The organism is Haliea sp. E17 (assembly GCF_048323675.1).
Taxonomy (GTDB): domain Bacteria; phylum Pseudomonadota; class Gammaproteobacteria; order Pseudomonadales; family Halieaceae; genus Mangrovimicrobium.
Map to the genome: position 1 here is coordinate 1 of NZ_JBLWFK010000003.1, position 115,343 is coordinate 115,343.

The window sequence follows — 115,343 nt, forward strand, 5'->3', positions numbered from 1 at the left end:
CGTCAACTTGTTAATCAGCTCCCGCAGCGCGCTGGCTTTGGGTTTTGCTTCCGGGTTGTCCCTTCAGCGAGGAGGCGCATTATACAGAGCGCTTCCCGGTTGGCAACAAAAATTTTTAACTTTTTGCTGCCGTTTTCACCTCTCCGGAACTCTGGGGTTTGCCCGCTAAGCTATTGATAGCTTTTGGGAAACTTGCCGGTGTCGACCCTTGGGTTGAGCACCTGCCCCGGTGAAGGGACGCGAACTATACGTACGGGAATCATGGCGTGCAAGACCTTTTTGAAAAAAAATCCTGCAATTTTTTCGCTGCCCAAAAAACACTCTATTTACAGGGCCGCGAGCCGCTCATCCGTCTCAAGCGCGGGCGCGGATTCTGGGCCATAGGCGGAACAAAAGCAAGCCTCCCGCAAGCAAACAATACACAAGTGCCTCGCCGTAGTCGGAACGCACCTGCCAGGCCAGGTGGACACAGGCGAACACCAGCGCCGGATACACCAGCTGGTGCAGGCGGCGCCAGTTCCTCCCCAGCCGCCGCTGCATGCCCCGGGTCGAGGTCAGGGCCAGCGGCAACAGCAACAACCAGGCCATCACACCCACGGTGATATAGGGCCTTTTCACCACCTCTTCCAGCGCCCTGCCCCCATTCCAGCCGATAAAGAACTGGCCGAAGGTAACGAGGTGGACACAGGCATAGAAAAACGCGAACAGGCCGAGCATGCGGCGGAAGCGGATCGGCCACTGCCAGTGCGAGAGTTTGCGCAATGGCGTCACCGCCAGCGTGAGCAGGAGGAAGCGCAGCGCCCACTCCCCGGTGACCAGCATCAAAGTCTCCGCAGGGTCGGGTCCCAGTCCTGCGCTGAAGGCGCCGTACACCAGCAGGCCAAAGGGCGCCACGCAGGCGATAAACACCGCCGGTTTGATCCACCCGACCATCAATGGTATTTCCGCAGGTCCATCCCGGTATACAGCGAGGCCACCTGCTCTTCGTAACCATTGAACATCAGGGTCGGGATTTCCCGGGGCTCAAACAGGCTCCCGGGCAAGCGGCGCTCGTATTGCTGGCTCCAGCGCGGGTGGTCGACCTGGGGATTAACATTGGAATAGAAGCCGTACTCCCGCGGCTGCGACTTGTTCCAGGCCGTGGGCGGTTGCTTCTCCACCAGGCTGATCCGCACAATCGACTTGATGCTCTTGTAACCGTACTTCCAGGGCACCACCAGGCGGATCGGCGCGCCGTGCTGGTTGGGCAGGGTCTTGCCGTAATTCCCCACGGCGAGGAAAGCCAGGGGATGCGTCGCCTCGTCAATGCGCAGCCCCTCCACATAGGGCCATTCGAGGGTGCTGGTAAAGCTGCGGGTACCGGGCATTTCACTGCGCCGGTAAAGCGTTTCAAAAGCGACGAATTTCGCACGGCTGGTGGGCTGGAAATCCTGCAGCAGCGAGGCCAGGGGAAAGCCGACCCAGGGAATCACCATCGACCAGCGCTCGACACAGCGCAGGCGGTAGATCCGCTCTTCCAGCGGGTAGCGGCCGAGAATATCTTCCAGGTGCAACTTGCCCGGCCGATCGACCTCGCCGTCGACTTCGACAGTCCAGGGGTCGGTGCTCATGGCGCCGGCGTAGTTCGCCGGGTCGGACTTGCCGGTACCAAATTCAAAGAAGTTGTTGTAACTGGCCGCGTCTTCGCGCGGTGTCAGGCGCTCGTCCGTATAGAACCCCTGAGTCCCCTGGCTGGCGGGGACGTATTCGAGGGGTTTCCCTCCAGTGCTGATCCCCGCCTGCGCCGCAGGGCTTACGCCGGCGACCAGCGGCACGGACAGCGCGGCAAAGGCCTTCATGATTTCCCGGCGCCGCAGGTAAACCGACTCCGGGGTGATTTCCGAGGAGCTGATTGGCGGAACCCTGAACCGAACAGACATGGACTACCTCCGGGTATGTGCGTTCAGGTTCAGAGTACCGCCTGCGTTATTGGTTCCCCTTAATCCGGTCGCCGGCGCAGGCGCCAGACCATCATCACCGGGCCGGACAGGGCGTAGGCCAGGAAGGCCATCAACAGTACCAGCGGCGGATCCAGGGTAACCAGCCCGAACACCAGCACCACCAGGAACATCACCACGAAGGGTACCCGGCCGTGGAAGTCGATGCCCTTGAAGCTGTAGTAGCGGAAATTGGCGATCATCAGGAAACCCAGCAGCGCAGTCAGGCAGGCCAGCAGGAACCCCGCCTCCGGCGGCAGTTCACCCGCCTGCCAGCCAAAATCGCTGCAGACCCAGACCGCGCTGGCGGCAATGGTAGCCGCCGCCGGACTGGCGAGCCCGGTGAAGTAGTTTTTATCCGCCTTGCCGATCTGGGTATTGAAGCGCGCCAGGCGCAGGGCGGCACAGGCGACGTAGATGAAGGCGGCGCTCCAGCCAAACTTTCCGAGGTCGCCGAGGGCGAAGCTGAACATGACCAGCGCTGGCGCCACTCCAAAGGACACCATGTCGGCAAGGCTGTCGAACTCGGCGCCGAACTTGCTCTGGGTATTGGTCAGGCGGGCTACCCGGCCGTCCAGGCCGTCGAGCACCAGGGCGGCGAGAATGGCGATGGGCGCGCTGGCGAAATCGCCGCGCATGGCCGCGATCACCGCGTAAAAGCCGGCGAACAGCGCACCTGTGGTAAACAGGTTCGGCAACAGGTAGATACCCTGGCGGCGCACCGAGCGCCCGTTTTCCGAGACTTCTTCCTCGTGCTCGTCGACCAGCATATCCAGCGAGGCGGTGACTCCGCTGTTGGTCGATTCATCCCCCTCGTCTTCGGGCGTCTTGGGGCTATCTGGTTGCTGCGGCGAATTCATGGCGGGTTCCAGCCGTTTATTTGTGCCCGATTGTATCAAAGGGCGGCGTCATAGGTCTGCCCGGCGACATCCCAGAGTGCGCGCACCAGCGGGTTGGCCAGGCGGGCACGCAGGGCGGCAAGGCCGATGGTCAGTGCGGGCAGGCCCTGCTCCAGTTGCAGCGTCTCCACGCCTTCACCGAGGCCGCTGGATTCGATGACCAACTGCGGCGCAATGCCCACGCCGAGCCCCAGGCTCACCATCGCCACAATCGCCTCGTGGCCGGCCACCTGGGCGTAGATGCGCGGGCGGATATTGCGCCGGCGCAGCCACTCGTCCAGCAGTTCCTTGGTAATGCCGCGCTCCGGCACGATCAGCGGCAGGGAGGACCAGTCGGGCTCACCGCCGCCCTCACCCGCCAGCGCCCGCTCGCGCACCAGGCAATCCGCCGCCGGCAGGCAGAACTGCAGCGGCGATGCCACCAGCGGCAGGAAATCCATGCGCCGGGAGGCCTGCAGGGGCCGGATACTCGCCGCCAGGTCGTCCTGGCCGCGCAGGATACGGGTGATGCCGTCCGCCTGGTCGCCGGTGTGCATCATGATGTCCACCCCCGGGTGAGTGGCGCGAAACTGCGCGAGAATGGGCGCCAGCAGGGTATGGGTCGCCGTGACCGAGCAGTAGAGGCTGACTTCCCCCGCCAGCTCACCCGTGTTGCCCAGCTGTTGTTTCAGCTGCTGCCATTCAGCCAGGGTCTGGCGGGCAAATTCGCGAAACTCCCGGCCAGCGCGGGTCAGGGTGACATTGCGGCGATCACGCTGGAACAGCGGCTGGCCGAGCTCTTCCTCCAGCCGGGCGATACTGCGGCTGACCGCCGATACGCTCATGTGCAGGTTTTCCGCACTGCGGCTAAAATTCAGGGTCTCGGCGAGCGAGACAAAGACCGTCAGGGTCCGGGTTTCCATCCGCTCTCGCCTTTATTGCAAATAAAGCAATACAGTATCGCCTATTTAGCGTTTTACGCAAGACAAAGAATCCCGTATCGTTCGGCCTGCTATCAACACGCTATCGTAATTACCCGCAACAAAGAGGACTACTCTCATGGGCCAGAATTACTTCAATACCCTGCCCCTGCGCCTCCAACTGGAGGAACTGGGCAAGTGTCGTTTTATGGATCGCAGCGAATTCGCCGACGGCTGTAACTACCTCAAGGGCAAGAAGATCGTCATCGTCGGCTGCGGCGCCCAGGGCCTCAACCAGGGCCTGAACCTGCGCGACTCCGGCCTCGACGTGTCCTACGCCCTGCGCGCGGAAGCCATCGCGGAAAAGCGCCAGTCCTGGAAGAACGCTTCCGAGAACGGCTTCACCGTCGGCACCTACGAGGAACTGGTCCCCACCGCCGACGTGGTCATGAACCTGACCCCGGACAAGCAGCACACCAGCGTGGTCAACGCGGTTATGCCGCTGATGAAGGAAGGCGCCTGCCTGGACTACGCCCACGGTTTCAACCTGGTGGAAGAAGGCATGCAGATCCGCAAGGACCTGACCGTAGTCATGATGTGCCCGAAATGCCCCGGCACTGAAGTGCGCGAGGAATACAAGCGCGGCTTTGGCGTACCCACCCTGATCGCGGTACACCGCGAGAACGATCCGAAAGGCGAAGGCCTGGACATCGCCAAGGCGCTGGCCGCCGGCACCGGCGCCGATCGCGCGGGCGTCCTGGAATCCTCGCCCATCGCCGAAGTGAAGTCCGACCTGATGGGCGAGCAAACCATCCTCTGCGGCATGCTGCAGACCGGCGCCATCCTCTGCTTCGACAAGATGGTCGAGAAAGGCATCGAGCCGGGCTACGCCTCCAAGCTGATCCAGCACGGCTGGGAAACCGTCACCGAGGGCCTGAAGCACGGCGGCATCACCAACATGATGGACCGCCTGTCCAACCCGGCGAAAATCCGCGCCTTCCACCTGGCCGAGGAACTCAAGGACATCATGCGCCCGCTGTATGAGAAGCACCAGGACGACATCATGTCCGGTGAATTCTCCCGCACCATGATGGCCGACTGGGCCAACGACGACGCCAACCTGCTGAACTGGCGCGCCGCCACCCAGGACACCGCCTTCGAAAACACCCCCAGCACCGATGCGGACATCTCCGAGCAGGAGTACTACGACCACGGCATCCTGCTGGTCGCCATGGTCAAGGCCGGGGTGGAACTGGCCTACGACACGATGGTCGCCGCGGGCATCAAGGCAGAATCGGCCTACTACGAGTCACTGCACGAGACCCCGCTGATCGCCAACACCATCGCGCGCAAGAAACTGTACGAGATGAACGTGGTGATCTCCGACACCGCCGAATACGGCTGTTACCTGTTCGACCACGCCTGCCGTCCGCTGCTCAGGGACTTCATGGCCAAAGTCGACACCGACATCATCGGCAAGGGTATCTCCGGCGACAACGGCGTGGACAACCAGGAACTGATCGCGGTGAACCGCGCGATCCGCAACCACCCGGTCGAGATCGTCGGCGACAAGCTGCGCGGCTACATGACTGCGATGAAGCGTATCGTCTAAGCGCTGTCTGCAAAAAATAAAAAGGGGAGCATCTGCTCCCCTTTTTTCATTCCCGTTTTCCTAATTATCGAACTCACAGTAGTTGGCAAGGACGGTCGCGCCCGGCGCGATGGTGTCGCCGATATCAGCACCGCCGTCCTTTACCTGGAATTCATAGGGACAGGGCATGAACTCGTAACTGAGAACCTCCAGCGTCGTGGTCGCGCAGTTGTTGGTGATGTCCATCCCTCCGAACCCGAACCAGTTGACGTTGATAATCCCCAGCTCTCCAGAAATGCAGACAGCTTCCTCCGGCGGTACGACGACAAGCGGGGAGAGGCCGGCAACAGTCGGACCGGCACCCCAGGCGATCACCAGTGTGCCGCCAGAGAGCGCAGCCATGCACAGAATTTTCTGGTAAGCGGGGCGCTGGCGCAGAAAACGGTAGGCGATCATCGCCAGCAACAGGCCAAGCGCTACAATCAGGCCGACGCCAAGTCCAGGCACGGGTTCCGCCGGGACGGCCGGAACCGGCGTCGCCACTGCGCCAACATTTATCACGACAGCTGCGTTGGTGGCCGAGGCCACAGAAGGCAGGCCGACAAGGACCGCCAGCGCCATATTGATTGCTAATCCCGGTTTGAAAATCATGTCTCCCCCATACCCTGATTTGTAAAGACCAGACGTCACCGTAGGCACTTTTCTTATTTCAGAACACGTTTCCCAAACGGCAGGGAAATGCATCACCGCACATGGATGATCGATATTTTCACAGCCGGTGTCTATACACTCTGCCAGGCTAATCGCGGTGAACCGTGCGGTCTGCAAGAAATAAAAAAAGGGGAGCATTTGCTCCCCTTTTTAATTCTCCTTCTCTTAATCGCCCAATTCACAGTAGTTGGAAAGGACTGTTACACCCGGCTCGATGGTATCACCGATATCAGCACCGCCGTCCTTTACCTGGAACTCATAGGCACAGGGCATGAACTCGTAACTGAGAACCTCCAGCGTCGTGGTCGCGCAGTTGTTGGTGATTTCCATCCCACCGAACCCGCCCCACTCGAGAGAGCTGACGCCAAAGGTCCCGCTGGTACACACCGAGTTTTCAGGCGGGACGGCGATGACCGGGAGAAGAATCCCGGCAATGGTCGGCCCCGCACCCCAGGCGGTGACCAGGGTTCCGGCCGCCAGCGTGGTCAGGCAGAGAATCTTCTGGTAGGCCGGGCGCTGGCGTAAAAAGCGGTAGGCGATCACCGCCAGCAGCAGGCCCAGAGCGATAACCAGGCCGGTCCCCATGAAGGGCACTGCCTCCGGGGCGACACCCGGCACAGGCGCCGCTGGTGGTGGAATGACGGCCCCGACGTTGATGACCGGTGAAGTGGTAGCCGAAGCCACCGCAGGCAGGCCCGCCAGCACGAACAGCGCGGCATTGGCCCAAAGGCATTTCCTGTTAAACATATTTTCCCCCAGTTGATGTTGTATGATTTTTGACACGGTCTTCGTGGCGTTTTCTGGCTTACGCTCTTTACAGTAACCTGCGACAGCGCCGACCCGATTACAGGAATGGGCTGCCACTGCTAAATCATCTACGTTTTGTCCATCCGTGTCCACGGGCAGGTGCGTCACCCCCGGGCTGTATTACCCGCGTGGCCCCGGCTCGGCGGGGCCACAGCGCCTACATGGATGGTAACGACCTGGTTCTGTGCCCAGGCCATGGACGGCAGGCAAGTGAGCGCAGTAGCCAGCTGGTAAATCCGCAATCGAGGTTTGGTATCCATACATCCCCCTGAGGTCGATTTTTAAATGTCAGCGCAGTTCTTCCGGCGCCGGCCGGGTTACTATACGCTGTGACAGATTCTTCGGAAAACGAAACCCTGCCAAAAGTGACATGAACCCAGATACCCAGACCATCTATATTTTCACCGCCTGCGTCTTCGCACTATTGATGTTCCTGGAAACCCTTGTGCCAAGGCAAAACAGCGAGTCTGAACTGGCATCGCGCTGGATCAATAATTTCAGCCTCAGCGCCGTCACCTGGTACGCGAGCAACCTGTTCGCGACCTGGGCGATGATCTGGTTTGCCGGCAATGTCAATCTGCACCAGCTGCGCCTGGTTCCGCAGTCCGTGGCCAGCAATCCGGTGGCGGGCTTCCTGCTCCTGCTGGTGGTGGCCGAGTTTATCGGCTACTGGGGCCATCGCGTCTATCACCGGGTGAGCTGGCTGTGGCCGATACACGCGGTCCACCACGCGGATACCCGGCTCGATGTCTCCACCAGCCTGCGCAACCACCCGCTGGAAACGCTGCTGACCCTGCCCTTGATAACGCCCGCGGTGGTCATGCTCGGCGTCACCCCGGCGGTAGCAGCGACTTACCAGCTGTTTGTCGTGGCCAGCACAGCCTTCGGCCACGCCAACATCCGCCTGCCCCAGGCACTCGACCGGGTTTTGCGCCGGGTAATCATCACCCCGGACTATCACCGGCTGCACCACTCGTCGGAGCAACGCTACACCGACAGCAACTTCGGCACCCTGGTACCCTGGTTCGATTACCTTTTCGGCACCGCGAAGTGGCGCGATCCCCGCGAACTGGAAAACATGGAGATCGGCCTGGAGTACTGGCGGGAAAAACGCGACAAGCGTATCGACCAGCTGCTGGTGATGCCCTTCAGGAAAATCCGCCGCCCCGCCGCGGCAGGAGCCTCACAGTAGGCCGCTGTAGTCCGACTGCAACTGGTCGAAGCTCAGCGACGCGATAAACCGGGAAAAACTCATCCAGGTCGCCAGCCCCTTCATCTCGGCGAAATGCGGCGGCAGGAAGCGCGGAGGCATTACCACTCCCTCTTCCAGCAACAGGCGGTAGTGCTTGATATCCTCCAGGGTGACCTTGCCCAGGAACAGCAGGGGCAGGCTGTCCAGCTTCCCCTCGCTCATCGCCAGGCGCAGGAAATTGAAGGTCTGCACAAAGCCGCGCATGTAGGCCAGGTCCTTGGTGAAGGGCTTGCCCTCGGGCGTGCTGCCACGGAAGACCCGCGCGGCAATCGAGTAACTCTCCTGGGGTGACAGGTTGTTGCCGCAGAGGTAATCAAACACCTCGACAAAATTCGCCCCGTCCTCGGCAAGCGTTACCGCGCGCACCCGGTTGACCAGTTTGTAGAGGCGCCCGGGACTGGAGCGCAGGGTGAGAATTTCCGTCAGCACCGCCAGTCCTTCCTGTGTCGTGGTCGAGGACGGCGGCCCCTTGCCGAGGAAAGTACAGTAAGGCTGGGCCATGCCATTGAGGGTGGTGCCGAGGTGCACCCAGCCCTCGTGCACTTCCAGGACGTCGATATCCAGCTGGTTGAAACGCGCATCGCTGCGTATTTTCAGGTAGTCCGAACCCGCCGCGGCGTCAGCGGTCATCTGGTCGTTCAGCAGGACCCGGAAGCCCGCGTCGGGAAAAACCGCCAGCAGGCGCTCGTTGAGCATCTCCACCGCCTGCTCCGCGCTGAAGGTTTTCTCCGCTTCGGTCATCGAATCGTTGCGCAGCAGGTTGACCAGGGTGTCCTCCATTGCGGTACCCAGGTCCGCCAGCGTGGGATCACCGGCGTGGAAAACATCCGAAGCGGAACCGTAGAGGTCACGGGAAATCAGCCCGAACTCACTGGTACCGCGCGCATCGAGCATGTCCACGACACTGCGGTACTCGCGGCAGATACGGCGCATCAGCACCGAGACCGGATTCAACTGGCCGAGCTGCCGGGAGATATCCCGCTCGATCTCGCGAAATTCGCTGCGCTTGTCGGCGGCGACAAAATCCAGCGGGTTGCGGCGCGCGTAGTACTCCGCATCCACCGCGGGCAGTTCGCGGCAACCACTGGCAAAAAAACCCTCGCGAATGTCCGCGTGCCACTTGATGGTATCGAGGATGCGTATCGGGCGCTGGGCCTCGACCATGCGGTCGGACAACTCGCGCACGGTGCTGAGATACTGCTGGGTGGGACCGCTCATGCGCTCTTCCTTGCTTTGCGTTTCAGGATCACCGCGGCCTGCAGGCGGGTGCCCCCGAACCGGCTCATGGCGGCAAAATCCTCCCGGGCGATCGGCAGGTGCTGGTAGTCCAGCGCATTCAGGGATTCCGCGCCGCTCTCATGCTCCAGGTCGATCTCATAGGCGGGGTCCTGCAGGAACAGGCAGCGCTCGTCGCTGCCGCTCAGCACGACCCAGTGCGGTGCTTTCTTGCGATCCAGCCGATAGGTGGAAATCAGCACCAGGACACTGGCGCCGGCATTGAATTCGTCGATCAGTTCCTGCTGATCCAGGCCGCGGTAGCTGGTCGTCACGCCAAGGGTTTGCGCCTCGGCGACGAAACCTTCGTGCACCAGGGTCATTACCCGCTTCTTGTTGCTGTCCCTCACTCCCTCGAGAAACAGCGGTCCGACCTGGTTGACGATAACCTCGGCGCCGTAGCCGCGCCGCGCCGCGGCCAGGGCCAACCCGAGGGGATGGCAGCCGCCATGGCCCGAGGTCATGAAGATGGTAGTCGCCTCGCGCCAGATCTGGATTTCCTCGGCATGGTCGGGAGTGTAGGAACCGTCCAGCGCAGCCAGGCCCATCATCAGGGACGCGGGGCCGCAGGTAAACGCGGTACTCTGCGGGAACCACGGAATAGAGCGACTCGACTCGGCCTTGCTGTAGGCGTGGATACATTTTTCCATGCGTATCGCGTCGCCGTGGTCGTCGTAATAATCGCGATACAGGCCAAAGGGCCGGTAACCCATGCCCTCGTAGAGCGCGATGCCCGCGGTATTGCCCGTGGCAACCTCCAGCCGCATGTACAGCGCCCCGTTACCGCGCGCGGTCCGTTCCGCCTGCTGCAGCAGCGCCTTGGCCAGCCCCCTGCCCCGCGCAACGGGATTCACCGCTATCGAATACAGGCGCGCGAGACGGGTACCGCGACGCAGGATGACCAGCACATAGGCCAGCAATGCGTTGGCGTCCTCGGCCACCAGGAAAACGCAGTGCTCGTGTTTCAGCCAGCGACGAAAACTGCGCCGACTGAGCCGGTCGCCAGAAAAACTCGCAGCTTCCAGAGACAGCAACGCCTCCAGGTCACTGCTCCGGGCTGGACGAATGGAATCGAGCATAAATGCCTGCGAAAGCCCGCCCCGGAAGGGCTGTCGGCCCGGTGATGGAAGATGCCAAAATATAACGCTGCGCCAGATTGACTGCCAGTCCACGCTGCCAAATACTTCGCCTGTTATTCCCGCCAGACCAGCAGAGCTTACCGTCGTGTCCAAAACGCTTATCGTCGTCCACCAGCGCAAGGACTGGCCCCAGCCGCCAACCGCAGGGCAGGTCATTACCTTCCAGGACTATGTTACCGGGAACTACCCCCAGGGTTCGGTGCGGCCGCGCATCATCAACCTGTGTCGCAAGTTCGGCTACCTGAGCGAGGGGTACTATTGTTCACTGCTGGCGGAGGCCCGGGGCCACAAGATTACTCCCTCACTGCAGACCCTCAGCGACCTCACCCGGCGCTCCCTGTACCGCATACGGGTAAGCGACCTCGGCGTGCCGCTGAACAACCTGCCGGTAGATGCGGAACCCAACAGCAGCCTGAAACTGCGCTTTTTCTTCGGCCGCTCACTGGACCCCACCCTCGACGAACTGGCTCGCCGCCTGTTCGAAATATTCCCCTGCCCGCTGCTGGAGATAACCCTCAAGCGCAAGGCCCAGTGGGAGATCACCGGCCTGCGCCCGCTGTCGCCACGCCAGCTGGCGGAGGACGAACGCGAGCTGTTCACCTGGACACTGGAGGATTTCACCCGCAAGCAATGGAGGCGCAAACGGGTGAAAGCCCGCTCCCGCTACGACCTGGCGATTCTCTGCGATCCGGGTGAATCCATGCCACCCTCCAATGCCGGCGCGCTGAAACGCTTTATCCGCGCCGGGCGGGAAATGGGCATTCACTGCCAGCTGATCACCCAGCGCGACTACCTGCGCCTGCCGGAATTCGACGGCCTGTTTATTCGCACCACCACCAACATCGACCACTTTACCTTCCGCTTCGCCCGCAAGGCAGAGAACGAGGGTCTGGTGGTCATCGACGACAGCAACTCCATCCTGCGCTGTACCAACAAGGTGTACCTGGCGGACCTGTTCCGGATTCACAAGGTACCGGCGCCGCGCACCCTGCTGCTGCATCGCGGGCACCGGGAGCAACTGGATAAACTGGCCGCGGATTTCGGCTTCCCGGTGGTGATCAAGATCCCCGACGGTTCCTTTTCCCGCGGCGTGGAGAAAGCCAACAACCGCGAGGAACTGGACAGTATCAGCAGGAAACTGTTCCGCGAGTCCACTCTGCTGCTGGCCCAGGAATTCCTCTACACCGATTTCGACTGGCGCATCGGCGTGCTCGATCGCAAGCCGCTGTACGCCTGCCGCTACTACATGGTGAAGCGCCACTGGCAGATCTATCGCCACGGCCAGCGCACCAACTCGGGTGGTTTCGATACGCTGCCGGTCAGCGAGGTCCCAACCGCCGTACTGGAGGCTGCCCTGGCTGCGACGCGACCGATCGGCGATGGTTTCTACGGTGTCGACGTCAAGGAAAAGGACGGCCGCGGCTACGTGATTGAAGTCAACGACAACCCCAGTATCGAGAGCGGCATCGAGGACAAGCACCTCGGCATGGACCTGTACCGGCAGGTAATGGGTACGCTACTGCGGCGGATGGAAGCGCGTCGCGGCCACTGATTCAGCCCTCGGCCCGCCACAGCAGTTCGGGACGGCAGTGCCGGACAACGAAACGCGATACCTCGTCCGGGAGCGTCTCCCGGTAGCGGTCGACCGCCTCGGCATCGATGCCATCACTGGTAGTGAAGGACGAATTACTCTTGCTGGGGCGCCCGCCCTGGGTGTAATCCAGCAATTCCGGGTGGAAGGCAATTCCTGCCAGGGCGCAGACCTCGCGAATGGCGCTTTCGGTATTCAGCACCAGGTCTTCGAAGCGCACGGCCAGGGCCGGCCCACACTCCTCGCGAAAGTGATCGATTTCCGCCATGTAGCGGTTCTGGCGGGCACAGTAGCGGCGCAGGCTGAGCCCCGGGTTGCGGACCAGCTTGGAACTCAGGTGCGCCCGCGGGTCGCGCACCACGAAGACCCCACGCACATCGTAGAACTGCGCGAGCAAGCGGCCGACCCGGGTGAGATCGCGATTGCTGGGTTGCAGCGCACAGAAGTAGACACGCATCCGGCGCCCGTTCTCATCCCCCCCCAGGGCCTGTGATAGCGCCTCGATATGGTTGTAGGCAAGCTGGCTGGCGCGCCAGCGCTGGTGGCTGACGCGAATGTGGGCGTAGTAGCGATCGAGGTCGAGCGAGCCCGCAGTGCCGAAGGTTTCCCCCGCTTCGTCGCGGTTCACCCGCTCGAGGTGGCCGCCCTTCTGCAGGCGCCGGTAAAAGCCACTGGCCCCGCCGGCCCCGGCCAGCGCTCCCTGCATCCTCCGCCAGGGGCTGCGCGCCAGGTGGCGGACCGCGTAGTCTTCGTCCGGCGGCAGCAGCAGGTCCGGGTGGCCATCGAGCAGGCCGCGCAGCAGGTGGTTACCACCGCGGGGCGGCGCGCCGAGAATCAATAATGGGGGGCGATGCGCACTGTTCACGGACAACTCAGTACATCATCCGCTCTTTGTCGGTAACCGGCGGCTTGCCGCTGAGAATTCGCTTGAGGCGTTTGCTCGCCAGGCGCAGCGGCCGATGCGCTTCGAACACCACGATAAACACCTTGCGGAAATAGCCCTCCGGGCATTGCACCGCGCGGACACCGTGCCAGGAGTTGCCGCGCCGGGCGAACAGCAGGCTGCGGTTATCCGCAGTGAGCGCGGCGTACTCGGCCTTGAAGTCCGCGAACTGCGGCGCACTGGCCGCGGGGAATTCGCCCTCGTCGTCGAGGATCACGGTCTCGCCGCCCCACTCGGGCTGCCAGTCGCGCTCCGTATTGAGATAGAAAATCTGCGAGCCCAGCTTGCCCCGCGAGTCGCAGTGGGGTGAGACCTCGCAGCCTGCCGGCGTGTAATGCCAGTGAAAGCGGAAGCGGATATCGCGCACCTTGAGCAACTGGCAGACAAACTCGCGGTAGGTATCACCGCGCAGTTCGTCGATGAACTGCTGCCAGGGTTCGGCGAGACTCATGCCCTCCTCGTAGTCGAGGACATAGCGGTCATGCCCCTTCTGCCCGTGTTTGCGGGTACCGTAGAAGGCCGCGCGAAACTGCGCGATGTCCGGCATGCTGTCCAGCAATTCCGGGTAGTGTTCCGGGGCAATGAAGTACTGGGGATTCAACCAGGGAAACGGCTGCCGTGCCCGGAACGCGCCGGTATCGATCTGTTCGAGAAGTGCCTGGTTTACATAGCGCAGAGCGCCCATTGTCTGTCCCCGGAAGTAAATTGCCCGCAATATAAAGGAATCGTCGCCATTGAGCATTATTCCCTTGCCGGTCCCGTGCGGATAGTCCTAAATGTAAGTACTGGCACAGGGAGCCTGCAATTGTACGCCCGGTTTCGGTTGTTTTCCCAATCTCCCGCCAAGGCTGTGCGGTATCGGCTGGCGGCTGCATTTTTCTTCGGCATTTTTGCCGCCGGCAGCTATGGCCAGCAGGACGATACCGAAGCCTGCCGGCAGGGGCCAGATCTGCCGAAATACCAGAAATTCAATTTCATCAACCACAATCCGGAGCAGAAGGCATTCCGGGAATCCATCCCCGCTGACGCCGTTATCGGGGAAGTTACCTTCACCCGCTATAACGTCTTCAACCTCGAGGACCAGCGGGAGGACAACTGGCTGTACCGCCTGGCAAACCGGGTCAATGTGGTAACCTGGGAATCCGTGATCCAGAGTCAGTTGCTGCTGGCGCCCGGTGAACCCTACGACCCGGCGATGCTGGCGGAAACCGAACGCCTGCTGCGCGAGTTCGACTTCCTCTACGACGCGCGGGTGGTGCCGGTCCGGGTATGTGGCAAGCGCGTGGATGTCGAGGTGGTCACCCGGGATATCTGGACCCTGAACCCCACCATCAGCCTGTCACGCAGCGGCGGCGACAACACCGCGGCGATCGGCATTACGGATTCGAACCTGCTGGGCAGCGGCAAGCAGGTTGGGCTGCTCTTCGAAGACGACCCTGACCGCAGCGGTTACAGCATGTTCTACGGGGACCCGGCACTGTTCGACTCGCGCTGGACCCTGGGGCTCACCTACAGCGACTACGACGACGGCTACTACCGCGCCCTGGAAGTCGAGCGGCCCTTTTTCTCCGTCTATGAACCCTGGTCAGCCGGTACCGGCGCCCGCCAGGGAAAGGCCGAGGAGGCCACCTGGTATCGCGGCGACGAGGTGACTGAATTCAACCACGAATACGACGTGGTGGAATTGTTCGGCGCCATGGCCATCCACCCGGAGCAGGGCAACCGGGTGAACCGCTGGCGCGCCGGCCTGCACTACGAGACCAACAGCTTCGATTACAGCGACTCGGACATCCCCCCCGACCAGTTGCCCGGGGACCGCGACTACGTCTACCCCTTCATCGGTTACGATTCGATAGAGGATAGCTACAACAAGGTGCGCAACATGAATTACATCGGCCGCACCGAGGATTTTTACGTCGGCCAGCGCTACAACTGGATGCTGGGCTGGTCAGCGGAGGGGCTTGGCGCCACCCGGGACCAGATTGCTTTCGACGGCTATTACCAGACCACATTGCGGGTCAACAGCAAGAAGATGTGGCGGGTCGAGGGCTTCGCCAACGGCTTTTACGACCCGGACAGCGGTGATTTCGAGAATCTCTGGCTGACCCTGTATTCCAACTACTTCCACCGCCAGCACCACAAGTGGACGTTCTTTGCCAGCACCCGGATCGACTACACCGACGGACTCACCGAGGACCGCCAGGTCTGGCTCGGCGGCGATACCGGCATGCGCGGGTACGAGCGCAACTACCAGGTCGGCGACCGCAGCTTCGTCGTCAGCCTGGAAGAGCGCTACTACTCGGACTGGCACCCCTTCCGCCTGTTCCGGGTGGGAGCCGCGGCCTTTGTCGATGTGGGGCGGGCCTGGTACGACGACCAGGATAACGGCGCCAACGGCGGCACCCTGGCCGACGTGGGCTTCGGCCTGCGGCTCAATTCCAGCCGCGCCAACAAGCGCCGGGTGATTCACGTCGACCTCGCCTTCCCCCTCGCCCGGGGCGATGACGTCGACAGCGTGCAGCTACTGTTCCGGGTACGCGACCAGTTCTAGCAACTCAGAGCTTGTGTGCCTTGGGCCAGCGCCGCTTCAGGCAGATCCACTCGCCCGGGCTCTCGCGGATCCAGCGCTCGAAACACTGGTTCACCTGCAGGGCGAGGTCGAGGGCCTGCTCCCGCTCGGGCGCGTCGGGAATGGAACAGCGCAGCGGCGGTTCCAGGGTAAGCCGGAACCGGCAACCGGGCAGCCGCTCGGTGCGCACCGGGATGAACGATGCCCCGGTGCGCAGCGCCAGGCCCGCCGCGCTGGTATTGGTGAGCGCCTCGCGGCCGAAAAACGGCACCAGTTTACCGCTGTCGAGGCGGGTATCCATGGCCAGCCCGATCATATTGCCGCGCTGCAGTTCCCGCAGCAGCGGCCGGGCGCCCTCCTCCGAGGAAATCCAGCCGACCCCGAACTCGCCGCGCAGTTTGGCCATGAGCCCGGCAAACACCGGGTTGGATTCCGGGGCGTAGATCGTACTGACCGCAAGCCCGTACTGGCGCGCGATCAGGTTGTTGACCTGCCATGGGCCGACGTGGGCGCAAAACATGATCGCCGGGCGGCCCGCCTCCACGTGCTCGCGGGTTTCCGCGGACATGACGAATTCCAGGCGCTCCTTCCGCTGGTCCCAGATCTGGTCCATCTTGACCAGTTCCACCGCGGCGTAACCCAGGCTGCGAAAGATGTCCCTGACGGTCTGCCGGCGCCATTCCTCGCTTTCTTCGGGGAAGGCGATCTCCAGGTTGGCCATGGCCTTGGCCGCCTTGCGAGTGTGGGGGCCGACCACCGAGAAAACGCCGCCGGCAAAGCGGTAGGCACTCTCCAGCGACATCCTGCGCAAGCCCCAGAACACCGCGCGGAACAGGCCCGCTTCGCAGGTCTGGGCCATGCGGGCGAGAAACGGCGCCTTGCGCGCCAGTTTCTTGGGGATCAGGTAGTACTCAGGCATGGGTCCGGCAATGCCTCAGCGGCGGGGCCAGGTACCGAAAACGGCATCCCACAGCGGCGAACTGACGCCGTAGCGCCCGACCTGGCGGGAAAAATGGTGGCGCAGGTGATAGTGCTTTAGAAACTTCGCCAGCCGGTTGCGCATGTGGAAATGGTGGGTTGCGTAATGGATATAGTCGTACATCAGGTAGCCGACGATAAAGCCCGCCATGAAGGCCGCGATCAGGTGCGCGGGAATCACCAGAGAGAACAGCAGGTACAGCAGGGCCATGATCGGAATGGCGCCGGCCGGCGGGAACACCAGCCGGGTCTTGTCCATCGGGTCGTCGTGGTGGTTGCCGTGGAACAGGAACACCAGCCACTTGCCCGCCTTGCTCTTCGCCGGGTAGTGGAACAGGAAGCGATGGAAAATGTATTCGACGAGCGTCCAGACAAATACCCCGGCGAAGGCAACTGCAACGACACCGGGCACACCCAGCCCGTCCACCGCGAACGCCCGCCAGAACAGCCAGGCCGCCACCGGTGACCAGACCAGCAGGGGGGTAATCGGATGCACGTGCGAGAGCCGCTCGAGCAGGTCATTCTCGAACAGGCGGATCGACTGGTGCGGGGCTTTTTGAGATTGCATCGCTTTCACATCCGGTCAGGGCCGGCTCCATTACACCGCTGGTCTGCGGCAACGGCAGATTCTGGCGGGGCTATTTTACGCTTTGCCCACATCCGTTTCGAGCAGAACCAGTCCTCGGGCTGCTCGTGGATCCACTCCTCGAACAACCGGTGTACCTGCCGGGTCATATCCCCGGCCTGCTCCGCGGCGTCCGCAGCTGCATCCGCGGGACGCACCGGGGGGTAGAATAGCACGCGAAACCGCGCGCCCCCGAGGCGCAGTACCCGAACTGGTACCATGTCACAACCATGCTTCAGGGCCAGCCTTGCCGGCACCAGGGTAGAGAGTTTGTCAGCACCGAAAAACGGCACCGGACTGCCCTCGTCCACCCGGCGATCGATGACCATGCCCACGGAACGGCCGTCGTGCAGGCAGCGCAACAGCGCCCGGGTGCTGTTGTCCCGGGGCAGCAACTCACAGTTGAGCGCCTGGCGGGAATCCCGCAGCATCCGGTCCAGCAGGGGGTTGGTCGGCGGGGAATACAGGCTGGCGAAGGGGATGCCCATCCGCGCTATCGCCGCGGCCATGATTTCCCAGTTGCTGAGGTGGGCGCCCACGAAAACCGCCGGCACTTCCGGATGCCGGTAAGTCTCCACGGGCTCGAGGATTTCCAGCTGCATGCGCTCGTGGTCGCGGTACAGTTCCTCGAGGTGGGTGTATTCCGCCAGTACCCGCCCCGCCTGACCCCAGGCCCGCCGCTCCAGCTCCGCCAGTTCTGCCGCACTCTTTTCGGGAAAGGCGACCGCGAGATTGGCGCGGAAAATTTTCGACTTCTTGCGCAGGCGCGGCCCGATCCAGCGGCCGACCCGGTTCCCCAGGCCGGAAGCGTTATCAATTGGCACGATGCCGAAGCCCTTTACCAGCAGCCAGATCAGGCAGTAATCGAGCCGCCACAGGGCCTTTTGCAAGGTAGGGCGTGCCCGCGCCAGCTTGCGCAGGGAGTTGCCCAGGATAAATTCAGCCAAAACAACCTCTCACTCAAGCGCCCGCATCGCCGCGCAACAGGGGTGCCAGCCCCTCAGCCAGGCCGATAGCCGGTCGCCAGCCCAGCGCGCAGCCGATACCGGCGTTGTCCACCACCCAGTCGGGGTAGCGCAATTCGCGCAGTTTACCGGGGCTGAGCATCGGCAGCCGGCCGCTCAGCCGGGCTGTCCGGACGTTGATGCCCGCCACCAGGTCCAGTAACTTTTCCGGCACCTGCAGCAGCCTGACCGGCCGCCCGGTCAGCTGCTCGACAATGCGTGCCAGTTCCGGCCAGCTGTAGCCGCCGGCGTGACCGTCGTCCAGGGTAAGCACCTGGCCCGCGACATCCGCCGCCAGGCCATCGGCCACCGCCCGCACCAGGTCCTGCGCGTGGATCAGCGAGAACCGGGCATCCAGGCTGCCCGGCACCGGGGCCAGGCCCCGCGCCATCAGCTTCAGCAGGGGCAGCATTTCGCGGTCGCCGGGACCGTACACCGCGGGCGGCCGCAATACCAGCCAGTCGACATCCCCTGCCTCACCCAACAGCGCCTCGGCCTCGGACTTGCTGCGGGCATACCACGACAGCTGTGGTTCGCGGGCGGCAAGTGAGGACAGGAACAGCAGGCGGGGAGAGGTTTCCAGCTTCTGTACTGCGGCGAGCAGCCGCGCGGTACCGGCGACATTCGCCGTTTCGAAATCCGCCCAGCTGGCGCCGCGCACCGTAGCGGCCGCATGGACGACCCCGGCACTACCCGCCAGCAAGGCGTCCAGGGCAGGCGGATCGTGCAGGTCGCCGCGAACGGTATCAATGCCGAGGGCGGCCAGGCGACAGGCTGCATCCGGGTTGCGCACCAGCGCCCGCAGCCGGTAGCCCCGCTGCAGCAGTTCCCGGCAAATCCAGCCACCGATGAAGCCGGTGGCGCCGGTCAGGGCAATAAGGTTACCGCGTGCAATCAGGCTGACGCGACCCGGCGGCGCAGTTCGACGGCGAAGTTTTCCTCGCGCTCGGCTTCCTGGGCAGCGATGAAGTCCATCCTCGCCTTGGCCCGGGAAAGTTTGCCGGAGGAAGTTCGCGGCAGGGAGTGAATCGGGACCAGTTCGACATAACAGTCGAGGCCCATCTCCATGCGCAGCAGCGCAGTGAGGCGGCGGACCAGGTTGCCGCGGGTGGTGGTGTCAGTCTCCCGGCACTGCACCAGCATCACGCAGTGCTCCTCGCCCTGGTCATCGGGCGCGGAGAAGGCGACGGCGTCACCGGGACGGAACTCGGGCTGGGCCTCGGCCACGTGCTCGAGGTCCTGGGGCCAGATATTGCGGCCGTGGATAATGATGATGTCTTTCTTGCGACCGGTAATGGTCAACACGCCATCGGCGAGATAGCCGATATCGCCGGTATTGAGCCAGCCGTCCGCATCCAGCACGTCGCTGGTTTCCGCCGGCATGTTGAAATACCCTTCCATCACGCTGGGGCCGCGGAGGTAAATCACGCCGCTTTTCCAGTCTTCGAGCACCTGGCCGTTATCGCGGATCTGGACTTCGAAACTGGGCAGGGGTACACCGCAATTAACGAAATGGCGGCCGCGACCGCGCTGTTCGCCCGGGTCGATCTGCAGTGCTTCGTGGTGGTCGGCGAGGTGATCGCTGTCGAGGTAATGGGTGGTAAAGCCGTGGTCCAGCGGGGAAAAGCTGACGCCGAGGGTACATTCGGCCATGCCGTAGCAGGCGGTGAATGCGCTGCGGCTGAACCCGCAGGGTTCGAGAATCTCGGCGAACAGTTCCAGGGTCTGCGGGCGAATCATTTCCGCGCCGATCCCGGCTACCCGCCAGTTGCTCAGGTCGTATTCCTCGAGGTTGCTGGGGCGCACGCGGCGCGCGCAGAGATCGTAACCGAAGCTGGGCGCGAACGAGATGCTGGCCCGGGTGCGGGTCATCAGGGTCAGCCACTGGCGGGGGCGCACGGCGAATTCCCGGGTGTCGAGGTAATCGACGGACAGCTGGGTAGCCAGCGGCACCAGCACGAAACCCACCAGGCCCATATCGTGATAGAAGGGCAGCCAGGACATCAGGCGGTCTTCCGGGCCGATCTTCAGCCCGTCCACGGTAATACCCTGGATGTTGGCCATCGCCGTGCGGTGGCGGATCACCACACCGCGGGGAAAACGGGTGCTGCCAGAGGTGTACTGGATATAGGCGATATCGTCGCTGGAAACCTGTGGCATGGCCACGCCCTTTGCCGGCAGGGCGTGAAAGTCCTCGGGGCGGCCGACCATGCGCAGTTGCAGGGGCTCTCCGGCCTCCTGCAGGAACGGCAGGTAGCCTTCCGAGGCCACCCCGACCACCGCGTCACTGGCTTCCAGCAGGGAGCGCAGCTGGGCAACGTAGGTGTTGTGGGCGCCGAGCTTCACCGATGCCGGCAAGGCCACGGGGATCAGTCCTGCGTACTGGCAGGCACAGAAAAAGCGGATGAATTCAGGGTCGGTCTCGGCGATCAGCGCCACCCGGTCACCCCGGGCCAGGCCCAGGCTGAGCAACTTGTCGGCGAGTTCCAGCGCCTCGCTGCGCAAGGTGCTATAGGTAAGGCTGGCGTATATAGCGCCCCGCCCGGTATAGAAATTGACGCCGGTTTCGCCTTGGGCGGCGTAGTCCAGAGCTTCTGTCAGGGTGCTGAAATCACCGGGACGGAAAGGTAGAGCATGGCGCATGGGTGTAGCTTCAACCTGACGCGTTGACAAGAGTCAATCCTCCTGAGGCAACAACAGCTTGCACGTTGAGGCAGCGGTTCCCGATTGCCAGCAGCAGACTCGATTACCTGTCACCCCACCACACCACCACATGGTTGTGCGAGGCCGGGAAAAGACCCTTGCCACCTTGAACACACTCACGCGACAGCCGTTGTTGAAATTGTTTTTTTTGCCGGACCCCTAACTTCTGGCCTCTTTGATTTTGCAAAAATACTAGCACTTAAGTCTCTGTTAAAGATAGTAAAAAGTACCATTCTGCCGGTGTCCGTGAGGTATTCCACAAGCGCTAAAAGCGCGGAGATTACCTGCGCCCCACAACCGGTTATACTGCCCGACTTTCGGCTTACCGGGGATTACAGCGGGGGCATGTCTACACAAGTCACGAACACCTTCAGCATCGAGGAGATCACTGGCAAGGGCCAGCTCAAGGAGTTCCTCGAACTGCCCCACCGACTCTACGCCAATGACCCGCACTGGATAGCACCGCTGACCATTGAGCAGCAGCAACGATTTTCGGCAAAGAATCCTTTCTTCCAGCACGCGCGCTGGCGCGCCTGGCTGGCCCGTCGCAACGGCCGTGTGATCGGCCGCATCACCGCCCAGGTGGACGAACTCCACCTGTCCCAGCACAAGGATTCCGCCGGCTACTTCGGCATGTTCGAAGCGGAGCAGGACCCGGAGGTCGTGAGCGCATTGTTCAGCGCAGCCGAGGACTGGCTGCGCGGCGAGGGTATGCAGGTAATCCGCGGCCCCTTCAACCTGCACATCAACGAGGAAATCGGCCTGCTGGTGGATGGCTTCGACACCCCACCCTACGTGCTGATGGGTCACGCCCTGCCCTGGTACGGGGCGGCCATCGAAGACCTCGGCTACGCCAAGGCCAAGGACCTGCTCGCCTACCACATCAACCCGGATTTCGAGGCGCCGCGGGTGATGCGCCGGCTGGCGGACAAGCTCTCCGACCGCATCCGGGTGCGCAAGGCCAACCGCAAGGACCTCGCGGCCGAAGCCGAAGTCATGCGCGATATCTTCAACGACGCCTGGCACGACAACTGGGGCTTCGTACCCCTGGACAAGGACGAGTGGCAACACACCGTCGAGACCCTGATCAAACTGATGCCGGACGACAATATCCAGATTGCCGAACTGGATGGTGAACCGGTCGCCTTTATCGTCGCCCTGCCCAACATCAACGAGGCGGCCCGCGACCTCGGCGGCAAACTGCTGCCGTTCGGCTGGGCCAAGCTGCTGTGGCGGCTGAAAGTGCGCACTCCGCGCACCGCGCGGGTGCCGCTGATGGGCGTGCGCCGCCGCTTCCACCACCTGCGCCTGGGACCGACCCTGGCCTTTTCGGTGATCGACGCGGTGCGCGGCCCGCTGCACCAGCGCGGTGTCGAGGACGTCGAAATGGGCTGGATCCTCGAAGATAACGACGGCATGCGCAATATCATCGAGACCATTGGCGGCGTCGCCTACAAGCGCTACCGGGTCTATGAAAAATCCCTGCGGAAGGACTGAACACCTGTGAGTTTTACGGACCAGAAAGTAAGTGTGGTAGTACTGGCGGGCGACCGCAGCAAGGCCGACGCCCTGATTCGCTCCAGCGACGCCGGCAGCAAGGCGATGATCGATATCGACGGTACCCCGATGGTACGCCGGGTGCTGAATGCCCTGCGGAAAGCCCGGTCCGTGCAGGACATCACCCTCTCCGGTCCGGAGGCGGCGGAGGTCGCCACCGATGCGCAACTGCAGCAGTGGGTTGACCAGGGCGAGGTCAAATGGCGTCCGCCGGGAATCTCACCCAGCACCAGTGCCTTTGAGACCATGCAGGAGATGGATAGCGAGGTCCCGGTGCTGCTGACTACCGCGGACCACCCACTGCTCACCGCCGAGATCGTCGACGCTTTCGCCCGCCAGAGTCTCGCCGACCCGGTGGATCTCACCGTGGGGCTGGCACCCCACGCACTGGTTACCGACGCCTATCCCGGCATCCACAAAACCGTGCTGCGTTTCAGCGATGGGGACTTCTGCGGCTGCAACCTGTTCGCCTTCGTCACCCCGGAGGGGCGTCGGGCCGCCAAATTCTGGCGCCAGATCGAACAGCAGCGCAAGAAACCGCTGGTGCTGGTCGGCCTGCTGGGCTGGTGGGCGATCCTGCGCTACCGGCTGGGCATGCTGTCACTGGAAGAGGCGCTGGCCAAGCTGGGCAAGCGCCTGGGCCTGCGCATCCGGGCGGTCATCCTGCCCTACGCCAACGCCGCCATCGATGTGGATTCCATCGCCGACCTGATGCTGGTGAAAGGCTCGCTGGCCAACGCCACCGACCGGGACGCCTGAACCCGCCAGGCTAACGCCTCAGGTGCTGGGAGCGTCCGCTCTCGGTGACAAACTCCCCGCTCTCCGGAACAAAGCCGTGCGTCTCGACCTCGAGGCGCCAGCCCCCCGCCTCCCGGTCCACCGTGTAGCAGTTATAGCGCGCGCGATCGGCGCCGTGCAGGCCCATCGCCGAACCTGAGGGCACTGCGAACACCGGCGCGGCACCGTGGCGGGTCGGCAGTTCGCCGCAGGCACTGCGGTGCCCGTGGCCGTGCAGCACCAGCTCCGCGCCGTTATCGGCGATCACCGAGCGCAGGGCAGCGGCGTCGGTCAGCCGCTTGCGCCACTTCTCGCTGCCGGCCAGCAACGGATGGTGCAGGTAGACCACCCGGAACAGGCCGCGGCGGCCGGTATCCGTGAGCATGGCCGCGAGGCGCTCGAGCTGGCTGTTTCCGACAGTCCCGGTGGCCAGCAGCGGCGGCTTGGGTACCGCGGATGAGAGGCCGATAAATGCCAGCTCACCGCGCACCCGCAGGCTGGGGAACGCTCCCTGCTCGCTCTGCAGGTCACCGCCATCCGAGCCCATGTAGTCCTGCCAGTTGGCGAAAGTCTTGCACCAGCGGGAGGCCACGTAGGCGTCGTGATTACCGGGTACCACGGCGACACTAGCCGGCTCGCCCAGCGCCTCCAGCCACTGGCGGGCCTCGGCGAATTCCTGCGGCAGGCCGATATGGGTGAGGTCGCCGGTGACCAGGCACTGGTCGAAATACTGTCGCTGGATATCCCGGCGCAGGGCATCCAGTACCTCGGACCGGTGTTCGAAGCGGCGTTTTCGCCGCCAGGAGAGATAACCCAGGATGCGCTTGTTCAGCAGGTCCTGCCACCTGACCTGGGCCAGGGAGCTCAGGTGCAAATCGGAAATCTGGGCGAAACGCTGGCTCAACGGCGACTCCGGCCTGCAATGCTGTCAGCGGCGGGGGAGTCGGGACGCATCAGGCCCCGCTGTACGCAGGCAGCAGCCCGCGATCCTTCAGGCTGGCGTAGGCGGCGATCATGGTATCGATCTGCCCGGTGGTGTGGGCCGCGCTGACACTGTTGCGCAGCAGGCAATAGGTGGACGGCGAGGCCGGCGGCACCACCATGTTCACGTAAACCCCCGCGTCGAGGAGGGCCTGCCAGCAGGCCAGCGTGGCATCGCGGTCTTCCAGCACGACCGCCACCACCGGGCTGACCGACGGGCCGACCCGCAGGCCGAGCCCGGCGAGCCCGTCATACAGGCGCTGCGCGTTATCCCACAGGCGCTGGCGCAACTGGGGTTCACTGCGGATGATGCGCAGGGCCTCGCGGGTGGAGGCGATCACCGACGGCGCCGACGACGCGGTGAAGATATAGGCGTTGATGCAGAAACGGATGGCTTCCAGCTCCGCGTGGGGACTGACACAGAAACCGCCGATACCGCCGAGGCTCTTGCTGAACGTGCCGGCGATAAAGTCCACATCGGCCTCGATACCTGCCGCCTGGGCGGCGCCGCGGCCGGTCTCGCCGAGCACACCCATGGAGTGGGCTTCGTCGATAAACAGGCTGCCGCCGTATTCGCGTTTCACCGCGGCGAACTCCGCCAGCGGCGCGACATCGCCGAGCATGGAGTAAATGCCCTCGACGATGATCAGCGTATTGTCCACGCGCTCGCCGAGGCGCCGCAGGCGCTTGGCGAGATCCTCGGGATTGTTGTGCTTGAAACGGATGATCTCCGCCCCGGACAGCCGCACCCCGGCGTAGATGCTGGCGTGGCTGTCGCCGTCGAGGAGAATCACGTCGCCGGGGCCGGCCAGGGTGGAACACATGCCCATGGTGGCGGCGTAGCCGGTGGAAAACACGATGCCGTGGGGTACGCCGTAGAAGTCGGCGATTTCACTCTCCAGCGCCTGGTGCCCGGCAAAGGAGCCGTTGGCCACCCGGGAGCCGGTGGTGCCGGTGCCCCAGCGGGCCGCTGCCTCGCGGGAGGCCTCGATGCAGCGCGGGTCCCAGGACAGGCCGAGGTAGTTGTTGGTGCCGGCGAGGATCACCTCGCGCCCTTCCACCACGCCTTCGGTGGCGGAATGGATTTCCTCGGTGACCGCACCGAAGGGTTTGACGCCCTGCGCGGCAAGCTGGCCGCGGAAGGCAATCATGTCCTGGAACTTGTCGAATAACATAGCGCGTCGCAGCGTGGCGGGCTTACTGGGTCAGTTCGTGAACTTTTCTCGCCAGTTCGCCGATGGTGTTTACATCCGGCAGGATGTTGAGCGGGATGGAGATATCGAAATGGTCCTCGATGCGCTCGATGGACTCCATGACCTCCAGCGAGGTCAGGCCGATATCCGCCACCAGATCGGTTGCCTCTCCCAATGCGACCTGCTTCTTGTTGTATGATTCCAGCACTGTACAGATAAAACCAAGATATTCCTGATAATGCGTCATGTGCTGGCTATCCTTCGGCCTCTGGCTGGAGCGGCTAATCGCCGGATTCGGGACGCAGGAACTATACCGAGGGAAGTGTTTTTATGCCAGTGGTTTGGCTGATCGACGCCTATCGCGCCGGGGAGCGCGCACAGGTTCGCGCGCTGGCTGAGGGCCTGCAGTTGCAATACGAAGTAAAAACCCTGCACTACCGCACGCCGGTCGTCTGGCCCCACGTGCTCGGCCAGGCCTCCCTGGCCGGTATCAGCGCGGCCTCCCGGGAATGCCTGTCACCCCCGTGGCCCGACCTGGTCATTTCCTGCGGGGTGCGCAATGAACCGGTGTGCCGCTGGCTGCGCGAACAGTCCGGCGGCCGCACCCGCTACGTGCATGTGGGCCGCCCCTGGGGGCCGCTGGAATCCTTCGACCTGGTGATCACAACGCCCCAGTACCGGGTCGACGACGCGCCGCACGTATTGCGCAACACCCTGACCCTGCACGCCCTGGATGCCGATAAACTGGCCGCGGCGCGCAGCGCCTGGGCCCGCCAGTTCGAGCCTATGCCCTCCCCGCGCATCGCGGTGCTGGTCGGCGGTGACAGCGGCCCCTTCACCCTCGGCCCCAGGGCCGCCACACGCCTGGCGCGGGAGGTCTCCAGCCTGGCCCTGGAGACAGGTGGTTCGCTGCTGCTCAGCACCAGCTCGCGCACGCGCGGCAGTGCGCTGGTGGCCCTGGCCGACTCGCTCTCCGCGCCCCACTTCCTGCACCGCTGGCGCGCCGGTGATCCGCAAAACCCCTACCTCGGCATGCTCGCCTGGGCCGACCGCATCGTCGTCACCGGCGACAGCATCGCGATGCTCTCGGAGGCCTGCGCCACCGGCAAACCGGTGCAGATATTCGACCTCGGCGGCATGCGCGAGGGAGTGGCGGCAGCGCGGGATTTCCGCCTCGGCGGCAGCCTTTATGCGGGCCTGCTGCGCTGGGGCTGGTCGCCCCTGAGCCGCGACATCACCCTGGTCCACCGGCAACTGTGCGCCAGCGGCAAGGCGAGCTGGCTGGGCGAGGAGGCACCGGCGGTGCGCGAGGTGGCAGTGGGCTCTGGCGACCTGCAAAATGCCCTGGCGGCGGTCCGGCAACTGCTGCCGGAGCCTGCCGTGCCGGGGCCGGCAGGCCCCGCCTAGAGCGGCGCCGCGCTTGCCGGCACCTGGGTCGGCTGGGCGCCGCCACCGGCCATCTGGTAGACCCGGTCCGCCGCCTGCACCATCGCCGGATTGTGGGAAATGGCCAGGATGGTGAGACGCCCCTTGAGGCTCTCCATGGTCCTGCGCACCGCTTCCTCACTTTCGGCGTCGAGGGCGCTGGTGGCCTCGTCGAGGATCAGCAGCCGCGGCTTGTTGATCAGCGCCCGGGCGATGACGATGCGCTGGCGCTGCCCGCCGGACAGCTTGCCGCCGCGCTCGCCGACCACCGTTTCCATGCCCTGCGGCAGGCGCTCGACGAACTCCCAGGCCCCCGCGGCGCGCAGGGCCTGCTCCGCGTCTTCCGGCTGCAGCTGGGGATCGCCCAGGGTGACGTTGTGGAGGATGCTGTCATGCAACAGGATGGTTTCCTGGGGCACGTAGCCGATCATCCCGCGCCAGGCCTTGAGGTCGAGGGCCTGCAGCGACTTGCCGTCCACCGATACCGTACCCCGGTCGGGGCGCAGCAGGCCGATACTGAGGTCGATCAGGGTGGTCTTGCCAGAACCGGAGGGTCCCACCAGGGTCGTCAGCTGCCCGGCAGTCACCTCCAGTGACAGCTGACTGAACACCGGGTGGCCGTCGTAGCTGAAGTCGACATCCTCGAAGCGGATCGCCGTGTCGAGGGTCGGCGTGTCCCCGCCGGGCAGCGCTTCCTCGTTGGCATCGGCTTCGGCGATGGCGGTTTTCATCGACCAGTAGGCGCTCTCCCCCTGGGCCAGTTTCTGGTACTGCTTCTGCACCTTGCCGAGGAAGGAAAACGCCCGCCCGAGGGTCACCACCAGCACCATCACCGTGGGCAGTGCCATGCCGAACTTTTCCAGCGCCACCCAGATGCCCAGGCAGATGAACACGGTGAACATCAGTTCGTGGGCAGAATCCAGCACCGCCCCGCTCAGCACCTGCTTGCGCAGGGCGCGGTTGAGACGGCGGGTGTCCCCGGCCAGCGCCTGGTCCGCCAGGTGTTCACGGGCCATGGCCTTGAGCGGCTTGACCGACTGCAGGGTATCGGTGAGGTTGGCCATCAGCGAGGTCAGCAGGCTGGTCTGCCGCGCCCCCGCGCGCCGGGTCACCAGCACCAGGGAGTGGGACAGGCCGATGACGATCGCGCCGGCGCCGATCGCCACCAGCGAAGCCCGCCAGGACAGGGCAAAGGCCACCGCGCCGTAGACCAGCGCCTGGATGAGAAAGGTGATGGCGGTGGCGCCGTTGACGAAAGACGCCGAGGAACGCTGCGCCTCGGTGGCCAGGGCGTTGGTCAGCTTGCCCACCGGCTGGTGCAGGAAGTACTCCCAGCGGCTGCGCAGCACGCCGCGCAGCATCGCCAGCCGCAGGTCGGTTCCCACCTGTGCGGCGGTGTAGCCGACCTGGCGCTGGGCAACCAGCAGGAAGATGCTCTTGACCAGCATGAAGACCACGATGATCAGCAGCATGTTGCCCAGCGTGGGTGAAATATGCATTGCCGCGAGCACGTCCAGCACCCGCTGCTCGAAGTCCGAGGTTCCCGCCGAGGGCACCCCGGTCACCGCCGCTGCGACGTCGTGCCCCAGGGCGACGTTGATCAGCGGCAGTAGCGCCGACAGGCCGATACCCTCCGCCAGCCCCGACAGCATCAGGGCCAGCAGCATCAACACGGTATGCCCCGGATAGGCCCGGAAAAAGTCCAGCATCAGGCGCATAGCGCAGTTACCTCGAACGCACCCACCGCTGCCTGTACCTCAACCACGTGCAAATTCACTCTCCTACCAGCGCATCCGCCGCAACAGGAACAGCGCGCAGAGCACCACTCCCGCCGCCGGCAGCGACGCAGTTACCGCCGGTGCCAGTCCCAACAACTGGCCCAGCGCATTGATGATCTGGGCGGCCAGGAAAAACAGGATGCCGGCCAGCGCGCCGATCCCCATCTTGATGCCCACGCTGCGATCCCGGCCGGACCCGCTGCTGGCGCTCAGCGGCGTGGCCAGCAGCACCATGGCCGCCACGGTAAACGGCATCAGGAACTTCTGCCAGAACAGTCCCCGCTGGTTGCCCGCCGGACGGCCGCTGTCGGCGAGGAAATTGCCGTAGCCATAGAGGACAGACAGGGACATGGTTTCAATCGGCAGCGACAGGGTGGGCAGTTCGTTCTGCTCCCAGAGGTTGTTTACCGCCAGTTCCTTTTGCCGGCGGGTGACCAGCACGCCATCCCGCAGTTCCTTGATACGGACATGGCGCAGGATCCACTCGCGGCGCGGCAGCACCCTGGCGGAGCGGCCGTGCACCGCGCGCAGCAATTCACCCTCCGGGGTGAATTCGAGCACGTCGATATCGCCGGGCACGCCGTCCCGGGTGATCCGCCCGAGGCGGGTATAGCGGTGACCATCGACCGCCCAGATGCCTTCACTGGGGAGATTCACCGCGTTGCCGTAACGCAGCACGTGGCGCTGCTGCTCCGCCAGCAGGTGCAGCCGCGGCGCGACGAACTCCATCAGCACCCACAGCAGCAGCATGAGCACAAGCGTGGGCCACGCGATGGCCCGCAACAGGTGCCCGGGGGTGAACCCGGTACAACTCATCACTGTCAGTTCATTGCTGCGGTAGAGCGCGGACAGCGCCGCCATGCTGCCCAGCAGGGCGATCACCGGCGCCAGCGTCACCACCTGCTGGGGCAGGCTCAGCAGGGTGTAGCGGGCGACCGCCCAGCCATCGTAGTCCAGCTGGGTGCGGTCCAGTTCCGAAATGAACTCGATCATGCCGAAAATCGGCGCCAGCACACCGAGGGCCAGCAGCCAGCCCCAGACCATGCGGGTCGCGAGATAGCGCTGCAGAATCATCGACGCCACCATTTGCGCGGCGCCACCAGGGCGAACAGCAGCAGGGCCTGCAGGGCGTAGGCCAGCCAGAGGCCCGGCATCTCGGGTAACTTGCCCTGCTCCAGCCAGGTCCGGCTGACGCTGGCGAGAGCGAACAGGCCCACGTACACCAGCAGGGCTGATACCACGTTGCGCAGGCGCGATTGGCGCGGCGCGGTGCGCGACAGCGGCACAGCCATCAGGCCCAGCAGGAGCGTGGCCAGCGGGGTCGATACGCGCCACTGGAATTCCGCGATGTCCTTGGGATCATCAGATTCCGCCAGTACCTCGGTGGTCTCTGCCTTGCGCCGGTATTTTTCCTGTGCCTTGCGGTTCTGCAAGCGGATCTCCAGGGTCTCGAAGCGGTTGGTGAAATCCCGGGTTCCGGCCTCGTCCAGCAGGTAGTTGTAGCCCTCGCCGAAGTGCGCCTCCATCGGCTCCCCCGGGTTGAGGGCAGGCAGCTCGGCAGTCTTCGCCACCAGGATTTCCACCCGTTTGGCACTCGGGTGACGCTTGAACAGGAACACGTCGCGGTGCACGCCGTTGTCGAGATCGGCGCCGCCGGCGTAGAAGGTGTAATCGCTGCCGGCGAGATCGACGAATTGCCCCGCGGCCATCCGCTTGAGGTCGTAGTGGGCGGCGGCACGGGCCTCCAGCTCGTAGCTCATGCGGTAGGCCCAGGGGCGCCCCACCACCGAGATCAGGCCGGTGACCAGGGCCACCACCAGGGAGTATTTCAGCACGGACTCGAGAATCCGCAGGCGGCTGATGCCGGAGGCGTACAGCACGTGCATCTCCGCCTCCTTGTACATGCGCGCCACCGCGGAGAGCACGGAGAAGAACAACGCCGAGGGCAGCAGGATCTCCAGCGCCACGACTGTATTGAGGCCGACCAGCTTGAATGCGGCCAGCATGTCGAGATGCCCTTCCGCCGCGAGTGACAGATAGCGCGCCGCCGACCAGGCAATGAATATCAGGGTCAGCAAGCCCAATCCTGCCAGCAGGGGGCGGCTGATCTCCGTACTGAGATAGCGGTCAATAATCAAGGAAGTGTGCTAATCCTGTCGCGCGAGCCGGGCATTGTACCCCAAGGTTCTGTCGTCTGGTTATTTGCAGCGCTTTGTCCCATAATTCCCCGCTTTCCAGCGGCCCCCCAGCACAATTGCATGTTCAACCTCAGCGACGGCGTCAAGAAAGCACTCATCATTGCCCCTACCGAGCCCCTGCCCGCGAAGACCCGGGTAGCCCTGCGGCGGCGCTATCTCGCGCAGCTCGAGCTCAGTAAGGCGCACAAGGCCGGGCTGATCATCATCGGCCACCCCAAGAGCGGCAATACCTGGCTCAAGGCCATGATTTCACGGCTGTACCAGCAGCGCTACGGACTGCCGGAGTCGCAACTCATCAACACCGACGAGTTTTCCCGCAAGTACCCGGAAATCCCCCGGCTGGCCGCCACCAACGGACACTACAGCTACGAGGCCGAGGTAGGCAAGCTGCTGGCACCCGGCGCGCCGGACAACCCCCTGCGCCACAAGCCGGTGCTGTTTCTCGCCCGCAACCCTATCGATATCGCCGTGTCCTGGTACCACCAGTTCACCAAGCGGCAGTCGCGCGCCAAGCAGGAACTCATCAACCACTCCATCGCCCACCCGATCGACCGGCGCACGGTGGAGATGTGGGACTTCGTCCGCCACTCGGACATCGGCCTGCCCTCCCTGATCGACTACCAGAACTTCTGGGCCAGCGCCGTGCAGCAGTTGGAAAACGGCCTGCTGGTGAAATATGAGGACCTGCGCGCCGAACCCGTACCGACCCTCCTGCAGATCACCCGGCTGATGGGCGAGCGCTTCAGCGAGGACGACGTGCGCGCCGCAGTCGAATGGGGCTCCTTCGAGAACCTGCAGAAACTGGAAACCGCCGGCACCTTCAGCCAGGGCGGTATGAAGCTGGTCAATGCCAACGACCCGTCGACCTACAAGGTGCGCCGCGGCAAGGTGGGCGGCTACCGCGAAGACTTCAACCCGGAACAGGTAGCCGAACTGGAAGCACTGGTTCGCGACAACATCCTGCCCGAGCTGGGCTACTGCCGCGAAACCACCGGTTCCTGACGTGCCCCCACGGACCTGGGTCCTGCTCAGCGACAAGCGCGGCGACAACGGGCAGGTAGAAACGATTATCGAGGCCCTGGACTGGCCGGTCGAATACCGGCACCTGCAGATGAAACCGGAGTGGGTGCTGGGCAAGCCGCGCTACCGCCCCTCCCTGGAGCACCTCGACCTCTCGCGCTCGGATCCGCTGGAAGGGCCCTGGCCCGACCTCATCATCACCGTCGGCCGCCGGCCCTCGATGGCAGCGCTGTGGGTTCGCGCGCAGTCCGGGAATCGAACAAAAATCGTCCTGGTCGGCAAACCCTCGGGGCACATGGGCGCATTCGACCTGATTGTCGCCAGCGCCGAGAACCAGATGCCGCCGCTGCCCAGCTTCCTGCCCACGGTCCTGCCGCTGATGCGCGTCGACCCCCGGGCAGTCGAGGCCGAGGCCAACGCCTGGCGGGAGCGCTTCGCCAACCTGCCGCGCCCGCTCATCGCCATCCTGGTGGGCGGTGAAACCAACCCCTTTATCATGAATGCCGAGGTAGCCCACGGGCTGGTGGCACAGGCCCGCCAGGTCGTCGAGCAGTTCGGCGGCACCCCCTATATCACCACCAGTCGGCGCACCACGCCGGAAGTGCTCGAAGTGTTGCGCCGGGACTTACCTCCGGAGGCACACTACTTCGAGTGGTCTGCCGGCGCCAGCGACAATCCCTACCGGGCCCTGCTGGGCAGCGCGGACGGCTTCATCGTCACCGCCGACAGCGTCTCCATGCAGGTCGAAGTCATCTACCTGCGCAAGCCCCTGGCGATCTTTCCCCTGCCCGGGGGCTGGCTGGGCACCCTGGACCAGGGCCGGCGTTCGCTGGCCCACTGGCTGTTCAATCCCCGCCGCGCAAGCACGACGGACCGCCTGCGGCTCGGCCTGGCGCGGCTGGTCTACCACCTGGATGTGTTCAAGATTCTCTGTGCGACCCGGGATTTCCGCGCCTTTCACCGCATGCTGGTGGCGCGGGGCCTGGCAGTCTGGGCCGGGGAGCCATTCCGCTCGCCGGAGGGCAAGCTGCCGGACGACGTGGGTGCGGTGGTCAGGCGGATCAAGTCCCTGTTCTGACCGCGGGCCCGATTACCCCTAGCGCATCCCCAGCACGTTTTTCATGAAATGGGTGCCGAAGCGGCTGATACGCTGGGCCGCGATGGCCAGCGGGCTCTGGTCGAGGTAATTGATCTGCAGCATACGGCGCTCGCCGACAAAGCGCGTGTGGCCGTGCCAGGAGTGATCGGTGCGGCGGAATGCCAGCAGGGTCCCGCCCAGCGGCGGCACCTCGGCGGCGTAGTCCTCGATATCGGTCGCCGAGCGCAGCATGCGCAACTGCCCGGCCTCGTGGGTCCACTCCTCGTTGAAGTAGATCAGCACCGTAACCACCTTGCTGCGGTGGTCCGTATGGATATTGCCATCGGTGCGCTCGCAGAACTTGCGCACGGTGATGGTCGTGGGCATGGACAGCAGGTCCATGTCGAACTGCTCGCCAATCGCACTGCGAAATTCCGAGCCTTCAAGTTCGTCCATCATCGCCGAGAAAGCCGGGCCGAATTGCAGGTTCTCGAGCACATGGTTGGCGGCGCTGTCGATCGCGGGGTAATCCGTGTTGATCCGCGCCAGTGCCTCGGGCCCGATAAAGCCCGGCACCACCAGGAAATCGAAGGGGTCGGTCTGCAGCGTCGCTGCGCGCAGCGCATTGATATTGATTAGGGACATGGCGGGATTCTAATCCTCGGGGGGCAAGAGCGACAAGTTACCAGATTGTTCGGCCGGAGATCTGTCGAAAATTACCCAGCGATAGTTAACTCTCTCACCGCGCGTATGGCGGCGAGCAGGCTTGCGTGGACTGCTGCGTGACCTGCCAGGAAACCGAGGTGAGCTTCCGCCCCGGCTGCTGAGCATCCGCCAGACGGCCCCGCCTGCCCCGGGCAAGCGGGGCCTAGTGCCAGCGTCGCCGGAATGCTGTATCATCCGGCGCCTTTCTTACCCGCATGGGAGTCCCGAATGGCCGACACGGCGCGGATCGTTGCGCGTCATATCCTGCTGCTGCTCTGCTTCTGGTTGCCCGCCGAACGGCGCAAGAAGCTGGAGCGCTGGTTGCGCGGTCGCGAGGAGTTCATGAAACTGCAGCGCGCCGACTGGGTACTGATGAGTTGGGGTAAATCGGGACGCACCTGGTTGCGGGTAATGCTTTCCCGGGCCTACCAGTTGATGGGCGGCATCGACGAACGGGAACTGCTGGACTTCGACAACCTGAAAAAGCACGACCCGGCCCTGCCGGCGGTCTTCTTCACCCACAACAACTACCTGCGCGACTACACCGGTAACGCCGAATCCAAGGAACACTTCCGCGGCAAGCGCGTGGTGCTGCTGGTGCGCGATCCCCGGGACGTGGCGGTTTCCCAGTTCTTCCAGTGGCAGTACCGGATGCGGCCAAACAAGAAATTCATCAACGACTACCCGCCCCACGGGGCCGATATCGGTGTCTACGATTTTGTCCTCGAGCGGGACGCCGGCCTGCCGCGCATTATCGACTACTTCAACGGCTGGGCGCGGGCGATCCCCGAGCTGGGCAACGTGCTCGTCGTCCGCTACGAGGACATGCGCAGCGACCCCGGTACGGTGCTGGGCAAGATCCTCGAGTTCACCGGCAATCCGGCCAGCGCGGAGCAGATCCAGCAGGCGGTGGATTTCGCCGCCTACGACAACATGAAGAAGATGGAACAGGAAAAGTTCTTCAAGGGCAGCGGCGCGCGGGTGAAACCCGGCGACAAGGACAACCCGCAATCCTTCAAGGTACGCAAGGCCAAGGTCGGCGGCTATCGCGATTACTTTAGCGATGAACAGTGCGAGCAGCTCGACGCCATGGTCGCCCGGCTCGATCCCTCCTTTGGCTACGGCGGGCAAAACGCATGAAACTAGCCTTCCAGAACCTGCGCCAGGGCCTGCAGACCCTGAACAAGAAACTGTCGCGCAAATTGCTGCACCTGCGCATGCGCGGCAAACCGGAGGCAGATATCCTTGAGGCGGAGCGCAAGCTGCGCGGCGTGGAGCAGTTCGACAAACTGCAGAAGGCCGACATCGTCGTGGTCTCCTTCGGCAAGAGCGGCCGCACCTGGCTACGGGTGATGCTCTCGCAGTTGTTCCGGGTCAAGCACGGCCTGCCGGAAAAGGCGATCCTGAGCTTCGACAACTTCCACCGCCTCGCCCCCGGCGTGCCGAAAATCTTCTTCACCCACGACAACTACATCAAGGACTTCACCGGCGACTTCGTCAGCAAGCAGCCCTTTTACAACAAGCGCGTGGTACTGCTGTCCCGGGACCCGCGCGACGTCGCGGTCTCCCAGTTCTTCCAGTGGAAATTCCGCATCAAGCCCTCCAAGGTGACGATCAACAACTACCCGCCCCGCGGCAGTGACATCAGCCTCTACGACTTTGTCACTGGCGACAACGGCGGCAGCATGCAGGCGGTGACCGACTACCTGAACCTGTGGGCGCGGGAATCGGTCAAGGTCGGCAACTTCCACCTGCTGCGCTACGAGGACCTGCGCGCCGACCCCGCGGGGAAGCTTACCGAGCTGCTGGAATTCATGCAGGTGGACGCCACCGCGGAGCAGGTCGCCGCGGCGGTGGAGTACTCCTCCTACGAGAACATGAAGAAGATGGAGAGCCAGTCGACCTTCAAGCTGGCCGGCGGCCGCATGATGCCCCGCGACAAGGACAACCCGGACAGCTACAAGGTGCGCCGGGCCAAGGTCGGCGGTTACCGCGACTACTTCACCGACGAGGAAGTGGCGACCATCGACAACCTCCTCGCCGACAGCCTCAACCCGCTGTACAACTACCAGTAAGTCCGCGGCGATCAGGCCGCGGCGATCAACTGCAGCGCATCCTCGCGCACGTGGCCGCGGGCCATTTCATCCTTGAGTTGCGCCTCGCTGAGTTCACCCGCCTCCAGGCACTCGCGCACCAGGCCGAAGAAAAACTTCTCCTGCGCCGGGTCGGGGTGGGCGGAATAGGTACCGGCGTACTTGTAGTCACCGAACAGGGCCCGGCGCGCCCGCCGGAACCAGTGCCGCGGCGGGAACAGCTGGAAGGTATCGGCGGGACGGAAATCGATCTTCAGGCCGGTTTTCCAGGGCTGGGTGTAGCGCTTGGTGTTGTGCAGCAGCCTGGTGCCCGCGTCCAGGTGGTCGAAGTCATTCCAGCCCGACTCCAGCGGCGCGATGGTGGCGCGGTCCTCCAGCTTCAGCGACACCCAGTCCATGTAATCCCGCGCCGGCCGGCCGCCGTTCGCGGGCACGAACATGGCGGCGAAATCCTCCTCGAACCTCCAGTGCTGCAGTTTCTCGCAGTCGAGCAGCATGACGCTGCTGGCCCAGGCACCCTTGCGCCCCTTGCGGCCGCTCTTGGGTTTGCACATGATGGCCGCGCCCTGCATGTCCCGCGACAGCAGTTCCCAGATATCGCCGACGGCGAACACATCGGGATCGATCACCACGGCGCGGCCCTGGTAGCCCATCAGACCGGGCGGGGCGAAGCGCAGGGGTGTGAAGGATTGCAGGTCTTCGTTTACCCAGGGGCGCAATTCCCCGTCGCGCAGGTACAATTGGCCCTCGCGCTCGCGCATGCAGGGGTGGTTGGCCACTTCGATGAATTGCACGTCGAACTCGTCGGCGTGGGCGGAATTCCTGCGCAGGGAATAGCGGCTGACAATGGCGCCGATGATCTGCTTATGGTTGGTGTGGATAAAGACCGTGGGCTTCAAAGTAATTTCCTGCGGGTAGCTTGTGCGGTAGTGTAGCGCAGCATGTGGCTGGCTTGAATTGCCAGGCATTTGGCAATTTTTGCGGGAAGTGGCGGGTAGAGCCTCAAATCCGCGCGGCTTGCGGTGTATTCCTGCTGGAACACGCCAAAAAGCGCACATCCATGTGCAGGCTCGGGTGGCGACATCCTTGTCGCCACACGGTTCCAGCAGGAATACACCGCAATCCACGCTCCCTTGTGCACTTTGCAGTCGAGCGCTTGAGCATCAATTAAAAACCGGGAAACTGAAACTCAGTGCAAGAGAACTCCAAACCCGTCTGGTGCCTGCTGGGCAAAAAAGCCGGAGACAATACCCAGGTCATGGCCCTGGCCAAGGCGCTGGGCGAGGACTTCGAGGAGAAGCACATCCAGGCCCACGCCTGGGAGTTGCTGGTGCACCTCGGCCACGGGGCCACCCTGGCGGGCATCGACCAGGGGGCCTCCAGCCCGCTGACCGCGCCCTGGCCGGAGCTGGTGATCAGCGCCGGGCGGCGCAATGAACCGGTAGCGCAGTGGATCAGGCGACAGTCCGGGGGGCGGACGCGGCTGGTGCATATCGGCCGACCCTGGGCGCCGCTGGACAGCTGGGACCTGATTGTCACCACGCCGCAGTATTTCCTGCCGCGGCGCCGCAACATCCTGCACAACACCCTGCCCCTGCACGATTTTGCCGCCGAACAGCTGAGAACTGAGGCACAGGAATTCATTGCGGCACATGCGCACCTGCCGCGCCCCTGGATCGCCCTGCTGGTGGGCGGCGACAGCGGGCCCTTCGTGCTCACGCCGGACAAGGGCGCCATGCTCGGCGACCTCGCCGACCGGTTGGCGGCGGCCACCCGGGGCTCCCTGCTGGTGAGCGACAGTCCGCGGACGCACTGGGCGGTGGGCGATGCGATCACCGACCAGTTGCACGGCGACAACTTCGTCTACCGCTGGGACGCCGCGGGCCACAACCCCTACCGGGAGATACTGGGGGCCGCCGATGCCTTCATCGTGACCGGCGAATCCATGTCGATGCTGGCGGAGGCCGCGGCGATGGACAAGCCGCTGCTGATTTTCGACAGCGGGGATGGCGCCACGCCCTGGTGGAAGCTGCGCCACAATTACCGCTACAAGCCGCTCAGCCACCACCTGGCGATGGCGCTGGGGCCGAAGCGCATGCTGCGCGATGTGGGCAATATCCAGCGCGCGCTGTATGCGGCAGGGCGCGCCCGGCGCCTGCGGGGAGACCGGCTGGGGGAAGCGGTACAGTACGCCCTCGGCTATGCCCCCGAGGGGGGCCGTGACGGCCCTGCGAACCTTTCCGAGGTCGAGCTACAGGCGAGCGCGGACGCGCTCAGGCGGCTGTTGCAAGCGCGCTGAGCGGGTGTTGGGGAGCCGGTGGCAGGGACGGCGTCTGCGCAAGCACCTCGAAGGCGTCGTGGCGGACGTGGTTCTTCGCCATTTCCTCGCGCAGCAGCGCCTCGGTGATTTCACCGTTCTCCAGGCACTCCTTGAGCAGGCCGAAGAAAAACATTTCCTGGTTCCTGTCCGGGTGCTGCTTGTAGTTGCCGAGGAAGGCGTATTCGCCGAACAGCTTGCGGCGGGCGCGCAGCACCCAGGCCGCCGGCGGGAACAGGCGGAAGCGTTCGGCGGGGCGCCAGTCGGTGGGCAGGCCGGTCTTCCAGGGCTGGGTCCGGCGCCGGGTGGTGTGCAGCATCTTGGTGTCCAGGGTGAACTTGTCGAAATCGTTCCACTCCGGCTCGAAGAAACCGATGCTCTCCCGGGGCTCCTCCTTGAGGCAGATCCAGGGCTGGTAGTCCTGGGTGAACTCGAACATGGCCTGGAACTTCGCCTCGGCGTCCCAGTGGGTGAGCTGGGCGCAATCGAGCAGCATCACGCTGCTGGCCATGCACTTGTCGACCAGTCCCTTGGGGCCGGAGCGCATGCGGCACATGATGGCCTTGCCGCCCATATCCCGGCTCAGCAGCTCCCAGATGTCCGTGGTGGCGAAGATATCCGGGTCGATCACCACCGCGCGGCCCTCGAAGCCCATCATTTTGGGCGGCATGAAGCGGGTCGGGGTAAAGGATTGCAGGTCGTCGTTCAACCACACCCGCTTGACGCCGTCGCGCAGGTATTCCTGTCCTTCGCGGGCGGCGAAGAAGGGAAAATCGCGGGTATCCAGTAACTGGACGTCGAACTTGTCGTTATTCTGCGAATAGCGGCGCAGGGCGTAACGGGCGACGATGGCCCCGGTGATCTGCTTGTGATTGGTCTGGATAAATACGCAGGCTTTCATAGTGTCTCGGGCGGCGGTGCTCAGTGCACCCGACTATAAAATATTGTTCGCGGCGATGCCATGTGGATACTGCCATTGGCCGGTGTGAAAAAGTGGGCTCGCAGGCGCTCTGGCGCCGGCGGGAAGCCCCCGCATCCACTCGCGGCGCCGCGCACTAGCGGAAAATCCCCCGGCGCCAGAGCCCCCAGGCGAAACCCCAGATGTACAGCAGCGGCGCCCGCCGCACCCGGTCGGGGATGACGATGGCCTCGCCGGAGTGCCGCGACAGTTTCCAGGCGAGGTAATCCAGCGCGCCCTCGAAGGTGAACAGGGCCTTGGTCAGGCGCGCGATAGACAAGCTCTTGCCCGCCACCCGGCGGCCGAACCAGGCAAGGCGAGCCCGCTTGCGGGCGAACTGGCTCGCCGGGTAGCGATAGGCCGTCCCCTCCCCCGAATCGTCCAGCAGCAGGCCCACTGCGCCGGCGTGCAGGCGGGTCAGTTCGAGGTAGAAATCCCGCGCGTAATCGGCCAGTTCCTGGCTGCGACCCTTGCGCTCGGTACGCAGTTCGGTGGCGTAGCTTAACGCCAGTGCCCCCTGCCAAAGGGCCTCGACCGGCCCCTGCGCCGGCAGCGCCGGCAGGGCGCGCAGCAGGAGCGTCCGCGAGGCCTGCAGCATGGCCGCCTCGAGTTGCCGCCGGCTATCCGGGTCCCGGCTGGCCAGGATTTTGGTCGGCTGGGCGAAGCGGCCCCAGATATAGGATTCGAAGCGCCGGGGGGAGCAACAACGCTGGAAATCCCGCAGCGACAACAGCGCCACCTTGGCCCGCAGGGTGCGCCCCCGCACGGACTGCTCGGCGTAGATCACGTTGGGCGGCAGCAGCCAGTTGGCGGCGGCTGGCAGCCAGCGACCGTAGGCGCCCCGATACTCATCGAGGACCAGGTAGAGGTCGAGGATGCCCTCGGCGAGATCGCCGCTGCGCAGGCAGGAGCCATAGAGCAGCACACCGCAGACCCGGTCGTTGTAGCGACGCCGCAGCGTGTCGAGCAGTGCCGCCAGTGCGGGGTCGTCCGCCACCTCGGGGCCGGCGACGTCAGGGTAGGCGGTCACAGGCGCAGGAACTCCAGTTGTGCGCTGGCGGTGACCCCAACCGGCCCGCCCGGGGTAAAGACCTCGCCATCCAGGTTGAGGCGCCCGCCCTGGTCGAGCGTGAGGGTCTGCGCGTTCCAGCTGTGGTAGCCGGACTCCGGGGTCGCATTGCGGTTGGGCCGCCCGCGCAGGATCGAGACGAAGGTCGTGGCGAAGCGCCGGCAGTCACTTTCCAGCAGTGTGGCCCGCAGGGCGCCCTCCCCGCCGCCCCAGAAGGGCCGCATGCCAAAGGAGAGCCGCTGCAGCGTACTGCAGGCAAACAGCAGGCCATCGAAGTGCCGGGGGCCGCCCTGGTCCAGGTCGAGTTCCATGGCCACCGGCTGGCGAAATAGCGGGTCGTTGCGCAACAGGCCCCAGGCGGTGCGCGCGGTGCCCAGGGCGAGACTGAAATCGTCCCGCAGGCCGCGCGAGTGGAGCTCCCGGTGGGCGTAATCGGTGCCCTGCAGGATGGCCCCGGCGCCGAGGAACATGCCGTAGCGGGGGGCGCTCTCGCCCGGACAGGCCAGGCGCATCAGGGAGCGGCGCTGGCGCTCTACCCGGCGGTCCTCGCGCCCGCTGTCGCACCAGTCACAAAAGCGCTCGACGGCGCGCTGCAGTGCGCCGGTAACTCCGATATCGCCGGCGTTCATGTTGGCGGTACCGCCCGGCAGCAGCACGATCGGCGGCGGCTCGGGGAACAGCCCGGATTCGAGCATTTCACCCAGCACCGCGGAACAGGTGCCATCGCCGCCGTTGATCGCCAGGAGCACTATGCCGCGCTCGCGCATCTCCTGCAGCGCCGGGCGGATGTCCTGCGGCGAGTCGGTAATCCGGTGATAGATATCCGGGCTTTGCGCAACCCGCGCCTGCACCCGGCTGAAAGCGTCCCGGTTGTGGCCACTGCGCGGATTGCTGATCAGGCCCACGGCTTGCAGTCGGTCACTCACTGGGCAGGCGTCCGCAGGGTCACTTCGCTGAGGTTGATCGCCGTCGCGCCGACCCGCGGGGCCAGGCCGCGCAGTTGCAGCGGCAGGTCGCTAGCGGCGTCGAAGATAATGCGGATGTCGCCCTCCAGGCCCAGCAGGCTGAAATCCGGCGCCCCGTGCAGGGGCCCGAGGGGACTGACCCGGACATCCACCACGCGGGTGCTGCGCTCACCCTGCCGGAGCTGTCCCGCGGGTAGCTCACGGTAGTCCACCGCCAGCGCCTCACCGGCGCTGGCGACGAGGCTTACCCGGTAGAAATTGAAATCCGTGTGCACCGCGTAGACTGCCGAAGATACCCCGTCGACGCGCAGGCGCGCCGCCAGGGGCAGGAGCGCGTAGGCGTCGGTCAGCGCCAGTGAACCCAGCTCTGCCGGGTAGGCGATGGATTTGCGGCTGCTCACCGGCCAGCTGGCCGGGTCGGCGGTGTCGCCGCCGGCGGGTTCACGCCGCTCGCGCTCAACGTACCCGGGAAGATAATCCCAGCCCTTGTAGCGCTGGTTGCGCCCGGCGCTGTAGCGCGCGCGCTGGCACAGGGCGCCGCTGTCGGCGGCCATGGCGAGGGTCACGGTTTCACTGTTATCCGCCACCGAACTGCGGGCCTCCAGTTGCCAGGCCGCGCTGCCATCCGCCGCGGTATCCACCGCGACAAGCGATCGGGCGGTCACCCCGAAGCGACTCTGCTCGAACACCAGTTGCTGCCAGGCGGGGAGCTCCGCGGCCCGCGCTGCCAGCGGCACCGCGAGGCCCGCCAGGGCGCAGAACAGCGCCCCCCGCGCGTGCCGAAGGGCTCCAGCGAGCACACTCATCCCCATAATTTTCAGTCACTTACATAATCCGGTCGGGCACAAAAATACCACAGAATATTGCCCATTGCGCGGCACTGCCTTAAGGTCCCGCCTGTTGCCACTCCCGTCCAGGACCGATGCCCGCAAACCAGGAAACACCACAACCGGTGCAAGCCGGGTTGCTCTCGCTGCCCGCCGGGGAAATCCAGGTGTGGCTGTGCGCCCGTGCAACTATCGCCGACTCCGACCAGTTTCGCCGCCAGGTGCTCTCACGCTACTGCGCGGTCCCACCGGGCGACTGGCAATTCAGCAGCGGTCGCTGGGGCAAACCGGACATCGCCGCACCCGCCGCGCCCCTGCGCTTCAACCTGAGCCATAGCGGCGACTGGCTGGCCATGGCAGTTGCCGCGGGTGGCGCGCTGGGCATCGACCTGGAGCGCATCAAGCCCGGGCGCGATGTACTGCGGCTGGCGCGCCGCTTTTACCACCCGCTGGAAATCGAGGCGCTGGAAACCCGGGATCCGGCGGAGCGTGACGCCGCCTTCCATGACCTGTGGACGCTGAAGGAGGCGCATGTGAAATGCCGGGGGCTGGCGCTGCCGCCACTGCTGCAGCAACTGGCGTTCGCGTGTCCGGAACCCGGGGCGATCGCCAGCGACATTGCCAGGCGCGACACAGCGGAGGATGCATCCGTGTACGCCCTCGTCGACTGCCTGCCCGGTTACCGCCTGGCGCTGAACTGGCTCCGGGACGCCAGCGATTCCCCCGAACCGGTAACGCTTCGGTTAAAGGCCTTTGTCGAGGGGGAAATGAAAACGCCCTGGCCCGCCAGCGGGCTCAGGGCGTCAACAGGGTCGGTCGAACTGGTCGACGAACTGCCTACAGGCTGAGGACTTTTTCCCCGCGGGAAATACCCGCGACGCCTGAGCGCACCACCTCGAGGATATCCACCTCGGCCATCGCCGCGACGAAGGCGTCGAGCTTTTCCGAGGTGCCCACCAGCTGGATGGTGTAGACGTTGGGGCCGACATCGACGATCTGGCCGCGGAAAATATCCACTGTACGCTTCACCTCGTCGCGCGCCACACCGTGGGCGCGCAGCTTGATCAGCATCAGGTCGCGCTCGATGTGGGCGCCGTTGGTCAGGTCCACCAGCTTGACCACGTCGATCAGCTTGTTGAGCTGCTTGGTGATCTGCTCGATGTGCTTGTCGTCGCCGAGCGTGGTCAGGGTCAGCCGCGACAGGGTCGGGTCGTCGGTGGGCGCCACGTTCAGGGTCTCGATGTTGTAACCGCGCTGGGAGAACAGGCCGACCACGCGGGACAGCGCGCCGGGCTCGTTTTCCAGCAGGATAGAAATGATCCGTCGCATGTTCAGGTCCTCTCGTTCTTGCTCAGCCACATGTCTTTCATGGAGCCGTTGGGCGCCACATGCATCGGGTATACGTGTTCCATCCGGTCGATGAAAATGTCGAGGAAGACCGTGCGGTCCTTCATCGCGAAGGCCTCGTCCATCGCCGCATCGAGATCTTCCGGCCTGGTCACCTGCATGCCGACATGGCCGAAGGCCTCCGCCAGCTTGACGAAGTCCGGCAGCGAGTCCTCGTAGGTGCTGCTGGCGTAGCGGCCCTCGTACTGCATGTCCTGCCACTGCTTGACCATACCGAGGTAGTTGTTGCGCAGGTTGATGATCTTCACCGGCGTGTCGTACTGCTTGCAGGTGGAGAGCTCCTGGATGTTCATCTGGATGCTGCCCTCGCCGGTGACGCAGGCCACGTCCATGTCCGGGAAGGCCAGCTTCACGCCCATCGCCGCGGGCAGGCCGAAGCCCATGGTGCCGAGACCGCCGGAATTGATCCAGCGGCGCGGCTTGTCGAAGCGGTAGTACTGGGCCGCGAACATCTGGTGCTGGCCCACATCGGACGTGACGTAGGCTTCGCCGTTGGTGGCCCGGTACAGGCTCTCGATGACCTGCTGCGGCATGATCATCTCGCTCTGGGCGTAGCGGCGACCGGTGAGCAGGCCGTGATTGGCGCGCCACTCTTCGATCTGCTGCCACCAGCGCTCCAGCGCCCCGGCGTCGGGAAGCGCCGGGTCTTTTTCCCGCAGGTCGTCGATCTGGGACAGCAATTCGGTCAGTACCGACTGCACCGGCCCGACGATCGGTATATCCGCGGCGACGGTCTTGGAAATCGAGGTCGGGTCGACGTCGATGTGGATGACCTTGGCGCCGGGGCAGAACTTGGCCACGGTGTTGGTCACCCGGTCATCGAAGCGTGCGCCGACAGCCAGGATCACGTCCGAGTGGTGCATCGCCATGTTGGCTTCGTAGAAGCCGTGCATGCCGAGCATGCCGAGGAACTGGCGATCGGTGCCGGGGTAGGCGCCGAGGCCCATCAGGGTGTTGGTGACCGGGTAGTTCAGCTGGCGGGCCAGCTGGGTCAGCAGTTCGCTGCCCTCCCCCTGCACCACGCCACCGCCGGAATAGATCACCGGGCGCTTGGCGGACAGCAGCATGCGCGCCGCCTTCTTGATCTGGCCGGTATGGCCGCGCTGGGCCGGCGCGTAGGAGCGCAGCTTGACGCTGTCCGGGTACCTGTACTCGAACTTGGCGTCCGGACGGGTACAGTCCTTGGGAATATCGATCACCACCGGACCGGGGCGGCCGGTAGAGGCGATGTAAAAAGCCTTCTTGATCATCTCCGGGATGTCCTCGGGCTTCTTCACCATGAAGCTGTGCTTCACGATGGGCCGCGAGATACCGACCATGTCGGTTTCCTGGAAGGCGTCCTCGCCGATCAGGTGGGAAGCCACCTGGCCGGACAGCACCACCATGGGGATGGAATCCATGTAGGCCGTCGCGATACCGGTAATCGCATTGGTCGCGCCGGGGCCGGAAGTCACCAGCACCACGCCGGGCTTGCCGGTGGCGCGGGCATAGGCGTCCGCCGCGTGGGTGGCCGCCTGTTCGTGGCGGACCAGGATGTGGGGTACCTTGCAGTCCTTGAACAGCGCATCGTAGATGTGCAGTACGGCACCGCCCGGGTAACCAAAGATGTATTCGACGCCCTCGTCCTCGAGCGCGCGCGCGATCATTTCACCGCCGGATAAGAGATCCACAGCAATACTCCTGTCGAATGGCGCCCAACGCGTAACCCTCGCCGGCGCATTCCAGTCATTGTGTGGACGGAGCAAGAACGGATACCTGGAACCGGCATCCGGCTGGCCACGCCACCCCCTTTCGACCATGACACGACTCGCAACCACCCCCATGAGGAGGCTCCTCCAGGGAATATCGATCACGAACCCGTGTATCGGTCGCCCTGCGGGGTAGCGCAGTGTCTGGCCCTCAACCGGGCCGATGCGGCACCGATTGAATACGGGACTCACAGGCAGCTGCGCTGAATAATCGGATCAGCACAGTGGGCCAGCGGCCGAGGGTACTCGACGTTAGCCGTTGCCAACTGCAAGACGGGCGTATTGTTGGACTGGCGGGCCTCCGTGTCAACCAGCCTGCCGATTTTTACCAATCATTGTATTTGTACAAGCAGTCGTTGCACCGCACCGGCAGGTCGGTTAGTTTTACTGGAAATACAACAAGTTGCGGACCGGACGGGAATACTGGATGAATCGCAAGGCTGGAAAATGGGGGCTGGCGGCGGTGCTGCTGCTGACGCTCCAGGGCGCTGCCGCAGGCAGTATCTACCGCTGGCTCGATGCCTCGGGCAACACCGTAGTCAGCGATCGCCCGCCACCTGCGGGAACAGAATACGAGGTTGTCTCGGGCACTACCGGCCACGTCGTGCCGCCACCACCGGAACCGGAAACCACTCCCCAGGCGACATCGGGAATGCAGATCGTGCAGGAGCCGCCCAAACTGCCCAATGCCGGCGCACCGCCGCCTGCCCAGACCACGGGGTTCAGGCCCGATAAGGACCCGGAGCTCTGTAAGCAGGCGCGCGCCAACAAACTGATGCTGGACACCAAACCGCGGATCCGGATTACCGATGAGAATGGCGAACTGCGTTTCCTGACCGACGAGGAACGGGCGGCTGAAAAGACCCGGACCGCAGAGGCTATCGACGCCTATTGTGAGAATTGAACCCCAGAGAGGACATTCACGTGATTACTCGCAAACCAACAGCCACCGCACTCGGACTGATCGCCTTGCTCGTTGCAGCCTCCCCTGCGTTGCAGGCTGGCGACGTGCATTACAGCTGGAAAAATGAACGTGGCACCGTGGTTTACAGTGACCGTCCCCCGCCCAAGGGCGTGGATTACGAGGTCATCAGCGGTGGCTCCGGCCTGAAACGGGTGGTAGACGGGGACCAGGGTGCCGTACCCCTGGACCTCAGCCCGCAACCGGGCAACGAGTTCGAGGTCACAGACGCCGGTGCAGCGGATCGGTTCGAGAAAAACAAGGTACTCTGTGAGAAGGCTAAAATGAACCTGGTTGCGCTCGAGGGCGCCGACGCTATCAACGTCCGTGATGAGCAGGGCGAGGTGACCGAACTGGGCCCCGAGGAGCGTGCAGTCGCGCTGCAGACCACCAGGGCACAGATCAGCGTTTACTGCCCCTGATTCCCCTGCATAGCCGGGCTGGACAAGCCTGACCAACGCATAGGTACAAAAAAGCCCGCTAATGCGGGCTTTTTTGTACTACCTGATTGATACCCGCGGCCTCAATTGGACTCCGCATCCATTTCCTCGGTGAAAAATACCCGCTGGATCTGCGGGTCGATCGTGGGGTCGAGTACCAACGGGTTGAAGCCGTCCGGGCACCCACCAATACACATCGTCAGGGTCTGGCAGTTGCCGGGCACCGAGCAGTCTGGCGGCGTGTAGTTCGAGCAATCGACTGCAGTACAGCCTTCAGGAATATCGGCGACTGTCTCGATGACCGGCGGGATGGGGAATCCACCGCCGGGAATTTCCTCACCCTCGACGACCGTCGGAGAGAAGAGGTCAACGATATAGGCGCGGCCAACGCCGATGGGGGAGGAGCAGAACCCCACGGAAGTCCCTCCCGGCTGGAAGGTGTTAAAGAACACCTTCCCGCCACCGACTGCCGCGGCATTGGCGACCTGTTCGCCGCGATTGGGCAGATCCATCCACCAGCCCCTGAAGTCGCGCAGGTCTTTCCCGGCAGGCAGGTTCCCCACCTGGAAAATCTCGTTGGGATCTTCCATGTCGATATCATCGCGCGTCCAGCTCTCGCTGGCAGCAATCGCCGACTGCTCCGCTGCGTAGTCCTCATAGGGCGCATCGAGCAGCATGTAGAAGCGATTCTCCACCTCGTCCGCGTAGGGGTAATTGCTCTCCAGAGGCCGTTCCCGATCGCCAGATCCAAAGGTTACGGCCACCTGCCCCAGGGTGGTGGTGGTCGCCGCGGTGACCGAATTGTAGGAACGCAGTTCGCTGTCAGGCATGTGCGCGATGGTTTCAATATCCCAGTCGTTCTCTACCCTGTGGACGATAGCGCCCGCGGGAACCGCCTGCAGGCCCGCCATGTTCGATACGTAGTCGGCAAAACGAATCCGGTAGATATTGCCCTGCACATCCGCAACGTAGGCCATCTCGGCCACTCCGTCGACGTCCATATCGACCAGGGAGACATCGGTGATTACCGGTGCATCCGTATCAAAGTACGCCACCAGATCACCGTCGACAGCATCCAGCAGGTAGATACCCCGACCCTTTACGGTATTGTTATCGCAGGCGTAGGCAGCCTGGTCCTCATCGAGGCACGCATCGTAACCGCCGCCGAAGATCACCAGCGGTTCCGGATCCGCGCCACTTCCGGGGTATTCCGCCAGGAAAATTCCCTGGGGCGTGGACCAGGTGTTACCGATATTGTCGAAGTCGGGATCTGTACAGGCAGTGTCGTCACAGCCCTGGCGCCAGAGTAGTGAGGGGTTATTCGGGTCGGTGACATCGAAGCCGTAAACCATGCTGCCCCCACGGCGCATCGTGGGGTAAATATAGGCGAACGCCATGTCACCGAGTGCCTCGCTGGCGGGGTCAACCGGATCGTCATAAACAATGTGATAGCCGGTGGGGCCGTCAAAGAAGTAGTCCTTGGGCTCGGTAGCCGGCTCGTTGGGATCAATCAGTTCGCCCTCATACTTGATTTTCGGCGCATCGTCATACAGTCGCTGCAGGCCGGAGAAGTGTTCCTGTGCCAGGAAAGCCCACTTCTCTTCACCCGTGGAGGTATCCGCGGCCCGGTACATGCCATCGTTCGCGCCGTAGTAAATCACGACCGAGCCATCGTCATACTTGATCGACAGCGGGCGCGAGTGGACCACGTCGCCGTGTACACTGGGGCGCCGCAGCGTGGCGCCAGCGAAGGGTGCCTCGCCATCGCCCTCGAGATCACCGGTCAGATACTGGTAAAGCGTATTGCCGATGACGGCATTGGGATCCATCGTATCCAGTTCCGCCAGTGTTTCGCTGGGGTGGGTCCCGGTCCAGCTGTAGATGGTACGATCCGCACCATAGGTAAGCTGGCGGATCTGCTGGCCGACCCCCCCCTTCTCCACCCACCGACCGTCCGGCGAGTCGGACCAGGCATCGTTGGGATCCATCGTGGCACATTCGTTTTTAACCGTCGGATCGATACCGAGATCTTCCCAGTAATCGCCCGAGTCCTCGGACCAGAAGCTGATGGCACAGTCAGAGGGGAAACCGGTCTGGGTATTGATCGCCTCGCGGTACTGCACATCGGCGAGTTTCGGCACGTCGTTGAAGGTGGCGAACTGGTAGCGTTTCAGGTTGCCGTACCAGCGCGGGGCCTTGCCCTTCTCCGGCCGGAACATGCCGATATACACTTCGTTGTCCACCTGCGCGCGGTTGGTGGTACTCAGGGGCAGGGTTACCGCCGCGAAACTCGAGGCCTTGGCGACGATATCGCCGAGGGTGATATTGAGGGCGAACTCCAGGGATTCTTCATCCCTGGCCTGGAAATACTTGCCGCCACCGACCTGTGCAGCGCTGTACCAGAGGGAACTCAGCTCCGGCAATTGCTGGGCGTTGAACACGTCTATCATGTAGCTGGTCACTTTCACCCGCTCGTTATAGACCTCGTCGATACCGTCCTCGTCGAGGTCAGCGCTGAAGGTGATTGGCACGCCGACGTTAAACAGGAACTTGGACCAGTCATCGAGGTTGTAGTCCAGCCCCGTGGAGGCGTCATATTCCGATTCGAGTTCGCAGACCAGCTCGCTGGTGCCCGATGTGCTGACCGAGTAGTGATAGGACCTGTCGTTCCCTATCTTGTCACAATAGGCTCCCGTCGTTGCCGTACAGGAACAGGTTTCACCCGCAGCAAGAGTAGTGTCGCAAATGGTCTCCCCATCCGAATTGTTGACCGCCGTGTTGCACGCCGATGCGGAGAAATAGCAGGCATTGGTGGTACCCGGCAGGGCCACCGGGGGATCAATGGGGGTCTCGGTACAGGTCACCTCCGGCACGGGAATAGGGGTCCCGGTAGAGTCGGTAGCGAGAGCGTCGGGGGCAGTTTCCCCGGCTGCCGTGTAGGCGGCCTTCAGGGCATTGGTATTGATCAGGTCATCTCCGGCGATACTGCCGTTCTTGTTGTTGCCGATATAGATCATGTAGTTGTCGGCACACAGGGCATCGGAGGTCAGCGGCGAGGTGAACGTGTCCCAACGGGAACTGTAAGCGTCCGGGTCCGCCGAGGCGTATTGAACCCGGTTGGCATCAGTCAGGTTCGGGACAGAGGGGGTACCCACCCCTGCCTTGCTCTGGTCCTCGCCGGCGAGATAGTTATACACGTCATAGGGGAGGTAGCCATACATGTTGGAGGAGTCGCGCTTTTCATTGGAGTCCTCGATGTTGTCCTCGATACGGGTGAGAATCGGTACGATGATTTCATCGTAATAGGATTGCGTGAGTTCCTGCATATCGATACGCACGTAGCCGCCATCGCGGTCGGCGCTCGCACCGCCGGTGCCATAGAGCATCAGGCCGACATTGATCTTGCCGATCTGGTTGGCGAGTACCGCCTTTATGGCCCGCGCCTCGGATTCACCCTGGGTGCCATCCGGCCATTGCTGTGCCTGGCGGGACCAGTTGGAGGTGTTGTCGAGGACAAACAGGACATTGGGCAGATCTTCGTCGATGGTATCGCTGGTACCGGCGAAGATATCGATATCCTCGGCAGTCGCTGAGACCGCAAAAAGGCCCGCCATCGCCAGGGCTAAAAATTTCCTGAAATTTGGGAAAACCATGATTCTGCTCCTCGCCCTCTTACACCGGACAGGCTGTATCAATCTTGTTCAGGGTGGTCAGGATGGAAACGCCCTGGCGCACCGTGACTTCGGCGCCGGTGACCACATCGGTCGCCACGGCCTCGAACTCCCATACGGAAGCGGCACACATCGAGTAAACCCCGGGCGGCAGGTGGCAGGTCGCCTGGTCGGGGAAGTTGAATACGTCCAGTTCCACGTTCTTCTTGGGAATCACCGACACGCAGGTGGGCGTGGAAACCTGGACCGTAATATCAAAAATGCCATCACCGTTGGAGTCGTAGCATTTCCGGTTAGCCACTCCGCAGGAATTCAGGAATATCGAGGTCGGGCTATCGGCAAAACGTGAAGAACTCAAGGCTTCCTCGATCGCGGCAATCGCGGCAAAGCGCGCCTGTTCGCGGCTTTCCATGTTGCCGACGATTCGCAGGTTGGTCTGGGCGATATTGGACGCGGTGACTACCATCAGGGTAATCGCGATCAGCATGATCATGGCGATCACCATGACCACGCCGCGCTGGTTTTTGAAGGCATGAGCGGACATCAGTTGACCTCCCGTCTTCCGGCGATATTGCGCGTACTGATAGTGCGGGTGTAGAGCTGGCGGCGGAACGGTTTCAATGCCGCGGGCGGAGTATAGGCGTAGCCGCCGACCGTATAGCTGCGGTTGTCGGTAAACCCGGCACTGGCTTCGTGATTGCGCACAATCAAGCCGACGCGCACCATTACCACATCTTCCCAGCGGGCGTCATTGGGATCTGCAACGTTGGAGGCATAATCATCCACCTGGCTGTCGCCATCGGTATCCAGACCGTACTCGAAGCGCATCATTTCCACGTTTTCCACCAGCGCCTCGGAGGAGTAATCGTCCCCGGAAAGCTCCGCGCGGCGCAGGGTATCGTTGTCGTCGACGTAGTAGATTCGGCTGATGAACCTGTATTTTGGGGAGGGGTCAGCTGGGTTACAACTGCGTTTCAACAGGTCAAGATTGGAAAGGTTGGAATCAATTTTAAATGAATCCCCTGGTTTTAAGGCACTGGTGGAGTCAAAGCAGGCATGGACCTGGAGATGGTAATCACCCGCTGCAGCGGGGCAGCCGGTACTGCCGTTGGCGCAACTACTGGCTCGACGAACCGCCAGATAGTCGGTGTTTGCCTTGGTAGCAAAATCGGCAGGTGTACAGTCGATTGTGCCTTGTCCGCCCTGTATCGGAAAACCCATCGACAATTCAAGTTCGCCGGCGTCGGCAGGACAGATCGGTGAAGGACTGTTGGGGTCGAGGGAACCCCGCTCACCCCAGTAAGCGGCGTTGGTCACATCCGCCTCGATGGCACCCATGGCGAAGTTCGCCGCTTCCAGTTGGCGGCCGAAGCGCTCGAGTTCGTTGCGGGTGTTACTGTTGTTGGTGGCGATCTGCGTCACCCCCAGCATAATGATGGCACCCAGCGCCAGGGCGATCATGATCTCGATCAACCCGACTCCACGGCAATTCACGCGATGCATTTTTGAATAATGTTTCATCATGGGCTGTTCGGATCTTCCAGCAGATCTGCGAATACTGCGTCTACGATCGCCACCCTGCGGTAGGCATCGTCGGCGCCATATTGCCCCGTACCGCAGGGAGAACCTGGCGCCTGTGTCGCCGCGTTGCCCTGCCAGGCAACGGTCACCCGAATCCGGGTTTCACCGTCGGCGGAGCCGGCAATATTTTCGATACACCCGCGGGCAGCGGCAATGCTACCGACATTGATACCGGCCAGGGCCACGCCCTGCCCGGCGAGTATGTTGTTCCAGTCACAGAGATCGTAATCTGCCGTGGATAGCGCTGCGGGATCACATACCTGGGCCGGGAGCAGACCATACTGCTCACCCTCCGTGTACTCGCCGTCACGCGCCGCTGGCGCATTCACCTGCATGCGCTTGGCCATTTCCTCCGCCAACATCACCGCCTGACCACGCTGGTAGGCCTCCATTTGGCTTTGCAGGGAAAAAATCTGCAGCCCCGCCAGGCCCAGCAGTCCAATCGCTAGGATAACCAGGGTGATCAACACCTCGATGAGAGTGAACCCATGTGCGGATTTGCGATGACAGATTCCGTATCTCATGAGCAACTGTTGTCCAGGTAGCCGTTGACACTGAGTTTGAGGCAACGGGAGGCCGTGTAATCACCGGAACCCGCGGTCACCGTAAAGATCACCTCGCCCTCGGCCCTGCCGGATGCTTCGAAACCGACGGTTCCACCGGTGACAGCGATAGTCATGTCACCCGCCCCGGGCTGTTCGTGGGTAAGCAAGTCAGGCCTGCCGCCGCCGGCGGGATCTGGTATGAACCAACCAGTATTCCAGCCTCCGGCTGCCGGGCTCAGAACAACGTCGCGATTGCGTTTTACCGCTTCCGAGCGCGCGGTCATCAGTGCTATACGCAGGTCAGCCGTGGTTGTACGCATTCGCTGTTCGACGATGAAACCACGGAATGCCGGCGCACCGAGTGCGGCCAGAAAGGACAGGATCACCAGCACAATCATCAATTCGATGAGGGTGAACCCGCCGGCCCTTGACCTGCGCATTACCACGAATCGGCACCCCGCAATTTCTGGCCACTGCTATCGAGTGACAGGATGCCATCCTTGGTCTGCTTGCCTTTAGGGGTAGCCGTGATGGTGAAAGTAAAGGGGGGCGAATTCGGATCGACATTGGCGGCGATAGCCACGTCGTAATTGTTGGTTACCCGCTCCGGCTCAGTCACGTTGAGATCGTTGGGATCGTCGGTATAGGTGCGGGAGTCGTTAAACAGCAACTGCTGCCGTTGTGCCAGGTGCATCAGGTAGGCCTGAGCCTCGCCCCGATTGGCCTTGATAACGTGGTTCTGGTAGGACGGCAGTGCAATCGCCATCAGGACAGCGACTACAATCAACACCGTCATCAGTTCGATAAGCGAAAAACCACTGTGCTGTCGAATAGCAAACCCTGCACGCATAGCGCACTGCCCCCTGATTATTCTCATGACAGGCTAGCAGTATGCATGAACAGCGCCATTTATCACCGACAAATGGCGGAATTCTCCAGATAAACGGTAGCGGGGCCGGTATTCCGGCCCCGTATATGGTGGGATCAGCGCGCCGAGATGGCGGTGCCGCCGTCGGCGAAGTCGACCACGACGGTCTGCCCGGGCTCGAAGTCGCCGGCCAGGATGCGCTGGGCCAGGGGGTTCTCCAGTTCCTGCTGGATCGCCCGCTTCAGCGGCCGCGCACCGTACACCGGGTCGAAGCCCGCCTCGACCAGGTGGTCCATGAAGGCATCGGAGATGTCGAGCTGCAGTTCGCGTTCGGCGAGCCGCTTGCGCAGGCCCTGCAGCTGGATCTCGGCGATGCCGCGGATCTGGCTCTGCTGCAGCGGGTGGAATACCACTGTCTCGTCGATGCGGTTGATGAACTCCGGCCGGAAGTGCTGCCCGACCACGGTCATCACTGCGCTCTTCATCCTGGCGTAGTTTTCCTCCCCGGCCAGCTCCTGGATGATGTCGGAGCCAAGGTTGGAGGTCATCACTACCACCGTGTTGCGGAAGTCCACGGTGCGACCCTGGCCATCGGTCAGGCGGCCGTCTTCGAGCACCTGCAACAGGATGTTGAAGACGTCCGGGTGGGCCTTTTCCACCTCATCGAGCAGCAGCAGCGAATAGGGGCGGCGGCGCACGGCTTCGGTCAGGTAGCCGCCCTCCTCGTAGCCCACATAGCCGGGGGGCGCGCCGATCAGCCGCGACACGGAGTGCTTCTCCATGAACTCGGACATGTCCACCCGCACCATGGCCTGCTCGGAATCGAACAGGAACTCGGCCAGTGCCTTGCACAGCTCGGTCTTGCCCACCCCGGTCGGGCCGAGGAACAGGAAGGAACCGTTGGGACGGTTGGGATCGGAGAGGCCCGCCCGGGAGCGGCGCACGGCGTTGCTGACCGCAACGACCGCCTCGTCCTGGCCGACCACCCGGCTGTGCAGCGCATCTTCCATGCGCAGCAGTTTCTCGCGGTCGCCTTCCAGCATCTTGGCGATCGGGATACCAGTCCAGCGGGAGACCACCTCGGCCACCTCCTCGTCGGTGACCTTGTTGCGCAGCAGGGTCATGCTGCGCTCGGCGCTCTCCGCCTCGTGGGCTTCCGCCAGTTGCTTCTCCAGTTCGGGAATACGCCCGTACTGCAGCTCGGACATCTTGCTGAGGTCGCTGGCGCGGCGCGCGGCTTCCAGTTCCAGCTTCACCTGCTCCAGCTCGCTCTTGATCTCGGCGGCGCCCTGCAGGGAAGCTTTCTCCGCCTTCCACACTTCTTCCAGGTCGGAATACTCGCGCTCGATCTTTTCGATTTCCTCGTCCAGCTGGTCGAGCTGCTTCTTCGATGCGGGGTCCTTGTCTTTCTTCACCGCCTCGCGCTCGATCTTCAGCTGGATCAGGCGCCGCTCCAGGCGGTCCATGGATTCCGGCTTGGAATCGATTTCCATGCGGATGCGGCTGGCCGCCTCGTCGATCAGGTCGATGGCCTTGTCCGGCAGCTGGCGGTCGGTAATGTAGCGCTGGGACAGCTTCGCCGCGGCGATGATCGCGCTGTCGGTGATGTCCACGCCGTGGTGCACCTCGTAGCGCTCTTTCAGACCGCGCAGGATCGCGATGGTGTCCTCTTCGTTGGGCTCGTCCACCAGCACCTTCTGGAAGCGGCGCTCCAGCGCGGCGTCCTTCTCGATGTACTGGCGGTACTCGTCCAGGGTGGTGGCGCCGACACAATGCAGTTCGCCACGAGCGAGGGCCGGCTTGAGCATGTTGCCGGCATCCATGGAGCCTTCGGCCTTGCCGGCGCCGACCATGGTGTGCAGTTCGTCGATGAACAGGATGATGCGGCCCTCCTGCTTGGAGAGCTCGTTCAGAACAGCCTTCAGGCGCTCCTCGAAATCACCGCGGAACTTGGCGCCGGCCAGCAGCGCGCCCATGTCGAGGCTGAGCACCCGCTTGTCTTTCAGGCTCTCGGGCACCTCACCGTTGACGATACGCTGGGCCAGGCCTTCGACAATCGCAGTCTTGCCCACCCCGGGCTCACCGATCAGTACCGGGTTGTTCTTGGTGCGGCGCTGCAGCACCTGGATGGTGCGGCGAATTTCGTCATCGCGGCCGATCACCGGGTCGAGCTTGCCCTGCTCGGCGCGCTCGGTCAGGTCGACAGTGTATTTTTCCAGAGCCTGGCGGGACTCTTCCGCCTCCGGGTTGTTCACGCTTTCTCCTCCACGTACTTGCGCAATGGCCGTTTTCAGGGCCTGTGCATTGACCCCGCAGTCCGCCAGGATGCCGGCCGCGCGGTGTTTGCCTTCGAGCATGGCCAGCAGCACCAGCTCACTGGATATATAGCTGTCCCCGCCCTGCTGGGCGAGCTTGTCGGCGAGGTTGAGCACCCGGCCCAGGTCCTGGGAGAGGTGCACGTCGCCCCCCGTGCCGCTGACTTTGGGCATGGCCTCCAGCGCATCCTGTACCTCGGTGCGCAGGCGCGCGACATCGGCGCCGGCCTTCTGCAGCAGCGGCCGTGAAGAACCGCCGCTCTGCTCCAGCAGGGCCGCCAGCAGGTGTACCGGCTCGATAAAGTTGTGGTCCTTGCCCAGTGCCAGCGACTGGGCATCCGCCAGTGCTGTCTGCAGCTGGTTGGTGAGTTTATCCATTCGCATTTAAAAATCCTCTGGCCAACCGGGTCATCGGTGGCTGTAGTCTAGTCTGCGAATGGATATGCGGCCTTAAATCCCTATTTCAAGCAGGGACAAATTTATTCTGTGCCGGGATTGATACAGATCACAGTCGCCATGCGGCCGCTTTGTTCGCCGTCCCGGCGGTAGGAATAGAAGCGCGCGGGGTCGTTGAAGGTACACAGCCCGCCGCCGGTGATGTCGGTGACGCCAAGCCGCTGCAGGCGACCACGCGCGAGGGCGTACATATCGCCCAGGTAGTGCCCTTCCCGGCCCGCGGCCCGGAACGCGGATGGCGCATCGCCCGCATCGATGAAGGCCCGGTAGACTTCGGGGCCCAGTTCGAAGGCTTCCGGCCCGATAGAGGGGCCCATCCATGCAATTATTTGCACAGAATCGACAGGCATCGCCGCCACGGTGGCCTCCAGTACCCCGTCGAGCAGCCCGCGCCAGCCGGCATGCGCCGCCGCCACTACCCTGCCGTCGCGGCTGGCGAACAACACCGGCAGGCAATCCGCCGTCATGACCGAGCAGACGGCCCCCGGCTGGTTACTCCAGCTGGCATCCGCGTCGGGGATGCCGGTTTCCACCCCCGCCTTGACCACGCGCGTGCCATGTACCTGACGCAGCCACTGCACCCGGCTGCCGCGGGGCAACAGGGAGGCCAGCGCCTCCCGGTTGGCAGCCACCGCCGCGGGGTCATCGCCGACGTGATCACCGAGATTGAAGCTGTCCCAGGGGGCGGTGCTGTGGCCGCCCGCCCGGGTGGTGGTGAAGGCGGTAACGCCCGGCACCGACCAGTCCGGTTCCAGTAATTCAAACACGGGCGCCCTCCACCGGGTCCTCTGCTGCAAGTATCTCCAGCAGGCTGGCGATGTCCTCGGGCAGTGGGCATTCAAAGTACAGTTCCTCACCACTTTCCGGGTGGAACAGGCCCAGCGCCCGCGCGTGCAGCGCCTGGCGGGGGAAGTGTCGCAGCGTATCGATCAGCAGGTCGGACGCGCCCGGCGGGATGCGCGGACGGCCGCCGTAGACCGGGTCGCCGATCAGCGGGTTGTGGCGGTGCGCCATGTGCACGCGAATCTGGTGGGTGCGCCCGGTCTCCAGGTTGACCGTGAGCGAGGTGTGGTGACCGAAGCGCTGGTGAATCCGGTAGTGGGTGACAGCGGGTTTGCCGCCGTGCACCACCGCCATCTTCTTGCGCTGCTTGGGATGCCGGCCGATGGGTTCCTTCACGCTCCCGCCGCCGGTCAGGGCGCCGACGCAGACGGCGCGGTACTCGCGCTTCACCGTGCGCTCCTGCAGCTGGGCGACCAGGTCGCCGTGGGCCAGCAGGCTCTTCGCGGCGACCATGATGCCGGAGGTTTCCCGGTCCAGCCGGTGCACGATACCGCCCCGGGGCAGCAGCTCCATCTCCGGCGCATGCGCCAGCAGGGCATTCACCAGTGTGCCGTCCGCATGCCCCGCCGCCGGGTGCACCACCAGCCCGGCGGGTTTGTTGAGTACCAGAATGTGCTCATCCTCGTAGACGATATCCAGCGCGATCGGCTGGGCGGCCCAGCCCACCGCGGCCTCCAGCACGGTATCGATGACCAGTACCGCGCCCTCGCGCACCTTGTCCCGGGGCCGCATGGAGACCCCGTCCACCTGCAACTCTCCCGCCTTGATCCACTCCTGCAGTCGGGAGCGGGAGTACGCCGGAAATAACTGTGCCGCAGCCTGGTCCAGCCGCTCCCCTGCCATCTCTGCGGGGACCACCGCCTGCTGCTGTATTTTCTCGCCCATGGTTTACCTGTTTAAGCGCTCACGAGGCTATGGTTAAATAGCCGCCTTGAATATTAACACGCTGCCCCGCAAACACTGGTGAGTTCCTTGAGACACGTTCTGCTTCTCCTCCTCAGCCTGGTGCTGATCGCCTGCTCCAGCAACGACGAATTGCCCGATATCGGCGCCGACAGCGGCGAGCAGGATATCTATGAGCAGGCACAGAAGCACCTGCGCTCCAGTAACTGGGACATGGCCATCCGCAACCTGCAGGCGCTGGAATCCCGCTATCCCTTCGGCCGCTACGCCGAACAGGCCCAGCTGGAGCTGATCTACGCCCACTACCAGGGCTATGAACGCGAGGCGGCAGTGGAGGCCGCGGACCGCTTTATCCGCCTGCACCCCGCCCACCCCAACGTGGACTACGCGTACTACATGAAGGGCCTGGCGGCCTACAACGTCAACACGGACTTCTTCGACCGCTTCCTGCCCACCGACGCCGCGGAGCGGGACATCAACCCGCTGAAGGAGGCCTTCGCCCAGTTCAGCCAGCTGGTCACCCGCTACCCGGACAGCCCCTACGCAGCCGACGCCCGCGCGCGCATGGTCTACCTGCGCAATGTGCTGGCCCGCCACGAGATCATCGTCGCCAACTACTACTTCCGCCGCGGCGCCTACATGGCGGCGGTGAACCGCGGCCGCTACGTGGTCGAACACTTCCAGCAGTCGCCGGCGGTAGCCGACGGGCTGGCGGTGATGGCCCAGGGCTACATCCTCCTGGGCATGAACGACCTGGCGCAGGATTCCATCGATGTGCTGGCCAAGAACTACCCGGACCACCCGAATATCGACAAGAACGGCGAGTTCAAGAGTGTCTATACGCTGGATGGCCTGCAGCGCAACTGGATCAACAAGCTGACCTTCGGCCTGTTCTTCCCGCCAACACCGCCGCAGTTTGATAACCGGCCGAAGATGTGCCGGGATTGCTGAGGGCTCCCATTTTCGAAATCTGCTATTCGGAACTTCTTTATTAATCCGTATTAGCATTGTGAGTGTATTTCTCGCTTTGGCGGTGTTGGGACGCTGTAGCCCGGGCCGCCTTAGCAAGTGTCACCTCCCGGGACCGAAACTGGGGCTCCGTAGTACGGGCCGCCGAAGCTATTATCGCTCTCCGGGACCGCCAAAAAGCGCACATCCATGTCCAGGCTCGGTGGTTCGTCATGTCACACCAGCTTTGATGTGCTCGGAATAGCCAGCACTCCCCCTGTACAGGCAGAACTTTCCATTCTGGATTTAAGGTTCGAAGCTCGATGTATATCGCATCATCCAAGGGAGGACTGCTTGCTGTATATCCCCTCCGGAAAACGTCCGAGGCCATGGATGGCCGAGGCCGAGCTGCCATGGATGGCGCTTTTGCGGTTTTCAGGAGGGGATATACAGTAAGCAGGCCGGGCGAGTGGCACCCCGCCGTACGCAACTGGAACCAGAAGTCCCCCTGAGGGCACCGACCGGCGGATACCTCAGCCCCAAGTCAATCCCCGATCCGCCAGCCAGAAGTAATCGGATAGCGCCGATCCCGGCCGAAGCCGCGCCGGGTGATGCGGACACCCACCGGGGCCTGCCGGCGCTTGTATTCGTTGAGGTCCACCAGCCGCACCACGCGGGTGACCGCCTCGCGCTCCAGACCCTCGGCAATGATCGCCTCGGCACTCATATCGCGTTCCACGTACATCTCGAGGATACGGTCCAGCACATCGTAGGGTGGCAGGCTGTCCTCGTCCTTCTGGTCGGGCGCCAGTTCCGCCGAGGGCGGCCGGTCGATGACCCGCTGGGGGATGCAGGGGCCCAGGGAGTTGCGGTAGCGGCAGAGTTCGTAGACGAGGGTTTTCGGCACGTCCTTGATCGGGTCGAAGCCGCCCGCCATATCGCCGTAGAGGGTGGAATAGCCCACCGCCAGTTCGCTCTTGTTGCCGGTGGTCAGTACCAGGCTGCGCTTCTTGTTGGAGATGGACATCAGCAGGACGCCGCGGCAGCGGGCCTGCAGGTTTTCCTCGGTGGTGTCGGGGGCGAGGCCTTCGAACTCAGTCTTCAGTGCCGCCATGAAGGTCTCGTAGATCGGTTCGATGGAAATGACCTTGTGGCCGACGCCGAGGATGCGCGACTGTTCGGCGGCGTCCTCCACGCTCATTTGCGCGGTGTAGCGGAAGGGCATCATTACCGCTTCGACCCGCTCCGGGCCGAGGGCTTCCACGGCGATCGCCAGGGTCAGCGCAGAGTCGATACCGCCAGACAGCCCGAGGACCACGCCGGGGAAGCGGTTCTTGTTGACGTAGTCGCGCACGCCCAGCACCAGGGTCTGCCAGATGGCCTCCAGTTCATCCAGCGGCGGGGCGACAGACAGCCCGCTGAAGGGCTGCTGTGCGCCGTGCTGGTAGTGCAGCCAGTACTCGCCCTCGACGAAATTGGGGGCCGCCGCGGCGACCTCGCCGGCGCCGGTCACGGCAAAGGAACCACCATCGAAGACCAGCTCGTCCTGCCCGCCCACCTGGTTGACGTAGACGATGGGCAGGCTGGATTCCCGGGCGCGCTGCCCGACCAGCGCCCAGCGCTCGCCGCGCTTGCCCCGGTGATAGGGGGAGGAGTTCAGGTTGAGCAGCAGTTCGGCGCCCGCCGCCGCGGCCATGGCGGTGGGTTCGGCTTCCCAGATGTCCTCGCAGATACTGAGGCCTACCGGGATGCCATCGATGTCGACGACGCAGGGCTGGTCGCCCGGGACGAAGTAGCGTTTCTCGTCGAAGACTTCATAGTTTGGCAGGCGTTGTTTGCGGTACTCGGCGACCAGCTGGCCGTCGTGTATCACGCCGGCGACGTTGTACAGGTGGCTGCCCTCACGGCGCGGGTAACCGATGACCACCCAGGCCTGCGCGGGCAGTTCCGCAAACAGGCGGTTCAGGGAACGATTGACGCGAATTTCCACACTGGGCCGCAGCAGGAGGTCTTCCGGGGGATAGCCGCAGAGGGTCAATTCCGGGAAAACAATGACCGGTGACGCGTGGCTCTCCACCGCCCGCCGGGCGCTCTCGATGACCCGTTCGGTATTGCCGTCGAAATCACCCACGAGGGTGTTTATCTGGGCGATCAGGATGTCCAGGCTTGCCATATTGCTGCTCGGTTCGGTTAAACGCGGGGAGCGCTATTTTCCGCAAATCTCCGGCTGATCGCCAGCCCGAATCCGCCCCAAGCCTGATAGACTGTTGCGCAACGACGCGAAGAATCCGGATAAGAAGCGCAAACCGACGTGAATCGCCCTGCCATCATCACCCGCCCCGCGGCCAGAACGACGCCGCAAAAGGCCACCCCGTTCCGGATCTATCTCGCGTATCGGGCGCTGATCTCCATCGTGCTGCTGATCATGCTGGTCAGCCCGAACACCCGGCAAATGGTCGGCATCCTGTTCCCCCAGCTCTATCTCTGGGTCGCGCTGGCCCACCTGGCGAGCAATATCCCGCTGGTTGCCCTGCTCGGCCGCCCCATGGGCCCGCGCCTGATGCTCACCGTGTTCGCCGCGGATATTGTCAGTATAACGTTGATGGGCCACGCCAGCGGCGGCATTATCAGCGGCCTGCCGGTACTGATGGTGATCACCGTCGCGGCCAGCGCCGTACTGCTGACCAACCGCACCCTGGCCACCCTGGTGGCGGCGTTGAGCGCCCTCGCCCTGCTCGGCGATACCGGCTGGTTTATCGCCGCCGGCATCCGTGATATCCGCTCGATTTTTCCCGCGGGAATTCTCGGCGGCCTGATGTTCCTGGTGTCCTTCATGGTGCAGATCGTCGTGCAACGCCTGGGACGGGCAGAGGAACTCGCCCGCGCCAGGGCCAGTGACCTGTATGACCTGCAGCGCCTGAATGAACAGATCGTGCAGCACATGGAGACCGGTATCCTGCTGGTGGGCAGTGACGGGGCGGTGCGGGTCATGAACCGCGCGGCGTCGGTGCTGCTGGTGCCGGAACGCCCGGTATTCATGGACCAGGGCCGGCAGCTGGCGGACTACTGCGTCGAACTCGCCTACCAGTTCCAGCAGTGGCGCGACACCGGCCAACACCGCCCCACGCCGTTTGCCGTTGCCGAGGATTGCCCGACGGTCATCGCCCACTTCCGCGAACTGCAACCCAGCAGCCGCCGGGAAACCCTGGTCTTCGTGGAGGACTACACCCCGGTAACCCAGTACGCCCAGTCGCTCAAGCTGACCTCTCTGGGGCGGCTGACCGCCAGTATCGCCCACGAGATCCGCAACCCCCTCGGCGCGATCAGCCACGCCGCCCAGTTGCTGCAGGAATCGGACGAACTGGCGCCGGGCGACCAGCGCATGGCGCAGATCATCCAGTCACACTGCGAGCGGGTGAACCAGATCGTCGAGAGCGTGATGCAGATTTCCCGGCGCGAGCCGCCAAAACCGGAATTCCTCACCCTCGATACCTGGATCACCGGGTTCGTCGCCGAATACCTCGAGGGCCTGAAAAGCCCGGCCGAGGTGACCGTGGACTGTTCCTATCGGGAACTGCTGATCGAATTCGACCCGGGCAACCTGCGCCGGGTACTGACCAACCTGCTGGACAACGCCCTGCGCCACTCCGGCATGGCCACCGGCAGGGAAACCGCGCGGATCGAGGTTGACCTGGTGTTTCCCACCCACCAGTGCGTCATCAATGTGATCGATAGTGGCAGCGGCGTCCCCCGCGCCGACCAGTCCAAGCTGTTTGAGCCGTTTTTTACCACCGTGGAGGAAGGCAGCGGGCTGGGCTTGTTCCTGTGCAAGGAATTGTGTGAAATCAACAACGCCATCCTCAGCTACCGGCCGACAGACAGCGGTGAGAGCTGCTTCCGTATTTCCCTGAACCAGAGAGCAATGTAAATGCCACCCCAGCGAGTCCTGATTGTCGACGACGAACCCGATATTCGCGAACTGCTGGATATCACCCTCTCGCGGATGGGCCTGGAAACCCTGAGTGCGGCAACCCTCGGCGAGGCGCGAACCCTGGTGATCGAATCCTCGCCGGACCTGTGCCTCACCGACATGAAACTGCCCGACGGCAACGGCATCAACCTCGTGGAATTCATCCAGCAGGAGCACGCCCACATTCCAGTCGCCATGATTACCGCCCACGGCAGCGTGGAAACCGCGATAACCGCGCTCAAGGCCGGAGCCTTCGATTTCATCAGCAAGCCGATCGAACTGGAAGTGCTGCGCAAGCTGGTCAGCAATGCCCTGCAACTCGGCGAATCCGACAACCGCCAACACACCGACACCGGGCAGGACCTGATCGGTGAAACCGCGGCGGTCCGGACCCTGCGCAAGCAGATCGGCAAGCTGGCGCGCAGCCAGGCGCCGGTACATATCCGCGGGGAATCCGGCAGCGGCAAGGAGGTGGTGGCCCGCCTGATTCACAGCAATGGCCCGCGCTCGGGCAACAATTTCGTCGCGGTCAACTGCGGCGCGATCCCGCCGGACCTGATGGAAAGCGAGCTCTTCGGTCACCGCAAAGGCAGTTTCACCGGCGCCACCAGCGACAAGCCCGGCCTGTTCCAGGTGGCGGCAGGCGGCACGCTGTTCCTCGACGAGGTCGCCGACCTGCCGCTGCCGATGCAGGTCAAGCTGCTGCGCGCGATCCAGGAAAAGGTCATCCGCCCGGTGGGCGCCAGTGAGGAGCAAGCGACGGATGTGCGCATCCTCAGCGCCACCCACAAGGACCTCGCCGCGGAGGTGGAGGCCGGCCGCTTCCGCAACGACCTGTACTACCGCATCAACGTGATCGACCTCCATGTCCCCAGCCTGCGCGAGCGGATGGCGGACCTGCCCGCGCTGGCCCGCCACCTGCTGCAGAAAATCGCCAGCGCCCACGGGGCCAGCAACATTCGCCTGGATGCCTCGGCGATCGAGGCGCTCAAAGGCTACAGTTTCCCCGGCAACATTCGCGAACTGGAGAACATCCTGGAACGCTCGATGGCCCTGGCGGAAGACGATGTGATCACCGCGGATGACCTGCAGTTCTCGCAGATGTCGCCGCGCAGCCCGACGGCCCGCACCCGGAAATCCGATCGCGACGGCAGTCTCAGCTGGTCGGTGGAGGAGGCCTACGGGGACCTGGAAGGCTATCTCGAGGACATCGAAAAGCAGATTCTCAGCAGTGCGCTGGAGGAGTCGCGCTGGAACAAGACGGCGACGGCGAAGTTGCTGGGGATCAGCTTTCGGAGTTTGCGCTACCGGTTGAAGAAGTTGGGGCTGGATGATTAGTGTTTAAAATGGCTTCTTTTGTTACTGAGGTATGGTCCAGCTTGGCATGGGAGTGACATTCCCGGGCCGCTGAAGCATATACCCCGCGCCGGGACCGCCAAAAAGCGTACATCCATGTACAGGCTCGGCCTCGGACATCCTGCCCTCGGACGCCCCGGCGCGGGGTATATGCTTCAACGTCCCTACCTTTAGTGCCAAAAATACTTGTGTGAAATTGCGTTCTGACAACCATCCGGAACTCACTTTTGCGTCGAGCTGCCAAATATCATGACTATTCACCTGGTCTGAATTTACTCGTGACACTCCCCCCACCCCCGCTCCAGCCTGGGCCGACCGACGATATTCAACACAATATTGAACGACTCGATTTCAGGTCTGCGGGAAGAGCAGAACATCAGCGTGCGGTTGCGTGACGAGGTGCCGTCGGGGCGATAGACGATCTTCTCCGCGGAATTCCGGGTGCCGGCACGATTGGTGAGGGTATAACCGGAAGGCAGAGCTTCAGCGGCGAGCAGCAGCGGCTCGTCGGTATCGAGCTCCCGGTTGCCATTGGTATCCGGAAAGATCACCCAGCCATCGCCAAAGGCGCCTTCGCAGGCGCGCTTGCCACCGCCGTGGAATCCCGAAGGGCACATGATGACCGGACGGTTGCGTTTGATGGCTTCGCTGCGGGTCAGCAGGATGTCGCCGAGCACGCGGTACATCTGCGAGCGCATGCGGGTGGTCTCCAGCAGGTGCTGGAACCCGGGTAATCCTATGCCCAGCAGCAGGCCAACCAGGCTCACTACGACAAGTAGTTCGACCAGGGTGAAACCGGCGCGAGCGCGCTGTAATCCGTCCATGGAACTGCCCTCCTCCGGCCAGCTTAGCCGGCGCGGGAGGGGGTGCTACGAAATGGATGCTATTGGCGGAATGTGGCCGCAGCGGATGGGTACGGTGGCGCGATCAGAGCTCGACGGCGTCGATCCGCAACTCCCGCGGCAGCGAGAAGGTCACGTTCTCCGGGCGCCCTTCGATTTCCTCGGGGGATTCGGCGCCCAGTGCCATCAGGCCTTCGATCACACCCTGCACGAGGTTTTCAGGCGCAGATGCGCCAGCGGTCACGCCGACGCTCTGTTTGCCCTGTAGCCAGGTGGAATCGATATCCTCCGCGCCGTCCAGCAGGTAGGCCTCGGCGCCCATGCGCTCGGCCAGTTCCCGCAGGCGGTTGGAGTTCGAGGAGTTGGGCGAACCCACCACCAGCACCAGGTCGCAGACCTCCGCGAGCTGGCGGACGGCGTCCTGGCGGTTCTGGGTGGCGTAGCAGATATCGTCCTTGCGCGGCCCTTCGATCTGCGGAAAGCGCTCGCGCAGCAGGTCGATGACCCGGGCGGTATCGTCCATGGACAGTGTGGTCTGGGTGACGTAGGACAGGCGTTCCGGGTTCCGGACCTGCAGTTTCGCAGCCTGTACCTCGTCTTCCACGAGGTAGATTTCGCCCCCGGCGGAATGATCGTACTGGCCCATGGTACCTTCCACTTCGGGATGCCCCGCGTGGCCTATCAGGATGCACTCGCGGCCCGCGGCGCTGAAGCGGGCGACCTCGATATGCACCTTGGTCACCAGCGGGCAGGTCGCGTCAAACACGCGCAGCTGGCGGCGCTCGGCCTCCTGGCGCACTTGCTGGGAAACGCCGTGGGCGCTGAAGATAACGATCCTGTCGTCGGGAACCTCTTCCAGTTCGTCGACGAAAATCGCCCCGCGGGAGCGCAGGTCCTCTACCACGAACTTGTTGTGGACGACTTCGTGGCGCACGTAGATCGGCGCGCCGAACACTTCCAGCGCGCGGTTGACGATGTCGATCGCCCGGTCGACACCGGCACAGAATCCGCGGGGATTGGCGAGGCGGATTTTCATCAGTGCAGCTCCAGGGGCTCCACCCGGTGAATCAGCACATCGAACAGTATAGTCCGGCCGGCCAGGGGATGATTGAAGTCGACGGTCACGTCGTCATCGTCAAAGGCGATGATCATGCCCGGCAACTCACCGCCACTGGCGTCGGCAAAGGAAAACACCAGGCCGATTTCCAGCTCGGCATCCGGGTCGAAGTTGTCCCGCTTGATGCGCTGGACGTTCTGCTCGTTGGGCTGGCCGAAGGCATCCTCCGGCGGCACGGTAAACATCTGCCGTTCGCCCGCACTCATGCCGAAAATCCGGCGTTCGAATCCGGGCAGCAGGGAGCCGTCACCGACGGCAAAATCCACCACGTCGGTGCCGAAGTTGGAATCCACCTCGGAGCCGTCTTCCAGGCTGACGGAAAAATTCAGGAACACGCGAGTGCCCTCGGAGACTGGAACGCTGCAGTCGGTCATGCTTTCTCCTGCCCCCGGTGAAGGAAGCTGTCGAGTATCAGGCAGCCGGCGCCGACGGTGATCGCCGAGTCGGCCAGGTTGAAGGTGGGAAAGTACCAGCCCTGCCAGTGTACGGAAATAAAATCCACCACGTGGCCGAGCACGACCCGGTCCCAGAGATTGCCCAGCGCACCACCCAGTATCAGGCCCAGGCCCAGGGCCAGCAGCCACTGCGCGCGCGGCACGAAAAACAGCCAGGCGGCGATGGCCACGCTCATGGCCACCGCGATGCCGGTGAAAAACCAGCGCTGCCAGCCACCGGCGTCGCTGAGGAAACTGAAGGCCGCGCCGGGGTTGTGGTGCAGGGTCAGGTCGAACCAGAAAAACACCGGCACCGGGCGCGCGTATTCCAGCTGCGCGCTGGCCAGCCCCTTGGTGTACTGGTCCAGCAACACCACCACCAGCGCCAGCACGTACCAGCGCAGCACTCGAATACGCTCAGGCAAAACGGCGTTGCTCGCCTTCGCCGTCGACATTTTCCACGCAGCGACCACAGAGGGTCGGGTGGGCGGCGATGCTGCCCACATCCGGGCGGCGGTGCCAGCAGCGCTCGCACTTCTCGTCGCCGGATACCGCCACCTGCAGGCACAGGCCATCGATCTCGGTGCCCGCGACCTCCGCTGGCGCATCAGCCAGCGGCGCCAGCGCCGCACCGGAGGTAATCAGTACGAAGCGCAGTTCCTCGCCGAGTTCACCCAGCGCGGCCAGCAGGTCGTCGCTGCAGTACAGGGTCACGCTGGTGTCGAGGGAGCCGCGCACCTTGCCCGCGGTCCGCTGCACTTCGATTTCCTTGTTGACCGCGTCGCGCACTGCCATCACCTGGCGCCAGTAGTCACGGCCCATGGCCGCGCCGTCCGCGAGGCGGGCGAGCTGCGGGTACCACTCCACCAGGAACACCGACTCGGCGCGTTCGCCGGGCAGGTTTTCCCAGATTTCCTCGGCGGTGAAGCTGAGGATGGGCGCAATCCAGCGCACCAGGGCTTCACCAATGTGGAACATGGCGGTCTGCGCTGAGCGCCGCGCCACCGAATCCGCACGGGTGGTGTACTGGCGGTCCTTGATCACGTCGAGGTAGAAACCGCCGAGGTCGCCGGCACAGAAGTTATGCAGCTTGTGGTAGATCTGGTGGAAGTGGAAGTTCTCGTAATCCCGCTGCAGCTCTTCCTGCAGCGCGGCTGCGCGGTCCACCGCCCAGCGATCCAGCGAGAGCATCTCGCCCGCTGCCAGTGCGTCCACCGCCGGGTCGAAGCCGTTGAGGTTGGAGAGCAGGAAGCGCGCGGTATTGCGGATGCGCCGGTAGGCGTCGCCGGTGCGCTTGAAGATTTCGTCGGAGACCGCGATTTCGCCGCGGAAGTCCGCCCCCGCCACCCACAGGCGCAGGATGTCGGCGCCCTGGTCGTTCATCGCCTTCTTCGCCGGGATGATATTGCCGATGGACTTGGACATCTTGCGGCCCTGGCCATCCACGGTGAAACCGTGGGTGAGCACGGTTTTGTAGGGGGCTTCCCCGTAGGCGCCAATACCGGTGAGCAGGGAGGACTGGAACCAGCCGCGGTGCTGGTCGGAACCTTCCAGGTACAGGTCCGCCGGGGCCTGCAGGCCCTCGCGCTGGCGCAGCACGCAGGCGTGGGTGACGCCGGAGTCGAACCAGACATCCAGCGTGTCGGTGATCTTGTCGTAGTCCGCCGCCTCGTCGCCGAGCAGTTCCACCGGTTCGAGGTCAAACCAGGCGTCGATGCCCGCCTCCTCGATACGCAGGGCCACCTGCTCGATGAGTTCCGCAGTGCGCGGGTGCAGCGCGCCGCTTTCCCGGTGCACGAACAGGGTGATCGGCACACCCCAGGTGCGCTGGCGGGAGATACACCAGTCCGGCCGGCTGGCCAGCATGCTGTCGATGCGGGCCTTGCCCCAGTCCGGCAGCCACTGGACTTTCTCCACCGCCGCTTTCGCCGCGTCCAGCAGGCCGTTCTGCTGCATGCTGACGAACCACTGCGGCGTGGCGCGGAAGATGATCGGGGTCTTGTGGCGCCAGCAGTGCGGGTAGCTGTGCTCGTACTGCTCGTGGTGCAGCAGCACGCCGCGCGCCTGCAGCAGTTCGACGATTTCCGGGTTGGCCTTCATCACGTGCTGGCCGGCGAAAAACTGGGTTTCCGGCAGGTAGACACCGTTACCGCCCACCGGGTTGTAGACCTCGATACCGTAGGCCTGGCCGACCACGAAGTCGTCCTGGCCGTGGGCCGGCGCGGTGTGCACGGCGCCGGTGCCGGCCTCGGTGGTGACGTGTTCGCCGAGGACCACCGGCACCTGGCGGTCGAGGAAAGGATGCTGCAGCAACTGCCGGTCCAGCGCCGCGCCCTTGCAGCGGCCCAGGACGGTCAGCACGGGCAGGCCGTAACGGGCAACACAGCTCTCGGCCAGTTCCTCCGCCACCAGCAGGGCGCGCCCCTCGCCCTCGATCAGCAGGTAATCGAGCTCCGGGTGCAGGCTCACCGCCATGCTGGCGGGCAGGGTCCAGGGGGTGGTGGTCCAGATGGGGATGGCGATCTCGCCGGCGTAGGCACTGCCGCAGGCGGCGTTGAAGGCCGCGGGATCGACGGCGGCATAGGCCACGTCGATCGCCGGTGAATGCTTGTCCTTGTACTCCACCTCGGCCTCGGCCAGCGCGGAGCCACAATCGGTACACCAGTGCACCGGCTTGAAGCCCTTGTGCAGGTGGCCGTTGTCGACGATGCGCCCGAGGGTGCGCACGATGTCCGCCTCGAAGCGGAAATTCATGGTCAGGTAGGGGTCGAACCAGTCGCCCAGTACACCCATGCGCATGAAATCCTCGCGCTGGGCGTCCACCTGGCTGGAGGCGTATTCGCGGCATTTCTGGCGGAATTCCGCCGGGCTGACCTTGCCGCCGGGCTTGCCGACCTTTTTCTCGACGTTGAGCTCGATGGGCAGGCCGTGGCAGTCCCAGCCCGGCACGTAGGGCGCGTCGAAGCCTGCCAGCGTGCGCGACTTGACGATAATGTCCTTGAGGATCTTGTTGACCGCGTGGCCCACGTGCAGCTCGCCATTGGCGTAGGGCGGGCCGTCATGGAGGATATATTTGGGCTTGCCGGCGCTGGCCGCGCGGATCTTGCCGTACAGGTCCATGTCCTGCCACTGTTGCAGGCGCTGCGGCTCCCGCTGGGCCAGGCTGGCTTTCATCGGGAATGCCGTCTGCGGCAGGTTCAGGGTGTCTTTGTAATCACTCATAGGGCTCTAATCATGCCAGTTGCCCGGCGAACCAGGCGCGTGTGTTGTCTATATCCCGCAGGATGTTCGCTTTCAGTTCCTCGAGCGAATCGAATTTCCGTTCCTCGCGCAGTTTGTGGCGGAAACAGACCGAAATATGCCGGCCGTACAGGCTGACCTGGCGGTCCAGCAGGTGCACTTCCAGGTTGGCCGTAATACTGTCGTCCACCGTGGGCCGTACGCCGACATTGGCGACGCCCATGGCCCGCTCGAGGCCGGCGCCGCTGACTTCCACCACGTACACCCCGGACAGGGGTGCCCGCAGCCGGAACAGCTGCATGTTGGCGGTCGGCACACCGAGCGAACGCCCCAGTTGCCGGCCGTAGACCACCTTGCCGCTGATGGTGTACGGGCGCCCCAGCAGCCTTTCCGCCAGCTCGAAATCGGCCTCTTCAAGCACTTCGCGAATACGGGTGCTGCTCACCCGCTCGCCGTCGCACTCGCGGGTGGGTGTGGAGCAGGCTTCGAATCCCTGCACCCTGCCCTGCTCCTGGATGAAACCCAGGTCGCCCTGGCGAGCCCGGCCGAAACGGAAATCGTCACCCAGCACCACGTAGCGCACACCCAGCCCCTCGACAAACACCTGCCGCACGAAATCGGCGGCGGACAGGTTGCGCAGGTGCTCGTTGAAGCGAATCCGCAGCAGGCGGTCGATCCCGAGTTCCTCCAGCGCGAGGAACTTCTCGCGGAAGCTCATGATCCGCGGCGGCGCCTCCAGTGGCGCCAGGTACTCTCGCGGCAACGGTTCGAAGACGATCACCACCGAGGGCAGCTTGAGTTCTGCCGCCTTCTCCTTGAGATGCGCCAGTACTGCCTGGTGCCCGAGATGGACCCCGTCAAAGGCGCCGATTGTGGCGACACAACCGCGGTGTTTTGGCCGCAAATTGTGCAGGCCGCGTATCAGCTCCATCGGATCTGGGTCTGCCCGGTCAAAAGTAAGCGGGCAATTATAGCGAATCGGGGGGGCAGCGAAAACGTGGATATGACCGGAGATGTCCGCAGGCGTCGATACGGCCTGCCCGGGGGGCCAGGCGGAAATTCATAACGCGTCACACCCCTACCGGCGCCCGCAAATGCCGCAGCCGCGTCCCGCACGCCAGGTGGACCAGCAGGTACACCCCCACACCAGCGCCACACAGCAGGGCCATCTGCAGCCCCCGCTGGGCTACCCCCCAGCCGAGCCAGCTGTCCACCGGCGCAGTCAGGTACAGCAGCACCGCGCACATCGCCACTGTCGCCAGGCCCAGGCGCAGCATGAAGCCCGCCCAGCCCCGCTGCCAGTGGAAGACCCCGCGCAGCAGCAGGCCGCGCAGCAGCAGCCCCGCATTGAGCCAGGCCGCCAGGCTGGTCGCCAGGGCGAGCCCGACGTGGCCGATGTTGTAGTAATACATCAGCGGCAAAACGAGGACGAGGTTCAGCACCATGTTGGCGACCATGGCCACGATGCCGATCTTCACCGGGGTCCGGGTGTCCTTGCGGGCATAGAAACCGGGGGCCAGTACTTTCACCAGCATGAAGGCCAGCAGCCCCAGGCTGTAGGCGCGCAGGCTGAGGGCGGACATGGTGACGTCGTTGGCGGTGAGTTCGCCGTACTGGAACAGGGTGACCAGGATCGGCTCCGCCAGCAGTACCAGTGCCAGCGCCGAGGGGATTCCGATCAGCAGGATGCAGCGCATGGCCCAGTCGAGGGTGCTGGCGAACCGCTCCTCCCGGGCCGCGGCACGGTGGGCGGAGAGGTTGGGCAGGATGACGGTGGCGATGGCCACGCCGAAGACGCCCAGCGGCAATTCGGAGAGGCGGTCGGAGTAGTACAGCCAGGAGATGCTGCCGGTGGGCAGGAAGGAGGCGAGCACGGTGTCCAGCAGCAGGTTGATCTGGCTGACCGAAACGCCGAACAGGGCCGGCACCATCAGCTTGAGGATGCGCCGCACGCCCTCGTCGCGGGTATCCCAGACGGGGCGCGGTACCAGGTCCAGCCGGTAGAGGCTGGGCAACTGGAACAGCAGCTGGACGATACCGGCAAAGAACACCCCCCAGGCCAGCGCATACACCGGCTCCGAGAACCAGGGTGAGGCGACGATGGCGGCAAAGATCAGCGAGAGGTTGAGGAATACCGGGGTAAACGCCGGCACGGCAAAGCGCCCGTAACTGTTGAGCACGGCGCCACAGAACCCGGTCATCGAGATCAGCAGCAGGTAGGGGAAAGTGATGCGGATCAGCTGGGCAGTCAGTTCAAATTTCTCGCCCTGGCCGATGAAGCCCGGCGCAAACAGCATCGCCACCAGCGGCGATGCTGCCACGGTCAGCGAGGTGAGCAGCAACAGGGCACCGCCCAGCACCCCCGCGGTGCGGTTGACCAGCGCCTGGACCGCGGCGTGGGGCCCCTCCTCCTTGTAATCCGCCAGTACCGGCACGAAGGCCTGGGAAAAGGCGCCCTCGGCGAACAGGCGGCGCAGGAAGTTGGGAATCTTGAAGGCGATGAAGAAGGCGTCGGCGTTGGCGCTGGCGCCGACGAAACTGGCGATCACCACGTCCCGCAACAGGCCGAGCACCCGGGAGATCATGGTCATGGCGCCGACCAGTGCGCTGGAGCGCAACAGGCCGGGTCTGGGCTTGGCCGCGGATTCCGACACGGAAGCTGCCCCGGGGTCTAGCCCCAGCGCTCCCGCAAAGCGTCGATGTGGTTGCGCAGCCAGAGCAGGGAAATCAGCGTGTGGCCGTTGGGAACGCGATTCTGGTCCAGCAGGGCGAAAGCCTCGTCGACAGGGACCGAATGCACGAGAATATTCTCGCCCTCTTCCGCGAGGCCGTGCACCCCCCCCACTCCGGCATTGGCCACCCGGCCACAGTAGAGGCGCACCTGTTCGGTACAGGCGCCGGCGCTGGGCAGCACCGTGGCGATCGGCTCGACATCGAGCAGCTCACAACCGGCCTCTTCCATGGCCTCCCGGTGCACGACATCGGCGTCTGACTCACCTTCATCGACGATGCCGGCAATCAGTTCGAGCATCCAGGGGCTGTCGTTACCGCGCATGGCACCGGGCCGGAACTGCTCGATCAGCACCAGGGAGTCGCTCTCCGGGTGGTAGGGCAACACGCCGACCGCGTCGCCGCGCTCGAACAGCTCGCGCACCTGCGGTTCCACCCAGCCGCCGTCAAAGGCGCGGTACTGCAGCGTCACCCGGCGGATGCGGAAGTAACCCTGGTAGGCCGTCTCGTCCTCGAGGATGCGCACATCCTGTGCGCCAAAGGTCAGCTCCGGCGGCATCAGAATCGACCCGCGGTGTACCAGTTGACGTCGCGGGCGTGGCGATCGACCTGGTCGGCCACATCCAGCACCAGCGCAAACAGCGCCATCCGCACCAGCACCCCGTTGTCGGTCTGGCGGAAGATCGCGAGATTGGGGTTGTCGTTGAGGTCGTCGTCGAGTTCCCGGGCGGTGGCGCGGGAATCCCGAGGCAGCGGGTGCATGATGACCGTGTTGGGCTCGCAGTTGGCGGTGTAGACGCTCTGGTTCAGGCGGAAGCGGCCGCGGTAGAGGTCGGCCTCCTCCTGGGACTGGAACCGTTCCTCCTGGATGCGCGTGGAATAGACGATGTCCACGTGGGCGATACTCGCTTCCAGCTGATCGGATTCGTTCACCGCGAGCCCGGCGCTGCGCATGGTTTCGACGATGTCACCCGGCATACGCAGCTCATCCGGCGATACCAGTACCACCTGAACACCCTGAAACAGGCACAGGAGCTTGCACAGGGAATGCACGGTGCGCCCGAAGCGCAGGTCGCCGACCATGGCAATGCGCAGGTTCTCGAGGCTGCGGCCGTGGCCCGCCAGTTCCTTGCGGATGGTGTACAGGTCCAGCAGGGCCTGGCTGGGGTGTTCATTACTGCCGTCGCCGCCATTGAGCACCGGCACCCGGCTGGCGGCGGCGAATTCCGCCACGCTGCCCTCGGCCGGGTGGCGCATGACAATGACATCGGAATAGCCGCTGAGGACCCGTGCGGTGTCGTAGAGGGATTCGCCCTTGGAAATGGCCGATGACTCGAAACCGGTGGTTTCCCGCACCTCCCCGCCGAGCAGGTTGAAGGCACTGCCGAAACTGACCCGCGTCCGGGTGCTGGGCTCGAAGAACATGTTGCCGAGGATGGCGCCATCGAGAACCTTGGTCACCCGCCTGCGGTGGGCGTAGGGCTGCATGCTATCGGCGACGTTGAAAATACGCTCCACGTCCGCGCGTTCGAACTGGTTGATGGAGAGGATATGGCTGCCGGCGAATTGCTGCACAAAGGGGGTCCGTATCTTGGCGATTGAGGGATTATAGGGGCAGGAAGGGGTTGATGCCCATGCCGGGACCAAACCAGTTGCAGGATGACACAATTTTTTTTCGCCATGCGGGCAGACGGAGTCCAGAAAGTGCCACCAGAGAACAATCAGTTGAACGCATTTTCGCCCAGCCATCGCCGGCTGCACCCTGGGAGTGGAGAAGCCCCGGCGGCACGCCGAAAAACCCGCAGGGGCCCGCACAAAAACTGCCGCCTTTCCCACGTACGGCCGTATTTGCTGCCCGGGTCTCGTTGACAGCAAACCACGCAGGTAACACTCTGGATTCCTGTATTACCAGCCTTCAAATACTCCGTGGTTTCTGGCTGGAACCATCGTATCTAACCCATGGAAGGGGAATACAAGGTGACAGGTTTATTCCGCCGGCAGGCGATCGACAGCCACACCAATAAACTGCATGGCGAAGTACTTCTCCTGCCGCGCCTGTCGCACTCGCTGGTGCTCATCGCCCTGCTCCTCTGGCTGGCCGCAACCCTGGCGTGGCTGACCACCAGCACCTACACCCGCAAGGAGACGGTCGTAGGCTGGCTCGAAGCGGACGCCGGTGTCGTGCGGGTCTATGCGCGCAATGGCGGCAATATCGGTCAGGTACTGGTCTCCGAAGGCGAACACGTCGCCAGGGACCAGCCCCTGCTTGTCGTCCAGAGCGAAAACAGCCTTGCCGATGGCAGGAATCTCGGCTCGATTGTACTCGACGAGTACGCGAGCCAGCGGAGGCTGCTCGAGGATCAACTGGCACGCGTCGACAGCGTCCATGCGCGCAAAATGGCGGATGTCCAACAGCGCATGGCATCGCTTAGCGGCAACATCCAGCTGTTGGGGGATCAGCAGGAAATCCTCTTACTCAGGCAGCGCCTGGCCGGCGAGAAGCACCGGCGATTCACCCGCCTCGCCCAGAGCGGCCATATTTCCCGGGCCGAACTTGACCTTGCCGCGGCTGAGGACCTGGCGTTACAGGAGGAACAACAGAACCTGAAGCGCAACCGGTTGTCCCTGCAAAATCAACTGCAACAACTGGAGTACCAGCGACAGCTCCTGCCTGAAGAAGCCGCGAGAGAAGCCGGTAACCTGCAGGCACAACTTTCCAGCCTTGAACAACAGGTCGCACAGCTCGAAGGAGAGCGCGCCTACGTTGTAAAGGCACCCAGAAGTGGAGCCGTCAGCAATCTCCAGGCCAGGAGCGGACAAGCCACAAAAGCCGGTCTCCCCCTGCTTTCACTGGTTCCCCTGAATGCGCAACTGAAGGCGCACCTGCTGGTGCCTGTCCATGCGGCGGGATTCCTGCAGCCCGGACAACTGTTGAACATTCGCTATGACGCATTCCCCTACCAGAAATTTGGACTCTACCCGGGTCGCATACAGGAACTGTCCGACTCGGTACTTCTGCCAGGGGAGCTGGACTCGGTCCCGGTATCGACCCGGGAACCCGCCTACCGGGTCACCGCAATCCCCGACCAGCCCTCTGTCCAGGCCTACGGCAAGCACTTCGCGCTCAAATCCGGCATGACCCTGTCTGCCGACATAGAACTTTCCGAGCGAAGTATTCTCCAGTGGCTGCTTGAACCGCTATACAGCCTGCGTGGAAGACTGTAATGACCTCGGCCATTACAACTGCGCCACAACCGGGGTCAACTGCGGAAGCAGGGCGTCTCCTGAATTTCGCTGGCAGACGACTTCCTGTGACCATCCAGACAGAAGCCGCGGAGTGCGGACTGGCCTGCCTGTCTATGATCGCAGCGTTTCACGGCTATGAAAGCGACATGGCGGGCCTGCGCCGTCGCTTCAGGATATCCAGCCAGGGGACCAACCTGAAAAACCTGATGGATATTGCCGCCAGGCTGCAGCTGTCCAGCCGCGCACTGCGCCTGGAACCCGAGCATGTGCGCGAGCTGCGGCTGCCCTGCATCCTGCACTGGGGCATGAATCACTTCGTGGTACTGCAATCTGTACGCGGCAAGCGCTTCGCCATCCACGACCCCGCCGTCGGCCGGCAGGTGGTCAACAGGTCCACGTTTGACCAGCACTTCACCGGCGTGGCACTGGAACTGACGCCCACGAACGAATTTGAACCGGCAAGGATTTCCCGAAAACTGCGGCTCGGCCACTTCTGGTCACGTATTAACGGCCTCGGTAACCACCTGGTGAAAATACTGCTGCTGTCCCTGTTGCTCCAGCTGTTTGCCGTAGTAACGCCCTTTTTCCTGCAGACAGTAGTGGATGAGGTCATCCTGCGCGGGGACGACAATCTGCTGATCGCGCTCGCGCTCGGCTTTGGCCTGCTGCTCCTCATCCAGACCGCCACGAATACCCTGCGAGACAGGGTTATTCTGTACGCCTCCAGCCTGCTCAACATCCAGATGGCGGCGAACCTGTTCCATCACCTGGTCCGCCTGCCAATGAACTATTTCTCGACCCGGCATATGGGCGATGTCATATCCCGGTTTGGCTCCTTGCACCAGGTACGCGAGCTATTGTCGACAGGACTGGTGGCCGCTGTCGTCGATGGCCTCATGGGTTTGATCACCCTGGCCGCCATGTGTCTCTACAACGTCAAGCTGGCAATAATCTCGATCATTTTCGTGCTCCTCTATGCAACCCTGCGGGTCATCCTGTTCCGTCCACTGAGACAGCTCAGCGAGGAAAAGATCGTGGCACAGGCGAAACACGACTCCCATTTTATGGAAACCGTCCGTGCCATCCAGACCATAAAACTGCACCAACGCGAAAATGACCGCCAGGGGGAATGGCAAAACTGCCTTGCAAGCAGTATCAACAAGCACATACGCATCAATCGCTGGACCATAAATTATAACGCCGCCAACCAACTGCTGTTCGGCCTGGAAAATATTCTGGTCATCTACTTCGCCGCCACCGCGGTCATGGAAAATACAATGAGTGTGGGAATGCTCTATGCCTACATAAGTTACAAATCGCGCTTCATGGAATCCATGGATGCGCTGATCATCAAACTGGTGGAGTTCAAGATGCTGGCACTTCACCTCGACAGGCTCGCGGATATCATTTTTACCCGGGCAGAAGATGTTGACCTTACCGCAAGCCTACTGTCACAGGACGAACCGTCCAACCACAGTCTCAAAGGCAAGATAGAGGTCCGCAAGCTCGGCTACCGTTATGGAGAAGCGGATGCCTATATTTTCCGCAACGTCAGTTTTACCATCAACCCGGGAGAAACCGTATCCATCGTGGGACCCAGCGGCTGCGGGAAAACCACCTTGTTGAAATGCCTGATGGGACTGGTGGAACCGAGTGAGGGGGAAATCCTGGTTGATGATCTACCCATCGGCAACACACACAGCTATCGCCAGCAGATTGCAGGCGTCATGCAGGATGACCAATTACTGGCCGGCTCGCTCGCCGAAAATATCGCCTGTTTCGACCAGAACCCGGATTTCGAACGCGTTATAGCCTGTGCACATACGGCATGCATACACGAGGACATTAGCCGGATGCCCATGCAGTACAACACCCTGGTCGGCGATATGGGCGGCGCCCTCAGTGGCGGCCAGAAGCAGAGAATCATCCTGGCCAGGGCGCTGTACCGCTCACCGCGCATCCTGTTTATGGATGAGGCTACCAGCCATCTCGACATGGAAAACGAGCGCACGCTCAACGATCGCATCAGGAACCTCGCAATCACCCGGATACTGGTCGCTCACAGGCCGGAAACGATCGAGTCCGCCACCCGGAAAATATCCCTGCCGGGGCCAGGTCAATAGCCTATCCTGAACGGGTGGCCCTCGCGGACGCGACAAACAGCACTCTGGAGACAAGATGGACGACCGGCTTTATTTCGTAATGGGTGACCTCGCAATCAATGTTATCGGCGGGGCCGTCATCGGCTGGCTGGCCTGGCTACTGGTACCGACCGGTTGGAATATGTGGCTGGCCATGCTGATAGCCATGTTCGCGGGCATGTTGCTCGCCACCTTGCTGTTCCTGCCGGCCAGCGTGATTCTCGGCGCCATGGAGGTCATGGTGCCGCTGATGCTTACGGGCATGATCGCCGGTATGGTAACGGGCATGCGCGGGGCCATGGGCCTGATCGATGCGGATGGCGCGCTTTTCGAGGGCGCCGTCTGCGGCCTGGCCTGCATCGTTGCGGTGTGGATACTCAACAACAGCCTGCGCGGACCGCAGCGGGTGACGGACGGGGGACTCTGACATGGTCGATACAGTCACCCGCGACAAATGGGACAAGGCCGCCCCCACTTTCGACCTGATGGCCAGCCGCGGCGCGGAAGTGCGCTGGCGCCCCGCCAAGGAAGCCCTGTTCAGCCGCATGGGCGATGGCAACATCCTGTTTGCTGCCCTCGGCACCGGGCTGGATATTCCCACTTTCCCGGCGGGCAGGCACATCACCGCCATCGATATCAGCCCGAAAATGCTGGAACGCGCGGCGCCACGGGTAGCCGCCTATGATGGCGAGATCAACCCGCTGCTGATGGATGTCCACGAAATGGACTTCCCCGAAGCGAGCTTCGACCAGGCCTTTACCGCCTGCACCTTCTGCTCGGTGCCCGACCCGGTCAACGGCCTGCGCGCCATTTACCGGGTGCTCAAGCCCGGCGGCGAGTTGTGCATGTTTGAGCACACCGGCAGTCGCTACTACCCTTTCAAACCAATGATGGACCTGATGAGCCGACTGACCGAAAAACTGGGGCCGGCGATGAACCGCGCCACGGTAGAAAACGTTAAAGCAGCGGGATTTACCGTGACCGAGGTCAATCACATCTACCTGGACGTGGTGAAAACCATCATCGCGCGCAAGCCCGAGTAGGCAGGCCAGGGCAGGTACCTGGCGAGGTTGACCCGGCGAATGAGGCGCCTCAGGCCAGGAGCATGTCGCCGTAGTCGAGTAACTGTTCCAGTACCCTGCGCTGCGGACCGGGCAGTTCAGCGGATTCCAGCAACTCTTCAATCAGTCCGTGGAACTCTTCCATACAAAGGCCGGCACCGACGTCCGGATCGGTCAGGCGCTGGAAGCGATACTCCTCCCACTGGCCCAGCTCTTCCGCGGACAGGGTCTGTGGATAATTGCGCGCCCGGTAGCGGAACAGCATCTCCGGAAGTCGTTTGTCTTCGAAAGCAAAGCTGCTGCCTGCCAGCTCTTCCGGCGTGCTCTTCACCACGGACTGCATGGTGCGGCGATCGGCGTCGGAGAAGAAACCACCACTGTAGAGCATGCGGTCGGGGTCGCTTGCTGCCTCGAATTTACGCTCACCGAATACCGCCTGGAATTTACGGGTAAATCCCTGCGGGTCGCGGCTGCGATACTCGCGCAGCACGGCAAGGTGCTTGCGACAGATATCACCCTTCAGGCCCAGCCGTTCGGCGGTGGCCGGATCGGCCATCTTCGCCGTCACCAGCATCGGGCAGCGGTTGAGGCGGACATTCTTGAGCCCCGGTCGCTCGGCGCCCTCGGCCATGGCATCGCGGGGCATGAACAGGGCGTCGCGAATATCCTCCGCGCTGCCATCGACCAGCACTGCAGGGTCCGCCATCAGGTCGACACAAATCACTTCATTTTTATTCGACGGGTGAGCCGCCAGCGGTGCGATCAGTGCGATATTGTTGCGCGCCGCCCCAAACATCCCGGAGACATGCAGCACCGGCTTCATCGCCGCGATGTCGAGCAGCTCGGCGGCCTTGCGCTTGTCGCGGATCGACAGCGCGTAGTCGAACAGCTTCGGCTGCTTTTCCTTCACCAGCCGTGCCATGGCGATGGTCGCATGCACGTCGGAGAGGGCGTCGTGGGCTGCCTCGTGGGCGATACCATTGGCGCGGGTCAGTTCTTCCAGGCGGAAACTTGGCTCGCCGTCCTCGCGCAGCGGCCACTCGATGCCCTGCGGGCGCAGCGCCCGGCAGGCGCGCAGCATGTCGATAATGTCCCAGCGGGAATTGCCGTTCTGCCACTCCCGGGCATAGGGATCATAGAAATTGCGGTACAGGGTGTAGCGGGTGACCTCGTCGTCGAATCGGACAGAGTTGTAACCCACGCCACAGGTCCCGGGGCGGGCCAGCTCCGCGTGGATGCGGGCGATGAATTCACGTTCGGGAATCCCCTTCTCCAGCGCCTCCTGCGGAGTGATACCGGTGATCAGGCAGGCCTGGGGATGGGGCAGGTAATCGCCAGCGGGCCGGGCATAAATGACCAGCGGCTCGCCGACCGGGTTGAGGTCCATATCCGTGCGCAGCCCGGCAAACTGCACCGGGCGATCACGGGAAGGATCGGCCCCGAACGTCTCGTAGTCGTGCCAGTAGAACGTCGGGGACGCCATGCGCTCAGATCAGTTCCAGCGCCTGCTCTTCGATTTTCGCCGCCCAGATTTTCGGGCCGACTTCGTGTACCGAGGTACCGTTCACGTCTACGGCCACGCTGACCGGCATGTCCTTCACCTCGAACTCGTAGATCGCTTCCATACCCAGTTCCGGGAAGGCGACAACCTTGGCGCCGACAATTGCCTTCGACACCAGGTAGGCAGCGCCGCCGACGGCCATCAGGTACACCGCCTTGTGCTTCTTGATCGCCTCGACCCCGGTGGGGCCGCGCTCGGCCTTGCCGATCATGCCCAGCAGGCCGGTCTGCTCGAGGATGAAGTCGGTGAACTTGTCCATCCGGGTTGAGGTCGTCGGGCCCGCCGGGCCCACGACTTCGTCGCGCACCGGATCGACCGGGCCGACGTAGTAGATAAAGCGCCCTTTCAGGTCCACTTCCGGGGGCAGGCCCTCGCCGGACTCGATCAACTCCTTCATCTTCTTGTGCGCGGCGTCGCGGCCGGTGAGCATCTTGCCGGACAGCAGCAGGGTGTCACCCGGCTGCCACTGGGCGGCCTCTTCCGGGGTTACAGTATCCAGGTTGACCCGGCGTACGCCCTCGCCCACCTCCCAGGTGATATCCGGCCAGTCATCCAGGCTCGGCGGCGTCTGCAGCGCGGGGCCAGAGCCGTCGAGCACGAAGTGCGCGTGACGGGTGGCGGCACAGTTGGGAATCATCGCCACCGGCAGCGAGGCCGCGTGGGTCGGGTAATCCATGATTTTCACGTCGAGCACGGTGGTCAGGCCGCCGAGCCCCTGGGCGCCGATGCCCAGCCGGTTGACCTTGTCCATGATCTCCAGGCGCAACTCCTCGGCGCGGTTGGAGGGGCCCCGCTCGCGCAGTTCGTGGATGTCGATGGGCTCCATCAGGGATTCCTTCGCCATCAACGCGGCCTTCTCCGCGGTACCGCCGATACCGATACCCAGCATGCCCGGTGGGCACCAGCCTGCGCCCATGGTCGGGACGGTCTTCACCACCCAGTCGACGATACTGTCGGAGGGGTTGAGCATGGCCATCTTGGACTTGTTCTCGGAGCCGCCACCCTTGGCCGCGACCTGCACGTCCACGGTGTCGCCCTCGACGACTTCCATGTGGATTACCGCGGGGGTGTTGTCCTTGGTGTTTTTGCGCGCACCGGCGGGGTCGTCGAGGATGGACGCGCGCAGCACGTTGTCGGGATTCAGGTAGGCGCGGCGCACGCCCTCGTTGACCATATCCGCCACGCTCATGGTGGCGTCCCACTGCACGTTCATGCCGATTTTCAGGAACACGGTAACGATGCCGGTATCCTGGCAGATCGGCCGGTGGCCCTGGGCGCACATGCGCGAATTGATCAGGATCTGCGCCATCGCATCCTTGGCCGCGGGATTCAGTTCCCGCTGCCAGGCCTCGTGGACGGCGTCGATGAAATCTTTCGGGTGGTAATAGGAGATGAACTGCAGCGCATCGGCGACGCTGTCGATGAAATCGTCCTGACGAATGACGGTCATGGCAGGGGTCCTGGTTCGGGAACACAACGGGGCCCGTATTGTACACCGACAGACTGTGAGGGAAAGTCCCGCCGAACTGCCGGCTTTTCTTCCCGAAACTCAAGAGGTCGGGCCGCTGGATGTCGTACCGGTAGTTTCGATACCGGACTGGCCACGAGGTGTTGCCGCCCGAAAAACGCAACAGCGCCATCCCTGGCAGCTCGGCTTCGGCCATCCATGGCCTCAGACGTTTTCGGGCGGCAACACCTCGCGTCCATTCCTGCAGTGTGCGAATTCCGGAACTCACTGCAATCGAAGAGAAAGGCTGAGCAAGACAATGGCTGGACCAGCAACGAGACCAGTTCCAATCCAAAATCAGCGAGCGGTTTCGATCTGCACAGTGACCCGGGCCTGGGCCTGCGATCTACTGACGGGCAACAATCACCAATTCGATCTCTGCACGGAAGGTAGGGATGGAGGCGGAACTGGCGCTCGACGGGGCGTCCGAGGACATGGGTGTCCGAGGCCGAGCCTGCACAGGGACGTGCGCTTTTTGGCGGTCCCGGCGAGAGCCAGTTTCGACTCCAGCCCGGGACACAACCCGGATCACCTTGGTGGTTCTGGCCAGAATGGGGTTGCCCACACTACACAGTAATCAATACAGACCTACCACCCACCCGGTGTACCACAACCGGTACACCCCTTACAGCGACGGCCTGGCCTGCAGCTCCCGAATCGCCGCTTCCAGGTTGCTGATACTGGTATTGGCCTGGCGCCGGAAGGCGTCGGTCGCGCGCAGCCCCTCGGCGTTGCTGTCCACCTGGCGGTTCAGCTTGGCGAGGTCGAGTTCGAGCTTGTTCATCGCATCCGCGACCCGCTCCACCTCGGCCTGGCTGGACTTGGCGGAACTCGCCAGGCGGGAGAGATCACCCGATACCGTCTTCAGCTTTTTCAGGTCTTCCTCGGCACCGGAAACCTTGGACTGCAGGGACTTCACCGCCTTCTCGTTCGCAGCGGCCAGCGTAGCCTGCTTCTTGCCTGTGCTTTCCAGCGTATCGAGCCGCGCCTTGGTCTGTTTCCAGACATTGTCCCAAAGCTTGCGGACTTCGCTATCCAGCTCCTTGATTTTCGCCGCCTGCACTGCCGCGTTCTGGCTCATACCCTCGTCGGTATCCGAGAGCCGGTCCTCGAGATCGGCAATGCGGTTGGCGTATTGCTCCAGCGTACCCTGTGCGGACTGCAGTTCCTGCTGCAGTTGCCAGGCCCAGGCACAGGCGACCGCCGCCGCGACGACGGTGACAGTGAGTACCAGTCGCGACATAAGGCCGGAGCCACCGCGCGGCGCAGGTGCCGGCCGGCTGGCGCCGCCCTTGGGGGAACGCGGTGGCGGCGCACTGCCGCGGGGCTTGCCGGCGGGAATATCATCGTCCCGGTCACGGGAGGGCACGATGGATGGAATGTGGTCGATATCGTCTCTGGACATGATCAATCGCAAGTCAGCGTTTTTGGCGCATTATACATAGGACGTTTTTTAGCCCAAGAGATTCCCGGCAAAACGACGGGGATTCGGCACTAAATCACAACGGCAATTATGGTACAGGTAGCCGCCGGAGCCACACCCGGATCGAGGGGGCCCTGGCCTCCCGCGGCATACAGTACTTCCTGTACATAAAAAACGGGGCCGAGGCCCCGTTTATGATTCGCGCAAGGCGCGCTGCCATCAGCCCTTGAGCTGTGCAGCAACCTCTTCGGCGAAGTCAACTTTCTCGACCTCGATGCCTTCGCCCACTTCGAAGCGGACGAAAGAGACAACCTCGGCGCCAGCAGCGGCAACCAGCTTGCCGACCTTGACTTCGGGGTCTTTTACGAAGGCCTGTTCTACCAGCGAGTTTTCCGCCAGGAACTTGCTCACCTTGCCACCGATCATTTTCTCGATGATTTCCGCAGGCTTGCCGGATTCGGCGGCCTGGGCGGTGTAGATTTCCTTCTCCTTGGCGATAACCTCTTCCGGCATATCGGCCGGGGAGACCACGCGCGGGTTGACCGCAGCCACGTGCATGGCGACGTCGCGGGCCAGGTCCTGGTCGCCGCCTTTCAGCTCGACCAGTACCGCGATGCGGCTGTTGCCGTGAATGTAGGAGCCAACCACGCCGGCATCGGCGGTGACCAGTTCAATACGGCGAACGCCGATGTTCTCACCGATTTTCTGTACCAGCGCCTGGCGGGCTTCTTCCAGCTCGCCTTCCATCAGCGCAGCAACGTCGGTCTGCCTGCTGGCAAACGCGGCGCTGACGACCTTGTCGACGAACGCGAGGAAGTTGTCGTCGCGGGCGACGAAGTCGGTTTCAGAGTTGATTTCGGCGATGACCGCGTAGCTGCCGTCTTCGGCGACACGGGTGGTAACCACGCCATCCGCCGCGGTGCGGCCGGCTTTCTTGGCGGCTTTCATGCCGCTGGATTTGCGCAGCTCTTCGATGGCCAGGTCTACATCGCCACCGGCTTCGGCCAGCGCTTTCTTGCATTCAAGCAGGCCCAGGCCGGTCCGCTCGCGTAATTCTTTGACCAGTTTTGCTGACATTGGTTGTCCTCCTCTGCAATCCCGGAATTCTGGATCTGAAAATAAAAAACCCGGCTGCACCGGCGCCGGGGATAGTATGGGGGCCCGGCGTTACAGTTCCTGCAACACCGGGCGCCGTCTGCTTACTCGGCGGACGCTTCGCCGGCTTCTGCGGCTTCTTCGACGAACTCGTCGCCAGCTGCAGCTGCTACGGCTTCACCGCCGTCGGCACGGCCGGCGAGGCAGGCGTCGGCAACAGCGCTGACATAGAGCTTGACTGCGCGGATGGCGTCGTCGTTACCGGGGATGACGTAGTCAACACCGTCCGGGTTGGAGTTGGTGTCGACGATACCGATGACCGGGATACCCAGCTTGTTGGCTTCGGTAATGGCAATGCGCTCGTGGTCGACGTCAATCACGAACAGCGCGTCGGGCAGGCCGCCCATGTCCTTGATACCACCGATGGAGCGTTCCAGCTTCTCCATGTCGCGGGTGCGCATCAGGGCTTCTTTCTTGGTCAGGCGGGCGAAAGTGCCGTCTGCCTGCTGGGCCTCGAGGTCACGCAGACGCTTGATGGACGCGCGGATAGTCTTGTAGTTGGTGAGCATGCCGCCCAGCCAGCGGTGGCTGACGTAGGGCATACCGGCGCGCTCGGCCTGTTCCTTGACGATTTTACCCGCAGCGCGCTTGGTGCCGACGAACAGAACCTTGTTCTTGTTGCCAGCCATGCGCTTCACCAGGGTCAGCGCTTCGTTGAACGCCGGCACGGTGTGCTCGAGGTTGATGATGTGAATCTTGTTGCGGGCACCGAAGATGTACTGGTCCATCTTGGGGTTCCAGTAGCGGGTCTGGTGACCAAAGTGTGCGCCTGCCTGCAGCAGGTCGCGCATGCTTACTTGCGACATAATACATTTACCTTGTATTGGGTTAGTCCTCCACATATCCCCGTAACCAAACCGGCGAACCGGCACCCTGGAACGGGTTGCGATATGTGTGCGTCATTGGTTTCTCACCCCCGGATGACCGGCCCCATTGGCCTGACCCCGAAAATGAGCGGCGCTTTATACCATATCCACGAGCTGGTTGAAAGGGCTGCCTGTTCTGGTTTCTGATGCGCCTGGGGAGTCTTGTTCCGGGTTTTGGCAAGGGAGCGCCTTGTGGGTTGGGCAGACCTCTCCTTTGGGGCTGGGCAGGGAACTTCGCGCCTTCCCCGGGTATACGCCAGCTGGAACACGCCAAACAGCGTACATCCCTGTACAGGCTCGGGTGGCGACATCCATGTCGCCACACGGTTCCAGCTGGCGTATACCCGGGGAAGTCGCTACCCAAATCACGCTGCAGTCGGCTCCACCAAAGATCGACTCCCCAATAGTGAAACGTATAAGGCCTCATATTGGCACCATGGGAGGGCTTCACCACGCAAGCGCCCCCAGGGCGAGTAAAAAGCGCTCTCGAGCCCTGGGGGCGCTTGCGTGGTGGAGCCCGGCGGCGAACCCACCTGTAGAACCGTACTGTCCGGAGACCTGATTGAGGACATTCCAGCCACTCGACCCGCGCGAATTATCGGACTCTGCGCTGTCAGCCCCCCGCTCGCATGGGGTAGAATGACCACTTCCCCAGCGGTTGCTTTTCTGGAAGGTGGCCCTGCAATGCTTGTAATTCAATGAGTTGGACATGGCTGTAACAATCAAGACCGCGGAAGAATTCGAGCGGATGCGCGCTGCCGGTGCGCTGGCCGCCGAGGTTCTCGAAATGATAGGTGCCAAAGTAGAACCGGGCGTTACCACCGGCGAACTGGACCGTATCTGCCACGACTATATCGTCAGCAAGGGCGCCATTCCGGCGCCGCTCAACTACAACGGCTTTCCCCGCTCCATCTGTACCTCGGTCAACGAGGTGGTCTGCCACGGCATACCCTCGGACACCAAGCGGCTGAAGAACGGCGACATCGTCAATATCGATGTCACCGTGATCGTCGACGGCTACCACGGCGACAGCAGTATCATGGTCGAGGTCGGCGAGGTCGCCCCCCACGCCCAGCGCCTGATCAAGGTGACCCAGGAATGCCTGTACAAGGCGCTGGACATCGTGCGCCCCGGCACGACCCTCGGCGATATCGGCGCGGTCATCCAGCAGCATGCGGAGAAAAACTACTACTCGGTGGTGCGCGAGTACTGCGGCCACGGTATCGGCAAAATCTTTCACGAGGACCCGCAGGTCCTGCACTACGGCAAGTCGGGCAGCGGCATGCGGCTCGAGGAGGGCATGACCTTCACCATCGAGCCGATGATCAACGCGGGTCGCCGCCAGACCCGCCTCAACCAGAAGGACGGCTGGACAGTCACCACGCGTGACGGCCGGCTCTCCGCCCAGTGGGAACACACGCTCGGCGTTACCGCGGACGGCTGCGAGATATTCACCCGTCGCTCCGACGAATCCTTCTAGGCAGCGCCGTGAATACGCCCGCCCCCGCCGCCCTGCCCCCGGAGATTTTTGACCGCCAGTTGCTGGAAGCGGCGAGCAGCGGTCGCGAGCTCATCCAGGCCTGCAAGCAGGCGATCAGCACGGCCACCGCAGAACTGCACCGGCGCTTTCGCGCGGGCGAGGAAACCGGCCTGCTGCTGCGCCAGCGCGCGGCGTTCATGGATCAGCTGCTGGGCCTGCTGTGGGACCGCCAGTCCTTCAACGGCGGCCAGGTGGCCCTCGTCGCCGTCGGCGGCTACGGGCGCGGCGAGCTGCACCCGCACTCGGACATCGACATCCTGCTGCTCTGCGGCGAGCAGTGCGAGGGGGCCGAGGGCGGCCTGGAGCAGTTCCTCACACTGCTCTGGGATATCGGCCTGCAGGTGGGCCACTCGGTACGCACGGTACCCGAATGTGTCGAGGCTGCCCGCGGCGACCTGACCATCCTCACCAACCTGATGGAGTCCCGGGCCCTGCGCGGACCGGTGGAACTGATCGAATCGGTCTGGGAGCTTACCGGGCCCGCCCACATGTGGCCGGAGGCGGAGTTTTTCCGCGCCAAGCTGGAAGAGCAGCAGAACCGCCACCACAAATTCGCCGATACGGAATACAACCTCGAGCCCAACGTCAAAAGCTCGCCCGGGGGGCTGCGCGACCTGCAGATCATCGGCTGGATCGCCCGGCGCCACCTCGGGGAGGATTACGAATCGAAACTGGCCTCCGCCGATTTCCTGCCCCTCGAAGACCTGAAAATCCTCCGCGACGGCCGCGAGTTCATGTGGCGGGTGCGCTACGCACTGCACATGATCACCGACCGCGAGGAGGACCGTCTGCTGTTCGATCACCAGCGCGCCCTGGCCGACCTGTGGGGCTTCAGTAATGGCGACAGGCTGGCGGTGGAGCAGTTCATGCAGGTGTACTACCGCTGGGCGCAATCACTCGGCATGCTCAATGAAGTGATGATCCAGAATTTCGAGCAGGCCATTTTCAGCGGCGACGGCAGTGCCGACATCACCGTGCTGAACGAGCGCTTCCAGATCCGCAACAGCTACATCGAGGCCCGGGACGAGTCTGTATTCGACGACTGGCCGCCGGCAATTCTCGAAATCTTCCTGCTGAGCGCCCAGAACGAGGCGGTCACCGGTATCGCGGCCAACACCATCGGTCTGCTGCGCGACAGCCTGCACCTGATCGACGATGAGTTCCGCGAAAACCCGCTCTGCCAGGACATGTTTCTGGAGTTCCTGCGTTCGCCCTACCGCCTGACCCGCCTGCTCAAGCGCATGACCCGCTACGGCGTGCTGGGCCGCTACATTCCCGAATTCGGCCAGATCATCGGCCAGATGCAGCACGATCTCTTCCACGCCTACACGGTGGACGCCCACACCCTGGAAGTGATCGAGAACATGCGCCGCTTCCTGATCCCGGAGTTCGCCGAGACCTTCCCGGTAACCAGCCGGGTAGCCGCGCGGCTGCCGAAGATCGAGCTGCTCTACCTCGCCGGCCTGTTCCACGACATCGGCAAGGGCCGTGGCGGCGATCACTCGGAACTGGGCGCGGTCGACGCCGAGAACTTCTGCAGCCGGCACCGGTTGTCCCGGCGCGACACCAACCTGGTGGTCTGGCTGGTACAGAACCACCTGGTGATGTCGGCGGTGTCCCAGCGTCGCGACATTTCCGACCCGGACGTGATCCTCCAGTTCGCCCAGCACGTGGGCGACCAGGTGCGCCTGGATTACCTGCTCTCGCTGACCGTCGCGGACATCAACGGTACCAACCCGACCCTGTGGAACGCCTGGCGCGGCAGCCTGCTGCGCCAGCTGTTCACCGAGACCAAGCGCGCCCTGCGCCGCGGCCTGGAAAACCCGGTAGACAAGCAGGTGTGGATCGAGGAAGCCCGCAGCCACGCCATTGACCTGCTCGAATACCGCGGCTTTACCATCGACGACATCGACAAGCTGTGGAAAGAGCGTGGCGAGGACTATTTCCTGCGGGAAAAACCCGAGGATATCGCCTGGCACACCGAGGCCATCGACGGCCACTATGACAAGAGCAAACCGCTGGTGCTGATTCGCTCCAGCATCGATTCCAGCGTCGCCAACACCACGCAGATTTTCATCCACGCGCAGTCCACGCCCCAGTTGTTCTCCCGGGTGTGCGCGCAGCTGGAGCAGCTGGACCTGTCGATCTACGATGCGCGTATCTACAACGCCAACGACGGCATGACCCTGGATACCTTTTTCGTCCTCGGCTCCGACGGCAAGTCCATTGCCCTCGACACCGCGCGACTGGACTACATCCGGGCTACCCTCGCCAGGGAGCTGACCAAGGAGTACGACGGCGCCCCGGATACCGTGCACCGCCGCACCCCGCGCCGTCACCGCTCCTTCGCCATGCCGACGGAAACCAGCATGACGGTGGACGAAATCAAGAACTACTCGGTTCTCGAAGTGCATTCCCCGGATCGCCCGGGCCTGCTCGCCCGCATCGGCCGGATCTTCGTCAAATTCGGCATCGAGCTGCAGGCGGCAAAAATCCAGACCCTCGGCGAACGCGTGGAAGACGTGTTCTTCATCACCGACGGCGACGAACAACCCATTACCGACCCCGAGCGTTGCGCCGCCCTGCAACAGGCGATCCGCGAGGAACTCGACGAACTGGTCGCAGCCTGAATCCACGGAAAACCATGAACCCGGATCTCGACAAACTCCAGCCCTACCCCTTTGAAAAACTGCGCCAGCTGTTCGCCGATCTCGAGGCTCCCACGGCCAAGTCGGCCATTGCGCTCTCCATCGGCGAACCCAAACACCCGGCGCCGCGCTTCGTCCTGCAATCGCTGCAGCAGAACCTGGACAAGCTCTCCCAGTACCCGCTGAGTCGCGGCACGGCAAAACTGCGCAGCACCATCGGCCACTGGCTGGAAAAGCGTTTTGCGCTGCCGGAAATCGACCCGGAATGCCAGGTGCTGCCGGTCAACGGCACCCGCGAGGCCCTGTTTGCCTTCGCCCAGGCGGTAGTGGAGCGCAAACCCGGTGCGCTGGTGCTCTCCCCCAACCCCTTCTACCAGATCTACGAGGGCGCCGCGCTGCTGGCGGGCGCGCGCACGGGGTTTATCAACTGTACCGAAGCCACCGGTTACCTGCCGGATTTTGACAGTGTCAGCGACGACCAATGGCGCGACTGCCAGCTGTTGTACATCTGCAGCCCCGGCAACCCGACCGGCGCGGTAATCCCGATGGAACGGCTGCAGTGGCTGATTGGCAAGGCCCGCGAGTTCGACTTCGTGATTGCCTCAGACGAGTGCTACTCGGAAATCTACTTCGACGAGAGCGCGCCTCCGCCCGGCCTGCTGCAGGCCTGCGCCGCCATGGGCGCAACGGATTTTCGCAACTGTGTGGTGTTCCACAGCCTGTCCAAGCGCTCCAACCTGCCCGGCCTGCGTTCGGGCTTCGTCGCCGGCGATGCCGACATACTCGAGCGTTTCGCCCTGTACCGCACCTACCACGGCTGCGCCATGCCGCCGCACCACCAGGTCGCCAGCATCGCCGCGTGGCAGGATGAATCCCACGTCGTGCAGAACCGCCTGCGCTACCGGGAAAAATTCGAGGCGGTGCTCGGCATTCTCGACGGGGTGCTGGAGGTCGGCATGCCCGACGCCGGTTTCTACCTCTGGCCGCTTACCCCGATGCCGGCTACCGAATTTGCCCGCGAACTGTTCGCCCGGGAACACATCACCGTGCTGCCCGGCTGTTACCTCGCCCGCGACACCGGTGAAGGCAACCCCGCGGACTACCGGGTGCGCATGGCGCTGGTCGCGGATATCGCCCAGTGCGTGGAAGCAGCCGGGCGCATCAAACGCTACCTGGAAAGCCGCTAGTCCCACCATGCTGAAAGCCGCACGCGTCGACTACGTCCTGCACAAACTGCAGGAGCTGTACCCGGAAACCCCGATCCCGCTCGATCACAGCGACCCTTTCACCCTGCTGGTGGCGGTCCTGCTGAGCGCCCAGTGCACCGACGAGCGGGTCAACCAGGTCACTCCGGCGCTGTTCGCCCTCGCCGACAATCCCCGCGACATGGCGCAGCAGGACGTGGACGCCATCCAGCAGATCATCCGCCCCTGCGGCCTGTCGCCGCAGAAATCGAAAGCCATCAAGCGGCTCAGCGAGATACTGGTCGAACAGTACGACGGCGAAGTACCGCAGGATATGGAAGCGCTGGAGCAACTGCCGGGGGTCGGCCACAAGACCGCCAGCGTGGTCATGTCCCAGGCCTTCGGCGTGCCCGCGTTCCCGGTGGACACCCACATTCACCGCCTCGCCCAGCGCTGGGGCCTGTCCTCCGGCAAGAGCGTGGTGCAGACAGAGCGGGACCTGAAACGCCTGTTTCCCGAAGACGCGTGGAACCGGTTGCACCTGCAGATCATCTACTACGGGCGCGAGTACTGCACGGCCCGGGGCTGTGATGGCCGGGTCTGCGAGATCTGCCGCACCTGCTACCCCGAGCGCAAGCACCCGAAGAAAACCCGCAAGGCCTGAGAGCACTGCTGGACCGCGGTGTTCTACAAGTAACCGGTAAACCCGGGGCACGCAATGGTCCCGACCACACCCCGGGGGAAGATTATTCCGCCGCGCTCAGCTGCTCGGCCTCCCGCACATCGAAGTAGTCGCGCCACGCGCGAATCCGCCCGTCTTCAATCTCCAGCACCCCGACCACCAGCGGCGCCGACAGCTCCTCGCCGGCGTCGTTGTAGAGACGATCGATGCGCTCGGTAAACACCTTGTTGCCGTCGGCCGCTATCGCCAGCATTTCCACCTCGACCGAGGCGATGCCCATGTCCTCGTGGAACTGACTGACCAGCGCCACCGCCTCCTCGACACCGGTGGTCGTCGCCAGGCCGACATTGTCCCAGACCGTATCGGGGAAAAAGTACGCGCGGATCGCGTCGTACATGCCCTCGTTACCCTGGTTGAACCGGATAAAAAATTCTTCCACCACTTCTACTGCCGTAGCCATCCTTGTACCTCGTCGCGTTATTGTCGTTTTATCGCTGCTTGCAGCTGCACCAATGTAAGCACAGTCCCCGGGAGCACTGACAGACTGCAGCCCGCGAATCTGCCGGCCTGGAGCAGCCGGATCGCCTGCGCCGTCAATTGCAATCACTTGACCATGCAAAACCCAGTTTCCCATAATGACCTTGAGCGGTATACCTCGCGCGAGGCAATCCGTTCAAACCGGACACATAATATTAACGAGGGTTGGTCAATGTCCCAGGAACTGGCAGGAAAAGTAGCGATCATCACCGGCGGTGCCAGCGGCATCGGCCGCGCCACCGTGGAGTTGTTCGTCGCCGAAGGCGCGAACGTCATCATCGCCGACATCGACAGCGCAGGCGGCCAGGCCCTCGCCAACAGCCTCGGGCCCGCCGCGCGCTTCCAGCGCGCCGACGTCACCTCCGCGGACGACCTGCGCGCACTGGTTGACACCGCCGACCGCGAGTTCGGCGGTCTCGACGTGATGTACAACAATGCCGGCATCTCCTGCGCACCCTACCTGCGCTTCGTCGACGACGAACTCAAGGATTTCCAGCGGGTAATGGAGGTCAACGTCCTCGGCGTCATGCTCGGCTGCCAGGTCGCCGCGCGCTACATGGCGGAGCACGGCGGCGGCTCCATCATCAACACCGCCTCGATGGGCGGCGCCCTCCCCGGCTGGGGCGTGGTCCCCTACCGCGCCTCCAAGGCCGCGGTCATCCACTTCACCAAGTGCGCGGCCATCGACTTCGGCAGCTACGGGGTGCGGGTGAACTGCATCAACCCGGGACAGATCATGACTGAAATGTCGCCCTTCCCGGAACCGGGCATGTCGGAGGCGACGATTTCCCGTATCAAGGACGCCCTGGTGGAGCCGATGACCGCCAACCAGCCACTGAAGGTGCTGGGCAGCCCGGAGGATATCGCCCAGGCGGCGGTGTACCTGGCGAGCGACCGTTCGCGGTTTGTCACGGGGACGGAACTGAATGTCGATGGGGGGCACAGTGCGGGGGACGGGGTGAACCACCTGGCGGCGATTATGGCGGCGCGGCAGGGGGCGATTGAGGCGGGGGACTAGTCTGTACCCTGAGTGGTCTCTTCCCTGGATTAGGGTGATTACGGAGCTTTTGGCTTAGTTTCGAACGGCGGAAAAGCGGCAGTTTCGGTGCCTGTCTGAACACGGGATATGGGGTGCCGAAAAACGCAAAAGCACCATCCATGGCAGCTCGGCCTCGGCCATCCATGGCCTCGGACGTTTTCCGCACCCCATATCCCGTGTCCAGCCCTCCGTTGAAGCGCGATTCAGATTTCCACTCCGCCAAAAGAACCTGTAATTGAGCGGGAAAGCCCCGATCATATTTACGTACTTCGGAACAAAAGGTTGATCCCACCCCGCCCATTTTGTCCTCTGCCATAGAAGCGGAACACAAGAGTTTTGTTTTAAGGAAAAAGTCTCTGAGCAATCGAGCTCGTGCCCAAGAAGGACAAAGATGCCTGTAGACCTTGGCGGGGCGTCCGAGGCCATGGATGGCCGAGGCCGAGCCTGCACATGGATGTGCGCTTTTTGGCGGTCCCGCCGAGGGCTACAGGCAGCTTTGGCCGGCTACGGAGTCCCATCCGTCCAGAGGAGGTAAAACTGGACACCTACTTCGTGGTGAGAAACTCCAGCACCCGCCCATAATCGTAACCCCGCCAGAAATTCAGGAAGTTACTCATAATCACCAGTTGGTTCCGCGCACTCTCCCGGTTGGCCAGCCGCGGATCAGTGCGGTCCTGCACCTCCGCCAGGTCCGGCACCATCGACAGGATCAGCGGCGGCGCATCAAGCATCCAGGCCAGCCCCATCTCGCCGATATACAGCGCCAGGTGCAGGTGCAGCAACTCGACATCCAGTTTCGGGCCACCGGCAGACTCGAACTCGGCGACAAAGATCGCCAGCAGTTCGTCGAGATGGGCATTCCACAGGTCGGTTTCCGCCGCGCTGAGGCAGCCCCAGAGCGCCATGGCCAGGTTCATCTGGCTGACATTGCCCCAGTCCAGCAGGCCGCACTCCACCGCGCCATCCTCATCGCGCCAGAACCAGGCGTTGTCGATATTGGCGTTCCAGTGGCACAGGGCGATCAGGTCCGGGTGGGACATCAGCTCCTTGCGCACGGCAGGCAGCATCTGCTGGAAGCGCGGCGCCTGGTCCGCAAGCTGGGCGATAAAGGCCTCGTCGCGGATCTGCGCCGGCAGGAGATGGGCGTAGGTCTTCGCGAACTCCGCGTAGCGCGCCACGCGCCGGCCGATCTGCTCTGGGCTGTAGGCGTTGCGGGCGCTGACATCGAGTTTTTCCGGTTCGAAGGGAAAGTAGCGCTCGACGTCACTGGAGAGTTTGCCCGCCTTGTGGGTCCCGGCGAGGCGGCCCAGAGCGCGAATAATGGCCCGGTAGTGGCCGATCTGGTCGGGCATCAGGTAGTCGAGGCATTTGCCGTAGTGGGGTTCGACGCCGTTTTCGCCGAACACCGCGCGCTGGGTGATCAGGATGCCGGTGCCGGTTTCCGCGTGAAAATCGGAGAAATAACATTTCGCCACGGCAATGGGGAAGTTCGGGTCGCGGGAAAGCAGTGCGAAGCGCACTTCCAGTTCCATCTGGATGCGCGCAGCGTCGCGCCGCTCGCTATCGAAATCCCGGGAGAACTTGACGAACAGCTGGCGGTGCAGGCCGGGCTCGTCGCGCGCGTACTCCACACCGAGAAACAGCTTTTTACCGGTGCTGCCACCGGGACAGTCGCGGAATTCAGTGATGTGGGTGACCGCGTTGTCCGCCGCGATGGCGCCGGCAGCGCGGAAGGCGCGGGTCAGGAAATCAGGGCCGCCCTGCTCCAGGGATTGCGGATGCGCTGGCAGGTCCAGCCCCAGCATGTCGCCGCGAATCCAATCAATGGGTGCTACCAAACTGCCTGCTCCTCTGCTGTCCTGCCGGCACTGCGCCGAAAAACGAAGGGGCACTATAAACAGTGAACCGGCCGATGAGAACCGGCGGCCACTGCGCATGGCCGCCGGGTTCAACTGGGAATGCGGCTGGAGACTAGCCCCGGCTGCGCGGCAGGCCGAGACGGCGCTCCGCCACCATGCTGCGCAGGACTTCGCTGGAACCGCCATAGACCGTGGTCGCCGAGGAGTGCCGGTAGCCCATCTCGACGAGGCCCAGGCCCTCCTTGCCGCGCAGCAGTGAATCCGGCGCGGCGAGGTCGATCAGGTCGGTTGACACGGTGATGAAGGACTCGGTTACGAAGATCTTCGAGGCCGGGCCAAAGGCGAGGTCCGTTTCGCCGGCAAGCCAGGTGGCCAGCACCCGCGCCTCCATGGTCTCGGCGATGTTGGAGCGGGTGTAGGCCTCAGCGAGGCGGGCCTGCGTGCCGGGGTCTTCCAGCAGCGGACGCCCATTGCGTTCGCGGCCCTGGGCCCAGGCTTCCACCGCCGCGGCCATCTCGCGCATGTTGCGGTAGTAACCGCCGCCACTCTGCTCCTGGCTGAGGGCGGAGGACATGACCTTCACACCGCCGTTGACCTCGCCCACCCGGTAGCGGTCGGGAATCCGCACGTCCGAGTAGAAGGTGGCGTTGGTGCGCTCGTCCATGAAGGTGTAGACCGGGTGGATCTCCACACCGGGATCGTCCAGCGGCACCAGGAACATGGTCAGGCCGCGGTGTTTGGGGACGTCGGGGTCGGTGCGGGTGAGCAGGAACACATAGCTGGCGAGGTTGGCGCCGGAGGTGAACATCTTCTGCCCGTTGATCACCCAGTCGTCGCCGTCGCGCACCGCGCGGGTCTTGGCGGCGAAGACATCGGAGCCACAGGACGGTTCGGTATAACCCAGGCAGGCGGTGACCTCGCCGCGGGCAAAGCGCAACAGGACTTCCTCCTTCAGTTCCTGGGAACCGAAGTGCATCACCGCCTCGCCGATCATGCCGGTCACCCCGGCGGCGGGCGGTGTATAGCCCACGTCGCGCCACACGGCGCGGCTGGCGCGGGCGGAATCGGCATCGGCACCGCGGCCGCCCCACTCCTCGGGCCAGCTGGGGAACAGCAGCCCGGCCTCACCCAGCGCACGGTGCACCTCCCAGTCGTGGGATTCAAAGGAGTGGTCGTGCAGCAGGTGCTTTTGCGGATCGATGATACTGTCGAACAGCGCACGGGTTTCCGCCGCCAGCGCCTCGCCACCCTCCGGCGGATCGAAATTGATTTCTACCACACCGACGTCGGGCAGCACGGTCTGCTCGCCGAGAACCTGCCGGCGCCCTGCGCGCGCGCACTCGTCTGCCGGGTCGCCGAGCGCGAGGCCCCAGGCCTTGGCGCGGCGGTGATAGAGCTGGATATCGTATTCGTTGGACAGGCCGTAGCCGCCATAGGTGTGGATCGCGTGCGCCACCGCATTGGTCGCGGTGCGGTTGGCCCACCAGTACAGCTGGGAAATACAGGCGCCGGCATCCTCGCGACCGTCGGCAATCCGCCGCAGGGTCCACCAGAGCAGCAGGCGGGCGCCATCGGCATCGATCACGTCATCCGCCAGCGGGTGGCCAATACCCTGGTAGGCGCCGATAAACGAGCCGAAAGCCTGGCGTTCACTGGCATACGCGGAGGCCATGGCGAGGGACTCCTGGGCCAGCCCCACCAGCGCGGAGGCGGTCAACAGTTTCCATTCCTCGACCGCGGCGGACCAGGCGCGGAAGGCCGCGTCGCCCTCTGCAATCACGGTACGGCTCCCACAGCCCGGCAGGAATACGCCGAGCGCGTTACTGGCCAGCGAGTCCGGGGAGGACAGCGGCGCTGCCGGCTCCTCGATCGCCAGCTCGCTGCCGTCAAAGGTCACGATCCCTTTCGCCACGGCACCACCGGGCACCAGCTGGCGGACACCGGCCTCGGCTTTGTGCAGGGCGAGCACCAGGATGCTCTCGCCGTCGGCGATACGCCCGATCCACTCGGCCGCGGCACTGCCGCCCACTTCGCCGACCAGGCGCATGGCCGCGACGGACTCGGCGAGTGGCGCGGAAGCCAGCCGGCGACCGGCCTGTTCCATCATCAGGCAGGCGTCGAACAGGCCCATGCCACTGCCACCGGCGGCTTCGGACAGGCGGATACAGGGCGCGTCGAGCGCCACCAGTTCGCGCCACAGGGCGGGATCGAAGCCCAGTGGCTCCGCTTCGCGGATGCGCTCGGAGGTGGATTCACCCTCGAAAAAGCGCTGGAACATGTCCCGCACCATCAGGCTGTCTTCGGGGAGGCTCAGGTTCATGGTTATTCCTCTCTCAATTTTCTTTTCGTTAGCTGTTTCTGGTGAATTTGATGGGTCCGTTGGGAGCTACGTAGCCCGCCTGCCGCTCGAAGACTTCCTGCTGGAACACGCCAAAAGGCGCACATCCCTGTGCAGGCTCGGCCGGCGACGTCCTGTCGCCTCACGGTTCCAGCAGGAAGTCTTCGAGCGACATGCTGCCAAGGCAGAAATCCCGAGCGTGTACCCCTGAGATCGAGGGTTGAGTGTTCCAGCTAGCCTCGGCTTTCACCGCGCACGGGGTGTACTGCCCCACCCCAGTACCACCCAATCTTCAGGATTCCTCGACGGGATTCAACCACCCTGCCCCAAAGCATGATTCGCCGCAACATAACCCCAAACAAACGAAGGCCCGACACTGCAACCGGCTCCCGGATAGGTCCGGCCCATTACGGATGCGGTGGAAACACCCGTGGCGTAGAGACCGGGAATCACCGATCCGTCCTCGCGCAGCACCCGCGCTTGCGTATCCGTCACCACGCCACCGTAGGTTCCGACATCACCCGGGAACACCTGCACCGCGTAGAACGGCCCGCGCTCGATCGTACCAAGGGTTTCCGAGGGCTTGTGGGTGAAGTCACCCAGCCAGCGGTCGTAGGCGCGGGCGCCGCGCTGGAAGTCGGCGTCATCGTTGTTGGCGACAAAGCCGTTGAAGCGCTCGATGGTGCCTTTCAGCACCGCGGGGTCGATGTCCAGTTGCGCGGCGAGACCATCGATCGTCATGGCGTTGATCAGATATCCCTCCGTGGTCCAGCTGAGGGGTTTCTTCGTGCCCGGCATGGTGCCCGCCAACATGTATTTCTTCATGTACTGGCTGTCGAAAATGGCCCAGCTGGGCACCGCGGGAACCTCTTTATTGCGATCGAGCATGCCCTGGCAGTAGGCCATATAGGAGCCGCCCTCGTTCATGTAGCGCACACCGCTCTGGTCCACCAGAATGCAGTGGGGCGCGGCGGTCATGTTCTGTACCCCCGGTTTGACGTCCAGTTCCTCGCTGCCTGGCGGCAGGGTCGTCTGGAAACCGACAAAGGTATCCATCTGGGCGATGGCGGCGCCGTGGCGCATCATTTCCTCGATCATCTCCCCGGTATCACCGGGGTTGGTGTTGGTCCACTTTACCGAGGTGCCGGGCTGGTACTGGTCGCGCATCCGCTGGTTGCGGGAGAAGCCGCCGGCGTTGACCAGCACACCGAGGCGCGCGCCAATGCGCCAGGGTTGGCCGTCCTTTTCGGTGAGGATGCCGGTAATGGCGCCATTTTCCTCGATCAGCTGTCCCACCGCCGTGTTCAGGCGGATATCCACGCCAGCACGCAGGGCAGCCTGTAACATGCGGCCCTGCAGCGCGGCGCCCGCTGCCACTGGCCGCCTGCCCATGAGTTTGGACAGGGTATTGGAGATACCGATCTTCAGCATGGTCTGCTTCGACTTCCAGGACTGCTTGAAATTGGGGATGAGCAGCATCTGGTCGAGCGGACCCGCCAGGGGCAGGAAGCTGGGGCGGAGCTTGTCGGCCCAGTCGCCCAGCTGGTTGGCGTCGAACACCCTTGCGACCACGGTACGTCCGCGCTCGGAGCCGCCGGGGCGGTCGTCGTAGTAGTCCGGCCAATAGGCCACGCGGTCCAGCTTGACGTCCTGGCGGACCAGGAATTCCACCATGCGCGGCGCCTCGCGAATGTAGGTGAGCCGGCGTTCACGGGTCGCGCCCGGCTGGTCGGGGTGGTCGCCGACAACGTTGTCGAGATAGGTGGCGGCCAGCTCCGGGCTGTCCTCGACACCATCGCGCTGCATGAACATGTTGTTGGGAATCCACATGACGCCGCCGGAGCGGGCGGTGGTACCACCCGCCAGTCCGGTTTTCTCAAGGATCAGCACGTCCTTGCCGGAAGCGCGCATGACCAGCGCCGCGCACATGGAACCGCCGCCGCAGCCGACCACTACGAAATCCCGTACCTCGTCGAAGTTACTCATGTTTGCGCTTCCCGGTTGTTATGTAAGAGTGCGGCGAAGGGACCCGCAGTCTACTCAGAACCCGATGTCGAGAACAGTGGCATCGAAACCGCTGTTGACGGTCTGCGATGCTTTCGCCAGCGACTCGCTCTCCAGGCCGGCGAGGTAACCGTCGATCAGGCGCTGGTAGTTGCTGATCATGCCCTCTCCAGGGAGCCCGTTGCCGCCCTTGCCCAGGCGCATGAACTCGAGGTTGTGCAGGCCTGTTTGCTGGATCGGCAGGTTGGAGTAGTCCTGGCGGGGAATCTCGGGGAAATCCTGGGAATCATAGGGCAGGATGGTCGGTTCCGTGGGCGTGTCCATGGCCTCGCCCTCGGGCGGAATCACCAGCGACCAGATTTCAAAGAAACAGGTTTCGGCAGTCAGCGGACGAATCCGGTAGGACGACATCGCTCCCATCATCGGCAGCAGGAAGAAGTGCGGGAACATGTATTCCACCGCGTGGAACTCCTGCGACTGGGCGACCTGCATCAGGTCGAAAATGGGCACGCCGCGCGCCTTCGCGTCCTCGGTTACCGCGGAATAGGCCGCGCCGTAGAACATCATGTTGGCCATGTCCGGGTCCTCCGGCACGTCCATGTCACGCAGCTTCTCCAACACGGCAACTTCGGTGTGATGCACCATGCCGGCCATACCGGTGCTCAGGCGGCCGAGGAAATCCGCGGTGAGGTTGACCACGTCGCGCGACGCCATGTCTTCATTCGGCATTACGCCCTCTGCATCCGGACCGTACTGGCGGCCCGCCTTGTAGGTGCGCTCGTGCAATTGCGGATGGGTCTGCATGACATGGTAACCCTCCTGGAAGGCTTCCAGGGCCAGTTTCCAGTTGGTCGGCAATACGGTCCCGTACCACCACTCCATGCGCAGCATGTCGGCGTTGCGGGCTTCCATCCGCTCGGCCACCGGGCCAAGGCATTCGCGCAGGCCGGGGGCCGCGTCGTCGAAGTTGATGAAGGCGCAACCGGCCCAGAAATCGATGCGTACCGGGGCGAGGTCGATCTCGGTTTTTTCCAGCAGTTCCGGTGAGAATATCTGCTTGCCGAAGACAAAGGTGCAGTCGCCCTCGGTGTTGAAACGCCAGCCGTGGAAGGGGCAGACAAAGCCGGCTTCCCCGCAGGTGCCGGGCCCGTGGACCAGTTTTACACCGCGGTGGCGACAGGCGTTGTGGAAGGCCTTAACGCCTTCCTTGCTGCGCACGACAATCACCGACCGGTCGAGAATTTCGTAGACGACGTAATCGCCGACCTCGGGAATTTCCTCGAGCCGGCAGGCCATCTGCCAGACGTGCGGCCATAGCTTCTCCTGTTCGAGCTTGAAGAAGGCTTCGTCGTAATAGCGTTGGGTGGGGATCAGTTCCGGGTGGGTGATACGGAACGGCACCGAATCGAGTTTGCTGCGGGTATCCTGGCTCATGGCGTGGCCTCCGGTCTTATAGCTCTGGCCGGCGATTCACAAGGGGGCTGGCAAAGTAGCCCTCCCGGACCTGACCGGTTGGCAGATGGTTTACCGCTCTCCGGATATGGAATCGCCACTTGAAAAACTGACGATCTATTATTAATTTAACGCTCCCGGGAGTCAATCCAAGCCCGTTACAAGTCTGTAATCGAACCCCCAGCTGCCCACAGGAACGCCCATGACCATAACAAACCCCGCAGAACCTGCCTTCGCCGCCGACAACCATCTCGGCGAAACACCGCTGTGGTCCGGGCGCGAGCAGGCGCTGTACTGGGTCAACTGCGAACAACCCCCGCAGGTGCACCGCTGGTATCCGGGAGAAGACCGCCACGACAGCTGGGACATGCCGGAACGCGTCGGCGGCATCGCCCTGAAAGCCTCCGGCGGACTGCTGGTGGTGCTCTCACATGGCATATACGACTTCGACCCGCTCAGCGGTTCACTTGAACTGCGCCTCGCGTCCCCGCTGCCGGCGCACATATCCCTGCACGAGACACTGGTCGACCGCCAGGGCCGGCTCTGGGTCGGCGCCTACGATCACCAGTTCACGCCGGACAACCGCGACGCCAAGGGCGGCTTTATCTTCCGCCTGGACGGCGATGTACTGACCCCGGTAGTGCCCGGGATCAGCGTGGCCAACGGCCTCGCGGTCAGCCCGGACAACACCGTCCTGTACTACGCGGACGCACCCACACGCACCGCCATGGCCTGCGACCTCGATCCGGCCAGCGGCGAACTGGGAGAACCCCGCGAATTCCTGCGCCTGCAGGACGGTGAGGGTTTCGTCGATGGCGCCACGGTCGACGCGGAAGGGGGCTACTGGCTGGCGGCAGTAGGCGCCGGCGCCATGCGCCGCTACCTGCCCGACGGCAGCCTCGACCGGGTGGTAAAGATCCCGGTATCCAACCCCACCAAGGCCGCGTTTGGCGGCGCCGGTCTCAACACGCTCTATGTCACCACGACCCGGCTGAAAATCGGCCCCGACGCCGAAGCCAACGGCGGAGTCTATGCGCTGGACGTCGGTGTCAGGGGCCTGCCGGAACCCGAATTCAGGGACTAGGAAGGCCGCGCGCAGCCCGCGGCGAGATCGACCATCTTGCCCGGGTTGAGGATATTGTCCGGGTCCAGCGCCTTTTTCAGGGTGCGCATCAGGGCCAGTTCTTCCGCGCTGCGGGTCATGTCGATGTAGGCCAGGCGACCCACGCCGATCCCGTGCTCCGCGGAAATGGAACCGTTAACGCTCTGTGCCGCACGGTAGACGCACAGGTCGAGGGTGTCGGCGATGCTTGCATCCATTTCGCCAATGGTCACCACGGCGTGCAGGTTGCCGTCCCCGACATGGCCATAAAATATCGCGTCGACATTGGGATAGCTGTCGGCAAAGTTCTGCCGCGCCGCTGCCACAAAGGCGGGCATGTCCGTCTGCCCCATGCTCACGTCATAGCTGCGGAAGGGGCGCATCGGCGCCAGGCCGTGCTGCATTTCCTCGCGGATATCCCACAACGCCTTGCGCTCGCGCTCCGACTGGGCGATCACCGCGTCCGCGACGACACCCTCTTCCAGCAACATTGCCAGCGCACGCTCGAACTGGGCGTCATCGCCCTCCTCGTCGCCGCCCATGGCTTCCACCAGCGCGTAGTAGGGAAAACCCAGGGGCAGCGGGCGGGCGCCGCCATTCACCTGGGATTCGCTCATGCGCTGGTAAAAATCCTCCCACATCAGCTCATAGGAGGAGAGCCGGCCGGACAGCGTGGTGCCGAGCGCCCGCAGCACCGCGATGCAGGCGTCAAAGTTTTCCATCGCCAGCAGGGCTGTCTGGCAGGTGGTGGGCAGCGGCCGCAGCCGCAGCACCGCGCGGGTGACGATACCCAGGGTGCCTTCGCTGCCGATCAGCAGGTGTTTCCAGTTGTAGCCAGCGTTGTCCTTGAGCATCTTGGTGAGCGAGGACACCACCGTTCCGTCGGCCAGCACGGCTTCCAGGCCGATCACCATGTCGCGCATCATGCCCCAGCGCAGCACCCGGTTGCCGCCGGCGTTGGTGCCGATCACTCCGCCGATCATCGCCGAACCGCGCGCGCCAAGGTCCAGTGGCAGCATGAGTTGCCCGGCCTCAGCGGCCTCCTGGGCGACCTGCAGGATGCAGCCGGCCTCGACAGTCATGGTCATGGCGCCATGGTCGATCTCCACGATGCGGTTCATGCGCTCCAGCGACAGCGCGATGCCGCCATCCGCGGGCACCGCAGCTCCGCAGGTGCCGGTCTGGCCGCCGATCACGGTGACCGGCGTGTGCGCCGCCGCGGCGATCCTGACCACCCCCGCAACCTCTTCGGTCGTGGCGGGTTTGACCAGGAACGCCGGGCTGGAGGCGTATTTCTGCGTCAGGTCCACCCGGTAGCGGGTGTCGATCGATTCGCCGGCGACCACGTATTTTGCGCCCACCACTGCCGCCAGCGCGGCCTGCATTTGCGTGTTGTTTTCGGAGCTCACTGAGCGTCTCCACTGTTGTTCGCGGCCAGGGCGCGGAAATTTTTCACGTCCTCGGCCATGCCGCGGCGGATGAAGCCGAGGTCGCTGCCCTGCACCACCAGTTGTACGCCGAGTTCGAGCAGGGCGCGGGTATAGTCATTGCCGAGGCTGGCGCTGGCGCTGATCCTGCCGTGCTGGCGGCAGGCCAGCGCAATCCTGCCGATGGCTGCCAACACCTCGTCGTGCATCTCCAGCACCGGGCCGAGGCCCAGGCCGAGGCCGAGATCCACCGGGCCGACAAACAGGCCGTCGATGCCGTCCACCGCGGCGATGGCGTCGAGGTTCTGCATACCCTCCGCGGTCTCGATCATGACGAAACACAGGGGCTGCGCCTGCACCGCCTCCTTGCCGTAGTAATTGCGGACCTTGCCGAAGGAGCGGAGACCGTCCGGCGGATAGCGCATGGCCTCGGCGGCGTGTTGCGCCTGCTCCACGGTCGACACCATGGGCACCACCACCCCGGCGGCGCCGAGGTCGAGCGCGCGCATGATCTGCACCTGGTCCACGCCTCCGACGCGCACCAGCGACGGCGTGCGGTTGAGGTCCATGGCCTGGATCAGCCCCCCGAGGCTGTCCCAGGTGGGACCGCCGTGCTGGGTATCGATCACCGCGCAGTCGTAGCCGCCGGCACCGATCATTTCGGCAGATATGTTGTTGGCAATGGCCATCCAGGTGGCGAAGGCGCTTTCACCGGCTTGTAGCCGCTCGGGGAGTGTGGCCATGGGGGCCTCCAGTAGTTGATAGATTGTTATTTAACACTGATTACTTTCCCCGCAAAGGGGCAAGGTAAGGTGCGTAATTCCGGCACTTGCTCCCGCGCATTTGCCAATTCCCTGCCCGCTCTCTTTGCTCTGGCATTAAACTGTTGTTTGGGGTAGATTAAACCCCAATAACTGACGACATGTTAGCTAACAATCAAACGGAAATAAACTCGGATCAATCGCCCGGTTGCATGCCGAGAGGAAGCACTCATGAGCCAGAATGCCCAGCCGACCTTCGAATACGATCCTTTCTCTCCGGATGTCATGGCTGACCCGCAGCCCTATTATAAGACGCTGCGCCGCGACCACCCGGTTTATTACTCGGAAAAGTACGACGGGTTTTTTATCTCCCGTTTCGCCGACGTGGTGGAGATGCTTGCCCACGACACCGACAATACCCTGATGGAGAGCGAGGGCTCCCTGCCCACGCCGAAGGCCCTGCGCCAGCACAACAATGGCGCGCCGGAACTGCCGCCGGACGATCCCTTCCCGCTGGTGCAGAAAATCGGCATGCCCGCCTATGCCCAGGTGCGCAACGCCCAGATCAAGCCGATCATGCCGGGCACGGTGCGCAAGCTGGCCGACTTCGTGCGGGCGCGCGCCAAAGAGCGCCTGGACGAATTGCTGCCCACCGGCACGTTCAACCTGACCAGGGACTTCGGCGGCTACGTGTCGTCCAATGTCATGATGCACCTGCTGGGCATGCCCAAAGAAGAAGCGGCCTTTTGCCTGGATATCGTCAACTCGGGCACCCGCACGGACCCGGAACTCGGTGGCTTCGACTCCGCCGCGGTGGCCCAGCAGGCGATTGCGCATTACATGCCCTACATCCAGGCGCGCTTCGACGCCGGCGCCGACGGCAGCGTGCCGATGGTGGACGGCCTGATCAATTACCGCTACAACGGCCGCCCCCTCAGTGTCGCCCAGGTCGCGCAGAACCTGGTGTGCGCGTTTATCGGCGGTATCGAATCGGTACCCAAGGTCACCGCTCAGGGCCTGAAGGCGCTCGCCGACAACCCGGCGCAGCTGGACGCTGTGCGCGCGGACCTCGAGACCAACGTGCCGGTCGCGGTAGAGGAAATGCTGCGTTTCTGCGCACCCGCCCAGTGGTTCATGCGCACCGCGCACAAGCCGGTGACGATTGCCGGCCAGGACATCAAGCCGGGACAGCGGCTGTTTTACCTGGTGGGTTCCGCACTGCGCGACGAGAACGAGTTCCCCAACCCGGACCAGTTCCAGTGGGACCGGGAGATCAAGCGCAACCTCGCCTTCGGCCACGGCGTGCATTTCTGCCTCGGCGCACACATCGCCAAGCTGGAAGTAAAGATCATGGTGCAGGAGTTCCTGCGCCGGGTGCCCAACTACAGCTTTGACATGGAAAACGCCCTACGGCCGCCCTCCAGCTTCCAGATCGCCTGGAACGTCCTGCCCGTGGTAATTGGCGAAGGGGCGCACTGAAGCGCTCACCCGGACGATGACACGCGGCAATACCATGCTGGTGGTCGGCGCCACCGGCGTGGTCGGTGAAGCCGCCCTCCATCACTTTGCCGCCGCGCCGGGCTGGGATGTCGTCGGCATCTCACGCCGCTCCCCGGAACCTGCCGCAAACGGCGGCTTCCACCACCTGCAACTCGACCTCACGGATGCGCCGGCCTGCGCCGCGGCAACCCGCCAGCTCGCAGCCGTTACCCACGTCATCTTCGCCGCGGTCGCGGAACAGCCCGGCCTGGTCTCCGGCTGGCGGGACCGGGAGCAGATGCAACTCAATCTCGCCATGCTGTCGAACCTGCTCGACCCCCTGTGCGAATCCGCCCCGGGACTCCGCCATGTCGCCCTGCTGCAGGGCGCCAAGGCGTACGGCGCCCATGTGGGCCATACGCCGCCACTGCCGGCAAGGGAGGACGCCCCGCGCGACCCGCACGAGAATTTCTACTGGTTACAGGAGGATTTCCTGCAGGAGAAAGCCACACAGCACGCCTTCCACTGGACGATTTTTCGCCCCCAGGTGATTATCGGCGCGGCAACCGGCGCAGCCATGAACCCGCTGTTGCCAGTGGTCGCCTATGCCGCCATTCGCCGCGAGGAAGGCAAACCCTTCAGCTACCCCGGCGGCGCCATCCAGATTGCCGAACTGGTGGATGCCGGCCTCCTGTCGCAAGCTTTCGAATGGGCGGCAGGCGCGGACAGCGCGCGAAACCAGGTCTTCAATTTCACCAATGGCGACGTGTTCGCCTGGCGCAGTGCCTGGCCGGCGCTGGCCGAGGCGCTCGGCGTGCCACTGGGACCCGATGAACCGATGCGCCTTTCACAGTACCTGGAAGACCGCAGCGATATCTGGGATCACATCGTCAGGCGTGAAAACCTGCGCCCGCTGCCGCTGGCGAGATTTCTCGGCCAAAGCCACCACTACGCGGATATCCTGATGCGCGCGGACGCCGGGGAAATCAGCTACCCGACCCTGCTCTCGACCATCAAACTGCGCCAGGCCGGTTTTGCCGGGTGCGTCGACAGCCACGCTGCCCTGCGCAACTGGATTGCGATCATGCGAGAACGACGACTGATTCCCTGAAGCCTGGTAATCCGTCGCTCACTGCTGAGGCTGTGCGCGCCAGACTGCCTGCAGCAGGACAGCGGGGTGCCGCCGCACCCCGGTACAGACGACAGACTCAGGCCGTTGCGGCGAGCGCCGGGGCCTCGGCCCCGGAGGATTCCGGACCGACAAAATCGCCCGGGAAACGACCGGTGACCGCGCCGTTGTCAAAGGTCGGCACACCGTTCACGAGGGTCAGCAACATCGGCGCGGGTGCGCGGGTGTAGCGGTAGGTGCGGCCACCCTGCCCATCCCACACGTCCCAGATGCGCTCCTCTGGACGGCGTTCGACTTCCTGCAGGTTGAATACAGCAATATCAGCTATTTTGCCCTCGGCGATCAGGCCGCGTTGCGGCAGGCCGAAGAAATCAGCCAGTTTACCGGTCATCACGTGAACTGCTTCCTCGATGCTCAGCAGCTTGCGGTCGCGAACGAAATCGGTGAGCAGGAGGATGTTGTCACCGTATCCGCAGAACATCTTGCCGTGGGCGCCGCCATCGGAAATATTGCCCACCGAGCGCGGGTCGCGCAGCATTTGCACCAGCAGTTCCTCGTTGCGCTCCCAGGAGCGCTTCAGCAGCACGGATTCCGGGCCATTGTTCAGCACCCACCGGGCCAGCGCGTCCGAGGCGTGCTCGATACCGGTTTGCGCCATGTAGTCCGCCAGGGTCACGCCCACCGGGCCGTAACCGGTTTCGCTCTCCTTCAGGGTCAACGCCGCGGGATCGTGCAGGTAGGAGTGGGCGTACTGCTTGTTCCAGGACTCCCGCGCACGGTCCAGCCACACCGGGTCGGTCAGCATCCTGCTTTTTGCCTCGTATCCCTCGGTGTCGATCAACTCCTGCCAGACCTGGTTACCGTTCTGGGCGAATACCAGCGAACGGCAGAAGTTGATGACGGAGGTCGGGGACACGTGATGATAACCGGTCCAGTTATCCTTGCCCTCGGCCTTGAAGCGCTCGTGCACCGCCAGCGATTTCCGGGCGATTTCCGACTGGAACTGCAGCGTCGGCACACCCACCCACTGCAGGCGGACACCGGCCTGGTGAGCGAGATTCCCCACCCGCTCACCCTGCTCGGGACCAGTCATGCGCATGTAGTGATCGACGATTACCTGGGCTGTCGCGCCAGGGTACTTCGCCACGACCTTGAACAGGGCGAGGAACTCAGCGTCGTCCGCCAGTTGCGAAGGCAGCGGTCGGTCGTGCTTGTCGTAATCCAGGTGGTTGGAGGACAGCCCCATAGCGCCGGCGCGCATGGCGTCATCCAGCAGGTCACACATCTGGGCGATTTCATCGGCGGTGGCGGCGCGCTCCCAGGCGGCCTCACCCATCACGTACAGGCGAATCGGGATGTGCCCGCAAAAGGCGGCGAAATTGACCGGGGTTTTGACGTTGCGCAGGAAAGACGCCTTGTACTCGCTCCAGGTCTGCCAGTCCCAGGGCACGAGCTTTTTCATTGGCGCCTCGGGAATATCCTCGAAGAAATTGAAGATGTCGATGACATCGTTCTGGATGTCCGGCTTCGCCGGGGCCATGGAGAAACCGCAGTTGCCGTTGATCGACGTGGTGATGCCATAGGCCGCTGCCGGCTCCATCATCGGCGACCACCAGACGCCACCATCCCAGTGGTTGTGGGTTTCGATAAAGCCGGGTGTAACAAGGCAGCCAGTGGCGTCGACCACCCGCTCCCCGGAGCCCGCAGTGAGGTTCTCGCCGATCTCGACGATCCGGCCTTCATTGACCCGCACGTCCGCCTTGTAGCTGGCGGCGCCACTGCCGTCGACGACGGTGCCGTTCTTGATCAGGATTTTAAAGTTCATGGCTGCCTCGCCCGCAGGATTATGATTTGGCGGAAAACTAGCATTTAATTGACTCTCATTCAATTATTTGAGTAACGGACCTGACACTCCACGGCTGAATAACAGCGGTTTCCATTATCACCGTATCGCATAATGACATTAAGTATCCGTAATCAGGCACCAGCCAATCACCTCGCCGCCTGCAAGCAGGGCGGGAAAGCATCTTGCACGGGCGGCTAATATTGACTAATGTTCAGTTTTTAATAATAAACTGATAGCGTGGTGGCCGCGTGGACCAGGCGATAACGGAACTGCTCGCGAAGCAGGCAATTACCGAGACCCTCTACCGGGTCGCCCGCGGCACCGATCGCGGCGACGTCGAACTCTATACCTCTTGCTTCCATGAAGACGGCGAGGATTTCCACGGCCTCTGCAATGGCCCGGTACAGAACATCGCCGCCAACCTCGCCCGCTCGCCCCTGCTGTTCACCCAGCACGCCATTTCCAATGTCCTGGTCGAATTCGAATCCGCCGATGTCGCCTGGGTGGAAAGTTGTTTCCAGTCCTTCCACCAGGGCAAAAACGTCGATGGCAGCCTGCGCGACGAGGCGATAATCGGCCGCTACTTCGACCGCTTCGAACGCCGCGGCAACGGCCCCTGGAAAATCGCCCGGCGCGTCGTATTGTGGGACTGGTCCAGGGTCGAACCCGCCAGCAAGGACACCTGGATCGACCAGGTCCGCCAGCGCCCCGGCACTGACGACCTGTTCATCTTCGGCCGCCGCGACCGCGAGGACATGGTCTACACCCGCAGGCTACCCCCGGAACTCAGCGACCGGGACACCTGATGGACCAGCGGGTATATATTCTCGACGAGATCACCGTCAAACCCGGCGTTTGCCAGCAGTACCAGGCGCTTTACCGCGATGAATACATGCCCGAAGCCCGGCGCCGGGGTATGCGACTCGAGGGTGCCTGGCAACATCCCCCGGTGGAGGAATTCGCCGGCCACGCCACCACCCTGTACTACCTCTGGTCAGTCGAGGATGTACCGGCCTGGTGGGCCATGCGCCTGAGTCGCAGCCCGGATGGTACGGACGAACGCCTCGCCAAGCTGGCCTGGTGGCAAAAAAACGATGCACTGACAGAAAGGCGCGAGCGCAAATTTCTCAGCGCACTGCCGGAAGCCGGCTGAGCCATGTTCGTCCTGCTCCTGGACATCACACTGCCACCGGAACATGCCGTGGCCGCGCTGGCCACAACGCTGGCCCCCGCTCTAGCCACGCTACCGGCACTCGCCGACCACTGGGTTGCCCCCACAATGCCCGCACTGAGCGCCAACGCCGGACAGCTGGTGGCACGCCTGGTGTTTGCCGATGAACGCCGCGCGCAACACGCCGAAACCAGCCGTGAGTGGCGCGAGCACGTCAGTCCCCTGCTGACGGGAACCCAGGTAGCGCGGGTCGGCTATTCCCCGATAATGAGCGGCGCCGCCGAGGGCGGGCCGGGAATCTGGCGTGCACTGCTGGTAAAGGTTTTGCACGGCACCCCCGCGGCTCAGGTCGCGGCCTTCGAGCGGGATTTGCTGCTTATGCCGGACCATGTCAGCACCATCCGCAGTTGGAGCCTGGGATCGGTTACCAGCCAGGCCGAGCCCGGGGCCTTCACCCATGTGTGGGAACAAGAGTTCGACGACGCGGCGGGCTTTACCGGTGAATACATGCACCACCCGGTGCACTGGGGGGTTGTCGACGGCTGGTTCGACCCCGAGACCGCCCACTGCATCGTCGCCCCCCTGATGGTGCAACTTGTCGGGTCGACAGAAAGGCCACTGATCCAATGAACCCACCTCATCCAGCCGCTGGATGGGCTCACTCAATTTTTCGCGCGCCGACGCGCAGGGAGCATGCATGAGCAGTAAACCTTTTCGCGTGGCAATCGCCGGCGCCAACCCGCAGCGCGGCTGGGGGCGGGACGCGCACCTGCCGGCACTACAGGCCTTGCCCGGATTCTCCGTAGCCGCAGTCTCGGCGCGGGAGCAGTCGATCGCCGACGCAGCGGCGAAAACCTTCGGTGCGCAGCGCGCCTACGGCAACACCCTGGGCATGGTGGAGGACCCGGAGGTCGACCTGGTTGCGGTGACGGTCAAGGTTCCTGAACATCGCGCGATCGTTCTCGCTGCGCTCGCCGCGGGCAAGCACGTCTATTGTGAATGGCCCCTGGGCATCGATCTCGCCGAAGCACAGGAGATGGCCGCAGCCGTGCCAGCAGCTTGCCGCGCCTTCATCGGCCTGCAGGGCCTCTACGCGCCCGCACTGCGCCAGGCATCCGGCTACATCCGCGAGGGCCGCATCGGCAGGCCCCAGGTGCTGCGGGTATACAGCACGGCGGGCGCCTGGGGCACCGAAGTACCGCCCTTCTACGCCTACCTGCAGGACAAGCGCACCGGTGCAACGATGGAAACCATCGGCGGCGGGCACACGCTGGCAGCCATCGAGTCCCTCGTCGGCCCCTACGTCGAGGTGGATGCCCGCAACAGTATCCAGCACCCGAGGGTACGAATCGCCGGCAGTGACGAATGGGTGGAGCGCAGTTGTGCGGACCACATGCTGGTACTCGGTCGCCACGCCGGCGGCTGCGTCTCCACGCTGGAAGTGGTCGGCGGCAGGGTCAAGCGGCCGGTGCTGTTCGAGATCGAAGGCGAATCCGGGTGGATTCGCGTCAGCGGCACGGAACCGGGCACCTACCAGATCGCGCCGCTGCAACTGGAAGCGAGCTTCGAGGCCGGGCCGCCGCCCGCGGCGGCGGTGCCGGCGCTGGCGGGACCGGCAGCCAATGTCGCGGAAATTTACGCACGCATCAGCGAGGACCTGGACAAGGGCAGCAGCAGCGCACCCGGATTCACCGAGGCAGTTCGACTGAGCCGCCTGCTGCTGGCCATCGACACCGCCTCCGCGACCGGCGCGCGCCAGAGTCTCTAGCAGGTCGAGGGCCTGCGGCGCCGGGAAAACCGCTGGCGCCGCTAGACGGTCGCTACCGGTGTGGCCGGTGAGCCCACCGCGCCGGGCAGTTTCAGCGGCGGCGCCGTCAACAGGAAGGCACTGCGCCGGTTGGCCCGCAGCCAGGCTGCCAGTTCGCCGAACCACCACAACTCGCCCAGATGGATACCCAGCTTCACCAGGCAGTGCTCGTGCAGGGGCAACAACGCGGCGTCCTCACAGCGCTGAACCCCCTCAATTTTCTCCACCATCGGGTTGTCGGCACAGATCGCCGCGAGGCCGGATTCATCGATCCAGCGCAACAGGGCGGGATCTCCGCCCTGCAGGCCGGGACAGACAGCGAGTGCCTCCATGTCCACATCGGCGCCGTCGCGGAGCAGGAGATCGGCATAACCGGTATAGAGGCAGAGGAAATCGCCCTCCCGGACCTCCGCGCCTTGCGCCTGCATGGCGGCCTGCAGGCCCTCGAAATCGACGAGTTGGTGCGGACCCCTGCCATAGTCGCGAATATCCACCAGCACGCCCCTGCCCTGGACACCGGTCATGGCGAGATGCTCGATGCCCAGCGCGAGGGCGCGCGGCTCGCGGTCCGGACCCGGCTGGACGAAATCCCGGTCGGAACGGAAGCCGTTGTAGAAGATATGCTCCGCCACGCCGTCGCCGTCGGCGTCGAAGCGTATCCCGTAGTGACTGAGGCCGTCCCACTGGGTGGAATACTGCAGGTCCATGGTGACCCGGTCGTCGTTGACCACGTCGATGGCGCCGACCACTGTCCAGTCGTACATGGTGCGACCATCGCGGGCGATGGTCGGTTCAAGGCTGGGCGCGTGGCGCCCGGGGAAAATACCGCCGCGCGGGTGGTCCAGCGGCAGGCTGAGGACAAACACCCGCCCCTCCCTGGCTTCGGCGAGCGCCTGTTGGCGATGCCGCGGGGTAATCAGGTTCATACGGCCAGTGCGGTCGTCATCGCCAAACTCACCCCAGTTGGCCCCTTCCGGCTTCTTTAACCAGCGGTTCATTGTTGCTTTCCTTACCCCTCCCGGGGGACTGTTATTGTTGGCCGAAGCCGATTGTTAATTGTCGGCACGGCGACGAGCCGCCAGGGCCCGCAAGCCCGCGCCCAGCACGACTTTGGTGCCGGCCACGAATTCCGGCGTGAGCGTCTCACCCTGCAGGTAAAGACGGGTGTGCAGCGGGCTGACCACATGGGTCCAGCAATGCCCCACTGACGGCATCGACACCAGCTCTCCGCGCGCCAGCGCGCGCTGCAAAATGGTTCGCAACATGGCTATGCGCGGCCCGGCAAACATCTCACCCACGGCCATCCGCAGGCTTTCCGGCGCACGCGGGCCACTGGCCTCCGCGGCGGCGACATCCTCCAGGCTCTGCAGTGCGCCCACCAGGTAGTCGACAAATTCAGCGATATCGCCGTCCAGGCTCCCGCTGTCGATGTCCAGCGGCTCCGGCTGGATCGAGCGCAGTACTGCGAGCACCAGGTCATCGGACGTTGCCCAGCGCCGGTAGAGGGTGGCGGAAGACACGCCAGCCCGACTGATGACACTGTGCATGGTGAATTCGCCATAACCCTGCTCGACCAGGACCTCCAGCGCCGCGGCCAGAATGGCATCGTCCACCGCCGGGTCGCGCTGGCGCCCGGGGCGGCGGTTTCCCACGTCCTCAGGCATGTCTGCAAGTTCCGCAGTGTAGCGGGTCGTACTGTCCATGCAGGACCGGAAGATTAAATTGCATCCAGATCGCCAATTTTCAATTACTGACACATTGTAAATTATTCTATATCGAAACATAATAGTTTCGATATTGCCAGAGCGGTCGCTGTGACACCGCTGCCGATAACAACCGATGCGGGATTTCAACCATGACGACAGACACCGAATTCACCATCCCTGGCGACATCGCCGCCAAACTGGTCAACCCGAAAGTGTACGCCACCGACGAACTCCACGAGACCTACGCCTGGCTGCGCACCAACCAGCCCCTCGGTATCGCCGAGGTCGAGGGCTTCGATCCCTTCTGGGTGGTCAGCAAGTACGATGACGTGCTCGAAGTCAGCAAGGACAACAAGCGCTTTCCCTATGGCAACCGCCCCTCGACCCTGATGGACAAGGCCAGTGTGGCCATGTCCATGCAGATGGCGGAAACCCCGATCGCCCTCTCGCTGATCCAGATGGATCCGCCTGAACACATGAAGTATCGGCTGCTGAGCCAGTCCTGGTTCATGCCCGCCAACCTGAAGAAGCGCGAGGAAGAAATTCGCGTGATTGCACGCAAGGCGGCACAGAACCTCGTTGCAACCGGCGGTAATTGTGATTTCGTTGCCGATGTCTCGCTCAACTACCCGCTGGAAGTCATCATGAACATCCTCGGCGTGCCGGAGGAAGATTTTCCCTTCATGCTGAAGCTGACCCAGGAAATCTTCGGGCCGCTGGACCCGGACGTGAAGGCCATGATGGCGGACATGAGCGCCGACGATATTTCCGCCATCCAGCAGGCGGTAGTCGGTGAAATGGTCGGCTATTTCCAGACCATCACCGAGCGCCGCCGGGAAAACCCCACGGACGACCTCGCCAGCGTACTGGTCAACGCGGAAGTTGACGGCAAGCCAATTTCCGACAACGCGCTCAACGGTTACTACCTGATCGTCGCCACCGCTGGCCACGACACCACCTCCTCCACCGCGTCTACCGGCATGTGGGCCCTGGCCACCCAACCCGGCCTGCTGGAACGCCTGCAGGCGGATATGTCCCTGCTGCCGGCCTTCATCGAGGAGTGCATCCGCTGGACCTCGCCGGTGAAGAACTTCATGCGCTCTGCGGCGGAAGACACCGAGATTCGCGGCAGGACGATCAAAAAAGGCGACTGGCTGATGCTCTGCTATGCCTCCGCCAGCCGCGATGAGGACGTGGTCGCGAATCCCCAGAACTTCGACATCGACCGCGCCCCGAACAAGCACATGGCCTTCGGCTACGGTCCGCACCTCTGCCTCGGCCAGCACCTGGCGAAAATGGAGCTGCGCATCCTGTTCGAGGAACTGCTGCCGAAGATCGCCTCGGTCAAACTGGCGGGCGAGCCGCAACTGCTGGAAAGCTTCTTCGTCAACGGCTTGAAAAAACTGCCGATCACCTTTGAACTGGCCGACTGAGTAGGGCGGTAGATGAGTCACGTTTCAGAAGCGCTCGAATTTCCCTGCGGGCGGCAAGCCCGCAACCGCTGGATGCTGGCACCGATGACCAACTGCCAGAGCCTGGACAACGGCGCGCCCTCTCCCGCGGATTTCCACTGGCTGGAGATGCGCGCGCAGGGCGGTTTCGGCATGGTGTTGAGTGCAGCGGCCTATATCAATCCGCGCGGCAAGGGTTTCCCGGGGCAACTCGGCATCGACAGCGATGCGCTGGTCCCCGAGCTTTCGCGGCTGGTGCAAACCCTGAAGCAGCACGATTCACTGGCGCTGGTGCAGCTTTATCACGCCGGGCTGCGGGCATTACCTGAAGCCGGAGACCAACTGCTGGCACCTTCCGACGATGAGACTACCGGTGCGCGCGCCCTGACCAACACAGAGGTCTACGCCTGCATCGAGGAATTTATCGCCGGTGCAGAGCGGGCGCAGCGCGCCGGTTTCGATGGCGTGGAACTGCATGCGGCACACACCTACCTGCTGCACGAATTCATCAGCAGCGACTTCAACCGGCGCGAAGATGAGTTTGGCGGCAGTGCGGAAAATCGCTGTCGCGCGCTGATCTCGATACTGCAGGGCGTGCGACAGCGCTGCGGTGCGGATTTCATCGTCGGTGTCCGGCTGTCGCCGGAGGCACTGATGATCTCCCAGGACGAGGCGATGGACGCGTACCGGCGCATCATTGCCAGCGAGACTGTCGACTTCATCGACCTGTCCATGTGGGACGTGCGCAAACAACCGGCGGAAGAGGCCTACGTCGGTCGCGCCTTGCTCGACTATTATGCGGAAATTCCCCGCGGCGCAGTAAAACTGGGCGTCGCCGGAAAGCTGTACAGCGCCGCAGACGCGGCCTGGGCGCTGGACAACGGTGCGGATTTCGTCCTGCCGGGGCGCGGTGCAATCCTCCACCACGACTTTCCCCTGCGGG

The 115,343-nt window shown here is 63.6% G+C and carries 99 protein-coding genes (1 of these 99 running past the window's edge); 36 read left to right on the top strand and 63 right to left on the bottom strand.

Translation table 11 applies throughout. The features are described from left to right. Nucleotides 1–354: 354 nt before the first annotated feature. The 4 genes from ACNKU3_RS08655 to ilvY are packed head-to-tail and all read right to left on the bottom strand — an operon-like array spanning nt 355 to nt 3,777. A complete protein-coding gene (locus tag ACNKU3_RS08655; RefSeq protein WP_418259044.1) occupies nt 355–933 on the bottom strand; it encodes a sulfite oxidase heme-binding subunit YedZ in 579 nt (192 codons plus the stop codon). Then, nucleotides 933–1,919 (bottom strand): protein-methionine-sulfoxide reductase catalytic subunit MsrP, encoded by a 987-nt coding sequence (msrP, locus tag ACNKU3_RS08660; protein ID WP_418259045.1) that lies wholly within the window; start codon nt 1,917–1,919, stop codon nt 933–935. The genes ACNKU3_RS08655 and msrP overlap by 1 nt, the downstream gene beginning before the upstream one ends. Before the next feature lie 59 nt (nt 1,920–1,978). Next, the gene (gene pssA / locus ACNKU3_RS08665) at nt 1,979–2,836 is read right to left on the bottom strand and encodes a CDP-diacylglycerol--serine O-phosphatidyltransferase (RefSeq protein ID WP_418259046.1); all 858 of its coding nucleotides are present in this window, start codon (nt 2,834–2,836) and stop codon (nt 1,979–1,981) included. Between the two features lie 35 nt (nt 2,837–2,871). Then, nucleotides 2,872–3,777, bottom strand: coding sequence for an HTH-type transcriptional activator IlvY (gene ilvY / locus ACNKU3_RS08670; RefSeq protein WP_418259047.1), 906 nt, complete (start codon nt 3,775–3,777; stop codon nt 2,872–2,874). Nucleotides 3,778–3,913: 136 nt separating this feature from the next. Here ilvY and ilvC point away from each other — a divergent pair, with 136 nt between their 5' ends. Next, nucleotides 3,914–5,386 carry a ketol-acid reductoisomerase gene (gene ilvC / locus ACNKU3_RS08675; RefSeq protein ID WP_418259048.1) on the top strand — a complete coding sequence of 491 codons (1,473 nt, stop codon included), beginning with the start codon at nt 3,914–3,916 and terminating at the stop codon, nt 5,384–5,386. A 60-nt stretch (nt 5,387–5,446) separates the two neighbouring features. Here ilvC and ACNKU3_RS08680 read toward each other — a convergent pair whose 3' ends face one another. Then, nucleotides 5,447–6,214, bottom strand: coding sequence for a hypothetical protein (locus tag ACNKU3_RS08680; RefSeq protein WP_418259049.1), 768 nt, complete (start codon nt 6,212–6,214; stop codon nt 5,447–5,449). Nucleotides 6,215–6,241: 27 nt separating this feature from the next. Then, on the bottom strand, nt 6,242–6,823 hold the full coding sequence (locus tag ACNKU3_RS08685; protein WP_418259050.1) for a hypothetical protein: 582 nt from the start codon (nt 6,821–6,823) through the stop codon (nt 6,242–6,244). 430 nt (nt 6,824–7,253) lie between these two features. Between ACNKU3_RS08685 and ACNKU3_RS08690 the strand changes: the two genes are divergently transcribed. After that, nucleotides 7,254–8,075, top strand: coding sequence for a sterol desaturase family protein (locus ACNKU3_RS08690; RefSeq protein WP_418259051.1), 822 nt, complete (start codon nt 7,254–7,256; stop codon nt 8,073–8,075). On the opposite strand, the gene ACNKU3_RS08695 is transcribed toward ACNKU3_RS08690, so the two are convergent. Then, on the bottom strand, nt 8,067–9,353 hold the full coding sequence (locus ACNKU3_RS08695; protein WP_418259052.1) for a flavohemoglobin expression-modulating QEGLA motif protein: 1,287 nt from the start codon (nt 9,351–9,353) through the stop codon (nt 8,067–8,069). The two genes, ACNKU3_RS08690 and ACNKU3_RS08695, sit on opposite strands and share 9 nt — an antisense overlap. Beyond that, nucleotides 9,350–10,489 (bottom strand): peptidase C39 family protein, encoded by a 1,140-nt coding sequence (locus ACNKU3_RS08700; protein WP_418259053.1) that lies wholly within the window; start codon nt 10,487–10,489, stop codon nt 9,350–9,352. The genes ACNKU3_RS08695 and ACNKU3_RS08700 overlap by 4 nt, the downstream gene beginning before the upstream one ends. Before the next feature lie 145 nt (nt 10,490–10,634). Here ACNKU3_RS08700 and ACNKU3_RS08705 point away from each other — a divergent pair, with 145 nt between their 5' ends. Next, nucleotides 10,635–12,101 carry a RimK family protein gene (locus ACNKU3_RS08705; protein WP_418259054.1) on the top strand — a complete coding sequence of 489 codons (1,467 nt, stop codon included), beginning with the start codon at nt 10,635–10,637 and terminating at the stop codon, nt 12,099–12,101. A gap of 1 nt (nt 12,102) precedes the next feature. Here ACNKU3_RS08705 and ACNKU3_RS08710 read toward each other — a convergent pair whose 3' ends face one another. Beyond that, nucleotides 12,103–13,005, bottom strand: coding sequence for a sulfotransferase (locus ACNKU3_RS08710; protein ID WP_418259055.1), 903 nt, complete (start codon nt 13,003–13,005; stop codon nt 12,103–12,105). Between the two features lie 7 nt (nt 13,006–13,012). Further along, on the bottom strand, nt 13,013–13,768 hold the full coding sequence (locus tag ACNKU3_RS08715; protein WP_418259056.1) for a 2OG-Fe(II) oxygenase: 756 nt from the start codon (nt 13,766–13,768) through the stop codon (nt 13,013–13,015). Nucleotides 13,769–13,888: 120 nt separating this feature from the next. Here ACNKU3_RS08715 and ACNKU3_RS08720 point away from each other — a divergent pair, with 120 nt between their 5' ends. After that, nucleotides 13,889–15,634, top strand: a complete 1,746-nt coding sequence (locus tag ACNKU3_RS08720; protein WP_418259057.1) for a BamA/TamA family outer membrane protein — start codon at nt 13,889–13,891, stop codon at nt 15,632–15,634. Nucleotides 15,635–15,638: 4 nt separating this feature from the next. On the opposite strand, the gene ACNKU3_RS08725 is transcribed toward ACNKU3_RS08720, so the two are convergent. From ACNKU3_RS08725 to ACNKU3_RS08745, 5 genes are read right to left on the bottom strand one after another with little or no spacing between them, the layout of a single operon-like run. After that, nucleotides 15,639–16,571, bottom strand: coding sequence for a lysophospholipid acyltransferase family protein (locus tag ACNKU3_RS08725; RefSeq protein ID WP_418259058.1), 933 nt, complete (start codon nt 16,569–16,571; stop codon nt 15,639–15,641). A gap of 15 nt (nt 16,572–16,586) precedes the next feature. Next, nucleotides 16,587–17,198 (bottom strand): sterol desaturase family protein, encoded by a 612-nt coding sequence (locus ACNKU3_RS08730; RefSeq protein WP_418259059.1) that lies wholly within the window; start codon nt 17,196–17,198, stop codon nt 16,587–16,589. 5 nt (nt 17,199–17,203) lie between these two features. Next, complete coding sequence (locus tag ACNKU3_RS08735) at nt 17,204–18,202, bottom strand: lysophospholipid acyltransferase family protein (RefSeq protein ID WP_418259060.1); 999 nt, start codon at nt 18,200–18,202, stop codon at nt 17,204–17,206. 13 nt (nt 18,203–18,215) lie between these two features. Further along, nucleotides 18,216–19,157 (bottom strand): NAD-dependent epimerase/dehydratase family protein, encoded by a 942-nt coding sequence (locus ACNKU3_RS08740; protein WP_418259414.1) that lies wholly within the window; start codon nt 19,155–19,157, stop codon nt 18,216–18,218. Continuing rightward, on the bottom strand, nt 19,154–20,902 hold the full coding sequence (locus ACNKU3_RS08745; RefSeq protein ID WP_418259061.1) for a fatty acyl-AMP ligase: 1,749 nt from the start codon (nt 20,900–20,902) through the stop codon (nt 19,154–19,156). Before ACNKU3_RS08745 ends, ACNKU3_RS08740 begins: the two co-directional genes overlap by 4 nt. A gap of 405 nt (nt 20,903–21,307) precedes the next feature. Between ACNKU3_RS08745 and ACNKU3_RS08750 the strand changes: the two genes are divergently transcribed. Both ACNKU3_RS08750 and ACNKU3_RS08755 read left to right on the top strand, forming a co-directional pair. Further along, on the top strand, nt 21,308–22,459 hold the full coding sequence (locus ACNKU3_RS08750) for a hypothetical protein (RefSeq protein WP_418259062.1): 1,152 nt from the start codon (nt 21,308–21,310) through the stop codon (nt 22,457–22,459). 6 nt (nt 22,460–22,465) lie between these two features. Next, the gene (locus tag ACNKU3_RS08755) at nt 22,466–23,278 is read left to right on the top strand and encodes a nucleotidyltransferase family protein (RefSeq protein ID WP_418259063.1); all 813 of its coding nucleotides are present in this window, start codon (nt 22,466–22,468) and stop codon (nt 23,276–23,278) included. Nucleotides 23,279–23,288: 10 nt separating this feature from the next. On the opposite strand, the gene ACNKU3_RS08760 is transcribed toward ACNKU3_RS08755, so the two are convergent. Genes ACNKU3_RS08760 through ACNKU3_RS08770 form a run of 3 tightly spaced genes read right to left on the bottom strand, consistent with a single transcriptional unit; the run spans nt 23,289 to nt 25,717 of the window. Continuing rightward, on the bottom strand, nt 23,289–24,200 hold the full coding sequence (locus ACNKU3_RS08760) for a metallophosphoesterase family protein (RefSeq protein ID WP_418259064.1): 912 nt from the start codon (nt 24,198–24,200) through the stop codon (nt 23,289–23,291). Between the two features lie 49 nt (nt 24,201–24,249). Beyond that, nucleotides 24,250–25,452 (bottom strand): serine palmitoyltransferase, encoded by a 1,203-nt coding sequence (gene spt / locus ACNKU3_RS08765; RefSeq protein ID WP_418259065.1) that lies wholly within the window; start codon nt 25,450–25,452, stop codon nt 24,250–24,252. A gap of 22 nt (nt 25,453–25,474) precedes the next feature. After that, nucleotides 25,475–25,717, bottom strand: a complete 243-nt coding sequence (locus tag ACNKU3_RS08770) for an acyl carrier protein (protein ID WP_418259066.1) — start codon at nt 25,715–25,717, stop codon at nt 25,475–25,477. Between the two features lie 83 nt (nt 25,718–25,800). Between ACNKU3_RS08770 and ACNKU3_RS08775 the strand changes: the two genes are divergently transcribed. Beyond that, nucleotides 25,801–26,877 (top strand): mitochondrial fission ELM1 family protein, encoded by a 1,077-nt coding sequence (locus ACNKU3_RS08775; RefSeq protein WP_418259067.1) that lies wholly within the window; start codon nt 25,801–25,803, stop codon nt 26,875–26,877. Here ACNKU3_RS08775 and ACNKU3_RS08780 read toward each other — a convergent pair. The 3 genes from ACNKU3_RS08780 to lptF form a co-directional block, all read right to left on the bottom strand. Beyond that, nucleotides 26,874–28,613 carry an ABC transporter ATP-binding protein gene (locus ACNKU3_RS08780; protein WP_418259068.1) on the bottom strand — a complete coding sequence of 580 codons (1,740 nt, stop codon included), beginning with the start codon at nt 28,611–28,613 and terminating at the stop codon, nt 26,874–26,876. The two genes, ACNKU3_RS08775 and ACNKU3_RS08780, sit on opposite strands and share 4 nt — an antisense overlap. Before the next feature lie 63 nt (nt 28,614–28,676). Continuing rightward, the gene (gene lptG, locus ACNKU3_RS08785; protein ID WP_418259069.1) at nt 28,677–29,747 is read right to left on the bottom strand and encodes an LPS export ABC transporter permease LptG; all 1,071 of its coding nucleotides are present in this window, start codon (nt 29,745–29,747) and stop codon (nt 28,677–28,679) included. Beyond that, nucleotides 29,744–30,811, bottom strand: coding sequence for an LPS export ABC transporter permease LptF (gene lptF / locus ACNKU3_RS08790; RefSeq protein WP_418259070.1), 1,068 nt, complete (start codon nt 30,809–30,811; stop codon nt 29,744–29,746). The genes lptG and lptF overlap by 4 nt, the downstream gene beginning before the upstream one ends. Before the next feature lie 120 nt (nt 30,812–30,931). On the opposite strand from lptF, the gene ACNKU3_RS08795 reads away from it, so the two are divergent. Continuing rightward, entirely contained in the window at nt 30,932–31,873 is a 942-nt protein-coding gene (locus ACNKU3_RS08795; RefSeq protein WP_418259071.1) for a sulfotransferase domain-containing protein, read from the top strand. A 1-nt stretch (nt 31,874) separates the two neighbouring features. Continuing rightward, nucleotides 31,875–32,969, top strand: a complete 1,095-nt coding sequence (locus ACNKU3_RS08800) for a mitochondrial fission ELM1 family protein (RefSeq protein WP_418259072.1) — start codon at nt 31,875–31,877, stop codon at nt 32,967–32,969. An 18-nt stretch (nt 32,970–32,987) separates the two neighbouring features. Here ACNKU3_RS08800 and ACNKU3_RS08805 read toward each other — a convergent pair whose 3' ends face one another. Then, nucleotides 32,988–33,614 (bottom strand): 2OG-Fe(II) oxygenase, encoded by a 627-nt coding sequence (locus ACNKU3_RS08805; RefSeq protein ID WP_418259073.1) that lies wholly within the window; start codon nt 33,612–33,614, stop codon nt 32,988–32,990. Between the two features lie 288 nt (nt 33,615–33,902). Between ACNKU3_RS08805 and ACNKU3_RS08810 the strand changes: the two genes are divergently transcribed. Continuing rightward, entirely contained in the window at nt 33,903–34,814 is a 912-nt protein-coding gene (locus tag ACNKU3_RS08810; RefSeq protein ID WP_418259074.1) for a sulfotransferase domain-containing protein, read from the top strand. Beyond that, nucleotides 34,811–35,749 (top strand): sulfotransferase domain-containing protein, encoded by a 939-nt coding sequence (locus ACNKU3_RS08815; protein ID WP_418259075.1) that lies wholly within the window; start codon nt 34,811–34,813, stop codon nt 35,747–35,749. The genes ACNKU3_RS08810 and ACNKU3_RS08815 overlap by 4 nt, the downstream gene beginning before the upstream one ends. An 11-nt stretch (nt 35,750–35,760) precedes the next feature. On the opposite strand, the gene ACNKU3_RS08820 is transcribed toward ACNKU3_RS08815, so the two are convergent. Then, the gene (locus tag ACNKU3_RS08820) at nt 35,761–36,666 is read right to left on the bottom strand and encodes a hypothetical protein (protein ID WP_418259076.1); all 906 of its coding nucleotides are present in this window, start codon (nt 36,664–36,666) and stop codon (nt 35,761–35,763) included. A gap of 293 nt (nt 36,667–36,959) precedes the next feature. Between ACNKU3_RS08820 and ACNKU3_RS08825 the strand changes: the two genes are divergently transcribed. After that, nucleotides 36,960–38,066 carry a mitochondrial fission ELM1 family protein gene (locus ACNKU3_RS08825; RefSeq protein WP_418259077.1) on the top strand — a complete coding sequence of 369 codons (1,107 nt, stop codon included), beginning with the start codon at nt 36,960–36,962 and terminating at the stop codon, nt 38,064–38,066. Here the strand turns inward: ACNKU3_RS08825 and ACNKU3_RS08830 are convergent. The 4 genes from ACNKU3_RS08830 to ACNKU3_RS08845 form a co-directional block, all read right to left on the bottom strand. Further along, complete coding sequence (locus ACNKU3_RS08830) at nt 38,041–38,985, bottom strand: hypothetical protein (RefSeq protein ID WP_418259078.1); 945 nt, start codon at nt 38,983–38,985, stop codon at nt 38,041–38,043. The genes ACNKU3_RS08825 and ACNKU3_RS08830 overlap by 26 nt on opposite strands. A 154-nt stretch (nt 38,986–39,139) precedes the next feature. Beyond that, nucleotides 39,140–40,072, bottom strand: coding sequence for a hypothetical protein (locus ACNKU3_RS08835; RefSeq protein WP_418259079.1), 933 nt, complete (start codon nt 40,070–40,072; stop codon nt 39,140–39,142). Then, complete coding sequence (locus tag ACNKU3_RS08840; protein ID WP_418259080.1) at nt 40,069–41,037, bottom strand: diacylglycerol/lipid kinase family protein; 969 nt, start codon at nt 41,035–41,037, stop codon at nt 40,069–40,071. Before ACNKU3_RS08840 ends, ACNKU3_RS08835 begins: the two co-directional genes overlap by 4 nt. After that, nucleotides 41,034–41,876 (bottom strand): hypothetical protein, encoded by an 843-nt coding sequence (locus tag ACNKU3_RS08845; protein WP_418259081.1) that lies wholly within the window; start codon nt 41,874–41,876, stop codon nt 41,034–41,036. The genes ACNKU3_RS08840 and ACNKU3_RS08845 overlap by 4 nt, the downstream gene beginning before the upstream one ends. A gap of 152 nt (nt 41,877–42,028) precedes the next feature. Between ACNKU3_RS08845 and ACNKU3_RS08850 the strand changes: the two genes are divergently transcribed. Beyond that, the gene (locus ACNKU3_RS08850) at nt 42,029–42,751 is read left to right on the top strand and encodes a 4'-phosphopantetheinyl transferase family protein (protein WP_418259082.1); all 723 of its coding nucleotides are present in this window, start codon (nt 42,029–42,031) and stop codon (nt 42,749–42,751) included. Here ACNKU3_RS08850 and ilvN read toward each other — a convergent pair. Then, nucleotides 42,741–43,232, bottom strand: coding sequence for an acetolactate synthase small subunit (gene ilvN, locus ACNKU3_RS08855; protein ID WP_418259083.1), 492 nt, complete (start codon nt 43,230–43,232; stop codon nt 42,741–42,743). The genes ACNKU3_RS08850 and ilvN overlap by 11 nt on opposite strands. Before the next feature lie 2 nt (nt 43,233–43,234). Next, nucleotides 43,235–44,980 (bottom strand): acetolactate synthase 3 large subunit, encoded by a 1,746-nt coding sequence (locus tag ACNKU3_RS08860; RefSeq protein WP_418259084.1) that lies wholly within the window; start codon nt 44,978–44,980, stop codon nt 43,235–43,237. 505 nt (nt 44,981–45,485) lie between these two features. On the opposite strand from ACNKU3_RS08860, the gene ACNKU3_RS08865 reads away from it, so the two are divergent. Together ACNKU3_RS08865 and ACNKU3_RS08870 are read left to right on the top strand one after the other, a co-directional pair. Then, nucleotides 45,486–45,962 (top strand): DUF4124 domain-containing protein, encoded by a 477-nt coding sequence (locus ACNKU3_RS08865; RefSeq protein WP_418259085.1) that lies wholly within the window; start codon nt 45,486–45,488, stop codon nt 45,960–45,962. Nucleotides 45,963–45,982: 20 nt separating this feature from the next. Next, a complete protein-coding gene (locus ACNKU3_RS08870; protein WP_418259086.1) occupies nt 45,983–46,441 on the top strand; it encodes a DUF4124 domain-containing protein in 459 nt (152 codons plus the stop codon). Nucleotides 46,442–46,542: 101 nt separating this feature from the next. Here the strand turns inward: ACNKU3_RS08870 and ACNKU3_RS08875 are convergent, their stop codons facing one another. The 9 genes from ACNKU3_RS08875 to rluD all read right to left on the bottom strand — a co-directional run bounded on the left by ACNKU3_RS08875 (nt 46,543) and on the right by rluD (nt 57,623). Next, the gene (locus tag ACNKU3_RS08875) at nt 46,543–50,112 is read right to left on the bottom strand and encodes a pilus assembly protein (RefSeq protein ID WP_418259087.1); all 3,570 of its coding nucleotides are present in this window, start codon (nt 50,110–50,112) and stop codon (nt 46,543–46,545) included. 19 nt (nt 50,113–50,131) lie between these two features. Continuing rightward, nucleotides 50,132–50,674, bottom strand: a complete 543-nt coding sequence (locus ACNKU3_RS08880) for a pilus assembly PilX family protein (protein ID WP_418259088.1) — start codon at nt 50,672–50,674, stop codon at nt 50,132–50,134. Continuing rightward, on the bottom strand, nt 50,674–51,654 hold the full coding sequence (locus ACNKU3_RS08885; RefSeq protein WP_418259089.1) for a PilW family protein: 981 nt from the start codon (nt 51,652–51,654) through the stop codon (nt 50,674–50,676). Before ACNKU3_RS08885 ends, ACNKU3_RS08880 begins: the two co-directional genes overlap by 1 nt. Then, complete coding sequence (pilV, locus tag ACNKU3_RS08890) at nt 51,651–52,235, bottom strand: type IV pilus modification protein PilV (protein WP_418259090.1); 585 nt, start codon at nt 52,233–52,235, stop codon at nt 51,651–51,653. Before pilV ends, ACNKU3_RS08885 begins: the two co-directional genes overlap by 4 nt. Continuing rightward, nucleotides 52,232–52,696: a GspH/FimT family pseudopilin gene (locus ACNKU3_RS08895; RefSeq protein ID WP_418259091.1), complete on the bottom strand. Its 465-nt coding sequence runs from the start codon at nt 52,694–52,696 to the stop codon at nt 52,232–52,234. Before ACNKU3_RS08895 ends, pilV begins: the two co-directional genes overlap by 4 nt. Then, nucleotides 52,696–53,133: a type IV pilin protein gene (locus ACNKU3_RS08900; protein ID WP_418259092.1), complete on the bottom strand. Its 438-nt coding sequence runs from the start codon at nt 53,131–53,133 to the stop codon at nt 52,696–52,698. The genes ACNKU3_RS08895 and ACNKU3_RS08900 overlap by 1 nt, the downstream gene beginning before the upstream one ends. A gap of 107 nt (nt 53,134–53,240) precedes the next feature. Continuing rightward, nucleotides 53,241–55,823 carry an ATP-dependent chaperone ClpB gene (gene clpB / locus ACNKU3_RS08905; RefSeq protein WP_418259093.1) on the bottom strand — a complete coding sequence of 861 codons (2,583 nt, stop codon included), beginning with the start codon at nt 55,821–55,823 and terminating at the stop codon, nt 53,241–53,243. A 95-nt stretch (nt 55,824–55,918) separates the two neighbouring features. Then, nucleotides 55,919–56,662: a peptidoglycan editing factor PgeF gene (gene pgeF, locus ACNKU3_RS08910; RefSeq protein ID WP_418259094.1), complete on the bottom strand. Its 744-nt coding sequence runs from the start codon at nt 56,660–56,662 to the stop codon at nt 55,919–55,921. Next, nucleotides 56,655–57,623 carry a 23S rRNA pseudouridine(1911/1915/1917) synthase RluD gene (gene rluD, locus ACNKU3_RS08915; protein ID WP_418259095.1) on the bottom strand — a complete coding sequence of 323 codons (969 nt, stop codon included), beginning with the start codon at nt 57,621–57,623 and terminating at the stop codon, nt 56,655–56,657. Before rluD ends, pgeF begins: the two co-directional genes overlap by 8 nt. Nucleotides 57,624–57,710: 87 nt before the next feature. Here rluD and ACNKU3_RS08920 point away from each other — a divergent pair, with 87 nt between their 5' ends. Then, nucleotides 57,711–58,592 (top strand): outer membrane protein assembly factor BamD, encoded by an 882-nt coding sequence (locus ACNKU3_RS08920; protein ID WP_418259096.1) that lies wholly within the window; start codon nt 57,711–57,713, stop codon nt 58,590–58,592. A gap of 541 nt (nt 58,593–59,133) precedes the next feature. Here ACNKU3_RS08920 and ACNKU3_RS08925 read toward each other — a convergent pair. Beyond that, entirely contained in the window at nt 59,134–60,762 is a 1,629-nt protein-coding gene (locus ACNKU3_RS08925) for an NAD+ synthase (RefSeq protein WP_418259097.1), read from the bottom strand. Nucleotides 60,763–60,900: 138 nt separating this feature from the next. Here ACNKU3_RS08925 and ACNKU3_RS08930 point away from each other — a divergent pair, with 138 nt between their 5' ends. Both ACNKU3_RS08930 and ACNKU3_RS08935 read left to right on the top strand, forming a co-directional pair. After that, on the top strand, nt 60,901–62,517 hold the full coding sequence (locus ACNKU3_RS08930; RefSeq protein ID WP_418259098.1) for a sensor histidine kinase: 1,617 nt from the start codon (nt 60,901–60,903) through the stop codon (nt 62,515–62,517). Next, nucleotides 62,518–63,897, top strand: coding sequence for a sigma-54-dependent transcriptional regulator (locus ACNKU3_RS08935; RefSeq protein WP_418259099.1), 1,380 nt, complete (start codon nt 62,518–62,520; stop codon nt 63,895–63,897). A gap of 290 nt (nt 63,898–64,187) precedes the next feature. On the opposite strand, the gene ACNKU3_RS08940 is transcribed toward ACNKU3_RS08935, so the two are convergent. The 9 genes from ACNKU3_RS08940 to ACNKU3_RS08980 form a co-directional block, all read right to left on the bottom strand. After that, complete coding sequence (locus ACNKU3_RS08940; RefSeq protein ID WP_418259100.1) at nt 64,188–64,739, bottom strand: GspH/FimT family protein; 552 nt, start codon at nt 64,737–64,739, stop codon at nt 64,188–64,190. A gap of 103 nt (nt 64,740–64,842) precedes the next feature. Further along, nucleotides 64,843–65,793, bottom strand: a complete 951-nt coding sequence (gene ispH, locus ACNKU3_RS08945) for a 4-hydroxy-3-methylbut-2-enyl diphosphate reductase (protein WP_418259101.1) — start codon at nt 65,791–65,793, stop codon at nt 64,843–64,845. Then, entirely contained in the window at nt 65,793–66,248 is a 456-nt protein-coding gene (locus ACNKU3_RS08950) for an FKBP-type peptidyl-prolyl cis-trans isomerase (protein WP_418259102.1), read from the bottom strand. The genes ispH and ACNKU3_RS08950 overlap by 1 nt, the downstream gene beginning before the upstream one ends. Next, a complete protein-coding gene (gene lspA / locus ACNKU3_RS08955; protein ID WP_418259103.1) occupies nt 66,245–66,733 on the bottom strand; it encodes a signal peptidase II in 489 nt (162 codons plus the stop codon). The genes ACNKU3_RS08950 and lspA overlap by 4 nt, the downstream gene beginning before the upstream one ends. Continuing rightward, on the bottom strand, nt 66,726–69,530 hold the full coding sequence (gene ileS / locus ACNKU3_RS08960) for an isoleucine--tRNA ligase (protein WP_418259104.1): 2,805 nt from the start codon (nt 69,528–69,530) through the stop codon (nt 66,726–66,728). Before ileS ends, lspA begins: the two co-directional genes overlap by 8 nt. Nucleotides 69,531–69,540: 10 nt before the next feature. Further along, nucleotides 69,541–70,479 (bottom strand): bifunctional riboflavin kinase/FAD synthetase, encoded by a 939-nt coding sequence (gene ribF, locus ACNKU3_RS08965; protein WP_418259105.1) that lies wholly within the window; start codon nt 70,477–70,479, stop codon nt 69,541–69,543. 139 nt (nt 70,480–70,618) lie between these two features. Continuing rightward, on the bottom strand, nt 70,619–72,202 hold the full coding sequence (murJ, locus tag ACNKU3_RS08970) for a murein biosynthesis integral membrane protein MurJ (protein ID WP_418259106.1): 1,584 nt from the start codon (nt 72,200–72,202) through the stop codon (nt 70,619–70,621). Nucleotides 72,203–72,219: 17 nt separating this feature from the next. Further along, on the bottom strand, nt 72,220–72,837 hold the full coding sequence (locus ACNKU3_RS08975; RefSeq protein WP_418259107.1) for an NUDIX domain-containing protein: 618 nt from the start codon (nt 72,835–72,837) through the stop codon (nt 72,220–72,222). Then, nucleotides 72,837–73,853, bottom strand: a complete 1,017-nt coding sequence (locus ACNKU3_RS08980; RefSeq protein ID WP_418259108.1) for an aspartate carbamoyltransferase — start codon at nt 73,851–73,853, stop codon at nt 72,837–72,839. The genes ACNKU3_RS08975 and ACNKU3_RS08980 overlap by 1 nt, the downstream gene beginning before the upstream one ends. A gap of 402 nt (nt 73,854–74,255) precedes the next feature. On the opposite strand from ACNKU3_RS08980, the gene ACNKU3_RS08985 reads away from it, so the two are divergent. The 4 genes from ACNKU3_RS08985 to ACNKU3_RS09000 all read left to right on the top strand — a co-directional run bounded on the left by ACNKU3_RS08985 (nt 74,256) and on the right by ACNKU3_RS09000 (nt 78,708). Further along, nucleotides 74,256–75,503 carry an HlyD family secretion protein gene (locus tag ACNKU3_RS08985; RefSeq protein ID WP_418259109.1) on the top strand — a complete coding sequence of 416 codons (1,248 nt, stop codon included), beginning with the start codon at nt 74,256–74,258 and terminating at the stop codon, nt 75,501–75,503. 86 nt (nt 75,504–75,589) lie between these two features. Further along, entirely contained in the window at nt 75,590–77,647 is a 2,058-nt protein-coding gene (locus ACNKU3_RS08990) for a peptidase domain-containing ABC transporter (RefSeq protein ID WP_418259110.1), read from the top strand. Between the two features lie 55 nt (nt 77,648–77,702). Then, nucleotides 77,703–78,092 carry a hypothetical protein gene (locus ACNKU3_RS08995; RefSeq protein WP_418259111.1) on the top strand — a complete coding sequence of 130 codons (390 nt, stop codon included), beginning with the start codon at nt 77,703–77,705 and terminating at the stop codon, nt 78,090–78,092. Nucleotide 78,093: 1 nt separating this feature from the next. Then, nucleotides 78,094–78,708 carry a class I SAM-dependent methyltransferase gene (locus tag ACNKU3_RS09000; protein ID WP_418259112.1) on the top strand — a complete coding sequence of 205 codons (615 nt, stop codon included), beginning with the start codon at nt 78,094–78,096 and terminating at the stop codon, nt 78,706–78,708. Between the two features lie 49 nt (nt 78,709–78,757). Here the strand turns inward: ACNKU3_RS09000 and sbcB are convergent, their stop codons facing one another. The 5 genes from sbcB to rpsB all read right to left on the bottom strand — a co-directional run bounded on the left by sbcB (nt 78,758) and on the right by rpsB (nt 85,178). Further along, complete coding sequence (gene sbcB, locus ACNKU3_RS09005) at nt 78,758–80,209, bottom strand: exodeoxyribonuclease I (protein ID WP_418259113.1); 1,452 nt, start codon at nt 80,207–80,209, stop codon at nt 78,758–78,760. Nucleotides 80,210–80,213: 4 nt separating this feature from the next. Then, nucleotides 80,214–81,737 (bottom strand): fumarate hydratase, encoded by a 1,524-nt coding sequence (locus tag ACNKU3_RS09010; RefSeq protein WP_418259114.1) that lies wholly within the window; start codon nt 81,735–81,737, stop codon nt 80,214–80,216. Nucleotides 81,738–82,419: 682 nt separating this feature from the next. Next, nucleotides 82,420–83,199: a hypothetical protein gene (locus tag ACNKU3_RS09015; RefSeq protein WP_418259115.1), complete on the bottom strand. Its 780-nt coding sequence runs from the start codon at nt 83,197–83,199 to the stop codon at nt 82,420–82,422. Between the two features lie 237 nt (nt 83,200–83,436). Further along, the gene (tsf, locus tag ACNKU3_RS09020; RefSeq protein ID WP_418259116.1) at nt 83,437–84,294 is read right to left on the bottom strand and encodes a translation elongation factor Ts; all 858 of its coding nucleotides are present in this window, start codon (nt 84,292–84,294) and stop codon (nt 83,437–83,439) included. A 122-nt stretch (nt 84,295–84,416) separates the two neighbouring features. Continuing rightward, complete coding sequence (gene rpsB / locus ACNKU3_RS09025; RefSeq protein ID WP_418259117.1) at nt 84,417–85,178, bottom strand: 30S ribosomal protein S2; 762 nt, start codon at nt 85,176–85,178, stop codon at nt 84,417–84,419. A 769-nt stretch (nt 85,179–85,947) separates the two neighbouring features. Here rpsB and map point away from each other — a divergent pair. The 4 genes from map to nth are packed head-to-tail and all read left to right on the top strand — an operon-like array spanning nt 85,948 to nt 91,274. Next, nucleotides 85,948–86,718 (top strand): type I methionyl aminopeptidase, encoded by a 771-nt coding sequence (map, locus tag ACNKU3_RS09030; protein ID WP_418259118.1) that lies wholly within the window; start codon nt 85,948–85,950, stop codon nt 86,716–86,718. A gap of 8 nt (nt 86,719–86,726) precedes the next feature. Then, nucleotides 86,727–89,408, top strand: a complete 2,682-nt coding sequence (gene glnD, locus ACNKU3_RS09035) for a [protein-PII] uridylyltransferase (protein ID WP_418259119.1) — start codon at nt 86,727–86,729, stop codon at nt 89,406–89,408. Nucleotides 89,409–89,422: 14 nt separating this feature from the next. After that, nucleotides 89,423–90,613 carry a succinyldiaminopimelate transaminase gene (gene dapC / locus ACNKU3_RS09040; RefSeq protein WP_418259120.1) on the top strand — a complete coding sequence of 397 codons (1,191 nt, stop codon included), beginning with the start codon at nt 89,423–89,425 and terminating at the stop codon, nt 90,611–90,613. Nucleotides 90,614–90,620: 7 nt separating this feature from the next. Beyond that, a complete protein-coding gene (gene nth, locus ACNKU3_RS09045) occupies nt 90,621–91,274 on the top strand; it encodes an endonuclease III (RefSeq protein ID WP_418259121.1) in 654 nt (217 codons plus the stop codon). 82 nt (nt 91,275–91,356) lie between these two features. Here nth and ACNKU3_RS09050 read toward each other — a convergent pair whose 3' ends face one another. Then, entirely contained in the window at nt 91,357–91,752 is a 396-nt protein-coding gene (locus ACNKU3_RS09050; RefSeq protein WP_418259122.1) for a limonene-1,2-epoxide hydrolase family protein, read from the bottom strand. Between the two features lie 249 nt (nt 91,753–92,001). On the opposite strand from ACNKU3_RS09050, the gene ACNKU3_RS09055 reads away from it, so the two are divergent. Then, nucleotides 92,002–92,847, top strand: coding sequence for an SDR family NAD(P)-dependent oxidoreductase (locus tag ACNKU3_RS09055; RefSeq protein ID WP_418259123.1), 846 nt, complete (start codon nt 92,002–92,004; stop codon nt 92,845–92,847). Nucleotides 92,848–93,413: 566 nt separating this feature from the next. On the opposite strand, the gene ACNKU3_RS09060 is transcribed toward ACNKU3_RS09055, so the two are convergent. From ACNKU3_RS09060 to ACNKU3_RS09075, 4 genes are all read right to left on the bottom strand, one after another. Next, on the bottom strand, nt 93,414–94,706 hold the full coding sequence (locus ACNKU3_RS09060; protein WP_418259124.1) for a hypothetical protein: 1,293 nt from the start codon (nt 94,704–94,706) through the stop codon (nt 93,414–93,416). 133 nt (nt 94,707–94,839) lie between these two features. After that, the gene (locus ACNKU3_RS09065) at nt 94,840–97,047 is read right to left on the bottom strand and encodes an acyl-CoA dehydrogenase (RefSeq protein WP_418259125.1); all 2,208 of its coding nucleotides are present in this window, start codon (nt 97,045–97,047) and stop codon (nt 94,840–94,842) included. Nucleotides 97,048–97,377: 330 nt separating this feature from the next. Next, nucleotides 97,378–99,051, bottom strand: coding sequence for an FAD-binding protein (locus tag ACNKU3_RS09070; protein WP_418259127.1), 1,674 nt, complete (start codon nt 99,049–99,051; stop codon nt 97,378–97,380). 54 nt (nt 99,052–99,105) lie between these two features. Continuing rightward, complete coding sequence (locus tag ACNKU3_RS09075) at nt 99,106–100,503, bottom strand: aromatic ring-hydroxylating oxygenase subunit alpha (protein WP_418259128.1); 1,398 nt, start codon at nt 100,501–100,503, stop codon at nt 99,106–99,108. Nucleotides 100,504–100,723: 220 nt separating this feature from the next. Here ACNKU3_RS09075 and ACNKU3_RS09080 point away from each other — a divergent pair, with 220 nt between their 5' ends. Then, nucleotides 100,724–101,605 carry an SMP-30/gluconolactonase/LRE family protein gene (locus ACNKU3_RS09080; RefSeq protein WP_418259129.1) on the top strand — a complete coding sequence of 294 codons (882 nt, stop codon included), beginning with the start codon at nt 100,724–100,726 and terminating at the stop codon, nt 101,603–101,605. On the opposite strand, the gene ACNKU3_RS09085 is transcribed toward ACNKU3_RS09080, so the two are convergent. Both ACNKU3_RS09085 and ACNKU3_RS09090 read right to left on the bottom strand, forming a co-directional pair. Further along, the gene (locus ACNKU3_RS09085; RefSeq protein WP_418259130.1) at nt 101,602–103,032 is read right to left on the bottom strand and encodes an FAD-binding oxidoreductase; all 1,431 of its coding nucleotides are present in this window, start codon (nt 103,030–103,032) and stop codon (nt 101,602–101,604) included. The two genes, ACNKU3_RS09080 and ACNKU3_RS09085, sit on opposite strands and share 4 nt — an antisense overlap. Then, nucleotides 103,029–103,793, bottom strand: a complete 765-nt coding sequence (locus tag ACNKU3_RS09090; RefSeq protein ID WP_418259131.1) for an HpcH/HpaI aldolase family protein — start codon at nt 103,791–103,793, stop codon at nt 103,029–103,031. Before ACNKU3_RS09090 ends, ACNKU3_RS09085 begins: the two co-directional genes overlap by 4 nt. Before the next feature lie 249 nt (nt 103,794–104,042). Between ACNKU3_RS09090 and ACNKU3_RS09095 the strand changes: the two genes are divergently transcribed. Beyond that, entirely contained in the window at nt 104,043–105,290 is a 1,248-nt protein-coding gene (locus ACNKU3_RS09095; protein WP_418259132.1) for a cytochrome P450, read from the top strand. A gap of 16 nt (nt 105,291–105,306) precedes the next feature. Next, nucleotides 105,307–106,401 carry an SDR family oxidoreductase gene (locus ACNKU3_RS09100; protein ID WP_418259133.1) on the top strand — a complete coding sequence of 365 codons (1,095 nt, stop codon included), beginning with the start codon at nt 105,307–105,309 and terminating at the stop codon, nt 106,399–106,401. 97 nt (nt 106,402–106,498) lie between these two features. On the opposite strand, the gene ACNKU3_RS09105 is transcribed toward ACNKU3_RS09100, so the two are convergent. Continuing rightward, nucleotides 106,499–108,244 (bottom strand): N-acyl-D-amino-acid deacylase family protein, encoded by a 1,746-nt coding sequence (locus ACNKU3_RS09105; protein ID WP_418259134.1) that lies wholly within the window; start codon nt 108,242–108,244, stop codon nt 106,499–106,501. A gap of 269 nt (nt 108,245–108,513) precedes the next feature. On the opposite strand from ACNKU3_RS09105, the gene ACNKU3_RS09110 reads away from it, so the two are divergent. The 4 genes from ACNKU3_RS09110 to ACNKU3_RS09125 all read left to right on the top strand — a co-directional run bounded on the left by ACNKU3_RS09110 (nt 108,514) and on the right by ACNKU3_RS09125 (nt 111,204). Next, nucleotides 108,514–109,071: a nuclear transport factor 2 family protein gene (locus tag ACNKU3_RS09110; RefSeq protein WP_418259135.1), complete on the top strand. Its 558-nt coding sequence runs from the start codon at nt 108,514–108,516 to the stop codon at nt 109,069–109,071. Further along, entirely contained in the window at nt 109,071–109,418 is a 348-nt protein-coding gene (locus tag ACNKU3_RS09115) for a hypothetical protein (protein WP_418259136.1), read from the top strand. The genes ACNKU3_RS09110 and ACNKU3_RS09115 overlap by 1 nt, the downstream gene beginning before the upstream one ends. Before the next feature lie 3 nt (nt 109,419–109,421). Further along, nucleotides 109,422–110,066, top strand: a complete 645-nt coding sequence (locus tag ACNKU3_RS09120; RefSeq protein ID WP_418259137.1) for a Dabb family protein — start codon at nt 109,422–109,424, stop codon at nt 110,064–110,066. Nucleotides 110,067–110,133: 67 nt separating this feature from the next. Continuing rightward, the gene (locus tag ACNKU3_RS09125) at nt 110,134–111,204 is read left to right on the top strand and encodes a Gfo/Idh/MocA family protein (protein WP_418259138.1); all 1,071 of its coding nucleotides are present in this window, start codon (nt 110,134–110,136) and stop codon (nt 111,202–111,204) included. A gap of 41 nt (nt 111,205–111,245) precedes the next feature. On the opposite strand, the gene ACNKU3_RS09130 is transcribed toward ACNKU3_RS09125, so the two are convergent. Both ACNKU3_RS09130 and ACNKU3_RS09135 read right to left on the bottom strand, forming a co-directional pair. Further along, complete coding sequence (locus ACNKU3_RS09130; RefSeq protein ID WP_418259139.1) at nt 111,246–112,241, bottom strand: cyclase family protein; 996 nt, start codon at nt 112,239–112,241, stop codon at nt 111,246–111,248. A 54-nt stretch (nt 112,242–112,295) separates the two neighbouring features. Continuing rightward, nucleotides 112,296–112,907, bottom strand: a complete 612-nt coding sequence (locus tag ACNKU3_RS09135) for a TetR/AcrR family transcriptional regulator (protein WP_418259140.1) — start codon at nt 112,905–112,907, stop codon at nt 112,296–112,298. Nucleotides 112,908–113,098: 191 nt separating this feature from the next. On the opposite strand from ACNKU3_RS09135, the gene ACNKU3_RS09140 reads away from it, so the two are divergent. Both ACNKU3_RS09140 and ACNKU3_RS09145 read left to right on the top strand, forming a co-directional pair. Beyond that, entirely contained in the window at nt 113,099–114,382 is a 1,284-nt protein-coding gene (locus tag ACNKU3_RS09140; RefSeq protein ID WP_418259141.1) for a cytochrome P450, read from the top strand. A gap of 12 nt (nt 114,383–114,394) precedes the next feature. Further along, a protein-coding gene (locus ACNKU3_RS09145; protein WP_418259142.1) for an NADH:flavin oxidoreductase crosses the window boundary here: on the top strand, nt 114,395–115,343 show its 5' portion. It continues 128 nt past the right edge of the window; only the first 949 of its 1,077 coding nucleotides appear in the window; it begins with the start codon at nt 114,395–114,397; the stop codon falls past the right edge of the window.

Coding starts and splice junctions, on each gene's coding strand:
- ACNKU3_RS08680 (WP_418259049.1), bottom strand. CDS start 6,214: ATGCTCCCCTTTTTTTATTTCTTGCAGACCGCACGGTTCACCGCGATT.
- ACNKU3_RS08940 (WP_418259100.1), bottom strand. CDS start 64,739: ATGGACGGATTACAGCGCGCTCGCGCCGGTTTCACCCTGGTCGAACTA.
- ACNKU3_RS09055 (WP_418259123.1), top strand. CDS start 92,002: ATGTCCCAGGAACTGGCAGGAAAAGTAGCGATCATCACCGGCGGTGCC.
- ACNKU3_RS08925 (WP_418259097.1), bottom strand. CDS start 60,762: ATGGCAAGCCTGGACATCCTGATCGCCCAGATAAACACCCTCGTGGGT.
- ileS (WP_418259104.1), bottom strand. CDS start 69,530: ATGAGTGATTACAAAGACACCCTGAACCTGCCGCAGACGGCATTCCCG.
- ACNKU3_RS08935 (WP_418259099.1), top strand. CDS start 62,518: ATGCCACCCCAGCGAGTCCTGATTGTCGACGACGAACCCGATATTCGC.
- clpB (WP_418259093.1), bottom strand. CDS start 55,823: ATGCGAATGGATAAACTCACCAACCAGCTGCAGACAGCACTGGCGGAT.
- ACNKU3_RS08770 (WP_418259066.1), bottom strand. CDS start 25,717: ATGACGCATTATCAGGAATATCTTGGTTTTATCTGTACAGTGCTGGAA.
- ACNKU3_RS08715 (WP_418259056.1), bottom strand. CDS start 13,768: ATGGGCGCTCTGCGCTATGTAAACCAGGCACTTCTCGAACAGATCGAT.
- ACNKU3_RS09140 (WP_418259141.1), top strand. CDS start 113,099: ATGACGACAGACACCGAATTCACCATCCCTGGCGACATCGCCGCCAAA.
- ACNKU3_RS09105 (WP_418259134.1), bottom strand. CDS start 108,244: ATGAACTTTAAAATCCTGATCAAGAACGGCACCGTCGTCGACGGCAGT.
- nth (WP_418259121.1), top strand. CDS start 90,621: ATGCTGAAAGCCGCACGCGTCGACTACGTCCTGCACAAACTGCAGGAG.
- pilV (WP_418259090.1), bottom strand. CDS start 52,235: ATGAGATACGGAATCTGTCATCGCAAATCCGCACATGGGTTCACTCTC.
- ACNKU3_RS08880 (WP_418259088.1), bottom strand. CDS start 50,674: ATGTCCGCTCATGCCTTCAAAAACCAGCGCGGCGTGGTCATGGTGATC.
- ACNKU3_RS09075 (WP_418259128.1), bottom strand. CDS start 100,503: ATGAGCCAGGATACCCGCAGCAAACTCGATTCGGTGCCGTTCCGTATC.
- ACNKU3_RS09120 (WP_418259137.1), top strand. CDS start 109,422: ATGTTCGTCCTGCTCCTGGACATCACACTGCCACCGGAACATGCCGTG.
- ribF (WP_418259105.1), bottom strand. CDS start 70,479: ATGGAGCTGATACGCGGCCTGCACAATTTGCGGCCAAAACACCGCGGT.
- ACNKU3_RS08795 (WP_418259071.1), top strand. CDS start 30,932: ATGTTCAACCTCAGCGACGGCGTCAAGAAAGCACTCATCATTGCCCCT.
- rpsB (WP_418259117.1), bottom strand. CDS start 85,178: ATGTCGCAAGTAAGCATGCGCGACCTGCTGCAGGCAGGCGCACACTTT.
- ACNKU3_RS08950 (WP_418259102.1), bottom strand. CDS start 66,248: ATGACCGACTGCAGCGTTCCAGTCTCCGAGGGCACTCGCGTGTTCCTG.
- ACNKU3_RS09090 (WP_418259131.1), bottom strand. CDS start 103,793: ATGGCCACACTCCCCGAGCGGCTACAAGCCGGTGAAAGCGCCTTCGCC.
- lptG (WP_418259069.1), bottom strand. CDS start 29,747: ATGATTCTGCAGCGCTATCTCGCGACCCGCATGGTCTGGGGCTGGCTG.
- ACNKU3_RS08655 (WP_418259044.1), bottom strand. CDS start 933: ATGGTCGGGTGGATCAAACCGGCGGTGTTTATCGCCTGCGTGGCGCCC.
- ACNKU3_RS09070 (WP_418259127.1), bottom strand. CDS start 99,051: ATGAGTAACTTCGACGAGGTACGGGATTTCGTAGTGGTCGGCTGCGGC.
- ACNKU3_RS08745 (WP_418259061.1), bottom strand. CDS start 20,902: ATGCGCCATGCTCTACCTTTCCGTCCCGGTGATTTCAGCACCCTGACA.
- ACNKU3_RS08805 (WP_418259073.1), bottom strand. CDS start 33,614: ATGTCCCTAATCAATATCAATGCGCTGCGCGCAGCGACGCTGCAGACC.
- ACNKU3_RS08885 (WP_418259089.1), bottom strand. CDS start 51,654: ATGATGAAACATTATTCAAAAATGCATCGCGTGAATTGCCGTGGAGTC.
- ACNKU3_RS08810 (WP_418259074.1), top strand. CDS start 33,903: ATGGCCGACACGGCGCGGATCGTTGCGCGTCATATCCTGCTGCTGCTC.
- msrP (WP_418259045.1), bottom strand. CDS start 1,919: ATGTCTGTTCGGTTCAGGGTTCCGCCAATCAGCTCCTCGGAAATCACC.
- ACNKU3_RS08815 (WP_418259075.1), top strand. CDS start 34,811: ATGAAACTAGCCTTCCAGAACCTGCGCCAGGGCCTGCAGACCCTGAAC.
- ACNKU3_RS09135 (WP_418259140.1), bottom strand. CDS start 112,907: ATGCCTGAGGACGTGGGAAACCGCCGCCCCGGGCGCCAGCGCGACCCG.
- pssA (WP_418259046.1), bottom strand. CDS start 2,836: ATGAATTCGCCGCAGCAACCAGATAGCCCCAAGACGCCCGAAGACGAG.
- ACNKU3_RS09095 (WP_418259132.1), top strand. CDS start 104,043: ATGAGCCAGAATGCCCAGCCGACCTTCGAATACGATCCTTTCTCTCCG.
- ACNKU3_RS08775 (WP_418259067.1), top strand. CDS start 25,801: ATGCCAGTGGTTTGGCTGATCGACGCCTATCGCGCCGGGGAGCGCGCA.
- ACNKU3_RS09065 (WP_418259125.1), bottom strand. CDS start 97,047: ATGAACCTGAGCCTCCCCGAAGACAGCCTGATGGTGCGGGACATGTTC.
- ACNKU3_RS08725 (WP_418259058.1), bottom strand. CDS start 16,571: ATGCCTGAGTACTACCTGATCCCCAAGAAACTGGCGCGCAAGGCGCCG.
- ACNKU3_RS09015 (WP_418259115.1), bottom strand. CDS start 83,199: ATGTCCAGAGACGATATCGACCACATTCCATCCATCGTGCCCTCCCGT.
- ACNKU3_RS09080 (WP_418259129.1), top strand. CDS start 100,724: ATGACCATAACAAACCCCGCAGAACCTGCCTTCGCCGCCGACAACCAT.
- map (WP_418259118.1), top strand. CDS start 85,948: ATGGCTGTAACAATCAAGACCGCGGAAGAATTCGAGCGGATGCGCGCT.
- ilvC (WP_418259048.1), top strand. CDS start 3,914: ATGGGCCAGAATTACTTCAATACCCTGCCCCTGCGCCTCCAACTGGAG.
- ACNKU3_RS08975 (WP_418259107.1), bottom strand. CDS start 72,837: ATGCCGCCGGAGCTGACCTTTGGCGCACAGGATGTGCGCATCCTCGAG.
- rluD (WP_418259095.1), bottom strand. CDS start 57,623: ATGGGCGAGAAAATACAGCAGCAGGCGGTGGTCCCCGCAGAGATGGCA.
- dapC (WP_418259120.1), top strand. CDS start 89,423: ATGAACCCGGATCTCGACAAACTCCAGCCCTACCCCTTTGAAAAACTG.
- ACNKU3_RS08995 (WP_418259111.1), top strand. CDS start 77,703: ATGGACGACCGGCTTTATTTCGTAATGGGTGACCTCGCAATCAATGTT.
- ispH (WP_418259101.1), bottom strand. CDS start 65,793: ATGAAAATCCGCCTCGCCAATCCCCGCGGATTCTGTGCCGGTGTCGAC.
- ACNKU3_RS09125 (WP_418259138.1), top strand. CDS start 110,134: ATGAGCAGTAAACCTTTTCGCGTGGCAATCGCCGGCGCCAACCCGCAG.
- ACNKU3_RS09130 (WP_418259139.1), bottom strand. CDS start 112,241: ATGAACCGCTGGTTAAAGAAGCCGGAAGGGGCCAACTGGGGTGAGTTT.
- ACNKU3_RS08685 (WP_418259050.1), bottom strand. CDS start 6,823: ATGTTTAACAGGAAATGCCTTTGGGCCAATGCCGCGCTGTTCGTGCTG.
- ACNKU3_RS08750 (WP_418259062.1), top strand. CDS start 21,308: ATGTCTACACAAGTCACGAACACCTTCAGCATCGAGGAGATCACTGGC.
- sbcB (WP_418259113.1), bottom strand. CDS start 80,209: ATGGCGTCCCCGACGTTCTACTGGCACGACTACGAGACGTTCGGGGCC.
- ACNKU3_RS08895 (WP_418259091.1), bottom strand. CDS start 52,696: ATGCGCAGGTCAAGGGCCGGCGGGTTCACCCTCATCGAATTGATGATT.
- ACNKU3_RS08780 (WP_418259068.1), bottom strand. CDS start 28,613: ATGCGCCTGATGCTGGACTTTTTCCGGGCCTATCCGGGGCATACCGTG.
- ACNKU3_RS08830 (WP_418259078.1), bottom strand. CDS start 38,985: ATGAAAGCCTGCGTATTTATCCAGACCAATCACAAGCAGATCACCGGG.
- ACNKU3_RS08730 (WP_418259059.1), bottom strand. CDS start 17,198: ATGCAATCTCAAAAAGCCCCGCACCAGTCGATCCGCCTGTTCGAGAAT.
- tsf (WP_418259116.1), bottom strand. CDS start 84,294: ATGTCAGCAAAACTGGTCAAAGAATTACGCGAGCGGACCGGCCTGGGC.
- ACNKU3_RS08695 (WP_418259052.1), bottom strand. CDS start 9,353: ATGAGCGGTCCCACCCAGCAGTATCTCAGCACCGTGCGCGAGTTGTCC.
- ACNKU3_RS09100 (WP_418259133.1), top strand. CDS start 105,307: ATGACACGCGGCAATACCATGCTGGTGGTCGGCGCCACCGGCGTGGTC.
- ACNKU3_RS09115 (WP_418259136.1), top strand. CDS start 109,071: ATGGACCAGCGGGTATATATTCTCGACGAGATCACCGTCAAACCCGGC.
- ACNKU3_RS09050 (WP_418259122.1), bottom strand. CDS start 91,752: ATGGCTACGGCAGTAGAAGTGGTGGAAGAATTTTTTATCCGGTTCAAC.
- ACNKU3_RS08875 (WP_418259087.1), bottom strand. CDS start 50,112: ATGGTTTTCCCAAATTTCAGGAAATTTTTAGCCCTGGCGATGGCGGGC.
- ACNKU3_RS08900 (WP_418259092.1), bottom strand. CDS start 53,133: ATGAGAATAATCAGGGGGCAGTGCGCTATGCGTGCAGGGTTTGCTATT.
- ilvY (WP_418259047.1), bottom strand. CDS start 3,777: ATGGAAACCCGGACCCTGACGGTCTTTGTCTCGCTCGCCGAGACCCTG.
- spt (WP_418259065.1), bottom strand. CDS start 25,452: ATGTTATTCGACAAGTTCCAGGACATGATTGCCTTCCGCGGCCAGCTT.
- ACNKU3_RS08700 (WP_418259053.1), bottom strand. CDS start 10,489: ATGCTCGATTCCATTCGTCCAGCCCGGAGCAGTGACCTGGAGGCGTTG.
- ACNKU3_RS09000 (WP_418259112.1), top strand. CDS start 78,094: ATGGTCGATACAGTCACCCGCGACAAATGGGACAAGGCCGCCCCCACT.
- ilvN (WP_418259083.1), bottom strand. CDS start 43,232: ATGCGACGGATCATTTCTATCCTGCTGGAAAACGAGCCCGGCGCGCTG.
- ACNKU3_RS08865 (WP_418259085.1), top strand. CDS start 45,486: ATGAATCGCAAGGCTGGAAAATGGGGGCTGGCGGCGGTGCTGCTGCTG.
- ACNKU3_RS08690 (WP_418259051.1), top strand. CDS start 7,254: ATGAACCCAGATACCCAGACCATCTATATTTTCACCGCCTGCGTCTTC.
- ACNKU3_RS09010 (WP_418259114.1), bottom strand. CDS start 81,737: ATGACCGTCATTCGTCAGGACGATTTCATCGACAGCGTCGCCGATGCG.